This window comes from Buttiauxella cochleicola (genome assembly GCF_021282405.1).
Lineage (GTDB): Bacteria > Pseudomonadota > Gammaproteobacteria > Enterobacterales > Enterobacteriaceae > Buttiauxella > Buttiauxella massiliensis.
In genome coordinates this window covers 57,672-173,014 of the sequence record NZ_JAJSOU010000006.1, presented here as the reverse complement: position 1 = coordinate 173,014, position 115,343 = coordinate 57,672, and the positions used below count along the sequence as shown (strand labels likewise).

The window sequence follows — 115,343 nt, the reverse complement described above, 5'->3', positions numbered from 1 at the left end:
GTTATCTTTACCCATTTCAAAACGGCTTACGGTGATAATTTGCGGTGCGGCTAATGCACTACCTGCGCAAGCCAGCAATAACAGCGTCAAAATACTTTTTTTCATGAATATCTCTTGAGCTAATAACGTCTTCAGTACGGTTCCCAGGTAGCGAAAATGCTAACAGCAAGGAGCACCACCACCGACAGAATAACTTCCAGCCACGTTAACTGGATAAACTGTTTTGTGGCTGTTGGCATACGATTAAATCTCGGCACCAAAAAATAGCGGTTATACAGGGCGATGATAACCATCACGGCAACAAAGGCAACCTTCACCAACAAGAAGCGCATGTAGTTACTTTCCAGTGGTAGAGACCAGCCTAAAATCATCAGGCTGTTGATTAGTCCACTGAGTATTAAGGCAGCAACCGCCAGATGCCCGTAACGCGAAAAACGCATCATCGCGGTAATGGCACTGCCGCGCCAGCGTGGTTTTTGAGCCATGCGCATGCACATCAAAAGCGGCAGTAATCCGCCAGCCCACCAGCCAGCACTAAGAAGATGCACTGCATGATTTAAGCGTTGTAAGCCACCTACAATCCCTTCACGCATCGCGGCATGCCCGACACCTGCCAACAAAATAAGTTGTGCCGCCGCAAGGATCATTAACATTGACTGCAAAGGGCGCGGTTTAAGCAGCAACACCACAAGTGTCACCACACTCAGTAATATCTGCCACAACCAGATGGACCCAAAGCTCGTTCCAAGAACCGCCAACCAAATCTGGGGATTAATGACATCTAGCCAACCACTGCCCATCATACCAGCCTGAGCACATAACAATAATATTGCGCTTAGCAACGTCATCCAGACGGCGGAATGCCATTGCCATTTTAGTCGGCGAATGAGAACCGGCTTAAACGCTTGAGGAGCAAGCAATGAGCATGAGATGGTACTGCCAAGCAGCACCATTAATGCAGCAAAATGAATAAATCGCAGCGCGATATAGAAACCTGGTAGCATCCGGCTTACTTCACCGAGAAGTGATACTTCCCTTTCGTCTTATGTCCGTCAACGGATACTACATGCCAATCAACCTGGTAATCTCCCGGTTTCATAGCCTCTTCGACTGGAACAATAAGCTGCTTATCATCTTTTTCGTTGCGCTTAGCCGTGCCAGTCTTCACGACTGTTTGCTGTGGCCCGGTGAGCGTAAGTCCGCTAAAATTCGCTTCAACTCCTTCAGAGAAATTAAGGGTAATCGCCTGTGGTGCAGCCGTTACCGCAGCATCTGCCGCTGGATATTGATGCTTTAAATGCGCGTGCGCGAAAGCTGAGCTGGAAACAGTAAGTGCGGTAAAGAGAGTGGCGATGGTAATGAGACGAGTTCGGGTGAAAGCCATATCAACTATTCCTTTTTCTTATTCGAGACGGCAAAAGGATAACCTTGAGCCCAGGTTAAGTCGAGATGAGAACAGCTATCAATGAATGTAAAGACTTGTCATCACGGATATCAACAAGTACCTTTGCGGCAAAAAACACGAGGCCAATATGAATCACAATCTTGCTGAATTACCCCAGGACGAAATGGATAAGATCAACGTCGATCTCGCGGCTGCTGGCGTGGCATTTAAGGAACGCTACAATATGCCGGTGATCGCCGAAGTGGTAGAACGCGAGCAACCTGTGCATTTGCGTGACTGGTTCAGAGAAAGACTGACTGCTCATCGACTGGCTTCAGTCAATTTGTCCAAACTGCCGTACGAACCTAAAGTGAAATAAATATTATCCCCACTAAACTTCCTGACAAAAATGGTGTTAAGATTTTTCCCGGTTTATATATCTAAACACAGGAATTACCTGTTACGGCCATAGGATGATGGCCGTTGGGTAGATTGATTAAGGAAGAACGTATGCCTGTCTGGAATGTTGCTGCAGCGCAATATGGCGCCACACCCGATGACCTCGATGCGAATATCACACATCATTTAGATTTTGTTCGCTGCGCAGTTGCTGAACGAATAGATCTGCTGATTTTCCCCGAACTTTCCCTCACCGGTTTTAACATTGACAACCATCACGTCTGCGCCCTTCCCTTCACCGATGAACGCCTGAATCCTTTGCAAGATGCCGCGGTAAAACACCAAATGACTATTGTTGTGGGTCTACCCTTACGCAGTGAACAAGGAATATCAGCAGGATCGGTGGGTTTTTTGCCTGATGGTTCCCGAGTTGCCTGTTGTAAACCGCAAACCTGCGATATTGATCTCCCCGATCAACACACGCCATTGGTAGGTTTGCACAATCGTAGCGTGGCAATGGGTTTTAGCACCGACAGCGATGAAGAAACCTGGCCACGTAGTGCAGCTGAAATGGGTGCAAGTCTTTATGCCACGGGGAAATTCATTAATGAAATCAGCTACCAGAAAGATGAAATGTATCTGCAACGCTGGGCCCATAAATATAATTTACCCGTTTTATTAGCTAACCATGCGTTTTCTACCGGCAAATATCGGTCAGCGGGACGCAGCGCTTGTTGGGACGATCGAGGTGAATTAGTGGTTCGTGCCGATCATGGCGAGCTACTCGCAGTTGGAAGACGTGATGCAAAAGGTTGGCACGGTGAAATCATTCCATTACGCTAGCGCATTAAGAAAATACGCTAAGACTTGATGGAGTAGATATGCTGCGCATTATTGATACTGAAACCTGTGGTCTACAGGGTGGCGTGGTAGAAGTTGCCTCTGTCGATATCGTCAATGGCAAGATTGTTAATCCGATGAGTGACCTGGTACGCCCGGATCGTCCTATTAGCTACCAGGCGATGGCCATTCACAAAATTACCGAAGAGATGGTCGCAGATAAACCGTGGATTGAGGATGTTATTCCACGCTATCACGGCAGCCCGTACTACGTGGCTCATAACGCCAGTTTTGACCAGCGCATGCTGCCTGAACTGCCCGATAGCGAGTGGATTTGCACGGTAAAACTGGCGCGTCGTTTATGGCCTGGCATCAAATATAGCAATATGGGTTTATATAAATCCCTCAAGCTGGAAGTTGAAACACCTGCCGGACTGCATCATCACCGCGCGCTGTTTGATTGCTATATCACCGCTGCTTTATTGATTCGCATTATGGATGAGTCAGGCTGGACTCCAGACCAAATGGTGACCATTACAGGTCGCCCTGCACTTGTGAAAACCATGGCATTTGGTAAATATCGCGGCGAGCCGATTGCGGAAATTGCAGATAAAGATCCGGGCTACTTGCGATGGATGTTGAATAACATCAAAGAATTAGCGCCAGATCTTAGAATGACTTTAAAGCATTATCTCGAGGATTAGTAACAGCCTATCCCGCCCGCCCTGGTAAAGTTCCTTGTGCCAGGGCTATCAAGAAAGCGAACTCCAGAGCCACACCTTCGTAAGATTTAAATCTGCCCGATTTCCCACCATGCCCTGAGTCCATATCAGTACATAGCAATAGCAAATTATCATCTATACGTAATTCACGCAGTTTTGCGACCCACTTGGCAGGCTCCCAATATTGCACCTGGGAGTCATGCAGTCCTGTGGTCACCAGCATGTGCGGGTAGGCTTGTTCGGTGATTTGATCGTACGGGCTGTATTGTTTGATGTAGTGGTAATACTCAGGGTCTTGTGGATTCCCCCACTCTTCAAACTCGCCAGTCGTGAGTGGAATGGACTCATCGAGCATCGTCGTTAACACATCAACAAATGGCACCTGTGCAACAACACCGTGGAACAGCTCCGGACGCATATTAATTGCAGCCCCTACCAGTAAGCCGCCTGCACTCCCGCCCATCGAATAGAGCAAGTTTTCGTTGCCGTATCCCTGTTTAAGCAAACTATCACAGACGTCCAGATAATCATTGAAGGTGTTCATCTTCTTCAGGTACTTACCATCTTCATACCACTGCTGGCCGAGTTCGCCGCCTCCGCGTACATGCGCAATGGCATAGACGAAGCCTCGGTCGAGCAGGCTTAAACGACTGCTACTGAAATCCGCATCCATGCTGCTTCCGTAAGAGCCATAGCCATATACCAGCAAAGGGTTTTTCCCGCGCTGGAAATGTTCGTGATGGTAAACCAAAGAAACCGGCACCTGCACGCCATCACGTACTGTGACCCATAAATGTTCACTGCGATAATGACTGGCGTCGAAACCTGCAACTTCGGTTTGTTTAATCACGCGCCGCTCGCCGGTATCCATATCCAGCTCAAACAATGTATCTGGCGTGGTCATTGATGAGTAACCGTAACGCAGACGAGAAGATTCCGGTTCCGGGTTATGTCCAAGCCAGGTGACATAAGCGGGGTCATCAAAAGCAATTCCCGTCACTTCGCGAGTTTTGCGATTAATTTGACGTAAGCTGGTCAGCCCTTGCTGCCTTTCCTCAACGACCAGCCAATCTGTAAAGAGCGTAAACCCTTCCAGCATGACGTTTTCGCGCGGAGGAATCAGCTCTTCCCATTGGCTTTCATCACGCACTTTTGTGCGGTACAAACCAAAGTTTTTACCTGCCCGATTCGAGCGCAGATAGAAATTATGTTGGAAGTGATCGAGGGTATATTCGTGATCTTTGCGGCGTGGCAAAAAGCTTTGCGGTTGCGCATCTACTAGCTCTGCATCCAGCAACAGTACTTCGCTGGTGGTAGCACTGCTGAGATAAATTAGAACGAAGTGTTTCGAGGTGGTTTTATGCACACTGACATAAAACATTTCGTCTTTTTCTTCGTAGACTAATTCATCTTCGGAGGATGGATGCCCCACCGTGTGGCGCCAGACCTGATACGGCAATAACGTTTTGGGATGCTTGCGGACGTAATAAAGCGTGGCGGAATCATTCGCCCAGACAAAACTACTTTCGACATTATCCAGCACTTCCGGGTACCAGTTCCCACTTTCCAGATTACGCAAGCGCAGGCCGTACTGGCGGCGTGACAGGAAATCCTCTGCCAGCGCCATGACGGTGTTATCAGGGGTAATGCTCATGCCGCCCATGGTATAAAACTCGCTGTGGGCAGCACGACGATTGCCATCTACCAGCGTGCTCCACTCTTCCCACTCCTCCGACACCACAGACTGGCGCTGATAAATAGCGTATTCATTACCAGTTTCGAAAATCTGGCGATAGCGATAACCATTTTGCGTATACGGTGCAGAAATATCACGCTGGGGGATTCGATCGATCATTTCTTTGAGCAGGCGCTCTTGCAATGCCTGCTGCGTACTCATGATCTGATGACCGTAATCATTCTCCTGATGAAGATAATCAAGCACTTGTGCATCAGAGCGCTCATCATCGCGCAGCCAGTAATAGTTATCGATTCGGGTATCACCATGCATGGTCATGGTGTGGGGGATTTTTTTTGCTTTTGGTGGCATGTCATTTTTCTTTTTGAGTTAACACCCTGTAAGGGTGGCAAATTCAGACAGCCTTGCAAGCGTAACGTGGGATTTTAGGGAAAATGCCGGGATTAACCCGGCAGATTTAGTTTCTGTTGCTGAATATCTTGTTCAATGCCTTCGCGTACATCCTGCGGGATTTTTAGCGCATCCCCAAGCGCATTGAGATAACTGCGCTCCATAAAATGATCGATGTCGATTGCAGCGCAGCTTAAGAAGTAAAGCTCCAGCGCTTCTTCTTCGTTATTAACACCTTGCACAAGGCGTTGCGGATCAAGAGGCTGATCGATAGCTTGCTGAATGAGATTACGCCCCGGCCCTTCGATACCGGCATCACGTAGTTGCTGCTCGATAATCTGGCGTTCTTTATCATCAATATGACCATCGCTTTTAGCAGCGAACACCAAAGCGGTAATCAGGCGCTCAGTACGAACATCGACAGGCGACTGCTGCTGCCCAAACTGCGGCTCACCCTGATGGGCCTCACGCACTCGGTCTTTATATTTGTTCCACAGTACGCTTCCCGCAACCGCACCACCGCCGACCAATAACGCGCTGGTGCCGTACTTGGTCAGTAGTTTCCGTGACGATTTGCTCACCAGCAGCAAACCCGCTAACCCACCGAGTGCGCCAGGCACCAGTAACTTACTCAGCCCCTGAGAATTATTTCCCTGAGGAGTTTGTGAGGATTGATTCTGACCAGTGTGATTCTGGATGGATTGTGTCGCTTGCCCCAGCATAGACTGAAGCTGCTGTAACCAATTGCTCATTAGAGACACCCTTTGTGAGAACTTAACATCTGAGGTTAAGCCAAAGGCTGTCAAGAAGTGTCTGATAAGGCTAAAGATGAGAAAAGAACCGCGCCGGTAACCCGACGCGTTAAAACTTATGCCGCTTTGGTGCGCTTACGCGGGTGTTCAGCCACTTTATCGTCTGCAACAGACTCTTCAGCGTTATCGGCTTCATCTGCGACTTCACCGGCAGTTTCAGTACTTTCCACGTCCGGCAATTTGCCGCTTTTAAGCACGGAGGAAAGCACGTCTTTGTTTTCTGCCATCCACATAGCCAGCACATCGTTTTGCCCCTCTTCGAGAGCAACAGGACTGTGTACGAGCCACTCGCTCAATACTTCTGCCAGATCGAGCATTTTGTCATAGGCATCCGCATCTTTTTTACTGGCAAAAGACATTTTTTCTTGCCCCTCTCGTACAACAACGTATTTGATTTCAACCGCCATTTTGCAGCTCCGGTTTAACTGTTTATTTAAACAGTGTAATGATATTACCCCTGTATCGCAAGTGGGAAATTCGCTGCGCACGCAAACGTTTTCGTTTATAATCCGCCGGTCTATTTTCTCCGTTCGGGTATACAGATTATGTCAATTTTGGGAACAGCACTTCGTCCGTCAGCTACACGTGTCATGTTGTTAGGATCAGGCGAATTAGGAAAAGAAGTGGCGATTGAATGCCAGCGTCTTGGTCTGGAAGTTATCGCCGTAGATCGCTATGCAGATGCCCCAGCGATGCATGTCGCTCACCGCAGCCACGTCATTAATATGCTCGACGGCGTCGAGCTTAAGAAGCTGGTCTCTGTAGAAATGCCAGATTTCATCGTTCCCGAAATTGAAGCCATCGCCACTGACATGTTGGTTGAGCTTGAGAAGCAAGGTCAGTGCGTTGTACCTTGCGCGCGCGCGACAAAGCTGACCATGAACCGCGAAGGTATTCGCCGCCTCGCAGCAGAAGAACTCGCTCTGCCAACCTCCAGCTTCCGTTTTGCTCAAAGCGAAGAGGCATTTTTACAGGCAGTTGAAGAGATCGGTCTGCCTTGTATCGTTAAACCAGTGATGAGTTCTTCCGGTAAAGGGCAAAGTTTCATCCGCACAGCAGATCAATTAGCCAAAGCATGGGAGTATGCGCAAGAAGGCGGTCGCGCAGGTAAAGGCAAAGTGATTGTCGAAGGCGTGGTTAATTTCGATTTCGAAATCACCCTGCTGACTATTAGTGCTGTCGATGGCGTGCATTTCTGCGCCCCAATCGGGCACCGTCAGGAAGATGGCGACTACCGCGAATCCTGGCAACCTCAGAAAATGAGCGATATCGCTCTGGGCCGCGCGCAAGAAATCGCTGAAAAAGTGGTGAAGGCGTTGGGTGGTTACGGTTTGTTTGGCGTCGAACTGTTCGTGTGTGGCGATGAGGTTATTTTTAGTGAAGTCTCCCCTCGTCCACATGACACTGGCATGGTGACGATGATTTCTCAGGATGTCTCAGAGTTCGCGTTGCACGTCCGTGCTTTCCTCGGCTTGCCGATTGGTGACATTCGCCAGTACGGCCCGGCAGCTTCTGCGGTGATCCTTCCAGAATTGAGCAGCGACAACGTGCAATTCGGCAATGTGGGTGCAGCAGTAGGCGCAGGTTTGCAAGTACGGCTGTTCGGTAAGCCTGAGATTAACGGTAAACGCCGAATGGGTGTGGCACTGGCAACGGGTTCCAGCGTGGAAAATGCGATTGCACGTGCTATCGCTGCAACCAAAGCGGTAATCGTCAAAGGATAAAAAAATCCCCGCTCATCTGAGCAGGGATTCAATAACACGAATCATTCGAGTCGTAGGAAGGCGGCAAGAGAACGAATCCCCGGGAGCATAGATAACTATGTGACCGGGGTGAGTGAACGTAGCCAACGCATCTACGGCTCGAAGGATGACGTGTTATTTAGCGCCTTCGACTGCTTCACGAGCCAGAGTAGTAATACGATCGTAATCGCCAGCTTCCAGCGCGTCAGCCGGAACCAACCATGAACCACCGATGCACAGAACGCTTTTCAGCGCCAGGTAGTCACGGTAGTTAGCCGGAGTGATACCGCCAGTTGGGCAGAAACGAACCTGAGAGAATGGACCAGCGATAGCTTGCAGTGCTTTGGTGCCGCCATTTGCTTCAGCAGGGAAGAATTTGAATTCTTTCAAGCCGTAGTCCAGACCCAGCATCAGTTCAGAAACAGTGCTGATACCTGGGATCAATGGAATGGAGCCTTCGGTTGCTGCTTTCAACAGTGGCTCAGTCAGGCCTGGGCTGATTGCGAACTGCGCGCCAGCTTCAGTAACTTCTGCCAGTTGCTCTGGGTTCAGAACGGTACCCGCACCAATAATCGCTTCTGGTACTTCTTTAGCGATAGCACGGATTGCATCCATTGCACATGGAGTACGCAGAGTCACTTCCAGAACGCGCACGCCGCCAGCAACTAATGCTTTAGCCATTGGTACTGCGTGTTCCAGTTTGTTAATTACGATAACCGGGACAACCGGTCCTGTTTTCAGGATCTGTTCCGCAGTAGTTTTCCAGTTTTTCATCTCAAGCCTCTTCAACCAACTTTATAATTCGTTTCCAGAGCAGCAACCGCTACATCCGGTCCTTAAAATTTAATGCAGGTCGCGCCTTGTTCTGCGCCAGATAACTGTTCGCGTAACGCGCTAAATAGTTCACGACCGGTGCCAACGCGTTCCGCGCTGAGATCCGGGTGGTATGCAGTGCGTTTTTCAAGCTCGGCGTCATCGACCAGCAATGTCAGTTCACCCGTTTGACCGTTGACGCGAATCATATCGCCGTCCCGGACTTTTGCCAGCAGCCCACCATCATAAGCTTCTGGAGTAACATGGATTGCAGAGGGCACCTTACCGGATGCGCCCGACAGCCGTCCATCAGTGACTAACGCTATTTTGAAACAGCGGTCCAATAATACCCCAAGTGGCGGCATAAGTTTATGTAATTCTGGCATGCCGTTCGCTTTTGGCCCCTGATGGCGAACAACAACCACGCAATCACGGTCCAGAAGGCCTGCTTCAAACGCAGGTAAAACGTCATGCTGGCTTTCGAAAATGACGGCAGGCGCTTCAATAACCTGGTTTTCTACAGGTACAGCAGAAGTTTTCATCACCGCACGGCCAAGGTTTCCGCTCAGGACTTTGGTGCCGCCATGTTTGGAGAAAGGTTTATCGAAGGTGGCGATAACATCAGTATCGAGCGCGGTTGTTGCGCCTTCACGCCATGCCAGTTGGCCGTTATCCAGCCATGGCTCCATGGTGTAGTGATGCAAACCAAAGCCCGCGACAGTGTTCACATCTTCATGCAGCAAACCACCTTTGAGCAATTCACGCATCAGTACTGGCACACCGCCAGCAGCCTGGAAGTGGTTAATATCCGCCGGGCCGTTCGGATACAGACGTGCCAACAATGGCACCACATCGGAAAGATCGGAGAAATCGTCCCAGTTAATGATAATGCCAGCCGCGCGGGCCATAGCCACCAGGTGCATGGTGTGGTTAGTTGAACCACCAGTGGCCAACAAGGCAACGATGCCGTTTACGACAACTTTTTCATCAATCATTTTACCGAGCGGTATCCACTCATTGCCATTTCCGGTCAGACGCGTGACCTGCCGTGCTGCCGCAGCGGTTAGTTCGTGACGCAGAGGCGCATCCGGGTGAACAAATGAAGAACCCGGCAACTGCATGCCCATGAACTCAACCACCATCTGGTTGGTGTTGGCGGTACCGTAGAATGTACAAGTACCCGGTGCGTGGTAAGAAGCAGCCTCTGATTCCAGTAGCGCGATGCGATCCACTTTACCTTCAGCATACAGTTGGCGAATGCGCACTTTTTCTTTATTCGGCAAACCGCTCGCCATTGGGCCTGATGGCACAAACACAGCCGGTAAATGGCCGAATGACAACGCCGCCATGGTCAGACCCGGAACGATTTTATCGCACACACCAAGATACAGTGCGCCATCGAACATGTTATGAGACAGGCCGATTGCCGTAGACATTGCGATAATCTCGCGGCTCAGCAATGACAGTTCCATGCCATCCTGCCCTTGTGTCACGCCATCACACATAGCAGGGACGCCACCGGCAACTTGCCCAACCGCACCCACTGAATGCAATGCTTTGCGAATCTGGTCAGGGTAATACTCATACGGCTGGTGAGCGGAAAGCATGTCGTTATAGGACGTGATAATCGCAATGTTGTTACGCAGCATGCTTTTCAGCGCGGCTTTATCTTCTGGCTGACAAGCGGCAAAACCGTGTGCCAGATTGCCGCACGCTAATTCAGAGCGATGTACAGTATTCGACTTCGCTTTTTCAATCCGTGCCAGGTAGGCTTCACGGGTTTGGCGGGAGCGTTCAACGATGCGCTGTGTTACGCGTAACAAATTAGGATTCATAACAAGTCCTCATAAAGTGGCTGCCGTCGCTTTGGGCAGGTGGTCGACGTTACCGGCTCTTTTCTCTTCTCGTGAGGCGGCAATCCGTACCATCAGGGCAAAATCGCTTCAGCTAGTGTAAATAAAAAAGCCCTGCTGGTGAATCCAGTCAGGGCTTTTAAATTAAAAAACTTTCACAGTACGGGTGTTAGATCATGTTACCGGTAAAATATAAATCATTTGTTACGCAGTTTTTGCAAAATAACACCTATTCAATCCGCTAAATCATTCGAGTTGCAGGTAGGCGGCAAACGCAGCGACAAATTCGTCGGGAACGAATTTGACCAGCCAAAGGCTGGCCTCCGGTGAGAGACAGGAGTCTCTCATTAATCCCGATGAGCTTACATAAGTAAGTGATTACTCGGCCCACTTATGGGCCTCACCCCTTGGGGCCACTGCAAGCAGCGTTCAAATCAGCTTTCAGCCGATTTGTCGGGTGAGAGAGCGCAGCCAACACCCCTGCAACTCGAAGGATGACTCGGATTTATTCGAATTCGTTCCACGAACGCCCATCTCGAGTGATCATTGCTACGGACGCAACTGGCCCCCAGGTACCCGCCTGATACGGTTTAGGTGCGTCGTTATCCGCAGCCCACGCTTCGGTGATGGAATCGACCCACTTCCACGCTTCTTCTACTTCATCACGACGCACGAACAGTGCCTGGATACCACGCATGGTTTCCAGTAACAGGCGCTCGTAAGCATCTGCCAGATGGGTTTCATTGAAGGTTTCGGAGTAGCTCAGATCCAGTTTAGTGGTTTGCAGGTTGTGCTTATGTTCAAGCCCTGGCACTTTGTTGAGCACTTGAATATCCACACCTTCGTCCGGCTGCAGACGGATGGTGAGTTTGTTTTGTGGCAGATCCTGCCAGGAATCTTTGAACAGGTTCAGTGGCGGGCTTTTGAAATAGACCACAACTTCGGAACATTTGGTTGGCAGACGTTTACCGGTACGCAGGTAGAACGGCACACCCGCCCAACGCCAGTTATCAATATCCACACGGATTGCAACAAAGGTTTCGGTGCTGCTGGACTTGTTCGCGCCCTCTTCTTCCAGGTAGCCAGGTACTTTTTGGCCCTGAGCAAAGCCGGAAGTGTACTGCCCACGCACGGTTTTTTCGCGCACATTGCTGCGGTCAATACGACGCAGTGATTGCAGCACTTTAACTTTTTCATCGCGAATATGGTCTGCGGTGAGATCGGACGGCGGAGACATCGCAATCATGCACAGAATTTGCAGCAAGTGGTTTTGAATCATGTCGCGCATCTGCCCGGCCTGGTCAAAGTAACCCCAGCGCCCTTCGATACCCACTTCTTCTGCTACCGTGATTTCCACGTGATCGATAGTTTTGTTATCCCAGTTATTGGCAAACAAGGAGTTCGCAAAACGTAACGCCAGCAGGTTCAGTACCGTTTCTTTACCTAAATAATGGTCGATACGATAGACCTGGCACTCTTCAAAATACTCGCCAACCTGGTCGTTGATTTCCTGGGATGTCGCAAGCGAGGTGCCAAGCGGTTTTTCCATGACAACACGAGCAGGTTTAGCGTTGAGTTTCGCCTTGCCCAGACCTTTGCAGATTGCGCCAAAAGTATTCGGTGGCATAGCAAAGTAGTTGATGGTGACGCGATTTTGCTGATCGAGCATCTTACCGAGTTTGGTAAAGGCTGCAGTATCGTTAACATCCAGGTTGCAAAAATCGAGACGGCTGCTCAATTTATCCCACAGGCTTTCGTCGATCTTTTCCTTCATAAAGGTTTCGATCGCTTCGCGCACTACTTTGGTATAAGCCTCTTTATCCCAATCAGCGCGGCCCACGCCCAGGATGCGCGTCTCCGGGTGGATCTGCCCTGCCTTTTCCAGTTGATACAGGGATGGCAGAAGTTTCCGACGCGCAAGGTCGCCCTTCGCGCCGAAAATCACCAGGTCACATGCCTGAGCTGTCTGTGTTACCGCCATGTCTTTTCTCCTCGTTTCGGATGTCCGGGCTCTCCCATCATACTTCAAGCTGCAGGGGTGTTGGCTGCACTCACACCTCGCAGTCACTGACTTAAGTAAGCTCCTGGAATGCGCTCTTTTGCCCCATACCTGCAACTCGAATTATTTCGGGAGGTTAACTCCGGCCCGTGTGTAATTTAATTACAGAACAATGTACTGCTTTTGCTGAATTCAGGTAAGTCTTCAGCCATTATTTGATCGCATTCATGAACAAGATTTGGCCACCAGTGCCATTTCACGGCGATTAATCGAATTTTTCGAAGTTTCGTTGTTGATGTATATCATGTCGAAAGTTAGACACTGATCATGTTATGAAAAAAAACAACATCAGCACATCGATTAACTTGTCCAATCACTAATGGGCAAGCGTATATTCTTGCTAAATCGCGTCACGATTTCTCCATTTGTTGAAATCGACAAAATCCATGAATGCCGGACACCTATGAATATGCTGGACAAAATCCAGTCTCAACTGGAACACCTTAGCAAATCAGAACGTAAAGTCGCAGAAGTGATTCTTACCGCACCACAAGATGCCATTCACTCAAGCATTGCAACCCTTGCCCGCAGTGCCGATGTCAGCGAACCGACAGTCAACCGTTTTTGCCGCCGCCTTGAAACCAAAGGCTTTCCAGATTTTAAGTTACATTTAGCGCAAAGTCTGGCGAATGGCACTCCTTATGTAAACCGGAATGTTGACGAAGACGATAGCGTTGAAGCTTATACCGGCAAAATCTTCGAATCCGCTATGGCAAGCCTTGACCAGGTACGGCAATCATTGGATATGGCAGCAGTCAATCGCGCTGTGGATTTACTCACCCAGGCCAAGAAAATCGCTTTCTTCGGTCTAGGTTCTTCAGCCGCTGTAGCGCATGACGCAATGAACAAATTCTTTCGTTTTAATGTGCCTGTTATTTATTCTGACGATGTCGTTTTGCAACGCATGAGCTGCATGAATTGTAGTGAAGAAGATGTCGTTGTACTCATCTCGCATACCGGGCGAACTAAAAATCTGGTGGAGCTCGCACAACTGGCGCGTGAAAACGATGCCATTGTGTTGGCGATAACCTCAGAAGGTTCACCGCTCGCCCGCGAAGCGACACTCTCTTTATTACTCGACGTGCCTGAAGATACCGATATCTATATGCCAATGGTGTCGAGGCTTGCGCAATTAACGGTAATAGATGTACTGGCAACCGGTTTTACTTTACGCCGGGGTGCAAAATTCAGAGATAACTTGAAGCGAGTCAAAGAAGCGCTCAAGGAATCGCGTTTTGATAAGGGACTGTTTGTTTCTGGCGAAAACACTTAAGTTTCCATAACAAAGCTGTAACTTTTTAGGTCATTCGGTTAAGTTGTTGCTTTGCGTTTTTAACGCATTCTGATTTTCCGAATCTTTTGTTAACGCAACACCAAAGTTGTTTCAGTCAACGGAGTAATACATGTCCAGACGGCTACGTAGAACCAAAATCGTTACCACTTTAGGCCCAGCCACCGATCGCGACAATAATCTGGAAAAGATTATCGCTGCTGGCGCTAACGTGGTGCGTATGAACTTTTCCCACGGCACCGCAGAAGATCATCAGATCCGTGCTGATAAAGTTCGTGAAATTGCCGCGAAACTGGGTCGTCATGTCGCTATTCTGGGCGATTTGCAGGGGCCAAAAATTCGTGTATCCACGTTTAAAGAAGGCAAAGTCTTCCTTAACATTGGTGACAAATTCCTGCTTGATGCCAACCTGGGCAAAGGCGAAGGCGACAAAGAAAAAGTCGGTATCGACTATAAAGGTCTGCCAGCTGACGTTGTCACCGGTGACATCCTGCTGCTTGATGACGGTCGCGTACAGTTAAAAGTGCTCGAAGTTCAGGGCATGAAAGTGTTCACCGAAGTTACAGTGGGTGGCCCGCTGTCGAACAACAAAGGCATCAACAAACTGGGTGGCGGCCTGTCCGCTGAAGCGCTGACCGATAAAGACAAAGCCGATATCCTGACGGCTGCGAAAATCGGCGTTGATTACCTGGCAGTTTCCTTCCCACGTTGTGGCGAAGACCTGAACTACGCTCGTCGCCTGGCGCGCGAAGCGGGTTGTGATGCGAAAATTGTCGCTAAAGTGGAACGTGCCGAAGCCGTTTGCAGTGAAGAGGCAATGGACGATGTGATTCTGGCATCAGACGTGGTGATGGTTGCCCGTGGTGACCTGGGTGTTGAAATCGGCGACCCAGAGTTGGTCGGTATTCAGAAAACCCTGATTCGTCGTGCGCGTAAGCTTAACCGTGCGGTGATCACCGCGACTCAAATGATGGAGTCGATGATTACCAACCCAATGCCAACGCGTGCTGAAGTGATGGACGTGGCGAACGCCGTGCTGGACGGTACCGATGCGGTAATGCTTTCTGCTGAAACTGCGGCAGGCCAATACCCTGCTGAAACCGTCGCGGCAATGGCGCGTGTTTGCCTGGGTGCTGAGAAAATCCCAAGCATTAACGTTTCCAAACACCGTTTGGACGTACAGTTCGACAACACAGAAGAAGCGATTGCAATGTCTGCGATGTACGCGGCAAACCACCTGAAAGGTGTTACTGCAATCATCACTATGACTGAATCAGGCCGCACCGCACTGATGACTTCTCGTATCAGCTCCGGTTTGCCAATCTTCGCTATGTCTCGCCACGAGCGCACGCTGAATCTCACCTCTTTGTACCGCGGTGTAACGCCTGTGTTCTTTGATAGCCCAAGCGACGGTGTTGCCGCAGCAAACGATGCGGTGAACCTGCTGCGTGACAAAGGTTACCTGGTTTCTGGCGATCTGGTTATCGTCACCCAGGGCGATGTGATGAGTACCATTGGTACCACCAACACCACGCGTATTCTGTGTGTTGAGTGATCCATCTGTATAAAAACTAAGGGGCCATTCGGCCCCTTTATTATTTCTTATTCTTTATTTCTTAGGATAAAGCTCTTTGCGGCGGTAAGGTTCTGTCTCCCCTTCCTTGCGCGTTTTAAGCAATTTCAGTATCCAGGTATATTGCTCGAGATTCGGCCCTACCAAAATTTCCACTTCTTCGTTCATACGCCGGGCAATGGTGTTGTCGTCTGCCTCAAGCAGGTCATCCATCGGCGGGCGAATATGAATATCCAGGCGATGCGTCTTGCTGTTATAAACAGGGAACAGCGGAACAACACGCGCACGCGATATTTTCATTAAGCGGCCAATCGCTGGTAATGTCGCTTTGTATGTCCCGAAGAAATCAACAAATTCACTGTGCTCGGCACCGTGGTCCTGGTCTGGCAGATAATATCCCCAATATCCCTGACGCACAGAGCTGATAAACGGCTTAATCCCGTCATTACGCGCATGCAGTCGACCACCAAAACGGCGACGTACGGTATTCCACATGTAATCAAATAGCGGGTTGCCCTGATTGTGGAACATCGCCGCCATTTTCTGCCCTTGAGACGCCAGTAGCATCGCAGGGATATCCACAGCCCAGCCGTGCGGTACGAGGAAGATGACATTTTCTTCGCGTTGCTTTAGCTCGTCGATAATCTCTTTACCGTGCCAGTCAACGCGCTGCATGACTTTTTGCGGATCTTTAATCGCAAGCTCCGCCATCATCACCATCGCTTGAGGGGCGGTGGCAAACATTTCATCAATAATAGCTTCGCGGTCAGCTTCCGGCATATCGGGGAAGCAATACAGCAGATTTATTTGTGCACGACGGCGCGCACTTTTACCCAGGCGCCCGGCAATACGCCCTACTTTGCCCAAAAGCGGATCCCGTAATGATGGCGGTAACATTGCAAGCCCTGCGAAAGCGCCAACGCCTAACCAGGCGCCCCAAAATTTCGGGTGCAAGAAGGCCTTTTGAAATTCAGGAATGAACTCACTGTGACTTTTTTTTGCTTTTTCCATGCATATTCTCAGTACAGCATCAAATCATTGATGACATGAATTTGTAAGTATCTTAGCGGGCTAATGCCCATCAGACAAAGAAAAAGCCGGCAACAAAGTACCGGCCTTTTTCATAACGATGGATTAATTGAAGCTAAGTTGCGGTGTGACTTCACGAACTTGTGCCAGATAATCATTACGATCCGAGCCTATCAGCCCTTCGGTACGAGGCAATTTCGCAGTTAATGGGTTTACCGCCTGCTGATTAACCCACACTTCATAATGCAAATGCGGCCCCGTAGAACGCCCGGTATTACCGGAGAGTGCGATACGGTCCCCACGTTTCACTTTCTGCCCAGGCTGAACCAACAGCTTTTTCAGGTGCATATAACGAGTGGTATATGTACGACCATGACGGATAGCGACAAAGTAACCTGCCGCACCACTGCGTTTGGCCATAACAACTTCACCATCACCGACCGCCAGCACCGGAGTACCTTGTGGCATCGCAAAATCTACACCTTTGTGCGGGGCCACACGACCGGTTACCGGGTTGAGACGGCGTGGATTAAAGTTTGACGAGATACGGAACTGTTTTGCAGTTGGGAAGCGCATAAAACCTTTCGCAAGCCCGGAACCACTACGATCGTAGAATTTACCGTCTTCCGCACGAATGGCGTAGTAGTCTTTACCACTGCTGCGCAGGCGCACGCCCACCAATTGGCTTTGTTCACGTTTGCCATCGAGCATTTCGCGTGACATCAGCACAGAAAACTCATCGCCTTTCTTCAGCTTGCGGAAATCCATCTGCCACTGCATGGCTTTGATAACCGAGCTGATCTCAGCACTTGTTAATCCGGCATCTTTCGCACTACTCACAAAACTATTGCCAACCGTGCCTTTCAGCACATTGTTAACCCATTCGCCTTGCTGCATTTCGCTGCTGAGTTTGAAAGTACTGCCTGAACGGTCGTATGTGCGCGTTTCGCGGCGTGACATTTCCCATGTCAGACGTTGCAGTTCGCCATCGTCGTTTAACGTCCAGGAGATCTGTTGGCCGATTTTAAGATTACGCAGGTCTTTATCTACCGTCGCAAGTTGGCTGATATCGCCCATGTCGATGCCATACTGATTCAGGATGCTACCGAGCGTATCCCCTGTCGACACGACATATTCGTGAACACCCGTTTCACCGGCAGTTTTGTCGTCCAGTTCATCCTGCGGAATTGTGTCGTCTTCTGCGTCCGGAGACTGATCTAACGGTTCACTGGCTTCAGGGAGTAACGAGCGAATTTCGTTTTTCTCAAGCTCAATGGTTTTAATGACGGGGCTGGCTTCAGGATGATAGACGTACGGTCGCCAGACAGCGACCGCAAGTGTAAGAACTGTAAGAGACCCCAGCATAACGCGGTGGGGCCGGGACAAATTGTCGAATGCCAGGGCGACAGAGCGGGCTATCTGTTGCACGTATTCACTTCCTCATTAATCTCCTTTCAGGCAGCTCGCATATTGGTTCGCAAGCCCGCTCAAAAACTGCATATAGCTGTCTTTGCCGAGCTTAACCTCAATCCCCAGCGGGTCCAGCGTTCCAGAACGAACGTTAGTGCCACGGGCTACGGCATTGATTACGGCTGGCCTGAACTGCGGTTCAGCAAAAACGCACACGGCTTTTTGCTCAACCAACTGTGTTCTGATGTCATGTAAACGCTGCGCACCGGGTTGGATTTCTGGGTTAACGGTAAAATGGCCAAGTGGCGTTAGACCGTAATGTTTTTCAAAGTAGCCGTAGGCGTCGTGAAAAACGAAATACCCTTTTCCTTTGAGCGGTGCGAGCACGCTACCAACTTGCTTATCGATGTTGGCTAATCCTAACTCGAAAGTTTGCAAGTTGGCGTCAAGTTTGGCTCTATTTTGGGGCATAAGTTCCACTAATTTATCGTGGATTGCAACCGCTGACAGGCGCGCTACCTCTGGCGAAAGCCAGATATGCATGTTGTATTCACCATGATGGTGATCTTTGTCACTATTTTCGGCTGAATGGTCATGTCCTTCGTGACCATGTTCGTCATCGTCATCACCCTTCATCAGCAACGGTTTCACGCCAGGTAAAGCTGCAAGTTGCACTTGTTTTTGTTCAGCTAATTGCTTAACCGACTTCTGCATGAATGCCTCCATTTCAGGGCCAACCCACACAACTAAGTCCGCGCTTTGTAAGCGTTTTACATCAGATGGACGGAGTGCATAATCATGCTCTGAAGCACCATCTGGCAGCAAAACCTCGGTAGGCGTGACGCCGTCAGCGATCGCTGCGGCAATAAAACCTAATGGCTTGATAGAAGCAACCACAGCCGCGTGAGCCGGGACCGTTGCCGCCCCTAAAAAAGCAGTTGTTAAAGCTGCGCAAAGAAATGAGTTTTTATGTAACATAATGCGACTTTTCATCGTTATGAATGTGAGAAGTGTGATATTATAACATCCGCTAACTTCTGCAACCCCTGAAATTGTCATGACAAATCTGGTATCACTGGAAAATATTTCTGTTTCTTTCGGACAACGCCGTGTGCTGTCTGATATTTCACTCGATCTCAAGCCAGGGCGCATTTTGACGCTGCTTGGGCCAAATGGTGCAGGAAAATCAACGCTAGTTCGTGTGGTTCTTGGACTGGTAGCCCCTGATGAGGGAGTTATCAAGCGTGACCGCGACTTGCGAATTGGTTACGTACCGCAAAAATTACATCTGGATGCCACTCTGCCGCTAACCGTTAGCCGGTTTATGCGCTTGCGCCCAAGTGTGAAAAAATCCGATATCCTGCCCGCATTAAAACGCGTTCAGGCGGCGCACCTGATTGAAGCTCCGATGCAAAAACTCTCTGGCGGCGAGAATCAACGCGTTCTGCTGGCTCGTGCATTGTTAAATCAGCCGCAGTTATTGGTGCTTGATGAGCCGACCCAGGGTGTTGATGTTAACGGCCAACTGGCACTGTACAACCTGATTGATCAACTGCGTCAGGAACTGAATTGTGCAGTGATGATGGTTTCCCACGACCTGCATTTGGTGATGGCGAAAACCGATGATGTGCTATGCCTGAATCACCATATTTGCTGTTCAGGTACGCCCGAAGTGGTGTCGATGCATCCGGAATTTATTTCGATGTTTGGCGCGCGTGGCGCCGAGCAGTTAGGGATTTATCGCCACCATCATAACCACCGTCACGATCTTACCGGACGTATTGTTCTGCGCAGAGGGAATGGCCAGTCATGATTGAATTGTTGTTGCCCGGCTGGCTTGCCGGGATTTTGCTGGCGTGTGCTGCTGGCCCGCTCGGCTCTTTTGTTGTCTGGCGCCGGATGTCCTATTTTGGCGACACCCTCGCTCACGCATCTTTATTAGGCGTTGCTTTCGGCTTACTGCTCAATGTAAATCCATTTTATGCAGTGATTGCAGTGACTTTATTGCTGGCAATCGGGCTAGTGTGGCTCGAAAAGCGCCCTCACCTGGCACTGGATACTTTGCTTGGCATTATGGCGCACAGCGCGCTGTCGCTCGGTTTAGTAGTGGTGAGTTTAATGTCGAACGTGCGCGTCGATTTAATGGCGTATCTGTTTGGCGACCTGCTCTCAGTGACGATGCCCGATATTATTTCGATTGCGCTGGGTGTGGCGGTGGTGGTTGGCGTGTTGCTCTGGCAATGGCGCAATCTATTGTCGATGACTATCAGCCCGGATCTGGCTCATGTTGACGGGGTCAACCTGCAACGCGTGAAAATGCTGTTGATGCTGGTGACTGCACTGACGATTGGTGTGGCGATGAAATTTGTCGGTGCGTTGATTATCACTTCCCTGCTGATTATTCCCGCGGCAACAGCGCGTCGCTTTGCACGAACGCCGGAGCAAATGGCTGGTTTTGCGGTGATTATCGGCATGCTTTCAGTTACTGGCGGACTGACTTTCTCAGCGTTTTATGACACGCCTGCCGGGCCGTCAGTGGTGTTGAGTTCGGCAGTGTTGTTTGTGTTGAGTATGGCGAAAAAGCAGGCGGCATAAAATCGTAGGGCGGATATTTCATCCGCCGCTTTTCTTAAACTACCGGCGGTACAATTCCAAAGTGAGTCCAGGCTCTTGGTGTTGCCATTCGACCGCGCGGAGTACGTTGCAAGAAGCCCTGTTGAATCAAGAACGGCTCCAGCACATCTTCGATGGTTTCTCGCTCTTCCCCAATCGCAGCCGCCAGGTTATCCAACCCGACCGGGCCGCCAAGAAACTTGTCTATCACCGCCAGCAATAACTTGCGGTCCATATAGTCAAAACCTTCGGTATCGACATTAAGCATATCCAGCGCTTGCGACGCGATTTCGGCACTGATGGTGCCATCGTGGCGCACTTCGGCAAAATCGCGTACCCGGCGCAATAAACGGTTAGCGATACGCGGTGTACCACGCGCGCGTTTAGCCACTTCAAATGCACCCTCTTCGCTCATCTCCAGCCCCAACACAGTCGCGCTGCGGCCAACGATATGCTGCAAATCGGAAACTCCGTAAAACTCCAGGCGCTGCACAATGCCGAAACGGTCACGCAGGGGCGAAGTCAGAGAACCGGCTCGGGTGGTTGCGCCAATCAGGGTAAATGGCGGCAAATCGATTTTAATTGAACGCGCTGCCGGGCCTTCGCCAATCATGATATCGAGTTGGTAATCTTCCATTGCCGGGTAAAGCACTTCTTCGACAACCGGCGATAAACGGTGGATTTCATCGATAAATAAAACGTCATGGGGTTCGAGGTTGGTCAGCATTGCCGCCAAATCACCTGCCTTTTCCAGCACAGGGCCGGAGGTGGTTCGCAGGTTCACGCCCATTTCGTTGGCAACGATATTCGCCAGTGTGGTTTTACCCAACCCTGGCGGGCCAAAAATTAACAGATGATCGAGCGCATCCCCACGCAGTTTTGCCGCCTGGATGAAAATCTCCATTTGCGATGTAACCTGCGGCTGGCCGACGTAATCCGCCAAAAAACGCGGGCGAATCGCGCGGTCAATTAATTCATCAGGGGTGATAGTATCTGGCGAAACCAGACGGTCTGCTTCAATCATCCTTCATCTACCTCAGGGGCTTTAAAGTGCTGCGCGGAGTGCTTCACGAATCAGGGTTTCGCAATCGGCACCGGCCTTGCCAACTTTGCTGATCATGCGACTGGCTTCTTGTGGTTTATAGCCCAGCGATACCAACGCCGCAACGGCTTCCTGTTCGGCGTCGTCAGTGGCTCCGCTTTCCGGCGCAGTCAGCACCAGGTCTGATGCTGGAGTAAACAGGTCGCCATGCATGCCTTTGAAGCGGTCTTTCATTTCTACAATCAAACGCTCCGCGGTCTTTTTACCTACTCCCGGCAGTTTGACCAGAGAACCAATTTCTTCACGCTCAACAGCATTCACGAACTGTTGTGCAGACATACCTGAAAGGATTGCCAGCGCCAGTTTAGGGCCAACGCCATTCACTTTGATAAGCTCGCGGAACAGGGTACGTTCTTGTTTGTTATTAAAACCGTAGAGCAGTTGCGCGTCTTCACGTACTACAAACTGGGTAAACACCACAGCTTCTTTGCCGATTTCCGGTAATTCATAGAAGCAAGTCATTGGCATGTGTACTTCATATCCAACGCCGCCCACTTCCATCAATACCAGCGGTGGTTGCTTTTCCAGGATGATGCCTCTGAGTCGTCCAATCACACTGCTTCCCCTACGGTTGCGTAAAAAATTTTGCCTATCATATAAAAAAGGCTGGATAGATATCCAGCCCTATTTATTTTAAACGTCCTCGGGAGAGATTGAGTCGAGACTCACTCATCTGCATCGAGTTCTGCGTCACGTGGCAATGCGTGATGGCAATCGCCAGTGCATCTGCCGCATCCGCTTGCGGATTCGCAGATAGTTTCAGCAAGGTCCGCACCATATGCTGCACCTGGCTTTTTTCAGCACTACCAATGCCAACGACCGTCTGTTTAACCTGACGAGCCGCATACTCAAACACCGGCAAATCATGGTTTACAGCAGCGACAATCGCCGCGCCACGCGCCTGGCCGAGTTTCAGTGCGGAATCCGCGTTCTTCGCCATAAATACCGATTCGATGGCGAAATATTCAGGCTGGAACTGGGTGATAATTTCGCTCACCCCCGCGTAGATAAGCTTCAAACGCGAGGGTAAGTCGGTAACCTGAGTACGAATACAGCCGCTACCTAAATAGGTAAGTTGCCTACCAGTCTGGCGAATTACGCCATAACCGGTAACGCGTGACCCCGGATCGATGCCGAGAATAATCGCCATCACGCGTCTCCCTGGAAGGAAAATACCCTATAGATTTCAAGTCGCAGGAAGGCGGCTGCGCAGCAAATCCCCAAGAGCGTAGTCATGCTACGTGATTGGGGTGAGCGAGCAAAGCCAACGCATCTGCGAATTGAAAGATGACGGGTATCATTACAGCGTTGCCGCAACCTCGTCAGAGATCTCACCGTTGTGATAAACCTCTTGCACGTCATCACAGTCTTCCAACATGTCGATAAGACGCATCAATTTCGGTGCGGTTTCTGCATCCATATCGGCTTTGGTCGATGGGATCATAGAGATTTCGGCTTCGTCTGCTTTAAGACCTGCAGCTTCAAGCGCGTCACGTACTGCACCCATTTCTTCCCAGGCAGTGAACACGTCGATTGCGCCGTCGTCGTAAGAAACAACGTCTTCAGCACCCGCTTCCAGAGCAGCTTCCATCACGGTGTCTTCATCTTTGCCAGGAGCATAAGAGATAACGCCTTTTTTGGTGAACAGGTAGGCTACAGAGCCATCAGTTCCCAGGTTACCACCGCATTTGTTGAACGCGTGACGTACTTCAGCCACGGTACGGTTACGGTTATCACTCAGGCATTCAACCATGACAGCTGAACCACCAGGACCGTAACCTTCATAAATGATGGTTTCCATATTGGTGTCTTCGTCGCCACCCACACCACGTGCGATTGCACGGTTTAACGTGTCACGCGTCATGTTGTTGGATAACGCTTTATCAATCGCCGCACGCAGACGTGGGTTAGAACCCGGATCGCCGCCGCCAAGACGGGCTGCAGTTACCAGCTCACGGATAATTTTGGTGAAAATTTTACCGCGTTTGGAATCCTGCGCAGCTTTGCGGTGCTTTGTGTTGGCCCACTTACTATGACCTGCCATAAAAATATCTCCAAAATAGCTACCTGACGGCAGCATTAATTACAAACTCTTCAATCGCTTCCCGGTTGCTCCACGACTTGGTCATAGCAGCCGCAGCTTGTGCGTCGGTCCACTCCCAGGCCAGATGTTCCGAGATGGAAATCAGCCGTTCGTTTGGCAGCGCAAGACAGAACCAATATTCCGTGTTGCGCGTAATTCCCGGGGCATAGCGATGACGCAAATGTGTAAAAATCTCGAACTCAACACAGCGCTGGCAGTCAATCAAGGTCAGTTGCTCTGAGACAACATCGATATCGACCTCTTCCTTTACTTCACGCTGCGCGGCATACAGCGCGGTTTCACCCTCTTCAATGCTGCCGGTAACCGACTGCCAGAATTCAGGATCATCGCGCCGCTGTAACATGAGCACCCGTCCGGTGTCTTGAGCATAAATGACCACTAACACCGAAACGGGAGGCTTAAAGGCCATTTATTCTTTCTCAGCCTTTTTAATGACTGCTACACCCAGTTCAGCCAGCGCTGTTGGGTTGGCAAAGCTTGGTGCTTCAGTCATCAGGCACGCTGCTGCTGTTGTTTTCGGGAACGCGATAACATCACGGATGTTGTCGGTGCCGGTCAGCAGCATAGTCAGACGGTCCAGACCAAACGCCAGGCCTGCATGCGGTGGAGTACCGTATTTCAGCGCATCAAGCAGGAAGCCAAACTTCTCGCGTTGATCTTCCTCGGTGATACCCAGAATGCCGAACACAGTCTGCTGCATCTGGCCGTTGTGGATACGCACGGAACCGCCACCCACTTCGTAACCGTTGATCACCATATCGTAAGCGTTGGCAACCGCCGCTTCCGGATCTGCCGCCAGTTGTTCTGGGGACATATCTTTCGGCGCGGTGAACGGGTGATGCATCGCGGTCAGGCCGCCTTCGCCGTTGTCTTCAAACATTGGGAAGTCGATAACCCACAGCGGCGCCCATGCTTTTTCATCGGTGATGCTCAGATCTTTACCGATTTTCAGACGCAGTGCGCCAAGCGCATCGGCAACCACTTTCTTGTTGTCTGCGCCGAAGAAGATCATGTCGCCATCTTGTGCACCGGAGCGGGCCAGAATAGCTTCAACGATTTCTGCGTTCAGGAATTTAGCTACCGGGCTGGTGATGCCTTCGATGCCTTTCGCACGCTCGGTCACTTTGATGTAAGCCAGACCTTTCGCGCCGTAAATTTCAATGAACTTGCCGTAGTCGTCAATCTGTTTACGGCTTAACTGTGCGCCACCTGGCACTCGCAGTGCGGCAACGCGGCCTTTAGCATCATTTGCCGGGCCCGCGAACACTTTAAACTCAACGTCTTTGAGCAGGTCAGCAACATCCACCAGCTCCATTGGGTTACGCAGGTCGGGTTTATCAGAACCATAACGACGCTCTGCTTCGGCGAAAGTCATGATTGGGAAGCTGCCGAGGTCAACGTTTTTCACGTCTAACCACATATCGCGAACCAGTTTTTCCATCACTTCACGCACTTGTGGTGCAGTCATGAAGGAAGTTTCTACGTCGATCTGGGTAAATTCAGGCTGACGGTCAGCACGTAAATCTTCGTCACGGAAGCATTTAACAATCTGATAGTAGCGGTCAAAACCAGACATCATCAGCAACTGTTTGAACAGCTGTGGAGATTGCGGCAGTGCGTAGAATTTACCTTTGTGAACACGGCTCGGCACCAGGTAGTCACGCGCACCTTCTGGCGTGGCTTTGGTCAGCATTGGGGTTTCGATATCAAGGAAACCGTGGTCATCCATAAAGCGGCGCACGAAGCTGGTGATTTTCGCACGGGTCTTCAGGCGGTTTGCCATTTCAGGGCGACGCAGGTCCAGATAACGGAATTTCAGACGCGCTTCTTCGGTGTTGACGTGGTTGGAGTCCAGCGGCAGCGCTTCAGAACGGTTGATGATGTTCAGGTCGGTGGCGAAAACTTCTACCGCACCGGTTGCCATATCTTTGTTGATGTTTTTCTCATCACGCGGACGCACGGTGCCGGTGATCTGGATGCAGAACTCATTACGCAGTTCGGAAGCAAGCTGGAACGCATCCTGACGATCCGGGTCGAAAAACACCTGCACGATGCCTTCGCGATCGCGCATATCAATAAAGATAAGGCTACCGAGGTCACGACGACGATTGACCCAACCACACAGTGTTACTTGTTGTCCCACATGGGATTGATTGAGCTGCCCGCAATATACTGTACGCATGAGATATCCCTTAAATTAGCCGCTCACTGTCCAATACCTGCAACGGTGGCCACTATTTTTGTCTGTCAGATATAGTTGAAAAAAGGGGGCTATTATACTGGAAATATTGCCCCACGATAAGAACTGACGCGTCTCAAAACGCCTTGTTTAGCCTATTCTCACAAAAATTAACAAAATTTGTAAACGATCGCGTTCAGGTTCCATCGTAAGGTATTACGCGATAACCCCATTTTGACCCGGAGTCACCGAATGTTAGAACTGAATACTTCCAAAACCGCACTTGTCGTTATTGATTTGCAGGAAGGTATCCTGCCGTTTGCGGGTGGCCCGCACAGTGCACAGGATGTGGTGGCTCGTTCAGCCAGGCTGGCTGAAAAATTCCGCGCTAATGGCGCACCGGTGATTATGGTTCGAGTGGGCTGGTCAAAGGACTTTGCCGAAGCGCTCAAGCAACCGGTTGATGCACAAGCTGGTGCGCATGCGCTGCCTGATAACTGGTGGATTTACCCGCAGGCGCTGGGTAAAAAAGACACTGATATTGAGGTAACTAAACGCCAGTGGGGCGCATTCTACGGCACCGATCTCGAGCTTCAACTGCGCCGCCGTGGTATCGACACTATTGTGCTGTGCGGGATTTCCACCAACATCGGCGTCGAATCCACCGCGCGTAACGCCTGGGAATTAGGCTTTAACCTGGTCATTGCCGAAGACGCGTGCAGTGCCGCCAGCAGCGAACAACACCAGGGCAGCATGACAAATATCTTCCCGCGTATTGGCCGCGTTCGCAGCACTGACGAGGTAGTTGCAGCACTGTGATATATGTCGGCCTTCCACAATGGTCGCATCCAAAATGGGTGCGACTGGGCATTACTTCACTTGAAGATTACGCTCGCCATTTCAATTGCGTGGAAGGCAACACCACGCTGTACGCGCTTCCCAAAGCAGAAACGGTATTACGCTGGCGCGAAATGACCGACGATAATTTTCGTTTCTGCTTTAAATTCCCGGCGACGATTTCCCACAATGCGGCATTACGCCAGTGTGGCGATTTAACCGCCGAGTTTCTTGAGCGAATGTCACCGCTGGCAAATCGCATCGGGCAATACTGGCTCCAGCTTCCGGCTGCATTTGGGCCGTCAGATTTACCTGCTTTGTGGAATTTCCTCGATTCGTTACCGCAAGATTTCACCTACGGCGTGGAAGTTCGCCACCCTTCTTTCTTCGATAAAAGTGCCGATGAGCAAGCGTTTAATCGGGGTTTACATCAGCGTGGTGTTAACCGGGTTATTCTCGATAGCCGCCCGGTTCACAGCGCCAAACCCCACAACGAAGCGATTCGTGACGCGCAGCGTAAAAAACCTAAAGTGCCGGTTCATGCGCTTGTCACGGCAAATAACCCTTTGGTGCGTTTTATCGGCAGCGACGATATGCACCAAAACCAGCTTTTTTTTGATGTCTGGTTAAAAACGCTATCAAAATGGACGGAAAGCACCACCCCCTACCTGTTTTTGCACACCCCAGATATCGGCCTGGTTCAAGACCTGGTTCATACGCTATGGCCGGGTTTGCAACAGGCTTTTCCGGCATTGGGCAATGAACCGGCGATTCCAAAGCAAAACTCACTATTTTAGTAATAGCGACAGTTAACAGGTTGCACTGCTATCATAGGCGGTGCTGGAACTATCTCTAAAGGATGTGGGTATGGTAAGCGCGCTCTACGCCGTGTTGGGTGCTTTGTTGCTAATTAAGTTCTCGTTTGATGTTGTTCGTATGCGTTTGCAGTACCGCGTCTCATATGGTGACGGTGGTTTTAGCGAACTCCAGAGCGCAATTAGAATTCATGGTAATGCGGTGGAATATATTCCAGTCGCGTTGCTGCTTTTATTACTGATGGAAATGAACGGCGCAGAAACCTGGATGGTGCATGTCTGCGGGCTGCTGCTCATTGCTGGTCGCCTGATGCATGCGTATGGTTTTCACCATCGCTTAATCCGCTGGCGTCGCTCCGGTATGAGTGCAACATGGAGCTCTTTAATCCTGATGGTGCTGGCTAATCTATGGTATATGCCATGGGAGTTGGTTTTCTCGCTGCATTAACGCAAAATATGCCCCTTTCGAATTTCCGGATTTAACGTTATGTCTGACCGCGATACGCTGTTTTCCGCCCCGATCGCCAAATTAGGTGACTGGACCTTTGATGAACGCGTGGCTGAAGTGTTCCCCGATATGATTCAACGATCGGTGCCTGGCTACTCCAACATCATTTCTATGATTGGTATGCTGGCGGAGCGCTTTGTGGCACCGGGTAGCCAGGTTTATGACCTTGGCTGTTCGCTTGGTGCGGCAACGTTATCCGTGCGTCGTAACATCCAGCATGACAACTGCAAAATTATCGCGGTAGATAACTCCCCTGCAATGGTCGAGCGCTGCCGACGCCATCTTGATGCGTTTAAAGCGCAAACCCCTGTCGATGTTATAGAAGGTGATATCCGCGATATCGTTATCGAAAATGCGTCGTTGGTGGTGCTGAACTTCACCCTGCAATTTCTTGAACCCGATGACCGCAAATTGCTGCTGGAAAAAATCTACAAGGGTCTGAACCCGGGTGGCGCGTTAGTGCTGTCGGAAAAATTCAGTTTTGAAGATGGTGAAGTGGGTGAATTGCTGTTCAACATGCACCACGATTTTAAACGCGCGAACGGCTATAGCGAGCTGGAAATCAGCCAAAAACGCAGCATGCTGGAAAACGTCATGCTCACCGACTCTGTCGAAACACATAAAAAACGCCTCAAACAAGCCGGATTTGACCACGCAGAATTATGGTTCCAGTGCTTTAACTTTGGCTCTTTAGTTGCACTGAAATCAGGAACATCTGCATGATCGACTTTGGTAATTTTTATCAGCTTATTGCGAAAAGCCCGCTGGCTCCGTGGTTAGAAACCCTGCCTGCACAAATTGCTACCTGGCAGCGTGAGAACCTGCACGGCCAGTTCAAGCACTGGTACAACACTGTTGAATACCTGCCGGAACTGGTGCCATATCGCCTGGATTTATTGCACAGCGTCACCGCTGAGTCTGAAACACCACTCAGCGATGGGCAGCGCCTGGGGATTGAAAAGTTACTGCGTAACCTGATGCCATGGCGCAAAGGGCCATATTCTCTGTATGGCGTAGACATCGATACCGAATGGCGTTCCGACCTGAAATGGGATCGCGTTTTACCGCATATCTCCCCGCTTACCGGGCGCACAATTCTGGATGTCGGCTGCGGTAGCGGTTACCACCTGTGGCGGATGATTGGTGCGGGTGCACACCTCGCGGTGGGTATCGACCCGATGCAGTTGTTTATTTGCCAGTTTGAAGCGGTACGTAAACTGCTGGGTAACGACCAACGTGCCCAGGTGCTGCCGCTTGGTATCGAACAGCTTCCTGAACTCAATATCTTTGATACCGTGTTCTCGATGGGCGTGCTTTATCACCGCCGCTCCCCACTCGACCATCTTTATCAGCTAAAAAATCAGCTCGCTAAAGATGGTGAGCTGGTGCTGGAAACGCTGGTTGTGGAAGGCGATGAGAATACAGTGTTGGTGCCGGGCGAGCGTTACGCGCAAATGCGCAACGTTTACTACATCCCATCTGCTCTGGCGTTGAAAAACTGGCTGGAGAAGTGTGGTTTTGTCGACGTGAAAATTGTCGATCATTGCTATACCACAAGCGAAGAACAGCGTCGTACTAGCTGGTTGACCACCGAATCACTGGCCGACTTCCTTGATCCGAACGATGCGAGCAAAACCATAGAAGGTTATCCAGCCCCACTGCGCGCCGTTCTGGTGGCCCGTAAGCCATAATTATTTAAGGCCACGGAATGTGGCCTTACTTATTTCGCCTCAAATCCAAGCGCCCGAATGACTTCTTGCATCGCACTACCCGTCAATTCAGAACGCTGAATCTTACTATTAGCTGACATGGCTCTGACAACACCCGCAATGACAACATGTTTGGGTTCCTGGCCAAGATCGCGCATCTCAAGCACCACCTTCCCAACAACACGACACATTTCATCGTAAAGTTCTTTATCTGTGATACTCATACCGCCCTCCATTGTTTAGAGGGAGCCTAACACGTTTAAATCATTAAAATAAAAAAAGCCCCAGCAAAACGCCGGGGCCTGGTACGAGCAACATCACATGGGCGACATGATGCGCGGTTAAAATCTTTAAGTGTCAGGCTGCAGTCTTCCCTGCAACCAACACCGCTTTCATTGCTGCCACTACATCACCATCAACGCAGTAACGATTAAACTCATCGGCTTCCGCATCGGCACTCATCGACACACCCGCTTTACGGTAACGCATCGGCGATGGCACGGTCTGCCCGGCTGAACTGTGCATTTCCTCAATGCCTTGATCGACAAACTTTTTCAAGTTGCTCAATCGCACGCCAGCACCGGCCATAATGATTGGAGCACGGGAATGCTGTTTTAGTTCCCTAAGTAATGAAAGTCCTAATTCCGCATTCTGCTGTTGGCCTGAAGTCAGGATACGCGCCACGCCTAAATCGGTGAGTTGTTCCAACGCCTGGTGGGGGTTATGGCACATATCAAACGCCCGGTGGAAAGTCACCGCCATACCTTTAGCCTGCTCCATAACTCGCTTCATGCGAGGTACATCAACATGCCCTTCCCCGTCTAACATACCGATTACCAGTCCCGGATAACCGAGCTTGCGGACGAAAGCGATATCTTCAAGCATGGTTTCGAACTCGGCATCGGTGTAACAAAAATCACCGCCGCGCGGGCGAATAATTGGATGCACAGGTATCGAAACTCGTTCTTTCACTTTACGCAGCACTCCGGCGGAAGGGGTCAAACCACCCTCTTTGGGGGCTGAACATAATTCAAGCCTGTCCGCTCCGGCAAGTTGCGCTGTGACCGCACAGTCAATTCCGTAACAACATATCTCAAGCAAAGGCATTGATTACTCCTTAAAAATCTTTAGCCTGGCGGTTGTGTCATGGGTTCAGAATGATAATCTGAAAATCACGATCCCAAAAAGGTAATAGCTAATCATGATGGCATTCAATTTTGATGAAGGCATCGACCGCCGTCACAGCGACAGTTCGAAGTGGAATAAATATGGTGATGAAGTGTTACCTATGTGGGTGGCAGATATGGATTTTCGCTCACCACCTTGTATTCTCGAAGCCCTTCATAAACGCGTAGATCACGGCATTTTTGGTTACGGTAACCGACCGCAAGATTTAGTTGATGTTGTCGTTGAAAGAATGTCCAGCCGCTACCAGTGGCAGATTAAACCAGAGTGGATCGTCTTTTTACCTGGCATTGTCGCGGGCCTTAATTTGAGTGTTCGTGCCTTTACGGCCCCCGATGAAATTACCATTGCGCCGACACCGATTTACCCTCCATTCCGAAAGTCATCTGCATTTGCCAATCGTTCACAACTCAACGCGCCACTGCGCCTTGAAAATGGCCGCTGGGTTATGGATTTGCAGGCACTGGAATCTCAGCTAACCGGAAAAGAAAAATTGCTGATGTTGTGCAACCCGCAAAATCCAGGCGGCACCATCTATACTCGTGAGGAGTTACAGCAGCACCTGGCATTCGCCCAACGCCACAACATGATTGTCTGTTCTGATGAGATTCATTGTGATTTGCTGCTTGATCCCGGTGCGAAACACATTCCTTTTGCCACACTGAGCCACGACGCAGAACAGCGTTCTATCACGCTGCTTTCACCGTCCAAAACTTTCAACATTGCAGGGCTTGGCGCATCACTGGCGATAATCCCTGATCCGCAATTGCGTAAGCAATTTAATACGGTTCGCGATGGGATTGTACCGAGTGTGGATGTGCTGGCGCTGACTGCCGCCACCGCAGCGTGGCGCGATGGTGAACCGTGGTTGCAAGAGTTACTGCCCTATCTGCGTCGAAATCGCGACACTTTGGTGAGTGCCGTGAATAATATGCCTGGCCTTACGATGGCATCGCCACCCGCCACTTATCTCGGATGGGTGGATGCAAGCACTCTGCCGGTAGCAAATCCGACGCTATTCTTCCAGAAAGCGGGGCTGGGTTTCTCGCCAGGGGCTGATTTTGGCGAAGCGAAATTCGTGCGAATTAACTTTGGCTGCACCTCAGCAACGCTTAATGAAGCCATTAAACGTATGGAAGCAGCCGTGAAATCAGTCTGCTAGTTCGCTGGCAACGATCTCTTCAATACTCCATGGATGGAATTTGATGGTGATTTTGCCGTCGGTCACTGCAAGCGTTGGGTTTGGCAAGCGCTCGCGTTCGCCTTTTGGCGAACTGGTTTTCACTGAAATTCCGGTCTGGCGTAAACCCGCGTCAGACATTAAATCCAGCGCTCGGGCATTTAGCGTTTCAGGCTCCCCGGGCAGCACAATTTCTACATGCTCCCAACCTTCGTGCGGATAGCGTTTTTCACCCGGCCACGGCAGTTCCACCACGCTAAATTCCCAGTGCGCCACGCAAACTGGCTCGTCTAATTTGAACAAGCAAATTGGCCGATCATTAATGATATTTTCTGACAGCAATGTGCCGCACTTTTCCAGGCCTGCACGCCAGCGTTCCGCCGTCGTATTCTGATGGCAACGCAGAGAAATGTGATCGGCGTCAAGCGGCGCAATCTCCAAATCAAGCCGAGCGGCAAGTTCTGTTAACGCTTGTGTAAATCGCGGGAGATCCGCTGAAATATCATTCAGTTCTGCAATTGTCTGCCAGTTGGCCATCACCCTATCCTCTGAAGTCACGAATGCGGGCTAATCTACCAATTTAGGCAGATATCACCAACACCCGAAACGTGGCTATATTTCTGAATGGTTATTCACTATACCGTTGATATTAGTCCAGGGCGCACCGGGCAAGGCTTTTGCTGACTAAGGGGGATAAATACAGTTATACTTACGCCCTAATTTTATCCCCAATGATACGGCTGCTGTAAAAGTCACGGCAGCCCTTAGCAAAAAGTAAGGTATCCCGGTGAATATTCAGGCTCTTCTCTCAGATAAAGTCAGTCAGGCACTGATTGCCGCAGGTGCACCTGCGGATTGCGAACCGCAGGTTCGTCAGTCAGCAAAAGTTCAGTTCGGCGACTATCAGGCCAATGGCGTGATGTCAGTTGCAAAATCACTGGGCAAGCCACCACGACAAGTCGCAGAGTTGGTCATTGCCAATCTGGATTTGACCGGAATTGCCAGCAAAGTTGAAATCGCCGGCCCAGGCTTTATCAACATTTTCCTCGACCCAGCATTCCTTGCGAAGAGTGTCGACGAAGCAGTTGCTTCTGACCGCGTAGGCGTGAATACCGTTGCACCACAAACCATCGTGGTCGACTATTCCGCACCAAACGTAGCGAAAGAGATGCACGTCGGCCATATCCGCTCCACTATCATTGGTGATGCTGCGGTGCGTACGCTGGAATTCCTCGGCCATAAAGTTATCCGGGCCAACCATGTGGGTGACTGGGGCACACAGTTCGGGATGCTGATCGCGTATCTTGAAAAGCAGCAGCAAGAAAACGCAGGTGAGATGGCGCTGGCCGACCTGGAAGAGTTCTATCGTGCAGCCAAGAAACACTACGATGAAGACGCAGAATTTGCTGAACGTGCTCGTGCATACGTCGTGAAACTGCAAGGCGGCGACGAATACTGCCGTGAAATGTGGCGTAAGCTTGTCGATATCACCATGACACAGAATCAGCAAACCTACGATCGCCTTAACGTGACGCTGACCCGTGATGATGTAATGGGTGAAAGTCTTTATAACCCAATGCTGCCAGGCATCGTGGCTGATCTTAAGGCGAAAGGTCTTGCGGTCGAGAGCGAAGGCGCAACCGTGGTTTACCTGGATGAGTTCAAGAACAAAGACGGCGACCCAATGGGCGTTATCATCCAGAAAAAAGATGGCGGCTATCTCTACACCACCACCGATATTGCCTGTGCGAAATATCGCTATGAAACCCTGCATGCAGACCGCGTGCTTTACTTTATCGACTCCCGCCAGCATCAGCACCTGATGCAAGCATGGACCATCGTGCGTAAAGCCGGTTACGTTCCAGAATCTGTCACCCTGGAACACCAGATGTTTGGCATGATGCTGGGCAAAGACGGCAAGCCGTTCAAAACCCGTTCTGGCGGCACGGTAAAACTGACCGATCTGCTCGACGAAGCCATGGAACGTGCGCGTAATCTGGTGGCAGAGAAAAACCCGAACATGCCTGCGGATGAACTGGAAGCGTTAGCGAAATCCGTCGGTATTGGCGCAGTGAAATACGCCGACCTGTCGAAAAGCCGCACCACCGATTACATCTTTGACTGGGACAACATGTTGGCCTTCGAAGGCAACACCGCGCCGTATATGCAATATGCATACACTCGCGTGCTGTCTGTGTTCCGCAAAGCTGAGATTGATGAAGCTGAGCTGCTCAAAGCGCCGGTAGTGATTCGTGAAGACCGCGAAGCACAGTTAGCTGCACGCCTGCTGCAATTTGAAGAAACGCTGAATGTGGTTGCGCGTGATGGCACACCGCACGTGATGTGTACTTACTTGTACGACGTGGCAGGCTTGTTCTCTGGCTTCTACGAGCACTGCCCAATTCTGGCCGCCGACTCGGAAGAAGCGCGTAACAGCCGCCTGAAACTGGCTCTGTTAACCGCGAAAACGCTGAAGCTTGGTCTGGATACCCTGGGTATCGAAACTGTAGAACGTATGTAAGTTCCTAATTTCAGTACCCTAAATAATTCGAGTTGCAGGAAGGCGGCAATTGAGAGAATCCCGATGAGCTTACACTAGTAAGTGATTCGGGTGAACGAAAGCAGCCAACACACCTGCAACTTGAAGTATGACGGGTACTTGTTAGCGAACAATCCCCCGCGCTGACCGCGCAAAAAAACGATCATAAAGGCCAATCACCGGGAAATCACTCTCCAGTATTTTCAACGACCTCTTCACTTCTTCTATCGACAACGCCTGGTTGTAAAAACGCTCATACAATGTATGAATCAAATCCTGCTGTTCTGGCTCTAACGCCTGAAACGCTTTCGAACTTGCGTTGATACCCAGCGGCACAGCGCGGTTACCACCAGCCGTCACAAACGGCGGCACATCCTGAACCACTGCTGATTGGTCGAGGATCTTAACCCCACTTGCCAATATGCAAAATTGATGGATAGCACACATAAAGCCTATCTGCGCATCATCATCAAGCTCAACGTGCCCGGCAAGCCCACTGTTATCAGCAATCAATGTGCCATTACCGACCACACAATCATGACCAATATGGACACAATTCAAAAAGCGATTGTCATTACCGATGATAGTGGTGCTAAGCCCCTGAACTGTTCCACGATGAATAGTGGCATTTTTGCCAATCTGATTCCGGTCACCAATAACGACCGTCGTGGGTTCACCGGCATATTTAAGGTCCTGATTCGCATCACCTATGGATGAAAACTGGCCGAAAGTATTGTTACAGCCGATTGTTGTCAGGCCATTAATCACCGAATAAGCACCGACAACAGTTCCTTCGCCTATCACTACACCTGCGGAAATAACACAAAACGGGCCAATACTTACATGCGCACCGAGCACCACACCCGGCTCCACAATACTATTACTGGCAACCCGGGCTAACGGGGAAATAGACATCAATTTATCCTGATGACGGCACGAAACGGAGAACGCCTGTCATCGTTTAGTTATTAATCCAGACCGGGGATCAACAAGAAAGGAGGGACGAAAGAGAAGCTCCGCTTCGCCATTCGCATTATCGTTAAGGAGGGTGAAAACCAGTGAAGGGCTTATCGACAGCGGCAGCATAATGAATTGCGTCACACATTACGCCATTTATTTATTATTAAATTGGAGGAACTTTATGGGGTTTGCCCGCAGGTTTGATTTAGCAGTAATTTGCAGGCCTGGTTCCCCAGGCCTGTTGTATGCGCTTACAAATAAAGTCTCAAATACTCACCCATACAGAGGATCGCCATCGCCTGTCCGTACGGCATTGAGGTCAGCGGGATTTGGCGATAAAACTCCAGGTTACTGCCCATTCCCGTGCCAAACGAAACCTGCAACAACTCACCTTCCGGGGAGATATTTTTGACGATACCTTTCATCGCCTTTTCTGCCACTTCTGCATACTCTTTGCCGATATAGCGCTTACGAATGCCTTTCAGAATGCCGTAGGCAAAACCGGCAGTCGCGGATGCCTCCAGATACGAATGTGGGTCGTCAAGCAAGGTGTGCCACAAACCACTGTCGTCCTGGCATTTTGCCAACGCAGCAACCTGATTTTCCAGCACCTGTACCAGATAGCGACGCACCGCGTTGTTCTCAGGTAAGTCCACCAGTTCAAGGAAATCAGGGATCACGATAGTCAACCAGCTGTTGCCACGCGCCCAACGCGCATTGGCAAAGTTATGATGGCCTTCGTAACTCCAGCCGTGAAACCACAGACCGGTTTCGCGATCCATCAAATTCTGCACATGCAGCAGGAACTGATACGTCGCCTCTTCCACATACTCTGGGCGATTCAGCAATTTGCCAATTTTTGCCAGTGGCAATACGGTCATCATCAGCGTGTCGTCCCACATCTGCTGATGATTCTCTTCCGCAAGCGTAATGTGCTGCATTCCGCCGTGTTCGGTACGCGGCATTTCATACATTGCCCACTCAGCCCAGCTTTCAAGCCAGGGTAAGTAAGATGGATCGCGCGTTTCTTCGTAGCGGTAGGCCAGCGTCAGGAACGGTGCCATGGTATTGACGTTTTTGGTGGTAGCACCTTCTGCGAAACGGTCTGCAAACCAGCTATCAATAATTTCGCACATCTTCTTTTCACCGGTCTGGCGATAATACTGATACATGCCGTACAAACCGACGCCGTGCGTCCACTCCCAACCTGCCCAACCTTTGGTATCAATGACTCGTCCGTCATCCAGTCGCAGCAAGAATTGGCCCGTTTCATCCTTAATATTAATCAGATTATCCGTCACCTTGTGGATCAGGGTTTTCAGCTCATCCCGGGCAATAAAATGCTCCGGCTGGCACAGTAAAGGGCTGTGTTTGACGGGATAAATAATCATTAACTTAACCTCTGTGATGATGTATTCGAACGCATTGCAGCAGCCTCTTTCAATGACGGAGCCGCAGGTTTATTACGGTTGAGATAGCCAATATTGTTGTTGCCCCAAAGCGTGTCGTAAGGCATACCAGCCAACATTTCGACAGTGGCGCGAGCTTGTGGCGTGGTTGCTTCCGGAACCGGACGGCCCGCAACACGCATCTTCGCCGTCTCTTCACGTAATACGCTATGAGTTTGTAAATTGAGTTTAAAGCGCAGAGAAACTAAGAAACCGCACGCCAAAACAGCGACTGTGCCAAAGCTCAGGATCATCAGAATGGTGTGGCTTACCGCTGGCGGCTGTACGGCCTGGCCGGAAACAAAGCCAGAAAGCTGCATCACGATACCCACCAGCATCACGGCCCCTGCCTGAGAAGCTTTACGCGTCAGCGTCATAATGCCTGCGAAGATCCCTTCACGACGCTGGCCGGTAATCACTTCATCAACATCAGCAATATAGGTGTAGGTATTCCACGGCACATAGTTGATGCCACCACGGCCCAAACCGGCGATAGCAGAAACCAACATCAGCAGTGAGAAGACATCGCTTAATCCCGCGTAATACAACAATGCGTAAGAGATGGAACTCAGGCCAAAGAGCACTACAACCATACGGTAGGACGGCGCCGGGCCATATTTGATACACAGAGGAATCATGCCGATAACCGCGATAAATTGCAGAATCGCCATAGTGCCGAGCAAGCTGGAAGCCATGCTTGCACTTTGCATCAGCACAAACACCACATAGTAGGTAAACACGGCGTTGAACACATCCTGAGCAATATAACCGCCCAAATACATGCCCAAGTGTTGGCGGAAGATCTTAACGCGCAGCGTAGAAGTCAGTTCAACGTTCAGGCGCTTCATACTCTGCGCAAACGTCAGGGTTTTCTTCTCTTCTTCTGCACGCAGTGCCGCTTCTGTCCAGTCTGAACGAGGGCGCTCCCAGGTGAAGAACCAGACAAATGTCAGCACGATGGCACATATTGTGGCGAAGACCAGACTTGAGTAGAAGAAGGAGACTGCGTTGTCTTTCCCAAAGTGATTTAACAAAATACCCGGCAGGAAGGCGGCAAGAATTGCGGAGAGTTGCGCCATTGAGATACGTGCGCCGGAGAATTTGGTTTTCTGTTTGAAGTCATCGGTCATTTCCGGAACCAGTGTTTCATACGGCACCAGAATCATGGTGTAGACCACATCAAAAATCAGATAGGTCACCAGGTAATACCAATAACTCATCTCCCCAACCCACATAAAACTGTAGCTGAAGACCAGCGGGATACCGAGCAATATAAAGAATTTACGACGACCAAAACGTTTACCAAGCCAGGTAGAACCAAAGTTATCGGTCAGGAAGCCCATCAGCGGACTGACGACCGCATCCAGCACCCTCGCCATAGCGAAAATAAACGTTGCTTCAATCGGTGAAAGGCCACAGAAGGTAGTATAGAAGTAGAGCAACCAGGCGGCGGTGAGTGCCGTCGTCCCCGCCCCGAGAAAATCCCCGGAGCCGTAGGCAAGATAATTTGCCAATCCAATCTTACGTGTTTTCATTGCCGTCAAACCCCGTTAATTTTTTTATGGAGATTGCACGTCCCGGTACCTGTCGGGCTTGCGAGAACCTTACCTTGCTAAGGTAGAAGGACGGGGCAATTGAAACCTTTCCATTTTTGCCATGGTTTGATGAATGGTGGCAAAAATACAAAGTGTCTCAGTACTCGCATCACCGATTTATAAAACAGGGGTTTGTTTTTATCAAAAGCAGGGATTGAAAATGAGATCCGGAAGGTGAAAAGCCGCATCAGCGATGCGGCTTTAAAGACTATTTGTAATTCACGATAACCTGATTGCTACGAACTTTCAGTGCCGGGAAAAGAGCGCCGCCACCAGGAACTTCCCAGACAAACCGCAGCGGCTCATTTGCCGCCACATTGGTCAATCCACGCGTCGTACCGCTCTGCCCTTCAATTTCGGCACAGCGAGTCAGCGAGCACAGCCGGACATTTAACCCCGCAGGCGTCGGCCCAATCAGCTCATAACGCCAGGCGACCATCGTCATTACCCCATTCACGGGTTGCGAAGGTGCCAGAGCACGGGATGATGCTGAAGTGCCCCGATGGCTAAGCGTGGCACCCACGCCACTGGCCTGCCATGCTCCTTCACCTGCGGCATGGGTCATTAAAGGGAAGAGAATCAGCAATAACAGGCGGCTCATTATTTCGCTCCAATGGTCGCAGTCATACGGATGTTACGGTTTTCAGAAAGCTCAAGGCTTGAAAGCACCATGAGTTGCGGCAGACTGCGACGTAAGAAACGCGCCAGCAATGGTCGCAGCGCATGGTTAACCAACAACACCGGCGGTGCACCGAGCATTTCCTGGCGTTTCAGCGCCTCCTGAGCTTGCTCCAGCAAGCGATCGGCAAGGCCAGGTTCTAACCCACCGCCCCCCTGCAATGCCTGCAATAACAAACGCTCAAGTGCCGCATCCAGGCCAATGACTTGCACTTCACCATTACCTGGGAACCATTGCTGAGTAATCGCCCTTCCCAGCGCTACACGCACTACCGCTGTTAATTCATGCGGGTCATTTTGTATCGGTGCATGTTCTGCCAGGGTTTCAAGAATTGTGCGCATATCACGAATCGGCACTTTCTCAGCCAGCAGGTTTTGCAGAACTTTATGCAGTGTGGTTAACGTCACCACACCCGGCACCAGGTCCTCCGTCAATTTCGGCATCTCCTGGGTGACACGGTCGAGTAATTGTTGTGCTTCCTGGCGGCCAAACAGTTCTGGTGCAAACTGGCCAATCAGATGGTTAAGATGCGTGGCGACCACGGTACTGGCTTCGACCACGGTAAAGCCCTGAATTTGTGCCTGCTCTTTAAGCGCGCTTTCAATCCAGGTGGCGGCAAGGCCAAATGCCGGGTCAGTCGTGGTTTCGCCGGGAAGAGTGCCTGCGGCTGTACCTGGGTTGATAGCAAGCCAGCGCCCCGGATAAGCGTCGCCACTGCCAATCTCGACGCCCTTCATCAGGATACGATAACGCGCCGGCGGTAAGTCCATATTGTCGCGAATATGGACTACCGGCGGTAGGAACCCCATATCCTGCGCAAATTTCTTACGGATACTGCGGATTCGCCCTAACAGCTCGCCGTCTTGCTGGAAGTCCACCATCGGAATCAGGCGGTAACCCACTTCCATGCCCAGCGAATCTTCCAGTTGCACATCATTCCAGGTTGCTTCAACCGCCTGTGGGTTTTCCTGCGGTTTGACCGGGGCTGATGGTGTCGTGGGCTGCTCCATCTGACGGCCGCGCATCCACCATGCCAGCCCAAGCAATGCAGCAGTAAACAGCAGGAAGACAAAGTTTGGCATTCCCGGCACCATGCCAAGCAAACCAAGAACACCGGCACTCAGCAGCATAACGCGCGGATTGTTGAATAGTTGGGTGACCATCTGCTCGCCAACATCCTGATCGGTTGCAACACGGGTAACGATAACGCCCGCTGCGGTCGAGATGACCAACGCAGGGATCTGCGCAACCAGGCCATCACCGATGGTCAACAGCGTATAAGTTTCTGCTGCTGCACCAAAAGGCATGTCGTGCTGAAGCATGCCGACTAACAGGCCACCCACCACGTTAATCACCATGATCATCAGCCCGGCGACCGCATCTCCACGCACGAATTTACTGGCCCCGTCCATCGAGCCGTAAAAATCAGCTTCTTGGGTGACTTCTGAACGGCGTTTTTTCGCTTCGTCTTCACCAATCAAGCCGGCGTTAAGATCGGCATCAATCGCCATCTGTTTACCCGGCATACCGTCCAGCACAAAGCGCGCGCCGACTTCAGCAATACGCCCGGCACCTTTAGTGATAACCATAAAGTTGATGATAACGAGGATGATAAACACCACGATACCGATGGCAAAGTTGCCGCCAACGAGGAAGTGGCCGAAGGCTTCAACCACTTTACCCGCTGCCGCACCACCGGTGTGCCCGTCCATCAAAATGATACGTGTTGATGCCACGTTCAACGCCAGGCGCAGTAAGGTGGTAAACAGTAGAATGGTTGGGAAAGCGGCGAACTCGAGGGTTTTCTGGGTGAACATTGCCACCAGCAGAACCATAATCGACAACGCGATGTTAAAGGTGAAGAGCAAATCCAGTATAAACGCCGGAAGCGGCAGTACCATCATCGACAAGATCATCAAGATCAGTATCGGTCCGGCAAGAATTTGCCATTGCCCGGATTTCATACTGGCAGGCAGACGCAGTGTTGCGAGCAAATTAGCCATCGGAGTCCTTCTCGTTTGCAAAGTCCAGCGCTTCAGGCACTGGAAGGTTTTCAGGTTTTTTCGGGATTAATCCGCCAGCGACACGCCAGCGCCGCAGTTGCCATACCCATGCCAGCACTTCTGCTACGGCGGAATACAACTGCCCAGGAATTTGTTGCCCTATTTCAGCATGACGGTATAACGCACGCGCAAGCGGTGGAGCTTCGAGCATTGGAATACGGTGCTCATTACCAATTTCACGAATACGCAGCGCAACCAGGCCGGCCCCTTTCGCCAGCACTTTTGGCGCACTCATTTTGTTTTCGTCGTACTGTAAGGCCACCGAATAGTGCGTTGGGTTGGTCACAATCACATCGGCCTTCGGCACATCTGACATCATGCGGCGACGAGCGGCGGCACGCTGTTGTTGGCGAATACGGCCTTTAACATGTGGGTCGCCTTCTTGTTGCTTGAATTCGTCGCGAATATCCTGGCGGCTCATGCGAAGCTTTTTAATGTTGCTGAAAATCTGGAAGAACACGTCGAAGCCGACCATTGGTGTCAGCCCCAGTACAATCAGCAAACCGCACACCGCTACCATATTTAATGCGTGTCCCAAAGCGGCCAATGGCGGTTCACTCATCAGGCGCATCATCTCTGGCCATTTGTGCAGCAGATACCAGGCCGTTACGCAGCCGACCAAAATGGCTTTGAGGAAGGCTTTTAGCAGTTCAGCGCCTGCCTGGGCTGAGAACATCCGCCCGAGTCCGGAAATTGGATTCATTTTGCTGAATTTAAACTGTATCGACTTCCCGCTGAACAGGATGCCACCCAACAGCATGGGGGCTGCAATCGCCACAATCACCAGCCCGAAAATCAGCGGTAACAGTGCCCAAACGGCCTGTTTAATCAGTTGGCTGATTTGTTTAACGATAAGATTGGGATCGTTAATAATGCTGTGATCAAAATGGAGACCAGTAGACAACATTGCCGCCAGCTGTCGCGCCAACGGCTCCCCACCCATCCAGATAATGCTGATTCCCACCAATAGCATAAGCAGTGAGGTCAACTCGCGGGATCGGGGGATCTGCCCATCTTCGCGCGCTTTTTCAAGTCGGTGGGGTGTGGGGGCTTCTGTTTTGTCGTCGTCGCTTTCTTCTGACACTGCAACAATCTCGTGGCCACAATTACCAGCACAGCATGTCAGAAAGGGGGAACGCTAATGGGAGGAAAACGGGGGAATTTGTAGGTTTGTTTGTGGGTTAAGTAGTTTGTGTGCGCAACGATAGGATTTCATTTTCTTGCATCTGGATTTGCGAGCATGGCCTAAAGATTAAAAAATCAACGCCCTGCCATCTTCTCATCCAAAGATCCGTTTGCTACTTTTCCACCGTTTTATCAATCATGATTAAATAAGGAGCAAACGATGCAATGGACTGAATTACTTAACGCTAATCGGCGTAAACCTAAAAAAACCAATTCTGTAGGAACCGCCAAAGGTCGGCTTCAGATAGAACGAGATTTCGACCGAATTTTATTTGCGGCCCCCACTCGCCGCCTGGCAGATAAGACCCAGGTTTTTCCCCTGGATAAAAATGATAGTGTGAGAACGCGTCTGACCCACTCACATGAAGTAGCCAATCTGGCACGAGGAATTGGGGTTAGGTTGGCGTTCGAAATGAAAGAGGATATTTTCGGCACAAACCTACCTGACGTTTGTGTTGAACGTGATGTCCCGGCACTGCTCGCTGCTATAGGTTTAGTACATGATCTTGGCAACCCCCCTTTTGGCCATCAAGGGGAACGGGCGATGGGTGAATGGTTCAGGAAAGAAATTCCCGTTTGTACCAGTTGCCCCATGGATAAAATTTACAATGATTTCCGCCAGTTTGATGGGAATTCACAAACCTTCAGGCTGGTAACCAAACTTCAAATTCTCAATGATGAGTTTGGCCTTAATCTTACCTACGCCACACTGGCCTCAATGCTCAAGTACCCGCGAACCTCATTTTCAAGTTCAAAGCAGTGGAAAAAGCATGGTTTCTTCTACTCCGAAGAGCCCGTCGTCAAAGACATCTGGGAGAAAACCGGTCTCAGAGAAGGCATCCGTCATCCTTTCACTTATCTTATGGAAGCGTGTGATGATATTGCTTATTCAGTACTTGATGCAGAAGATACGGTTAAAAAGGGTTTAGCTTCATTCCATGATTTAATGGACTTCCTCTCTTGTCAGAATAATGCCTCATCCGATGAAATAATGCGTAATGTCATTACTAAAAGCAAAGAAGACAATAAAGAGTATGCCAAAGGAGAGTTATCCCCAGCAGAGCTGAATGACATGAGCATGCAAATGTTCAGGGTTTATGCCATAGCTGAATTAGTTGATGCTGTTGTCATTGCATTCAAAGAAAACAAAGACAACTTTCTTGACATTAATTGTCAGGAAAAAGATCTCATTTCAATAAGTAAAGGACATGCTTTATGTGAAGCCCTGAAAATGTTCGACCGAACCAGAGGATACCAACATCGCAGTGTATTAAAACTCGAATTAGAAGGTTCGAATTATATAAAGGGATTAATGGATATGCTCTGGGTTGGTATTCATGGACATAAAACTAAACAGCAAAAGAAAGATGAAAAGCTTTCATCAGCCACAACATTGCCGGAATACCATTCTGATACACCATTTGGCAGATATGTCTATGGCAGAATCTCCGAAAATTATCGCCGCATTTTTGAAAGCCCTCAAAACGATCTGCCCGTGCTTTACAAAGAAGCGCAACTTCTCGCCGATGCTATTTCTGGCATGACAGATAGTTATTTGATTGCCCTACACGATGAGCTAAAATCCTTGTATGAGTATGAACATCGTTCAAAGTAAGCGAAATCTGAAGCGAAGAGTTGAAGGATTTTTCGCTTCAGAGAAAGACGAGCGTCAGGCGGCCAGCAACTTCATCGAAGCGCTGTCTATGCATGCTCATGTCTACATTTTCGGTGGCATGATTCGCGACATAGGACTGTTTGGCCATAACGGCTTCAGTTCAGACATCGATCTGGTCTTCCACGGAAGTCGTCATGAGTTGTATGAGGCGTTAGAATCATTAAACATCCCAAACTTTACCGAGAATAAATTTGGTGGTTTCCGGCTGACTTACTCACGCATGGATTATGATATCTGGAGCCTGGAAGATACCTGGGCGTTCAGAGAGGATGTTATTTCACTACATAATATCGATAGCTTACTACATACCACGTTAATGACCTGGGATGCTGTAATTTATGATATTAAAGCAAAGAAAATAATCACTCAGCCAAATTATTTACAGGACTTAATTAACAGACGTTTAGATCTGGTGTTAGAAAAAAACCCTAACGAAAAAGGTTCTGTAGTAAAAATCATCCGGACTATTTACGGGAAAAATGCTGCTACATTAGGAGGAAAACTTTGTGCCTTCCTTCAAAGTCATTTGTCCTGCTATAGCAGCACCGAGTTAATACAATACGAACGCGCCAACTTTGACAAAAATTTAATCACCGCAGATCGAATTGACAAGTTACTTATTTTACTTGAACAATGGCAGAAAGGTGAGGACATTATTATCAATGTTCAACAAAAACCAAAAACCATTCACTATAAATGCATTGCCGAAAAAGGTAATGTATTTCCCTGATGTGTTTTCATTCTCAAATTATACCCGTAATCTTTTGGGTATATACCCATTAGCATTCGAGTTACAGATAGGCGGCCAGGGAGCTTATCCCAATGAGCTTACTAAGGTAAGTAGTTTGGGTAAGTGAGCGCAGCCAACACCCCTGCAGCATGAAGGATGATGGATATATAACGTCATTAAGAAAAAATGACGCTGTGCCACTTAGACACAGCACCCAATATTAAAACCCTAAACTATCCAACAAATCATCAACCTGATCCTGGCTTGCAACCACACCCGCTGCGGTCGTGTTCATTTGCGGGCCGTTGAGCAGGCTGTCGGCTGGGCGTTTCGCACGCGCATCCAGTTCTGGCATGTTCTCCATTAACACCATTAACAACTGGCGTTCAATTTCCTGGATAACATCCATCATGCGCTTGATGACCTGACCGGTTAAATCCTGGAAGTCTTGCGCCATCATGATTTCCAGAAGCTGAGCATTGGTAAAGCTGGTGTGACTCGGGACGCCAGACAAGTAACTGCGCGTATCGGTAACCAGTTCACGGGCATCACCCAGCTCGATTGGATTTTCAAACCAGGCATCCCAGCGGCCATTGAGTGCTTTGGCGTCGGATTCAAGTTTGTTCTGATGAGGCTGAGCCAGCTCCACACAGTTCAGCGCGCGCTCTGCGGCCTGCGCGGTCATCTGCACCACGTAGTCCAGGCGGTCACGAGCATCGGGAATCGCTTCTGCCGCTTCGGCAATCGCCTGGTCAAGGCCCAGCTCGCGTAGGCTGTCGCGCAGCATTCGGGTCAGGCTGCCTATCCGAACGATAATATCGCCGGTTGAATGTAACTCTGACGCGGGATTGGTAGATGAGTGCATGAGCCTCTCCTTACATGCCGAGCTTTTCGAAGATTTTGTTTAACTTCTCTTCAAGTGTCGCGGCGGTAAACGGTTTTACCACATAGCCACTCGCCCCCGCCTGTGCTGCGGCAATGATGTTCTCTTTCTTCGCCTCAGCGGTCACCATCAATACCGGCAGAGCCGACATTGCACCGTTGCCACGAATGGTTTTCAGCAACTCCAGACCGTCCATGTTCGGCATGTTCCAGTCAGAGATAACAAAACCAAAGCCGCCACCGTTGAGTTTATTGAGCGCATCGACACCATCTTCTGCTTCTTCGACGTTGTTGAAACCCAGCTCTTTTAGCAGGTTACGGACAATGCGACGCATGGTAGAGAAATCATCCACCACCAAAAATTTGAGTTCTTTATCTGCCATTTATAGAGTTCCTTCGGTTAAATACGTATTGCCTGTCCGGCACTAATCTTTGCCAACATCTGTTGACTGATTACACTTAAATCGACCACTTCGCTGACACCACCACTGTTGATGGCCTCACGCGGCATGCCGAACACCACACAACTTGCTTCGTTTTGGGCGATAGTCCATGCCCCGGCTTTATGCATTGCCAACATCCCTGCGGCGCCGTCATTCCCCATTCCCGTCAAAATGACGCCCACGGCGTTTCGCCCAGCGAATTTCGCGACAGAATGGAACAGCACATCCACGGCCGGACGATGCCGGTTCACGGGTGGGCCATCATGAATTTTGATTTGGTAGTTCGCCCCGCTACGGGCAAGCTCCATATGTTTATCGCCCGGTGCGATGTAGGCGTGCCCCGGTAGCACACGCTCGCCATCCTCTGCCTCTTTCACCGCTATCTGGCATAACTTGTTAAGCCGGTCAGCAAACGAGCGAGTAAAACCTGGCGGCATATGCTGCGTAATTAGTACCGCTGGGCTTGATAGCGGCAGCGGTTGCAGGACATGGCGAATCGCCTCGGTACCACCGGTTGATGCACCAATAGCTATCAATTTTTCTGAACTGAGTAATGGCCCCGCTTTCAACGCAGCAGGCGCTGCAACGGGCGCTCGCGCCGCCAGTTTTGCCTTCGCGGCAGTACGCACTTTCTCCGCAATAGTTTCGCTGTAAGCCAGCATCCCTTCACGAATGCCTAACTGCGGCTTGGTGACAAAATCAATCGCGCCCAACTCCAGCGCCCGTAATGTCACTTCCGAACCTTTCCCGGTGAGCGATGAAACCATCACCACCGGCATCGGGCGCAGGCGCATTAATTTCTCAAGGAAATCCAGACCATCCATGCGCGGCATTTCTACATCCAGCGTCAGCACGTCAGGGTTGAATTTCTTAATCAAATCACGAGCTACAAGCGGGTCTGGTGCGGTTGCCACCATTTCCATGTCATCGTGGCTATTGACAATTTCTGTCATGATCTGGCGCATCAGGGCGGAGTCATCGACGCACAGCACGGTTATTTTTGTCATGATCTTTCCTTACTCAGTCCGTATACGGTCTGCCCACGCAGTAAAAACTCGCGGCTGAGGTTACTGAAGTTTTCCGAATGCCCGGCAAACAGCAATCCGCCCGGTTTTAGCAGCGGTACAAAACGCTGCAAAATTTGCTGCTGTGTCGCTTTATCAAAATAAATCATCACATTGCGACAAAAAATGGCGTCAAACGGTCCAGGAATTGGCGCTTGCTTGTCCAAAAGATTGATTGGCGCAAACTCCATGTGGCTGGCCAGATCGCTACGCACCCGTACCAGCCCATCGTGTGGCCCGGTGCCACGCATGAAGTAGCGCTGCATCTGGAGCGGAGCCAGTGTTTTCAGTTCATCCTGGCGATAAATGGCACTCTGGGCTTTCTCCAGCACCTGGGTGTCGATATCACTGGCGAAGACTTTCCAGCGCCCAGGCGCCATACCCAGCACATCCGCGAGCGTTATAGCGATGGAATACGGCTCTTCACCGGTTGAGGCCGCCGCACTCCAGACTTTGTACTCCCCACTACGTTTACGCGCATGTTCTGCGAGAATCGGAAAGTGGTGACCTTCGCGGAAAAAAGCCGTCAGGTTAGTGGTCAAGGAGTTAATGAACGCCTGCCATTCGGCATTACTGCCGTTAGCCTCCAGCATGCTCAGGTAGTGCCCAAAATCCTCCAGCCCCAGGGTACGTAAACGTCGCACCAGGCGGTTGTAAACCATGTCTCGCTTGTGATCGGCCAGCACAATTCCTGCACGCTGGTAAATCAACTGGCATATCCGGCGAAAGTGCGTGTCCGACAGCGGTAGACGCTGTGTCATCTGTAACATTAATGACGATTGTCCAGTGGACAGTGGTGATGTCATAGCGTCTTCTCAATTACTTTCAGGAGGTGGCGAGCACCCCGTTGGTGACTAAATCTCTGGTGACGTCTTCATTGCCGACAGTTTCCAGATTAAACACCGATACCACACCGCTAAGGTGTTCGGCCTGGTTTGCCAGAGCATCGGTTGCTGCTGCCGCTTCTTCTACCAGCGCGGCGTTTTGCTGTGTCACTTGATCCATCTGGCTTACCGCGAGTGCTACCTGCTCGATACCACGGCGCTGTTCGTCGGATGCCGAAGCAATTTCGCCCATGATGTCGTTAACCTGCGTAACCGAACGCACGATTTCCGCCATCGTCGTGGCTGCCGTATCAACCAGTTGTGAACCGTGCTGCACGCGGTCGACCGATTCTTCAATAAGCACTTTGATCTCTTTGGCAGCCTGCGCACTGCGTTGTGCCAGGTTGCGTACTTCACCGGCCACCACGGCAAACCCACGCCCTTGCTCACCGGCACGCGCAGCTTCAACGGCGGCGTTCAGAGCAAGGATGTTGGTCTGGAAGGCGATACCATCAATCACGCTGGTGATGTCGCCAATTTTCTTCGAGCTGCCCGCAATGTCGTGCATGGTGCGGGCAACGTTTGCAGCCTGTTTTCCGCCCTGTTGAGCGGTGTCTGCCGCAGTCCGGGAAAGCTGTGCAGCCTGACGTGCGTTATCGGCGTTCTGGCCCACTGTTGCGGTCAGTTGCTCCATGCTGGCGGCAGTTTCAGCAAGTGATGCGGCCTGTTGTTCAGTTCGGGAAGAGAGATCGTTGTTGCCCGCGGCAATTTCAGCGATCCCGGTGTGCATCGCTCCACTGCCCTGACGCACTTGCTGCACGGTCTCTTTCAGCGCTTGCTGCATGTTTTTCAGGCTACGGAAAATCTCGGAGATTTCGTTACGCCCATACACGCTTATCGGGCGTGCTAAATCACCCGCGGCAATGTGTTCAAAGTGGCTACGCACAATATCCAGCGGTTGCACCAGCATTCTGCTCGACCAGATAATTGAACCAATCAGCATCAGGATGGCGATCACCGTCACGCTGGCGAAAATAATCGCCGAGATCTGGTAGTTCATTTTGCTGTCAGCACTCGATGCCGCCACGGTGTCATTGATGCTCTGCTGCCAGGCGTTAAAGTAAGCGTCAAAAATATCCTGTGATTTCTGAATCGGCGCACCCAGGAAGTCAGAAAGCTGATTGCTTTCAAGCCAGGTCGCCTGATGCTGTAAATCATCGCGATAAGCGGCGTAACTCTGCTTTGTCGATACCACCATATCCTCACCTTCTTTATTTAAAGGTGGGATTTCCAGAAACTGGTTAAACAGCATGTCAGCCTGTTTCAGGCTGCCACGGGCATTTGCCATCAAGCGCTTAATGTCTTCCGGCGGGTAACTGAGCGCCGTCAGCGTACCGGCACGGCTCAAGGCAGTGCTGGCCTGTAACAAAGCCGCGCGGCTTTGCGTTAAGGTGTCACGTTGCTGGTTTCCGACTTCAACCATTTTAAGATTCTGAAAATCATCCCTGAATGCCCAAAAAGACAATCCATTACTACCAATCTGCAACACGCCGCAGACGATCAAGATTAACAACAGAGTGGTCGAAATTCGGATACGGTTGAACATCACAGCCCCTCAGCCGGCACGTCTGCCGGCCATTAATGTTTCTTAGAAAGTTTCCCAGTTATCGTCGTGCCCGCTTGTTGTCGGCTTACTCGTTTTGATAACCGGAGCTGACGATACCGTGGCGCTAACGGACGGTGTAACAGTCGGTTCAGTCGTTAAACGGAAGGCCGCAACCAGTTGACTTAGCATGCTGGCTTGCTCTTCAAGTGCGGCAGCCGCAGAGGCTGATTCCTCAACCAAAGAGGCGTTCTGCTGAGTGACGCGGTCCATTTCTGAAACCGCCAGCGCAACCTGGTCGATACCACGGCTTTGCTCATCAGAGGCGGAGGCAATTTCGCCCATGATATCGGTCACACGCGTAACGGCATTCACGATGTCACTCATGGTTTCTCCGGCGCTTTCAACCAGCACAGAGCCGGTATCCACGCGGGAAACAGAATCTTCGATCAGCCCTTTAATCTCTTTCGCCGCCTGGGCGCTACGCTGTGCAAGGTTGCGCACTTCGCCCGCAACGACGGCAAAACCACGCCCCTGTTCACCGGCGCGCGCCGCTTCTACTGCGGCGTTCAGCGCCAGAATGTTGGTCTGGAAAGCGATGCCGTCAATCACGCCGGTAATATCAGCAATTTTCTTCGATGAACCGGCGATGTCGTGCATGGTCTTCACTACACCATCCACAACTTTGCCGCCGCGCTGAGCGGTTTCGGAGGCGCTTAATGCTAATTGAGATGCCTGACGGGCGTTTTCCGCGTTCTGTTTCACGGTCGCGGTGAGCTGTTCCATGCTAGCGGCGGTTTCTTCAAGCGATGCCGCCTGCTGTTCAGTGCGGGAAGAGAGGTCGTTATTTCCGGCGGCAATTTCCGTCGCACCGCTGTAGATGGCATCAGAACCATCACGCACGCTGCCGACGGTTATGATCAGTTCTTGCTGCATATGGCGCACGCTGGAGGTCAGCTCGCTCATTTCGTTGCGCCCGGTAGAAACAATATTTTCCGTCAGATTGCCGTTGGCGATTTCACGAATATGCCCAATCACCACTGCCAGCGGTTGCAGCAGGATGCGTCGCATACCGAACCACACCAGCACAATCACCGCGAACAGCGCGAGTGCAAGCCCCGCAATCTGCCACTTGGCAAAGTTATAGTCGTGAGTGCTGGCAATATACGATTGCTCGTACATGCGGTCGTTGAGCGCAATGTAGTCGGCGTATTCTTTCTCGAGGGCGTTTTGCAGGCTTTGGGTGGACTGCGCAAAATAGGCGTCCATGTTGCCGGTTTCCAGATACCCAACCAACTCGCTCAGCGCCTGGTTGTAGTTGCGGTAATCGTCATCAATGCCCTGCACCAGCGCTTCAAGTTCTGGCGTAATCGCGGGGATTTGTTTGAAGGCGGCGTAATGTTTTTGCGCTTCAACGAGAGATTTTTTGGCGTTATTCAGCAGGTCCGTTTTTGCTGCACTTTGCCCATTGCTGGCATCCATCATCATCCGCGCCGCAGAACGGCTCAGGTTGATGCGTGTTTGCAGCATCAATTCCCAGGTGTTGGCCAGTTCTGACTGCTGAACGCGTAACTCCCTGGAAACTTTAAAGCTGTCGTTATTATGTTTGAGTGAGTTAAAAAACATTCCGCCAGAGATGAGCTGGAGCAGCGCGAACACCACCAGCACCATCATTAGCATGGTGACAACGCGAATACGGTTCAACATATAACACCCTTTTAATGATTTCTTATGGGTGTTATCGGCATGGGGTATTGAAACTTTACGTGAAACTTTGGGGTGGGTTTGTCGGGAGCGTTGCGCTTGCACGACCTACAAGAGCTTTGGTTGAGATGTCACAGAAGATGGGCGGAATAATTAATATTACTTTCGCGATTGCTATCAGATCGTTACATAAAAGACGCCATATTAACAATTGCGACAAAAAGTAAAAAATAGTTGAATCCTGCCGCGCTTTGGTTCAATTTATGGGCCGAATATATATTGGCCAATCATAAAAATTACATATGGCTCAATAAGTTAATTAATTGTTACTAATCGACGGGGTTATTACGTAATTGTCTAGTTCAAACAAACTTACGCTATTCATTCTTCTATTCATGTTTGCCGGGATCCTTTCCGGTGCTGCAATCCATGAATATGCCGCTGCTGACAACATCAAAAGCTATGCCGAAAACATCACGCTGTTTACCGACATCTTTTTACGCCTGATCAAAATGGTTATTGCTCCATTGGTCTTCAGCACCCTGACCGTGGGCATTATGAAGATGGGCGAGACGTCCACCATTGGCCGCGTGGGTGGTAAAGCAATGGTGTGGTTTGTTTCATCTTCTGTGCTTTCTATTCTGGTCGGTTTATTCATTGTTACCCTCCAGCAGCCGGGCGCTGGCATGAACCTTCAAGTGCCTGCGGGAGATGTGCAAACCGGCCTTGCTGTAAGCGGCATGAACCTGAAAGCGTTTATCTCGCACACCATTCCAACCAGCATTGCAGGTGCAATGTCGAACAACGAAATCCTGCAAATCGTCGTGTTCTCTCTGTTCTTCGGTATTGCTGGTGCGTCGCTGGGCGAGAAATTTAACACCCCGCTAGTCGCGGCTCTGGATGTGGTTTCTCACATCATGCTCAAAGTCACAGGCTATGTGATGTATGTGGCACCACTGGCTATCTTCGCGGCAATTTCTTCTGTAATTGCGACGGAAGGCCTGGGGATTTTGCTTAACTACGCATCCTTCATTGGTGGTTACTACCTCGCAATTATCCTGACGTGCATGGTGCTTGTGGGCGTTGGCTATATGGTTCTCAAGCGTGATGTTTTCCGCCTGATTGCCATGCTGAAAGACCCGGTTCTGGTCGCGTTTACTACCAGCAGCTCCGAAGCGGCTTATCCGAAAACCCTGGACCAGCTAACACGCTTTGGTTGTTCTCGTAACATTGCATCATTTGTTCTACCGATTGGTTATTCGTTCAACCTGGTCGGTTCAATGGTGTATTGCTCTTTCGCTTCTATGTTTATTGCGCAGGCTTACAACATTCACCTCACTTTCTCTGAGATTGTGGTGCTGATGCTGACATTAATGCTGGCGTCAAAAGGGATTGCAGGTGTACCGCGTTCTGCGCTGGTTGTACTGGCAGCCACCATCCCAAGCTTCAATATTCCGGTAGCAGGTATTTTACTGCTGATGGGTGTCGACCACTTCCTGGATATGGGCCGTTCTGCCATCAACGTATTGGGTAATGGCGTTGCAACAGCAATGCTGTCGAAAAATGAAGGTGAGCTGGAAGAACAAACGGAAGCAGGTGAGCGCGTAGAAGCGTAATTTTCCTGTATTTGCTGTATCTGTAAATCGAGTAGTGGCGGATGGCGTTTGCGCCAATCCGCCCTATAAAGAAGTAGCTATTAAGCCACGCGCGCCGCGCTATCGACCAACGCCATCTCTTCGCTGTTAAGCAGCTTCTCAATATTCACCAGAATCAGCATGCGGTCGCCTAGTGCACCGAGGCCCGTCAGATACTCAGTTGAAAGCGTCACAGCAAACTCTGGTGCCGGGCGAATTTGCTCAGCGGTCAGAGATAACACGTCAGATACACCATCTACCACAATACCCACCACGCGCTGACCAAAGTTCAGCACAATGACCACGGTGTTTTCGTTATATTCCACGCCATCCTGGTCAAACTTAATACGCAAGTCGAGGATCGGCACAATCACACCACGCAGGTTAGTGACTCCCTTGATAAATGCCGGAGTATTGGCAATACGCGTTACTTGATCGTAACCGCGAATTTCCTGCACTTTTAAAATATCGATACCGTACTCTTCATCACCAAGAGTAAAGACCAGGAACTCTTGCCCTACCGTTTCCCCGGTCAGTTTTGTCACATTGGTTAATCCACTCATTTTTTTATCCTTACTCAAAACCCGGAGAATCAGGCGGCGGTGCCGGCCATACGTTGTTCACGGTTCAAACCTTGCAGCGCAGAGACATCAACAATTAGCGCCACACTGCCATCACCGAGGATGGTTGCTGCGGAAATACCCGGCACTTTGCGATAGTTGCTTTCGAGGTTTTTCACGACCACCTGATGTTGACCTATCAGCTGATCCACCAGTAGCGCGTAACGCCGACCAGCGCTTTGCAAAATCACCACAATGCCTTGCGTCGCTTCAGTTTTCGCACCGGCAACATCAAATACTTTCCACAATTCAACCAGCGGCAGGTATTCGCCACGTACTTCAAGTACGCGCTCACCACCGGCAAGAGGATGCAGATCATCTTCTTTCGGCTGTAGCGACTCCATCACTGCGTTGAGCGGCAGGATAAACACTTCGTCGCATACTTTTACCGACATCCCATCAAGAATGGCGAGGGTCAGCGGCAGCATAATGCGGATGGTGGTGCCAACATTGGCCTGCGATTTAATTTCAACATGGCCACCCATTTCCTGGATGTTACGCTTCACCACGTCCATACCTACACCGCGCCCGGAAACGTCCGTAACCTGCTCGGCGGTAGAGAATCCAGGAGCAAAAATCAGCATGCCGACTTCGTCGTCCGACATGTTTTCATGCACTGGCATCCCCTGCGATAACGCTTTAGCAAGAATGCGCTCACGGTTCAGGCCCGCACCATCATCAGAAACTTCAATGCAGATGTTCCCACCCTGGTGCTCGGCAGAAAGAATTAAGTTACCAACTGCTGATTTCCCCGCGACCAGGCGTTTTTCTGGAGTTTCGATGCCGTGATCGAGGCTATTACGCACCAGGTGAGTCAGTGGGTCGATAATGCGTTCAATCAGACTTTTATCCAGTTCGGTGGAGCTACCTTGCAGAGTCAGTTCAACCTGTTTATCCAGCTTACTCGCCAGATCGCGTACCAGACGCGGGAAGCGACTGAATACATACTCCATTGGCATCATACGGATGGACATCACCGACTCTTGCAAGTCACGAGCGTTACGTTGTAACTGACCCATACTGGTGATCAGTTCGCCGTGTTCAACCGGGTCTAATTCATTGGATCGCTGTGCCAGCATCGACTGGGTAATCACCAGTTCGCCAACCAGGTTGATTAACTGATCAACCTTCTCAACCGCTACGCGAATACTGCTTGATTCGCTGACACGCGCAGGTTTGCTCTCTCTTTCCGTACGTGGCGCGACAGAAGCTACAGGTGCGGCAACCACCGGCTGAGGTGCGTTAACCGCAAGTGCCACCGGCACTTCTTCTGGCTCAACAGTAGCGGCTGGCGCACTTGCCGTTAACGGAAGAAATTCGATTTGTTCAGGCTCGATGACAAAGCAGAGCACCGCACTAATATCATCAGCGCTGACTGTCGTCTCAATAGTTGCAGTGACAGAGTTTTCACCCTTTTCCACTTCACTTAAGGTACCGAGGTTACCCAGCTCTTCGAGCAGTAAATCCAGTTCAGTGGATTTAAGCCCGGTAATCGCAATGCGCAAATTGCCATCGTTTGTTGGCAGCGCATCGACTGACTCTTTTTCTACGACGGTCAATTTTGCAGGCGGCGCAGGCATTTCGCCTTTGGCTTCCAGAGCCAGTTGGCGCAGCGCTTTGCAGATATAATCGAAACTCTCAGCATCTGGGACCTGTGAGTTTTTATAAGCGTCCAACTGTTCCTGCATAATATCTTTGGTTTCCAAAAACAGGTTGATGATATCGGTGTTGAGGTGCATCTCACCGCGCCGGGCATCGTCGAGCAGGTTTTCCATTAAATGCGTGGTTTCCTGCAAAACGGTGAAACCGAAAGTCCCGGCGCCACCTTTTATCGAGTGTGCTGCGCGAAATATGGCATTCAGCAGTTCTGAATCTGGCGCTTCAGGAAGCAGATTCAGCAGGTGCTGTTCCATATCGGCCAGTAGCTCGTCGGCCTCGTCAAAAAATGTCTGGTAAAAATCGCTGATATCCATACTCACGCTATCACCTCGTACCGGGTTGTGGCGGTAATGTGTTCTGTGCCGGTTCCGCGGCAGCAGGTTGTTGGAGAATGCTTATTGGCTGGTTATCGCTTTCTGCGTTTTCATGCACGATGGCATCCTCAGCTTGTTTGTTGAGCACCAGCAAACTAATGCGCCGGTTAATAGCGTCACCTGGACCACGATTAGTCAGGCGCATGGTTGATGACATCCCCACTACACGCAGGACTTTGCCGTCGATTAAACCGCCTGCCATTAATTCACGCCGCGAAGCGTTGGCCCGGTCAGCGGAAAGTTCCCAGTTGCTATAACCGTGCTCGCCCATGGCATAAGGCAAGTCATCAGTGTGGCCGGATAAACTAATTTTATTTGGAAAATCATTCAGTAACGGCGCAATGCTGCGCAGAATATCGCGCATGTAAGGCTCAACTTCTGCACTGCCGTTTTTAAACATCGGGCGGTTCTGACTGTCGATTATTTGTATCCGCAGTCCCTCCTGAACCAGATCAATTTGCAGATGTGGGCGCAGCGCACGCAGCTTAGGGTCAGCTTCAATCAGTTGATCCAGTTTGTCTCCCAGCCGCTTGAGGCGGTTGGCTTCCATCCGTTTTCTGAGATCTTCGATATTCGGCTGTCTTTTCACTTCGCCTTGTTGCTGTGTCACATCATCGCCACCACCAGGAATCGGACTTTGGCTGTCGGCGATGCGTTGCCCACCGGTAATGGCAGCAGATAGTGGCGTACGGAAATAGTCGGCAATTTGCGCCAGTTCTTTAGGGCTGGAGATGGAAATCAGCCACATCACCAGAAAAAAAGCCATCATCGCGGTCATGAAGTCAGCGTAGGCAATTTTCCACGAACCGTGCGCGCCGCCGCCGTGGCCTTTATGCTTACGGCGTTTTACGACAATAATCGGGCGCGCGTTGTGCTTCATACTTCTTCTTCCGTGGCACGCGATTGCGCGTTCGGAGAGCGAACTGCACGAACATGTTCTTCCAGCTCAACAAAGGATGGGCGCTCGCTGGAGTAAAGGGTTTTACGGCCAAATTCGACAGCAATCGGCGGCGCATAACCATTCAGGCTTGAGAGCAATGTGACTTTTACGCACTGCATCATTTTGGTCGTTTCAGCGCTTTTTTGGCGTAAAACGGTCGCCAGCGGTGAAATAAATCCGTAGGCCAACAAAATACCGAGGAAGGTGCCGACCATTGCGTGGGCAATTAAAGAACCGAGTTCTGCTGCGGGTCTGTCGGCTGATGCCAGCGCATGAACCACGCCCATAACTGCGGCAACAATACCGAAAGCCGGGAGTGAATCCCCCATGATGGCAAGGCTATTTGCCGGTATTTCAGCCTCACTTTCATGGGTTTCAATTTCCTCATCCATCAGCGCTTCAATTTCAAATGAGTTCATATTCCCGCTAATAATCAGGCGCAGGTAATCAATAATGAATTCCAGCATCAGAGTGTCGGCAAGAATACGCGGGTAACTGGCGAAGATTTCACTTTCTTTTGGATTTTCGATATCACGTTCGAGCGAAAACATCCCCTGTTGGCGCGACTTCGCCATCAGGCGATAAAGCAGCGCCATGAGATCCATATACATGCTTTTGGTGTATTTCGAGCGGCGAAACAGTAATGGCAACGCTTTTACCGTCGCCTTTATTGCCTTACCGTTATTACCGACGATAAAGGCCCCGATCCCCGCTCCGCCAATGATGACAAATTCAGCTGGCTGATAGAGTGCGCCAAGATGACCGCCGGTCATCATATAGCCGCCGAATACTGTCGCAATTACGACCAGATAACCTATTACAATCAGCACGAGTACATCCTTCTGCTGTTAAATGTGACGAGGAATCACAAATCAGAGGGGCAAACAGTCGGATGCGGGGCAAAAAAAAGCAGCGATAATGGCTTATCGCTGCTGGAGTGTTTACCACACCGAACTGTTAAACGGCCTGTTTGACCTGTTCATCCAGCAGTTGTGGAATAATATCGGCAGTATTCGTAGAAAGTTTACGTCTTTTTACCGCTCTCGACGGCGGCTGGCATAAACTGCAAGCAAAGCTACCTGCGGGCTGATGTGCGTGAGTAATAAAGTTACCGCCGCAGCAGTTGCAACAGTTCAATTCAAGCATGTTACTTTCAACAAAACGCACCAGTGTCCAGGCGCGAGTCAGCGCCAACAGCGGCCCGCTTTCTTGTGCCGGGCATTGCTCCAGATACAAGCGGTATGCCTTAATGACTGCATCGACACCAGTACATAATCCGGTGCGCAGCAAGAACTGCCAGGCGTTGCAAAACATAGAAGCATGAATATTCTGCTCCCACGTCATAAACCAGTCGGTAGAAAAAGGCAGCATTCCTTTCGGTGGTGGGCTACCACGGAGCTCTTTATATAGTTTGATCAGTCGGCCACGGCTTAATTGCGTTTCGCTCTCCAGCATCTGCAATCTTGCGCCGAGCGTGATTAACTCCATCGCCAGTTGTATATCACGGGCTTCCTGAACAATACTTTTTTCGCTCATTTTGTTACGCCCTTTTTTTGCGAGGTGCCTCGTCTATTGCGGAGACCTCATTTAATAAGCGGGTAGATAACAAAATGCCAGTATGAATTTGCTGTAAATCATCCACACGAGAGTCTTGTGTCAGGCGGGTAATGGTTTGGTTATCGTTAAAGCGGAATTGGCAAATCAGCTGGTTAGTTTCCGCCAATTTCACCATTTGCGGCAATGTTAATTCACTCAGGGAATTGGCCATATCCTCGGTCACTCCCAAACGAAACATTGCTGAGGCTTTGTCGCTACTAATAAGGCGCTGCGCAAGCAACAAATACGATAAATTAATATCGTAGATATGTTTCAACAACTCGGATGTATGCATTTTGTTCATCCTGAAAAACTTACTTTTATACATGCGGTATTACCGCACCCCGTGAGTCGCCGAGAAATCCCGGTTAAAATTAAAACAACCAAAAAAGACAAATTCATTTGACTGATAACACGCACTGAATCCACCGACACGAAAATGCAGTGGAGACTTCCTTGTGGGTACGTTCTTATCCGAGCTTAAATTTCTGACATTAAATTAAGATTTTTCCTAATTCCGGGCAAACTCTACTCGTAGCCCTTTAGACATACAATGCGGATGCCTGCGAATTTTGAATTATATGTGACACAGATCACATATATTTACTTTATGACTCACCTTAAAACATCAGCAAGACTTTTCATTTGCTCATTAAACAATCAAACTCGAAATAACCGTTACGTTAATCTGGTAAAACCGTTTCGTTTGCCTAACAATCTGATGACTTACCATCAATAACGTGTCTTAAGACCTGGTTAGCTATGTGATTTATATCGCATTTTTTACCAAGCAATTTAATACGCTGTGATAACGCTTGTTTTTAGCACATTACGCCTTGAAGTTTTCTATTTCGTGTAAGAATGGCGATAAATTCTTACACCAGGATGACAACCGCAGTATCAATATAAATTAATACTAAAGTTTGATGGAAAAATGAGCTATCCAGGCACCCAGGCTGCTTCACAAGTTGTTTACATTAGAGTTATTAATCATTTTCCATGAGCAGACTCACATTTTCCATGGGTACTATTCTTGCGTAAGAATGTGAGTTGTAGTAAGGAAAATGTAAGTGATTTGTTATCAACGAGCGGGAGATTGTTATGAGTTACCAACATATATTGGTTGCTGTCGCCATCAGTCCAGAAAGCCAAATCCTGGTTGAAAAGGCGGTTTCAATCGCCCGGCCGGTGAATGGGAAAATTTCGCTGATTACACTCGCATCCGACCCCGAACTTTATAATCAATTTGCCGCACCAATGATGGAAAACCTGCGTGAATTAATGCTTGAAGAGACTCAGCTTTTTATTGATGAGCTGGTTAAAAAGGCAAATTACCCTATTACAGAAACGGTTATTGCTACCGGCGAATTAAGTGAGCACATTCTGGCAATATGTAATAAGGGATCTGTGGATTTAGTGATTTGTGGTAACCACAATCAATCCTTTTTTAGCAAGATAATTTGTTCCGCGAAAGCAGTGGTAGCATCCAGCCAGGTTGATGTTTTGCTCGTTCCGCTGAGATAAGCAGTATTTAAGTTAAATTTGGCTTATATCATCAGAAGTAAGAGGGGTATTGATCTTAAAATTGATGTCACTCAAAGCTAACCTCAAAACAAAACTTCAAAAGCTTATTCGATTTTGACCTGGCTCCGGATTTAAATAGCCAAGCCTTACGGTGAAATGGCAATTTAATGATCTGGCGAGGGTTGCCAGGGGGAAGATTTCCCCCTGACACATTCACCGTTAGCGGGTTTGCAATGCAGGTAAATCATCTATGCGAACGGAATAATCACCGTCCGGCCATAGGCGGTGGAATAGCGTCATGCCAACTTAGGAAATGTCGCCACCTTCTTTCCCATCTCAAACTCCTCATTCCGTGGAGCAACCTGCTTCAAGTCCTCTATAAACCGCTTCTGCCAGTGGTGAATATCATTCTTCTCAATCACCGTCATCATTTCGCTATGGCGTGATATCCGTTCGGCTAAAGGCATAGTTAACGCGCGATCCAGGGCTGCGGCAACGTCGTCACGGTCGTAAGGATTAACAATGAGTGCGGAGGATAATTCGTTTGCGGCACCGGCGAATTTCGACAACACCAGCACACCCGGATTAGCAGGGTCCTGAGCCGCGACATACTCTTTTGCCACCAGATTCATCCCATCACGCAGTGGAGTCACTAAGCCAACATCCGCATGGCGGAATACTTTCATTACCAGCTTGCGGTCAAAATGTTGATTCAAATAGTATAGCGGTGTCCAGCCCAACTGACCGTACTTACCATTGATGCGCCCCGCTTCAGTTTCCAACTGATGACGAATATCCTGATACGCCTGCACATCGCCACGCGAAGTGGGTGCAATTTGCGTATAACGGATTTTCCCGTGGTGCTGGGGATAATTTTCCAGTAGCGCTTCAAAAGCGAGAAACCGTTCAGGCAATCCTTTGGAATAATCCAGTCGCTCAACCGAAAAGATGTTTTTGATACTCCCCAATTCCGCTTTAAGCTGCGCCAACTTCGGCGGCAGCGGACCCTGAGCGCTCTTTTTGATTTCTTCTGGTTCGATACCTATCGGATATACTTCCGTGCGAAACGTATTGCCATACGCCTGATGCTGGTTTTTATCCAGGCTATCAAGCCGCGTCTGACTTGCCACACAATCCAGGAATGCCTGGCGATCGTTTTCCGTCTGAAAACCCAGTAAATCGTACTCACACAACGCTTCAAGTAACTCCTCATGCGGCGGGAGCGCGTTAAATACTTCTGGCGTTGGGAATGGAATATGTAAGAAAAAACCGATGCGGTGATTTAGCCCTTGTTTGCGACAATCTGCAGCGAAGGGCAGCAGATGGTAGTCATGTACCCATAAGACATCGTCTTTTTCCAACAATGGCTTAAGCTTGCTCGCAAGCATGGTATTAACCCGTTGATAGCCTTCCCAGGCTTCACGCTGATAATCGACCAGGTCCAGACGATAGTGAAACGCCGGCCAAAGGACAGCGTTGGAAAATTGCAGATAATAGCTTTCGTAGTCTTCTTTGCTGAGATTGAAAGAAGCCCAGGTGATGTTGCCCCGTTTAGTCTTTTGTAATGCAGCATCGGGGTCACCGACCTCTCCACTCCAGCCAAACCACAGCCCTCCGGCCGTCTTTAAAGCCCCCAAAATCCCCACAGCCAAGCCACCTGCACCGCCTTTCTTATCGTCCGGTGGCGCAATGCGATTAGAGACTACCACTAAGCGACTCATAATCTTCTCCCCGTAAAATATCTGACTTTTGTTGTTCTATGTGTTGCGTTAATTTGCCAAGCCAGTGATAAACCATGCGCACGTTTGCCAGTCGGAAGTTAGCAATCGTGTCGCCATTTCCCACTTTAATGGTCACCCCTCCAAGGGCGTTAACCTGTTTGAACCCTGCTTCATCTGTTAAATCATCACCAATAAAAATCGGTGTGCGGCCCGCAAAGGGTGCTTCCTGCATAAATGCGCGAATAGCAGCACCTTTATCGATGCCCAAAGGTTTCAACTCCACGACACATTTCCCCGGTTGCAACGCCAGTTCAGGAAAGTGCAGTGTCATTTGCTGTGCCAATTCAAAAATAGCCTCTTCTGCTTCGGGCGCCTGGCGGTAATGCAGCGCAAAAGCCATCCCTTTAGCTTCAAGTTCAGTACCTGGAAGCTGTAAAAGCGCATTGCTTAAATGCTGATGTAATGCGGCTACTACCGGTTCAGGGAGCGTCACTACATGGGTTTTATCATTGATATCACGGCGTTCTGCCCCATGCACACCCGCGAGTGGGAAGTGAAAGGGAGTGGCGAGCTTATCTAGCTCAGTCATTGAGCGCCCTGAAATCAATGCCAACGCCCCACCACTCATGAGCGACATTTTTTGCAGCAATGTGCGCACCGCAGCGGGAATATAAACCTGGTCCGGGTGCGGTTTGATTTCTGCAAGCGTGCCATCGAGGTCGAAGAAAAAGGCAAGGTTTCCTGAAAGTAGAGGCGGTACAGATGCAACTTCAGCCACCAGCGGCTCCTCCTTACATAGTTAGTATTACTACCGTAACGGTAGATTATGATTAGCCATGTAAGTATAGACAGGGTGACGGGTGTCGCAATTTTCCAGGATAAATCGCCAGGCCGCATATGGCCTGGCGTTTCGGTATGGCAGGTGTCAGAAGAAGCTTGCGATAAGTCCTGAAATAGCCACAAGACCCATAACCGTAACGAAGATATTGCTCACTTTGCCACGGAATTTCGCCAGCGCAGGAATTTTGTGGATAGCATACATCGGCATGATAAACAGGATCATCGCGATGATTGGGCCGCCCAGAGATTCGATCATGCCAAGGATGCTTGGATTAAGTGTTGCCACCAACCACAGGCTCAGCAGGAAGAACAGAGCGATAGCTTTATTCAGCTTGCGGTCATCAAAACGCTTGCCGTTGTGGCGGGCAATTTTTTTCACCAGTCCGTGCAGACCTTCACGTGCTCCCAGGTAGTGACCGAAGAAGGAGCTGGAAATTGCCAGAATTGCTACCAGTGGGCCAAAGATGGAGATCAGCGGATTATCGAATTTGTTAGCAAGGAAGCTCAGCATTGAAATATTTTGCTGTTTTGCTGCCATCAAATCTGCCGGCGTTACACTTAGCACGCAGCTGAAGACAAACAACATAACAAACGCCAGCAGAATGGTGGATGTTTTGCGCAGCGTCTGGCTGGCTTTTTCATCTGCCTGGTTGCCATATTCACGACGCTGAGACAACGCAAATGAGGAGATAGCCGGTGAGTGGTTAAAAGCAAAGACCAACACCGGAATAGTCAGCCACATAGTTGTAGTGAAATCTAGCGCAGTAGGTACTTGGGAAAGAGCGGCCGTGTTCCAGTGTGGAATCAAATATAAAGAGAGGAACAGCAGGATGCCGACTAACGGGTAAACCATCAGCTCGGTAATTTTCAGCATCACACGTTCACTCGTCAGCATCACCGCCATCAGCGCGACAATCAGCACAATCGACAAAATCACACGCGGTGGTGAAGCCATTCCCAGTTGGTTGACCATTAGCGAATCAATGGTGTTGGTGATACCAACGCCGTAAATCAACAGAATTGGGTAGATTGCGAAGAAGTACAGCAGAGTAATTAAGATGCCCGCTTTAGCTCCGAAGTGTTCTTCCACAACTTCGGTGATATCGCTGCCAGGGTTTCGTGATGATAAGACAAAACGAGCAAGCCCGCGGTGAGCAAGCCAGGTCATTGGCCCAACGATAACCGCCAGTGCCACTAACGGCCAGAATCCGCCCATCCCTGCGTTGATCGGGAGAAATAACACCCCTGCCCCAACCGCCGTACCAAAAAGGCTAAGAACCCAGGTCGTGTCAAACTTACGATTCCCGGGAACATGCACTTTACTACTGGTGTAATTAACATCACTGCTCATTGGCTCATCTCCTTGAGGCCGAATTCAGGCTGCCAACTCTACTTTAGCCGCGTGATTGTTACAGTGATTCATATCCTGGTTTGAATTAGTTTATGGCGGGAAATACTAACAATCTAATCAATATCACATTTAAACACTGGATATATTATCTGCGTAAAAATTAAACAATGTTGATGACAAAAAAAATGGTGGATGTCGCTTTCGCTAATCCACCCCCAAAAAAGAACTCACACCCTTTACCGCTACAATGTATTCCCACTACCCGAAATCAGCGCAGCAGAACCAAGCCGTTAAACCGTACGTTTTGCTTTCTGTTTGTAGCGGTCGAAGATGACAGCAGCAAGCAGAATCAAGCCACGCACCACATATTGCGAGAAAGGCGAAATGTTCAGCAGGTTCATGGCATTTTCCACGGTGCCAAGAATCAAAATCCCGGCAATCACGTAGGAAATTTTGCCAATCCCACCTTTGAGTGATACCCCACCCAACACGCAGGCTGAAATTACAATCAACTCGTAACCAATAGACGTCATTGGCTGACCACTGGTCATACGCGAAGCAAGGATAATCCCTGCTGCTGCCGACACTAATCCCGAGAGAATAAAGATGATGATTTTAGTGCGCACCACTGGCACACCCGCCAGACGTGCCGCTTCTTCGTTGCCACCAATCGCCAATGTGTTACGGCCAAAGGTCGTTTTGTTGAGCAGGAAACCAAAGATTATCAGACACGCAACGGTCAGCCAGATGGGTGCAGGCAGCCCTAACCAGTTGGCGTAACCCAGTGCAAAGAAGCGTTCATCCTCGATGCCCACCGCTTTACCATCAGAAATAATGTATGCGAGGCCGCGTACAATTTGCATGGTGGCAAGCGTGGTGATAAGTGCGTTGATTTTTAGTTTTGCAATAACAAAACCGTTCACCAGGCCGCATAACACACCGAGCAACAGCCCTGCCGCCACACCAATCCACAGGCTTTCTGTCATGTTGATGACTACCGCCGTGGTGACCCCGGCACATGCAATCACCGACGCAACGGACAAATCGAAATCACCAGATGCCAGGCAGAACAACATGCCACAAGCCACCATTCCCGACATTGAGATGGCAAGCCCTAATCCCTTCATATTCACGAAAGAAGAGAAATTCGGTACAAAAATAGCACAGGCAATAAACAGAACGGCGAACACCACCAGCATGCCGTAGTTATCCCAGATACGCCCAAGACTCAGGGACGACTTCTTATTGCTGTCACCTGATGTAGTTAATGCAGACATTTTTATCTCCTTACTCATGCGGCAGACGCACTGGTTTTTGGCATTGCCAGACTTAATGCTTGTTGCTCATTGGTTTCGCCATGCAGCAATTCACCGGCTATTTCCCCTTCGCGCATCACGATAATGCGGTCCGCAAGGCCAAGCACTTCGGGCAGATCGCTTGATGCAAACAGCACAGCTACACCTTGTGCAGCAAGGGCATAAATCACGTTATAGATTTCGTATTTTGCCCCAACATCAATGCCGCGCGTTGGCTCATCAAGTAAAATCACTTTCATCTCCTCCGACAGCCAGCGCCCTAAAATCGCTTTTTGCTGGTTGCCACCGGAGAGGTTCATGATCAGCTGCTCAGCTGAAGGAGTTTTAATGTTCAGCGAACGGATATGCGAGGCGGCATTGTCTGTTTCCCAGCGGTTGTTTATCAGACAACCGGCGCTAATATGCTTACGCCGCGCACTAATATTGATATTGTCACGCACCGAATGCACCGGAATAATGCCGTCAGCTTTGCGGTCTTCCGGGCACAGCATCATGCCGGCACGAATCGCATCAGCGGGCTTATTAATATTGATAACCTCGCCATCAATTAATACTTTGCCATCGGTGATGCGCGTACCGCCAAACATGCCTTTCATCAGTTCACTCCGACCGGCACCGACCAGACCAAACAGACCGACAATTTCACCACTACGCACTGAAAGCGAAATAGGTGTTCGTACACCAGGGGCTTTTACACCATCAAGGCGTAAACGCTCAGCCCCATGTTCACGAGGTTTCCAGCCATAGACATCACCAAGATCGCGCCCGACCATCGCCTGCACCAGCGAGTCATGACTGACTTGCTTCATATCATCAAAGGTGCGCACGTAGCGCCCGTCTTTAAACACGGTGATGGCATCACTGAGCGCAAAGATTTCCTCCATACGATGCGAGACGTAGAGGATCACGCGGCCTTCGGCGCGTAACTCACGGATGACGCGAAACAGGTTGTCGATTTCACGACGGGAGAGAGAACTGGTCGGTTCATCAAAGGCGATCACTTTCGCATTACGCGCCAGCGCCTTAGCTATTTCGACCATCTGCCATTGGCCGATGGATAAATATTTGAGCGGAGTGCTTGGGTCAATATCCAGCCCGAGATGCTCAAGCTGTAACTTTGCTTCGTAATTCAGTAAAGAGCGGTTCACAAACCCCGCTTTATGAGGTAGCTGTCCGAGGTAAATATTCTCTGCCACCGACATTTCCGGCACCAGATGAAGCTCCTGATAAATAATCGCGACTCCGGCATTAAGCGCCGCTGGAGTGTCGGCAAAAGCCACTTCCTCACCGCGCAGGGCAATACAGCCTTGAGTTGGAGCATAATTGCCACTCAAAATTTTCAGCAGCGTTGATTTCCCTGCGCCATTCTCCCCCATTAGTGCGTGAACTTGCCCGGCATAGCAGTCGAAACTGATGTCCTGTAAGGCTTTCACGCCGGGGAAAGTTTTGCCTATACCACGAAAAGAGAGATACGGTGTCTCATGTTGCATGACATACCCCAATGTTGAAGGGCGGATGGGCATAAACCTCATCCGCCAAAGAGATTACTTACCGCCGAGGCCTTTTTTAGCCAGCTCTTCTTTAAAGTTGTCGCGAGTGATCAGTACCACGTCGGTAACTTCAGTGAACTTCGGTGGCTCTGCACCTTTGGTGACCCAGTTGTAGAGCATTTCGCTACTTTTATAGCCGTGTACATCCGGGCTTGGGAGCAAAGATCCGTAGAAACCAGTGGCATTAGCTTTCGACAGTTCACTTACGGCATCCACACCATTAATACCTACACCAATAACATCCGGCGCTTTAAAGCCCTGCCCTTCAGTGGCACGCACGCCACCCAGCACGGTGTTGTCGTTCATGCCAACAATTAGCCAGTGTTTCACTTCAGGGTGTTGAACCAACATGGAGTTAGCGGCATCGAAAGCCCCAGGGATGTCGTTAGATTTGGTCGGGACTTTGTAGATTTGTTTTTCTGGGAAACCAGCTGCTTTCAGAGCTTCCATTGAACCAGAAGTACGGCGGCGGGCAGTATCGAGCTCGTCAGACGTAATCGCCATAACTGCGGATTCTTTCACGTCCCAACCGCGTTTTTGCATCTCTTTGTAGAGCTCTTGCCCCTGGCGTTCACCGATTTTGGTCGCCGCCATCATCACTAATGGCACGGTGTCCATTGGCTTGCCTTTCGCGTTGACGAACTGGTCATCAACGGCAATGACTTTCATGTCGTAGCTTTTGGCTTTCGCCACAATTGCCGAACCCAGTTTTGGATCCGGAGTACAAATCACAAAGCCTTTCGCGCCGCTGGCGGCCAGGCTATCAATAGCATTAAGGGTTTTTTCGCCGTCGGGAACGGCAATTTTAATCACTTCAAAGCCAAGATCTTTCCCGGCTTTATCAGCAAATTTCCATTCGGTCTGGAACCATGGTTCTTCCGGTTGCTTCACCAGGAAACCCAGCTTCATTGTTTCTGCGATAGCGGATTGTGACATAATTGCAGCAATGCCAATTGCCGCTAGCGCTTTAGTAAATTTGTGCATGGTATTCTCCAGCTCGATTTTATTTTCTGTAGGGTAAGGTTTAGTTAAAACAAGCCATTAGCCGTATGAGCTTTTTGCTTCTGGGCTGGAGATAGTTGTAGCGGGAAATTAATAGTCCATAAGAGAGCGCAATCACATGGCAGAAATACAGTTAGACCGTGCATGTATTCAGCAATAAAAGACATAAAAATAGGGGTTTATGTCGGACAAATGAAATATGCGTTAGCAGGTTTATCCATAAATTCAGCGCTAAGGTGGATAAGCTGATTTATCTGAATAAAGATTGAGGAAGACGGGTAAGTATTGCGCTCACCCGCCGGTCTTTCTGATCATTACCATTGATAATAGATATGTTCCGCGTGATCACGCGCAGGGGCTTCGTCGCCTTCAAGGCGCGCGGCAATGGTCAGGGCAAAATCGAATACTTTTCCCAGCCCTCTGCCGCTTATCAAATTGCCATCTTCGACTACGTCAGCATCAACATATTCACCATCCGTCACCTGCTGCCACAAATCCCCAGAACAGACGTAGCGGCGACCTTTAAGCAAACCGTTACCACCCAGGACGCGTGCCGCAGCAGAGCAAATCGGGCAGATTAATTTGCCAAGATCGTCATGACGACGCACGAAAGCAATCACGTTAGCGTTTTGGGCCAGAAAGACACTGCCGTCTGGGCCGCCAGGCAGCACAACGGCATCGAATGTTTCATCAAAACATTCACTCAGCGTAGCGTCTGCCACCATCGGAATATCGTGGTAACTCACCACCGCACGGGTATCGACGCAAGAAAGTGTGCGCACTTCTATTTTAAGGCGACGCAGAATATCAATAGTAACAATGGCTTCGGCTTCTTCAAAACCTGGTGCCAGCAAAACTGCAACGGTTTTCATCATCACTCTCCATGTTGCCCCCGCAATATGACGGGGGCGATAAACTTACCAGTAGAGACTCCACACTTGGCGCACACGTGCCAGCGCTTCCAGGTAGAAATAGTCTCCCCAACTGCAACATTCATCCACCCCTTTGCCGCTCGCCATGTGGTAGACCGAGTGTTTCAGCAGACCTTCACATGGCTCATCGTCACGCGCCAGATAGTTATCGGTCAGCGACTGGATAATACGCAGCGCCATCTCTTCGTAGTGGGCGCGATGTTCGTCCAGCACCGGCAGTACTTTCACTAACTCCAGCAGGCCACAGGCAGTAATCGCGGCAGCTGAACTGTCGCGCACCGCATCGGTGCCCAGCAATGCCAGATCCCAGTGGCACACGTCATCTTCCGGGAGGCGGTTGATAAAGTAATGCGCCAGGCTGCGGGTGAGATCCACCATGCTCTTGTCGCCGGTATACAAATACGTGAGCAAGAAACCGTAGATGCCCCACGCCTGCCCGCGCGACCAGCATGAGCTGTCGCTGTAACCCTGATGCGTATTGCCAAACCGCGGCTCGCCGGTTTTTACATCCATATAGTAAGTATGGAATGTAGAAGCGTCCGGGCGAACAATGTACTTCGCCGCCTGATCCGCGTGTGCCGTAGCGGCCTGCGCGTAGCGTTCGTCGCCCGTTTGCTGGCTTGCCCAATAAAGCAGCGGAAGGTTCATATTACAGTCAATAATCATCCTTCCCTGTTGTTCTGGATCATTCAAATCGCCCCACGCCTGAATGATTTTTGCCACCGGGTTAAAACGCTCCATCAGAATATCCGCCGCTTGCAGCGCGGTCTGGCGGGCGGTTTCATTGCCGGTTAAACGCCAGGCGTTAACGCACGACAACGTGTAAAGGAAGCCCAAATCGTGGGTAGCGGTTTCGATGCGCTTGTCTAAACGCTGTTTAAAAGAAGGCAGATAACGCTCTGCCGCCTGGCGATATTTTTCATCGCCGGTCATCTCCCATGCCAGCCACAGTTGCCCTGGCCAGAAACTGGTGGTCCACTCATTATTCTCCGAAGGTTTCCATTTGCCGCCTTCGCAGGCTTCGTTAGGGAATTTGTCTCCTACGGCAACAATGGTCTTATCCAGCTTTGTAGTGACACTTTGCAAAGCCGCATCCAGCTTGCGTTTCAGGGCCAGGCGGTCTACTTGATGCAATTCAATAGGGCGCAGTGGCTCGGTCACAACTTTTTCAGTGACTACAGAACGGGTCATAACGTCTCCTTAATTAATGTTTTACCGGTTCGACCGGTGAAGTGTCTAAAGCGGGTGAGAATGTCTGAGATTCAGCGCGTTTTGACTGGCAACGCGAGAGTGTGAAAGCGGAAATCAGGGTGAAGACCAGCGCGCAGCAGCCCATCATTAAGTAGGTGTGTGCGAAGCCGATTTTGTCGTACAGATAGCCTGCAGGCGGTGCCACTACTACCGAGCCGACATAAATCATCGCCTGATAACCCAGCAGATACATGGTGGCGTTGACCTTCTGGTGGAAATGCTCGGCGATGTACTTGAACACGGAGATCAGCAGCAGGGCAATTTCGACGCCGTAGAACGGTTTGATAATGGAAATCACCAGCGGATCGGTGGTCAGGCCGGACGCTATCAGGCGCAAACCGACGACGCAGCCGCAGAGCAACAACCCTTTTTTGGCACCGTAATGGTTTACCAGCACCGGGATGAACATCATCATCACGAATTCCATGCCGGACTGCAGCGTGCTGAGGTAGCCGTACCAGGCGTTGCCCTGCTCTTTGGTATCGAAGAAAGAGACGAAGTAGCGTGGGAATTGCTGTTCAGCAACAAACATCATCCATGCCACGCCTGCGACATACAGGCTGAACATCCAGAACTTACGATTTTTCAGCAGCATCAGAACATCGGAAAAGACGATTTTATTCGCTGAAATCACATTGTTATTGCGCAGTTGTTCATCGCCAATTTTCAGGCTGATCAGCACCAGCAACATCAATACGGAGGTCGTGCTGCTGACAAGGAAGTTTGCCAGCGGCGTGTAGTTGAACAGCAGGCCGGAAACCGACGCCGCCATTGCCCAACCGAGCGATCCCCACATGCGAATGCGCCCAAATTCCAGACCATACAATCGGCTAAATCGGTCGGCATAAGATTCAGAAGCCGCAACACCTGCGTACCAGCCGAGGCTCAGGTAAAAAGCACCGATCACAATACCAATCGTGGTATGCGTCAGCAGCAACGGTTGATACACCGTGACAAAGAACGGGGCCATGAAGGCCGAGATAGCGCAGACAAAATAGAGCAGCCACTTGCTCATACCAATTTTGTCCATGATGTAGCCGTAGACCGGCTTCATCACCACGGCGAACACGCCGTTAATCGCAAAAACGCTGCCGATGGTAATGCTGTCTAACCCTACTTTTTGGCTCAACCACAGGGCATATAACCCGAAGCTTGAGGACCAGGTGAAAAAGTAGAGAAAGATAAACGTGCTCATTTTTATTTGAGCGGTACGCGTTGGTGTTGAACTATTCATTCATGGTTCTCCAGAAACAAGACGTGTTTTTGGTGGTGGCCCATCACCAGGCGTACAGCGCCCTCGCTGATAATGGCTTGCGGGCAAGCGTGTTCATCAAAGCCGTCGCAATCCCCTGCCCAAACGGCGCTGATTAAGAGATGCGTTCCTGCGTTTAATTCACCGCGCAGCAGCGGAATGGCAGCGCGTTCGGCGAACAATAAGTTGCTGTTTGGTGGAGTTAAAACCTGCTCCCCGTTCCGCGGTTGCGGGCTTAAACAGGTGATAGCGCTGGTATCGGTAGCCGTTTTGAGAACGCTGTTTGCCAACGAGAGATCGGCGTGCGGCAGCGGGCGATTGGGCAAACTAAAACCGCCTTCGGCACAGTCCAAATCACGCGAGGTTTTGATGTGATGCACCCGTACCTGCCAGTCGCCAAGCGGCACCAGCCAGGTGTCGATAATGACGTCATTCCACGGCAGCCAGCGGCTATAAATCATGCCGTCGGCGGTGGTGACGTGCTGGCATTCGCGACGTCCACGCCAATAGTTATCTTTCTCGGATAGCAGCAACATCGAGTCAGGTGCCGCATGGTTCAGCCCGTAGCGCCCGCGTTCAATGGTGAAACCGTAACGTGTGGAATAGGCAAATTTGCAGTATTTAGCTTCGGTATTAACGAAGTTATTTAGCTCAAGCTGCCCGGATGTCAGCATCCATAAGTGGTTATCCTGATGAACCAGAATTTGCGCAGCGTGGGGAATGCTGTGTTCTGCTTCACGGACGGGTAGCGGTAATTCTTGCGCCTGCCAGAAGGCATCGTTTTCACCTAACGCCAGCACCAGCATGGTTTTCAGCCCCCAATACGGCGAACCCGGCGCGTTGTAATCTTCCGCCATAATCAGGTTGGGATAGCTGTAGCCCACGCTCAGCACGCCATCGCGGTCAAACAGCGGCTGTTGCAACCACCAGCGTAAATGGCGCAGAACGATGCCTTTCACCACGCCCGGTTCGTAAACCTCAAGCCCGGCAAAAGCAGCGGCACTCCAGAATGCGGCTTGCGCAAAGCGATAAGTGAGGCTGCGACCGAACGGAATGGCCGCACCGTCATCCGCGAAGAAATGGATAAAATCGACGGCAAATTCCGTAGCGCGCTGGAGCAATTTTTGGCAGCGCTGCGGGTCAACATCGGCCATTAATTTGGAATAGATAAGCCCGTAGAAATGGAAGCCCATCGAAATATAGTAATCACGTGGGCGACCTGGGCCATCGGAATACCAGCCGTCGCCGAGGTAATAATGCTCCATGGCGGCGAAATGCTTTTCCAACGTATCGGCATTGTTCGGCATCCCGCAGTGGTGGAAACCGACCTGCACCAGAATCGGGAAGAAATGCCAGTTGTTATCCGGGATATCGTGGTCTTCACTCTGCTTTAGCCATTGCCAGAGATGGTATTTCTCCTGCTCGTTAAAGTGCGCCAGCAGCGGTTTATGCGCTACAGCCAGCATTAATCCGTAGGCCGCCATTTCCACAATGCGCTGATCGTAAGGAGCCACTTCGCCCCAATATTCTGCGTGGTCAGGATTAGTACCGTTTTTTATTGCCTGGATATAAAAAGAGAGTTGCTCCGGCTCGTACCCTCCCGCCAAAAGTGGCGTCACGCCCCATAACAAGCGCGAGAAAGTTTCCATATTGGCAATTTTTTGCCCGTAATGGGCAGTGAAATTTGCCAGGTCGACACCACTGGCCTCTTTTTTAAAGAATGGCGAAACGGCATTCAATAATTCATTCACCAGTTTATGCAGATCATCCCTGCATTTTAGAGGGTTGTTCAGGGTAATATGTTCAGGTTGCACAATGTCCTCCCGCCAGACACGAGAATAATCTAAGTTATTGTTATTCATAATTTGTGCACGCTGGTTCAGCGCGTTGATGCAAAGAGTAGTCGCTTTTATTCCTGGCTCAGAGTGAGCCGCATCACAAAACTAAACCGTTATTTCACTTTCACTGGATTTTTCTAAATCGAAGGGCAATAAATTACAAATCATGGCGTAAAAACTTAAAATTATTGTCCTGGAGGGGAAATGAGCGAACAGCAATTTATGGAGCGGATTACGCTTGATAGCCAGGTTATCTCATTTCATCGTCTGCGAGCCTCCAGCGCGCAATATTATCACTGGCATCAGTGTGTCGAGTTTTTATATATTTCAAAAGGATATGGCATTGTGGTGGTCGATAATCAGCATTACACCGCACGGCCTGGGCGCTTATTTATCTTCCCGCCCTTCCGTTTGCATAAGGTTCATGTCGATGCCAATGACAAAAACCAGTATCACCGCACAACCATGCACATTGAACACTCTTCTGTTATCAGTACATTGCATGGTTTTCCACGCCAGCAGGCTCAATTTTCAGCCCTCGCCGCCAGCAACGTCCCGGCACAAATTTACGATTTAAGTGAGCAGGCCAGCTACATGGAAGTGATTCTCGAGCAGTTCGACAAACTCGACCCCACGGAGCACTCCACCGCCAGCGATGTTGCGTTTATGGTGATGCAAATTATGGCCTTCCTGCCCGCTCAACCGCAGCTATTGATCCCGCAACAACAGACTGTTGCATCCCGTATCATGCAGTGGGTTGAGAGTAACTATAGTGAGAAGTTTTCTCTGGATGAGTTGGCGCAATCCATTGGTTTATCACGCAGCTATACCTCCAGGATTTTTCGTCAACAAACAGGCGGCAGTATTCATGAGTATTTGCTGACGCGGCGCATAAAGAAAAGTTGTGATCTATTGCGCACTTCACCATTAAGCATTGAAGCTATCGCCCTGGAGGTAGGGTTTATAGAAGTTACCTACTTCATCACCTGTTTTAAAAAAATGATGTCCCAGACACCATTGCAGTATCGTAAACGGTCACGGGCTCATTCAACTGAAGGGCTCAAAATATGATCTGACACAATAAACCACCTCATAGTGGATTAATTATTAGTGTTGAATCACAGTTTTTGTCATTTCATTTAAATTATTTAAAATAGACAAATAAGGAGGTAATTATTTAATTAGTCTTTTTTAATATTTCCTGTTGAATAACTTTGTAAATAAGAATGAAACGCCAGAATCAACTGTTTTATTGATAACCCTAAAGGGGTATTATTTTTTACAACGCAGTCAGGACGCGGATTCACAGGACATGACATGGATACAATTTTATTGTTTTATCTCTATACCCGTCATATTTCATGCAATACAAAATTCTAATCCTAACCCGATGTTCCGGCTAAATAAGGAAATTATCATGGCAACTTCCGGCATGGTTCAAAGTCTTAACTTACAGATAAATCGTGATTTTTATTCCTCAAATCTGTATTTACAGTTGAGCCACTGGTGCTCAGAAAAGAGTTTAACGGGCACGGCTAATTTTTTAAGAAACCAGGCTCAATGTAATGTTACGCAGATGATGCGTATATTTAATTTTATGAAACAAGCGGGCGGCACTCCCATTGTAAGGGCGATTGAAGCGCCACAAAGCGAATGTGACTCTTTAGAAACACTATTTGAAAAAACAGTTGAAGATTATCAGCAGCGCTGCGCCACACTGACTAAATTGACCGTTGAAGCAACAGCATTGAAAGATTTTTCAACCCTCACGTTCCTGAAAACTATGGATCAGGAACAACAAGACGAAGGCCTGTTGCTCAACACTATTCTTGAAGAAGTACGTAGTGCTCATAAAGCCGGATTGTGTATGAGCCAAACAGATGAGCACCTGACAAATTTAGTGAATCATCAACAACACTGAGTCTCATTGTGTCGGGTAATACAGCGTTTATTACCCGAGCGACAATAAATGTTGCTGGCGCTAATCCGCCTTAGTCATGCACACCACATCAACTGTTCACGTAAACTGAGCGTGTCTTCCGGGAAACTAGCCAGCACGACTTTATAACGTGCCGTCTCTTTTGGATATCCCCGCATGGATTGCAGTAACAGCCGCAACGCGCTGTCCCAGACGATGCCCTGCAAATCACTATATGGCCACAAATCGGGGTCTGCGATAAATGGCATCAGATAATCGATACCAAGCTTCACGCTCCTGCCATCTTGTACGGCATTCCAGCGGTCAAATTCGACATGTTCCGCATAACGATTAAGCAGCAGATGGGCTTCAAGGTTAAATAAGGAGTAATGGAATGGCACCGGACGTTCCAGCTCCATCGTCTGTTTACCTTCCTGATCGATTTGCGCCGCCATTCGTTGGGTAATGCCCTGCTGAATAATGCGTGCCACCAGCCCTTTGTCGCCATAAAACAGCGCATTAGCGACACGTTGCGCATCATACCAGGTGCCGTGGTTGTTATGCCACACGTATTCAGAATGACCCACATCGCTGTAAAACATCCAATGGTTGAAGTCCCGGAACCATTGGTGCAAACCAATAATGTCATCGGTATCCAGTACCCCCGCAGGGCTAATCAAACCAATAGTATCAATCACCATCCATAACAGGCGTGTATCGATTAGCCCGGTACCGCGCCCGGAAACAATACCGGGGATCGCCTGGCCATAGTTCAGATGCGGGTTCATACGCGTTTGTTCGTCAAGGAACCAGCACTTGATTTGCTCTGCTGCAGCCTGGGCATATTTACGATGCCCGGTAAAATACCAGGCCAGCCCAAGCGTCAAACAGCGTTCGCACATGCGGATGATGCGCGTGGTGTCCGTGTCATTATTCTGGCATTGCGGATTAGTATGTCCGTCACGGCGAATATATGGCAGGCCATTTGGCCTGCGCGGATTAGGCCACCAGTACGTCCCCAGACTGTAATAATCATGAGGATCACCGCTCACCGGGCGTAATTTCTTATGCACTACACTTTCCGGTGGCTGCCCGCGAAGTTTATCCGCTTCGCTAACCAGACGGCCCAGCGCCAACTGCAAAGGAGAAAAAGGCTGCTCCAGGCCACGGCGGGCATTCTCAAGACACGTCTCATCCAGGGTGTACAACTTCATCTATCACTCCTTAATGGCAAGCTACTCGTTGCCCGCTTTCGGCATCAAATATATGAATACCGGTCAGTTTGGGTTGTAGCCATACCGTTTCACCTTCCTGAACATTTAAGCGTTGCTTAAACACCGAGGTAAATGAACCGCCTCCAGTGTTGCAGAACAATTGCATATCAGAACCGGTGTTTTCGATGGCGGTAATGGTCGCTTTTAGTGCCCCATTACCCTCGCCTTCTTCCACAACATTGACCTGTTCCGGGCGAATAGCATAAACCACTGTCTGTTGCGGTTTTACCTGCATACCCGGCGGCAAGCTTAGCAGGGAGCCATCGGCGAGGCGCAGCATCATTTCACCATTTTGTAGCGTGACCTCACCTTTTAACTGATTGATTTCAGGAGAACCGATGAATCCTGCCACGAATAGATTTGCCGGACGGTCATACAACTCCAGCGGGCTACCAACCTGCTCAATACGCCCTTCACGCAACACCACAATCATCTGTCCCATCGTCATGGCTTCAATTTGATCGTGAGTCACATACACCGATGTCGTTTTCAGGCGGCGGTGCAATTCGCGGATTTCCCCACGCACCTGGGTGCGGAGTTTTGCGTCGAGGTTTGAGAGTGGTTCGTCGAACAAAAACACCTGTGGATTGCGTACAATCGCACGCCCCATTGCTACACGCTGGCGCTGGCCACCCGAAAGATCTTTTGGCAAACGGTCGAGTAAGACACCTAAACCCAGAAGATCGGCTGCGGCCTCAACTTTACGGCTGATTTCTGCTTTTGGCAGCTTCGCCATTTTTAACGCGAAGCCCATGTTTTCGCGCACGGTCATCTGCGGATAAAGTGCGTAGCTCTGGAATACCATCGCAATATCACGCAGCTTCGGCTCAACGTCGGTCACATCTTTTTCGTTGATGGCCACCTCACCGCCCGTTATCTCTTCAAGTCCGGCAATCATGCGTAATAACGTTGATTTACCGCAGCCGCTTGGGCCCACCAGCACGCAAAACTCGCCGTCAGGGATAGTGAGAGAAACATCTTTAATGACATGTGCATCGCCATAAGATTTACAGACATTCTTCAGTACAACGGAACCCATGAGATTCTCCTTATCCTTTGACCGCGCCGGACATAATCCCGCGGTTGAAATGTTTTTGCAGACCGAGATAAACGATGATGCTTGGCAACATCGCCAGAAGCGTAATGGCTATAAAGATGTTCGGGGTGATACTTTCATCGGTGCGCAAGCTGCCGAGAATCACTGGAATAGTATTCAGGCTGTCGTGATTGACGACTATTAGCGGCAGCAGGTACTGGTCCCAAATCATGATGAAGCCAAACGTTACCACCGTGCCAAGAGCAGGTTTCACCAACGGCAAAATGACGTGGAAGAAGATTTGCCATTCGTTCGCCCCATCGATGCGCGCGGCCTCTTCCAGCTCTTTAGGGATGGCGGCCATAAATTCACTCAGCACGAAGATGGAAAATGCCCAACCCACTACCGGCATGATCATCCCGAGATAGGTGTTATAGAGCGACGCATCAATCAGCGGCAGCTTCCAGTTGATTATCATGTACAGCGGAATAGCGATAACTTCTTCCGGCAACATCATGGTGGAGAGGATCACAAGGCTCACCAGCGACACACCGATGAACTTTTTACGCGCCAGGGCATAAGCTGCAAGCGCACTCACCGACACCTGCAAAATGGTGCCGACAAAAACGACAATCATCGAGTTAAGCAGATATTGCCACACGCCAATGTCGTTCCAGGCGAAGATAAAATTCTCGAATGAAAACTCATTAGGCCATGCCAACAACTCGCCCGGTTTGACCGGTGCCCCGCTAAATGCCGTAGCAACAATGCCCCAGAATGGCCCAACGAATACAATCAGCAACAAGCCATAAATCATCCAGCGGCCTGCGGTATCCCAACGTTTACCTAACATCGGTGGCTCCTTAATAGCGGGCAATGCGCTTTTTCAACGTAAGGTGACAAATCGTCAACAGCACAGTGAAGGCGAATAACAGGAACGACACCGCCGAAGCATAGCCGTAGTCAAATTGCTCAAACCCGAGTTTGTAGATATGGGTCATGATCATTTCTGTGGAGTTTGATGGCCCACCGCCGGTTGTGGCATACACTTCTGCAAACACGCGGAACCCACGAATAAAGGAGAGCATCAACACCACTGAAATCGCCGGGATCATCCCAGGCAGCGTGACGTAACGCAGACGGTTCCACCAGTTCGCGCCATCAACGTTTGAGGCGTCATATAAATCGCGACTAATGCCTGCCAGTCCTGCAATAAAGATAACCATGTTGTACGGCACCGCTTTCCAGATATGCAGCAACATGATGACCCACAGAGCCTGGTCTGAACTTGCGAGGAATCCCTGGTCGGCAATACCAAACCAGCTCAGGATATGGTTCATCACACCGTTAGGAGTTGGGTTAAACAAGATTCGCCACATTTCGGCGACGATAGCCGCACTGGTTACCGCGGGCAGGAAAATGGCGGTGCGGATAAAACGCAGATGACGAGCGGGCCCTTCAAGTAACATGGCGAGGAAAAATGCCAGTACCGCTCCAACCACCATGGTCACCACGACATAAAGGAAGGTATTGAACACCGCCGAATGCAGTTCGATATCGGCAAACGCACGGGCAAAGTTGGCAAACCCAACCCATTCATCTGGTTGATTGAAGTTCACCTTGTAGAAACTCATCACCAGGCCTTGCAGCATGGGAATAAATTTAAACCAGGTGAAGATGACCAGTGCCGGGGCAAGAAATATCCACGGCACCAGATTCCGTTTCTGGCGGGAAGTTAACATCGTAATTTTCGCTCTTTTGCAGTTAAGTGGCGGATGACACTGCATTTATCCGCCCTACGCCTGGTTTTGTAGGGTGGATAAGCGCAGCGTCATCCACCGTTTGTCACCAAACTTATTTCGCCAGCACCTGCTGTTTATCAAGCTCGGCATTGACCTTCTCATTGGTCACTTTCAGTTCGGCTGCAATATCACCATTACAGTCAGCCAGAATACGGTTGAAGCCATCGGCGGTTATCTGACGAATTGGCGTCCAGTTAGGCACTTGGGGCACGTAACGGCCGTGTTCAGCGTAAAGTTTGGCGAAGGTTGCCCAACGCGCATCGTCGTATACAGCCTGGATATCAACCTGTTTATTCACAGGTAAGCGCACTACCGGTATGTGTTTCGTGCCTTTGCCCATACCGATTTCCTGGCCTTCCTGGGAGATCATAAATTCGATGAACTTCCGCGCGGCTTCTTTATTCTTGCTACTTTTCATCATGAAGACGGTGGTGCCTTCGGCAAGAGTCGCACTACTTTTCGGCCCTTCAAGGGTCACGACTTCAAACTTGTCTTTGCCGGGATCTTTATCAAACAGCGCAATGTGATACGGGCCGGTGAAAAACATACCAGTCTGGCTTGAACGGAAGGACGGGATAATGTCTGCGGTTGTCGCATTGATAGCACCTGGCTGAACAACTTTGTCGCACAGCATTCCTCGCATAAATGCCAGGGTTTCAGCGGCAGCAGGCTCATCAAGCGAAGCTTTGAATTTACCCTTGCCTGATTCGCGAATGAAATCACCCCCTGCCTGCCATAAAAATGCGCTCATAAACCAGCTGGCATAACCACGCGTGGTGGAACCCGGCAACAAAAAGCCGTAGGTATCGTTTTTACCATTGCCGTCCGGGTCTTGTGTGGTAAAGGCTTTTGCCAACTTTGCCACATCGCTCCAGGTTTTGGGCTCAGGCATACCCAGTTTTTCACGCCAGTCTTTGCGGACAAACAGCGCAAAGGTTTGGGCAGAAGTAGGCACCCCATAGAATTTCCCGTCGGTGTAGCGAGTACTTTCCCAGGCTGTAGGATAAATATTTTCGCCCCCTGCAATGGATTTCGGGTCTATTTCATCAGCTATTCCGAGTTGGATGAACTGGCCAATGGCTACCGCATCGTTGAAGATCAGATCGGGCAATGCGTTGCCCGCAGCGGCACGTGCAAGGCGCTGTTCAAAGTCTGTCGTAGCATTAAAATACTCAATTTTAATGCCGGTCTTCTTCTCAAAAGTTTCAGCCTCTTGCTTATAAATATTTTTAGAGTCATTGCTGGCACGGATCCAGACATTTAGTGTTTCAGCTGCAAATGTTTGCGAAGCACTAAAACCAAGGGCAGAGATCAGTAATACGGATTTTAATTTTGTGGAAAACATTTATATTCACGTCCTTATTTTAAGAGATTTGATTATTGAGAAAATGGAGTGAAGCAGATTATTTCGAGAATGAAAAAAGGCTGCGGAGTAATTAAATAGAATGCATGAGGTAAAAACAACGGGGCAAAACAGAAATAGCGTTTCATAATGCAGAAGTGTGCTTCAAGTCACGCAGCAAAGTGTGTCAAAAACTCAACTTAAATATATAACCATTAAATTCAATTATTTACGTAAATAAAAAATACGAATAACATTTGAAAAATATTTTAAAACCATTGATTTACGTGACTCCCACCTCACTTTCAGAGGCTATTTACCCTTGAAAGCGTTAATTTGATATGAGTCACATAAAAATTCATTCCGTCTCTTACACTGCGCACTCAGCATTATAAATATTATTTCCACTCTTATATTTTACGAAATTAGCAGTACCTCTATAGGTATAAATAACCTGATATTATTCCATTGGTGGACGGAGAAAATATGCGCCCGATGAAACCTATTTTGTTGTCTTGCATGTCATTACTTTCGTTAGCGGTTGCTAGCGTATTAACAGCATCGCCACTGTACGCCGCCGATGCACATCCATTGCAAATTAAGCTTGATGATTTACGTTACAGCCAACAACAGCTTGCGGCGAGAAACCCTGAGTTTCTTGGCGCATATGAAAAGCTCATTGCCGGGGCTGACAAAGCGCTGGGCAAACCACTCTACTCGGTTATGGATAAGACTCTGACAGCCGCAAGTGGTGACAAACATGATTACTACAGCTTCGCTCCATACTGGTGGCCCGATCCGAACAAAAAAGATGGTCTGCCTTATATTCGTAAGGACGGTCAAACCAACCCGGATGCCAACAGTGACGCCACGGACAAAAAGCGCCTGGTGAATATGAGTAATGATGTTTGGACACTGTCGCTTGCATGGCAATTTACCCAAAAGCCAGCCTATGCCGAAAAAGCGCGTGACCAGCTACTGAACTGGTTCGTTAATCCTGACACTCGTATGAATCCTAACCTACAACACGCTCAGGCAATCCCTGGGATTAATGACGGACGTGGAATTGGCCTCATCGACAGCCGCGCATTGGTGGAAGTCATCGATGCCGTGGAGTTAATCCGCCCGGCTAACGTGATTAGTGATGATGAGTATCAAAAAATTAAACAGTGGTATGGCGATTTCTACCACTGGATGACGACCAGCCAAAATGGTTTTGAAGAAGATAATTGGCACAACAACCACGGCACTTACTTTGATTTGCAGGCAGCGTCTTTTGCACTGTTTAGTGGCGATCTCGCTGCGGCTAAAAAGCGTCTGCAAATCACCCAACTGCGTCGAATTCCCGCTCATTTCGATAGAGATGGCCGCCAGATGGCAGAAATTGAGCGTACTCGTCCCTGGCATTACAGCAATTTCCATCTGGAAGCCTATAACAAACTTGGCCGCCTTGGAGAAATCGCGCAGGTGGATGTCTGGAACTTCACCCTTGATGACCGAAGCCTGCGTAAAGGTTACGCCTATGTCGCCAATTATGTTCACAGCGATGAGTCATGGCCGTGGAAAGATATCGACAAAATGGATGATAAGAAAGCGCTAGTGAACATAGTCAGTGCGGCTCGTGCATGGCCAGATGACAGCGCCTTTGCCGAAAAAGCACAATGGCTAATGGCAAAATATCCTGATGATATCTCTCATCTTATTACCCCATTAAAACAACACTGAAAGAGAGTAAGGATCGAGCGATGAAGCAGTTCACCACGCAACAACTTATTCTCCTTCGCCAACGCATGACCCAGCAGCCTGAAATAGTGGAGCTGTTGATTGCCGAAAATACCGTGGTGCTTAACAACCCGGTCAAAGTACCGGAAACTGCACGGGCAACCTGGAATCTTTACTATTTCTGCCCGGATCACGGAGTCAGACTAAAGTGGGATCGTCACACCCCAACCTCCCATTGCTGCCCGGTTGATGGGCAGTCGTTTAGCGGAGAACCCTACGACGGAGCCTGGTGGCGCGAGCTAAACGGGCTGAATGCCAAAGCCTGCCACCAGCTTGGCTTGTTGTGGCAACTCACAGGTCAACAAAGTTATCTGGATAAGGTCCGCGAACTGTTAATGCGCTATGCCGAGTATTATCCGGGCTACGACATTCACGGCGGTATCCCTTACAACGGGCCTGGAAAAATGAACGCACAGACGCTGTGCGAAGCCAATTGTATGCTGGATTTCACCCTCGGCTATGATTGCATTGCTGAAGCTTTATCCACCCAGCAGCGTGAATATATTACTAGCCGTTTATTACGCGAAGGTGCGCAATTTCTAATGGCCCATCGCACTGCCCAATTGCATAACCATGAGGTAAAAATCGGCTGTGCCATAGGGGTTCTCGGCTTTGTTCTCGAAGATGAGGCCTTGCTGGAATTTGCGGTAAATGAACCGTACGGGCTGCGCTATCAACTTGAACATGGTCTGTTTGAAGAGGGATTGTGGTTTGAAGGGTCCATTCATTACCACTTCTATGCACTGCAAGGATTCCTGGCATTCGAAAAGTTGGCAATTGGTTCGCACTGGAGCTTGCTTGATGAGTCTTACTATAAAAAAATGCTCAGCTTCCCTCTTGCGCTGCTGATGCCTGATGGCACCTTTCCACGTATCAATGATTGTATCTATGGCCAGGAAAAGCTCGATCATAGCCATCTGTATGAGTTTGCCTGGTATTACTACCAGGATGAGCTTTACGCCGCGGCGCTTAAGGCTATTCGCCAGCAGTATCCAGTACCCCATTTTGATACCTTTGTTTACGACTCACCACTGCCAGAAAAACTGCCAGAACTGATCCCTGTCGGTCACCTACACGCCCCAAATTGTGGCCTGACTATCTGGCGTAACTCGCAAAAAAAACGCGCATTGCTGATAAAACACACGCCATTCGGCGGTGAACATGACCACTATGACCGCCTGAATATTCTGCTTTTTAATGGTGGTAAAGAGATCCTCCCCGATCTGGGCACCACTGGTTATGGCGCGCCCATGCATTACGCGTATTACAAAAATAGCGCCACCCACAATACGATCACGGTAAATCAAACCAACCAACCGCCTGCAGTCCCTGTGGTGCATCATTATTACGAAAGTGATGCATTTTGCTGGCTGGATACCGGAGTAGACTGGCGGCAAATTCCCCCGGATCTCGATAGCCACACGCGTGTGCAGTGGGATAGTGAAGCCTGGCGCGATGTGCGTTTTCGCCGTCGTTTACTGTGGCTGGATAACGCGATTATTGATATCAGCAATGTGCAAAACCCGCATAGCCAACAAATCGACTGGACGTTGCATCTTCAGGGAAAAGCGCTGGATAGCGAGGGAGAATGTGCGCAATTTAGCTCTCAAGGCCCGCTGGTGATTATGAAGGATGCCCGTTGCGTACAGTTAACCAATAGCCAGCCACGTCACTTTACCACCACTGATAATGGGCAAGCGTTATGGCTGTACGGTCATGGTGAGTTATGGCAAGGAAATGCTCCGGATAACCCGGCGGTTCAAGATCTGAGCTATCTGGTTCTGCGTAGCAAAGAACAAACCTCTCAGTTCGTTTGCGTCTGGGATTTTGACCATCAACAACCGATAACCGATATGCACGTCACACCGGATTCTAACGGTATGACTATTCAACTCAGACGTGGAGAAAGAACGTTACTAGTTGATCTTTGCGAAGAATATGCAGTGCTCCCGCAACTTAAAACCTCGCACATTCCCTTTTAAATCTTTGGGCGGATGATTCTCCGCCCAACTCAATTAATCGCTTAATTTGCTCAGTCGGCATAAACATCGTCCGTTAAATTGTTAATTTTTTGTTATAATCAATTGTTTTCATTGAGTTTTAACAAATCCGATCTGCGTCTCAATGGTAATACTTACAATCTGTAATGCTTTATGCGATAGAATTTTAAAAGGGATTGTCATGATTACTATTGAATTTATTGTCATTATTTTATGCCTGCTGGTCGGGACTCGCTTTGGCGGGATGGGGCTTGGTTTAATCAGTGGAATTGGGTTGTTTATCCTGACTTTCATTTTTGGTCTTGAACCAGGAAAGCCACCCGTTGATGTAATGCTCACCATTCTTGCCGTAATCGGTTGTGCAGCTACATTGCAAACCGCGGGCGGCCTGAATGTCATGATGCAGTTTGCCGAACGCCTGCTGCGTAAACACCCGCAACACATCACACTACTTGCTCCTTTCACTACCTGGATGCTGACGTTCCTGTGTGGAACCGGGCATGTGGTCTACACCATGTTCCCGATTATCGCCGATATTGCGCTTAAAAAAGGGATTCGCCCGGAGCGCCCAATGGCGGTGGCATCGATTGCTTCGCAGATGGCGATTACGGCCTCTCCGGTTTCGGTGGCGGTGGTTTCGCTGATTTCCATTATTGGGGCTAATCATGGCGTGGGTCAGGCGTGGGGCATTCTCGATATTCTCTGCGTTTCTGTGCCGGCATCTTTATTTGGCGTGTTAATTGCTGCGCTATGGAGTTTGCGTCGCGGTAAAGATTTGCAAGACGATAAAGAGTTTCAGGAGAAGCTCAAAGACCCTAAACAGCGTGAATTTATTTACGGCAGTAGCGAAACGCTGATGGACCAGGTGTTCCCAAAACAAGCCTACTGGTCTACGTGGATTTTCTTTGCTGGGATCCTGGTGGTGGTCTTATTGGGAGCTATTCCGACACTGCGTCCAGCTTTTGAAATTAAAGGTGCGCTAAAGCCGCTATCAATGAATCTGGTTATCCAGATGATGATGTTGATTGCGGGTGCCGTAATGTTGATAGTCTGCAAAGTAAATGCATCCGCTATCTCTAATGGCGCGGTATTTAAAGCCGGGATGGTGGCGATTTTCTCGGTATTCGGCGTGGCATGGATGAGCGACACGTTTTTCCAGGCGCATCTTGAAGAGCTGAAAATGGCGCTGGAAGGGGTGGTGAAAAGCCATCCGTGGACTTATGCCATCGTGCTGTTCTTGGTTTCTAAACTGGTCAATAGCCAGGCTGCTGCATTAACCGCTGTGGCCCCAATGGGATTGATGCTGGGTGTTGAGCCGAAAATGCTGATTGCCTTTTTCCCGGCGTCTTACGGCTACTTTGTCCTGCCTACCTATCCAAGTGATCTGGCATGCATCGGCTTTGACCGTTCTGGCACCACGAAGATTGGCAAATTCATCATCAACCATAGCTTCATTTTACCTGGGTTGATTGGCGTAAGCTGCGCGTGCGCGGCGAGTTACTTGCTGGTGATGACGTTCTTTTAAGCGTAAATCACCCATTATAAATGGGCGATTTAACGGATGGAATTAGTGCGCTTCGTTCTGGGGCGTAAACTTCAACTCAATCAAGCTAATCGCTTTCTGAATTGCGCGGCGGGTCACCGGATCTGCCGCTGCCGGATGAGTGGCGAAATCAATGGTCTTCAATTGATTAGCCATTTTTTCGCGCACTTCTACCGGTGCAATCACATCAATTACATCCAGAATTTGCTTAATCACCAGCTGGCATGCCACCACATCGGAAACCAGTTCCTGGTCGGCAGATAATTGTTCAGACATCATTTCTCTCCTGTTTCGCAATGGGCGACATAGTACATTTCTGCACGCTGAAACGGTATCGGTAATCGACATTCATTACTTTATTCGCGAAGAGAATTTTGTGGTTTTTACAACAGTATTTTTATGGTCACACGATTAGAATGCTGCCAATAGACATAAGGGCAGAACAATGACAGAACATGAAAAATTGCTGGCGGGTTTGCAATACAACACCCGGGATCCTGAATTGCTCGGGATGTATCACAACGCACGGGCGATAACCAAGCAATTGGCACAGCTGGATTCTCATGATTTTGAAACCAAACTTACGCTGCTGCGGGAAATGCTGGGTGGTTTTGGTGATGAAAGTTGGATTGAATTACCGTTCTGGTGTGACTACGGAAAGCACGTCACCATTGGCCGTAATTGTTTTATTAATACCAATGTGGTGTTTCTTGACTGCAATACCGTGACAATTGGCGATAACACGTTGGTGGGGCCAAATGTTCAGTTCTACACCCCTGTACATCCACTGTCGGCGAAAGAGCGCCTGACCGGAAATCCCGATTATCCATTCCTGACCAGCGCCAAACCGATTGTTGTTGGCAGCAATGTCTGGATTGGCGGCAATGTGGTTATTTTACCCGGTGTGACAATTGGTGATAACACCACCATTGGCGCGGGAAGCATTGTCAGCAAAGATATCCCTACGGGTGTGCTGGCAATGGGGCAACCATGCAAAGTAGTGCGGGAGCTTGAATAAGCCCCCGCGATTAATCACTTCTCTTCAAATAACCAGCAAGCCACGCGATGGCCGGGTGAAATCTCTTGCATCACCGGGATTTGGCTTTGGCATTTATCCATCGCCCTTGGGCAGCGATTGCAGAATTTGCAGCCTGGCCAGTCGCTCATAGCACCTGGTAATTCGCCTTTAATGCCACCTTGGTCAAGCATTTGCACATGCGGATCGGCCACCGGGATTGAGGCAAGCAGTGCCCTGGTATAGGGATGCGCCGGCTCTGTATATAGAGTTTCAGCCGGTGCTTCCTCAACCAGAGTGCCAAGATACATCACACCAATTCGGTCTGAAATATGGCGCACCATGGACAGGTCGTGTGCAATAAACAGATATGTCAGCCCCAATGCCTGCTGCAAGTCCTGCAAGATATTGACCACCTGCGCCTGCACGGATACATCCAGTGCCGACAGTGGTTCGTCGCAAAGTACAAACTCAGGATTTACTGACAGAGCTCGGGCAATACTTATACGCTGCCGCTGGCCACCGCTAAACTCATGCGGGAAGCGGTTTAAGTGTTCCGCTTTTAACCCTACTTTTTCGAGCAGTTCGAGTGTGCGGGTTGCGCGCTGTTGTTTACCATAACCGTGGATTTTCATCGGCTCGGCAATTAACTGCGCGACAGTCATGCCCGGGTTTAGCGATGAGTATGGGTCCTGAAAAATTGCCTGCATGCGGCGGCGCAACGGTTTAAGTTGCTTGTCGCTCATCTTTGCAATGTCCTGGCCTGCAAACTCAATTTCGCCATCGGTAATATCAAACAGGCGAAGTACGCTGCGCCCAAGTGTTGATTTCCCACACCCAGACTCACCAACCAGCCCGTAGGTTTCACCTGGATAGATATCGAAGCTCACGCCATCGACAGCTTTCACCGGTGGCGTTTTATTAAACCATCCCTGTTGGCTATGGAAATATTTGCGTAAGCCCTTTACACGGACTAATGGCTTAACGTCCTGCATTATTCACCTCCGAATCCCATAACCAGCACATTGCCTGATGACCCTCTCCGGTTTGGTACATCGGAGGCAGGCTGCTACAACGCTCCATGCGCTGCGGGCAACGTTCTGCAAATGGGCAACCAGGTGGTGGGTTGAGTAACCCTGGTGGCGAGCCTTCGATAGGTGACAAACGAGCGCTTGCCTCGCCTGGCCGCGGCAACGATGCCAAAAGCCCGCGGGTATAAGGGTGCGCTGGACGGTAGAAAATATCCTCCACGCTCCCCTGCTCCATCACAAGCCCACCGTACATCACCACCACACGTGAACAAACCTGGGCTACAACCCCAAGATCGTGTGTGATGAGCATAATTGCGGTGTCGGTTTGCTGTTGTAGTTGTTTTAGCAGGCGTAAAATCTGCGCCTGAATGGTGACATCCAGTGCGGTTGTTGGCTCATCAGCAATCAGTAACGCCGGGTGGCATGAGAGTGCGATAGCAATCATCACGCGCTGGCGCATACCGCCACTGAACTCGTGCGGATACTGGTTGTAACGCTGCTCCGCATTACCAATCCCCACCTGTTGCAGCATGGCAATCGACTTTTCTTTGGCCGCTTTTTTGCTGAGGTTCTGATTGCGAATCAGGATTTCGCTCATCTGCTTACCAATGGTCAACACCGGGTTAAGTGCCGTCATGGGATCCTGGAAGATCATCGCAATATCGTTGCCACGAATATGGCGCATTTGCTCGGGTGTTTTACGAGCTAAATCTTCGCCCTTAAAATGGACATAGCCGCCGACGACTTTACCGTTGCTACCCAACAGTTTGAGCACTGATTTACAGGTAACACTCTTGCCGCAACCTGATTCACCCACAATCCCTACCACTTCACCGCGTTTGACTGCAAAGCTTACACCGCGCACCGCCTTAACTTCCCCTTCACGGGTGAAGAAGGACGTTTGCAGGTTATCGAGTTCCAGTAAGTTATTCATCGCGGTTAGCTCCGGGCTCAAAGGCAGTACGTAATACATCGCCCAATACGTTAAAACTCAGCACCGTCAGCAAAATAAGGACCCCTGGGAACATCGCAAGCCATGTTGCTTCACCAATAAAGGATTGCGCATTGTTAAGCATGCTTCCCCATGAAGCATTTGGCTGCTGCACACCAAGTCCGAGGAAGCTCAGCGTCGACTCCATCAGGATTGCTGAGGCGATATTCAGCGTCGCCGCAACCATAATGGTCGGCAAAATATTCGGGATGATATGGCGCACAATAATGATTAACGGATGCTCACCACACGCACGAGCGTACACCACATACTCACGCTCTTTCACAGACAAGGTTTCAGCACGCACCAGGCGCGACATACTCATCCAGGTCAAGGCGCTGATAATCAGGATGATATTGGCGATACCGGGCTTCAGATATGCGTTCAATACCAACAACAGGAAGAATGCCGGGATCGACATTAAAATATCGACTACCCGCATCATCAGGTTATCGATTCGTCCGCCAAAATAGCCGCTGACAGCGCCTACCAGCGTGCCAATCAACGTTGAAAATATCATTGCCAGAAAACCAACCATTAACGAAATCTGGCCGCCGTATAAAGCGCGAGTGAAATAGTCACGTCCGTAGTCATCAGTTCCGAACCAGTGTTGCGCACCCGGCGGTGTGAGCCTTGCGGTCAGTGACATCTGGTTTGGGTCCCAGGGACTGAATGTTGCCAGTAATGCGGCAATGCTGAAAATGACCAGAACCAGAAGTGATAATTGAGCTGGACGATTACGTTTCAGGCCATGTTTAACTTGTTGCCAACGTCTACTCATCGTCTTACCTCAACGCCTTAATGCGCGGGTCTGCCACGCGATATAACATGTCAGCCAATAAATTGCCGACGATAAGCATCGCTGAAGAGAGCATGATCATCGCCATGATTAACGGGTAATCCAGGGAGGTTATCGACTGGATCCCCAACAGCCCCATGCCTGGCCATGAGAAGACGCTTTCAGTCACATACGCCCCCACCACCAGCTCGCCAAAAGAGATACCAAAGAGTGTAATAACTGGCAGCAGTACGTTTTTAAGGACATGACGGAAAAGGATTGAACGACGTGTCGCACCGTACGCCAGCTGTGTTTGCACATAATCAGCCGACAACTGCGTAATGGTGTTGGAGCGGATATAACGCACGTAATTGGAAAGGTTATAAAAACTCAGTGCAATGCACGGCAAAATACCGTGACGAACCACATCAAGCCACGAGTCTTCCATACCAATTGTTCGCATGCCCATACTCGGCAACCAGTTTAGCTGCACCGAAAACACGGTTATCAGCAGAATACCAAACCAGAAGATAGGCACTGAAATACCGATATAAGCAAACATATTCAGGAAGTGATCAAGCCAGCGGTGTTTGAAAGCACCTGCTACTAAACCCAGGGGGATAGCCAACACCATAGCCAGAATCAGTGATGCACCCATCAGGCCAAGAGTTGCGGGAATGCGCTCGGCAATCATAGTTAACACCGGGCGATGGTAAATTAGTGAGTAACCCAAATCCCCTTGCAGCACGTTTTTTAGCCACAACAGGTATTGCATAAACATGGGCTTATCGAGCCCCATGCTATGGCGGATACGCTCGATATCCTCCGGGCTCATACGCGGAGTAATATAAGCCTGCACCGGGTCGCCGGGTGCCAGTTTGACCAGCAGAAACGACACCAGCGAGATGAAGAACAGCATCGGCACCAGTTGGGCCAGGCGTCGTACTAACACATTGTTCATACTGCTTTCCAAAAAATAAGCCCCCGAAAGGGGGAAACTGTAGGGCGGGTAGCTTACGTTACCCGCCCTACGACTACCTCAGGGCAGTGTGCTAATTATTGTTGATAGATCTTCGACCAATCCTGGAACATATAAACAGGCTTTGGTTCAGCCTCTTTGGTTCCGGCAAAACGTTTATCTACCGCAACCACCGCATTGGTATAAGCAATTGGGTACCATGCCATGTCGTTTGCAACGGTCTGCTGGATTTGCTTATAGATTTCAGCACGTTTGGTTTTGTCAGTTTCAGTTGCGCCCTGGTTCCATAAAGCATCGAACGCTGGGTTTTTGTAGTGAGCATAGTTATAAGCTTCGTTGCTCAGGTACAAAGACTTATAGCCATCAGGTTCCATACCCATGATGTAGCCACCCAGACTCAGCTCATAAGAGGTATTTTTCATATCCAGGCTGCGTTGGGACATGGCGTTAGCATCCAGTGGCATCAGCTCAACCGCAATACCCACGTTTTTCAGCTGCTGTTGAATATACAGCCCCATGCTTTCCTGAGTTTTATTGCTATTGATGTAGGCGAGGCGCAGTTTCAGATCCGCAGGGGCGCCCGCTTCTTTCAGCAATGCTTTCGCTTTTTCAACATCGTATTTGTAGGGTTCAACATCGTTGGTCTGATACAGCGTGTCTGGCGTCAGAATAGATGCGGCAGGTTGCGCATATTCCAGCGAAGAGAATGCAGCCTGAACCAGTTCATCTTTATTGATGGCATAAGCAATGGCCTGACGCAGCGCCTTGTTCTTCATGCTGTCGATATTCTGGTTAAACGTCATATATGCCAGACGCCCTTCCGGGTAGATAACGAAGTCAAATTTACCGCTACTTTTCAAACGATTGACATCCTGAGGGTCAATCATCTTCATATTGATTTCGCCGTTTTGCAGCGCAAGATTGGCAGAGTTGCTGTCTTTAGCGAAACGGTAAGTTACTGTGTCAAGCTTTGGCTTGCCGTTCCAGTAATCATCAAAGCGTGTCAGCGAGTAATACTGCCCGGCACGATATTCTTTGAATTTGAACGGGCCTGAACCGACTGGAGTATCGTTTTTGGTGCTCTTTTCCAGATCGCCACTGTCATTAGCAAACACATGTTCTGGGATTGGGTAAATCTGTACCAGCGTACCTACAAACGCAGCACTCACCTGTGGCAGAGTAAATTTCACTGTCAGGTCATCAACTTTGCTGACCTGAATTGGCTTGTCGCCGTACACAAACATGCTGCGGAAGAAGCTGTGCTGTTTCTCATCAAGCAACTTGTTGAAAGTGAACACCACGTCGCCTGCGGTAATAGGCTTGCCATCTTGCCATTTCAGATTTGGTTTGAGTTTTAAGATGTATGAGAGGTTATCTTCTGAAGGCGTAAGACTCTCTGCCAGAGCCCATTCAATTTTATCGCCATTGAAGCTATAAAGCGGTGCGTATAGCGTCTGCATGATAGTCAGCGTAGTACGGTCGCTGGCATACAGCGGGTTCATCGCTAACGGATCGCCAGTGGTCACGCCAACAATTAAATTGCCGCCATCCTGGGCTGCTTGTTTAGCCGGCGCAGGAGCAGTTTCAGTTTTTGCATTATCACAGCCAGAAAGGGCCAGGGCCAAAGAGGCAAACAGCGCAGATAACAACAGGGGTTTACGCATTTATTCACGGACTCCATCTCAATTAGAGACCGCATAGTGCACCAGCCATACCCACAATGTAAATAAGTGTAAAACGCATAACGTTATGCGAAAAAGTGCTAAAGAAGAAATTGTGGATATAAAGATTAATATCGTAGTTAAAAAGGCAAATTTCAGACATAAAAAAACCTGCCGCAGCAGGTTTTTTTTCAAGCGGGCAGATTAAAACATGCCAGCCGGCGGTACATCTTTAAAAGTCTTGCAGTATTGCTCGAACATGCTTTTCAGAATTTTGCGCATTTTCATTGTGTGCTCCGGTTTTTTGTTTTGCAGGTGTTGCTCGTTATGCGGCTAATAATATGACATCCGTCACACAAATCAATAGTTTTGTGATGCGTATCACATATTTTTCTTGTGGATTTTACATCTTCTTCACACAAAATGGCTTGCATATCCACGACTTAACTGGTTAATTGGCTCAACAATTTTTTAAAACATTATTTTAATTTTGAATTTCACTCATGACTAACTCCCCTTCTCCAGCAGCAAAACGTGGCATTTCAGGAATGGCACTCTTGGTCGCTGGCGCTTTTTTTATGGAATTTCTCGACGGGACGGTCATTGCCACCGCGCTGCCGGAAATGGCCCGAACTTTTGGTGTTGATGCCGTTGATCTGAATATCGGTATGAGTGCCTACTTGTTGACTCTGGCGGTATTAATACCCGCCAGCGGCTGGATTGCAGACCGATTTGGCGCACGTAAAGTTTTCACCCTGGCGCTCGGGATCTTCACTTTCGCCTCGGTACTGTGCGGCATTGCCAATACGATTGAGCAATTTGTCGCGATGCGCATTTTACAGGGAGTCGGTGGAGCGCTAATGGTGCCTGTCGGGCGGTTGGCTGTGCTGCGTACAACCCCTAAACATTTACTGATCACCGCGATTGCCACTCTCACCTGGCCCGCCCTGGTTGCCCCCATTATTGGCCCACCATTGGGCGGATTTATCACCAGCTACGCCTCGTGGCGTTGGATTTTCTATATCAACTTGCCACTTGGGTTAATTGCCATGGCGCTGGCGTGGCGATTGATTCCCGATATTCATGACGACGACCGTCGTCCATTTGACGGCATTGGTTTTACCGGCACTGCGGTGGTAATGATTAGCCTGGTGTACGGCCTGGAAATGCTTGGGCAATCGCAAATTAATGTGCTGCCAACTGTGAGCTTGCTGGTATTAGGTGCAGCGGCGCTGTGGTTCTCACTGTGGCACTTTAAACACGCTAAGCATCCGATGATTCGCCTTGATGCTTTAAAGGTGCAGACCTTTGGTGTGACGATGTATGGAGGCTCTTTATTTCGTACATCCATCAGCGCAGTGCCTTTTTTATTGCCGTTACTATTCCAGGTCGGTTTCGGAATGGATGCTTTTCATTCGGGTTTACTGGTGCTGGCAGTCTTCGCCGGAAATCTCGCGATGAAACCTGCAACGACATCATTAATTCGCGCATTAGGGTTCAAGAAATTACTCATTATTAACGGCCTTCTGAACGTCGCTTCTCTGCTGGCTTGTGCGTTTCTTACCCCGCACACCGCAATATGGGTGACCATAGCGATACTCTTCTTTGGCGGGATGTTCCGTTCGATGCAGTTTACAGGCATAAGCACCCTCGCCTTTTCAGATGTGCCATCCACGCAAATGAGCTACGCCAACACGCTATTTAGTACCGCAACGCAGCTTTCTGTAGGGCTTGGGATTACGCTTGGTGCGATAGGGATTCGTCTGGGGGAGAAAGTCAGCCAGTGGCTCGATTTAACCGCAATCCCTGGCATTTCTATTAAGATTTCGTTTGTGATGATTACGCTCATTTGCCTGGCAGGTTTGTTTGACCTGCTGCGTTTACCACACAATGCGGGCAGCAGTGTGTCGAAAAAACACTAACCCGGTCGCTGGCCTCAATTACACTTAACGATAGGTCAGGTGTGTGAGGCCACTATGAAACGCTTATCGATATACTTACTTATGATGTTGTCACTGATAGGGTCTCAAGCTTTTGCTGTTGAGATCCAACCTCTTAACAACCCTTCTTTGCATAACCCTTACCCAAAAACCAGTGCTGTGCAGCGAGACTGGCCGGAGATGATGCCGGAGCAAGGAATAAACAGTAAACATTGGGATGAGCAGCATATGGCTGCCGAACATCAAAGATGGCCACAAGAGCCAGTTCCACATTTTAGCGGGCGAATCGAAGGATGGCGCTAAAAGCGCCACGAGTTAAAGCGGTGTTGGCACAAAAAATACGGCCAGCAAAGGCTGGCCGTAAGCATGACTAAAAGAGATTAAGCAAGGATTTCGCGTACGAACGCTTCAATCTCTTTGTTCTGGCAGTTTTCGAAGAAACATTTCTGGAAGCGTTCGCCGGTCACCGCGGTTTTCACCAGTTCACGGTCGATAGAACGCAGGGTATCCAGGTAGTTTTCTTTAACAACTGCAGCTTTAACCTGGTTCAGGATACCGGCGTTACGAACCTGTGGTTCTTTACGCTCAATCGGGTAGCCTTCGCCTTTACGGCCAGTAAATGCTTTTTCAAACATGTAACGAACGTTGAGCTCAGCACCCCAGCCGAAACCTTTAGCGAATGCCAATGACAACGCGTTACCGTTGTTGATTTGTGAGAACAGGAAAGCATCAGCAGGATCCAGGCAGTAGCCACAAACCACACCTGGGTGGATGTTCAGAGACATCATTGCGCCCTGACCTGTGCCGCAACCGGTCACAACGAAATCTACAGCTTTAGAGTTCAACAGGATACTGGCCATAATACCGAGGTGGATGTAGGTCAGGTGGTGATCCTGCTCATCGCTCATACCTACGTTGTAAACCGGGTACTCTTTCTCAGCAGCAACCGCTTGCAACTCATTAAGAATGATTGCATTTTTGCCAGCCTGACTGTTTTCCATCATCAGTGCTATTTTCATTTCCGTCTCCTGATTGGGTCACGGGATTTCCCGCGGTGAATAGCTTTGGTATGTACTAACGATACTAGCTCACAAACACACTTTCAAATTTAATGAAATTTTGTTTTAAAAAATTAAGGTGCGCTCACACTTCTGCATTCGACTGAGAGCATTCCCACATTTTCAGGCGGGTTTAGCGATGCGGAACATCGCCACAATATCGTTAAGCTGGTGCGCTTGTTTTTCCAGCTCCACTGACGACAGTGCAGATTGATGAACCAGATTGACGTTTTGCTGAGTGACCGCATCCATCTGTCTTACCGCAACCCCCACCTGCCCAATACCCTGGCTCTGCTCACCCGAAGCATTGGCAATATCTCCCATAATATTGTTCACTTGAGTGACCGCATTCAGAATCTCACCCATCGCTTCCCCCGCCTTCTTCACCTGTTCAGAACCAGTATGAATGTTATCTACGGACTCTTTGAGCAAGGTTTCTATCTCTTTCGCCGCCACTGCACTACGTTGCGCGAGATTACGCACTTCACTCGCTACAACGGCAAAACCTCGCCCTTGCTCACCGGCCCGTGCTGCTTCAACGGCCGCATTTAACGCCAGGATATTGGTCTGGAAGGAGATGCTGTTAATCACGGTCGTAATATCGACAATTTTGTGAGAGCTACTGGTTATCGTCTCCATCGTGGTCATCACTTTTTTCACCGACTCCCCGCCGTTAACTGCCGTCTTAGTCGCATTTTTTGCCAGTACGCTCGCATGGCTGGCATTTTCCGCATTCAGCGTAACCGTGCTGCTCAATTGCTCCATGCTGGCAGTCGTTTCTTCTAACGCTGCGGCGAGTTGCTCAGAACGAGAAGACAATTCGTTGTTCACCCCAGCCACTTCCGTGGCATTTCCGCGAATGGTGTGGGCACTGGAACGAATATTAGAAACGGCTTTTTCCCAATTCGACTGCATTTTTTGGATCGGTGAAACCATCAAACCAATGCAGTTACTGCCTAAATCAGGTAATTGAGTTTCGAGTTCACCACGCGCAAGAATATGCATATGTGCGCGAATATTCTCGACCGGTTTCACCAGGCAGAAATAAAGATAGCGTTCAGTTAACAAGGTAATGGCAATGCTTGCTAACACCGAAGCCCCGAGCAAGAAACGAACGATACCGATCCACTTTTCTTGTTGCGCATTCAGTACCAGGTTTTGCTGCAAATCATGTAAAAACCACAGCGCTAGTCCGGAAACACCCAGCCACGCCACTGACGAGAAGATCAGTATCAGCACCACCATGACGCGGATTTTGATATTACGAATAAACCTCATGTTTTGTATTTTCCTGGTGAAATAATAAAAAGTATTTCCTGCACCAGCTGTAGTCACCTCAGCTCCGTTTATTCGGTTTTTGTATACCAATACTGAGAGTAGACCGTGCATTACCAGTATTGTCGGCACGATTCAGCCAAACTTGATGGCAGTTATGATCAAAATTTAATCACCTTACAAATGTTGGTGATGCCCATTTTCAAGATTATGAAGTACTAAAATTTATGTTAGGAAAATCCATTTACATCGCCCTAATTGAAATTAAACAGCTTTATGCTGTTGGTCATTTTTCATTTTTGTGCGTGCTAAAATCATTAAAAAGTCATTCGAGCATCAGCATAATGAAAACTGTTTATTTAATTTTAGCCACGGCGTTATTAGCTGGATGTACGGTGAATAAAACGCCTGTGCCCGTAAAAAGCAGTGAAGTGGTGGGCGTGGTTCGTCTGGGATTTGACCTCGCGCCATTACAAACGGCAAAAGTGGATACTTATGTTGCGCAATCTGCAGCCAGCCACCAATGCCAGCAGTGGGGTTATATCGCCGCATATCCTTACGGAGAGCCAATCAAAACCTGTAGCGTGACCAGTGGCGCTGTGTGCCTGAGCCAAAAAGTGACGCTTGAGTACCAGTGTCGCGGTGTGGGAATGGAGCGGTATCTGAAAGATGAGAGTGTCGTTCAATAATAGAACAATTATCTTTACGTCATTAACATTAGGGTTGGCTAAGATTTATCTTCTGACCCATAAATAAACAGTAATAATTCTTATTTTCAGAACGAATTAATTATAAAAAAGAAATAATATTAACAACCATTCTCATTACAATAATATAATTAACAATTCCTTTGCATTCTAGAAATAATAAAATTAAAGTAGCGACATTGTTAAATATACATTCTTGTGGAGCACACCATGCTAAAAGCTGAAATGATCGAAAAACTTAACGAACAAATGAATCTTGAGCTTTATTCCTCCCTGCTTTATCAACAAATGAGTGCCTGGTGCAGCTACCATAGCTTTGAAGGGGCTGCCGCTTTCCTGCGTCGCCATGCTCAGGAAGAGATGGAGCATATGCAGCGTCTGTTTGCTTACCTGACTGACACTGGAAGCTTGCCACGCATTAATGCGGTCCCGGCACCAGACCATGATTACTCATCTTTAGATAACCTGTTTAACGCCACTTACGAACATGAGCAGTTAATTACGCGCAAGATTAATGAATTGGCTCATGCTGCGATGACATCTCAGGATTATCCAACTTTTAACTTCCTGCAATGGTATGTTTCTGAGCAGCATGAAGAAGAGAAGCTGTTCAAGTCCGTACTGGATAAATTAAGTCTGGTTGGAAAAAGCGGTGAAGGTCTGTATTTCGTAGATAAAGAGCTTTCTACCCTCGATACTCAAGCTTAATAAAATATTTCCGGCAAGTATATTTTGCACTTGCCGGTTCTCCTTAGCTAAAACTCTCTCTCCCCTCTGTCATTCCTGACAATCACTTTTCTGCTACAAACCTTACACTGTGGCGGATATCAGTTAAGCGTCTATACTCCAAATCAGCACCTTCTTATGGCAGTTTTTCTATGGCTACTTGCTGGGTGCAATGAACTGCTCCACACATAAATTGTTAAGCATTATTTATAATAATAAGCGTCATGTTTTTCCTGTTATTTGCAATAACTAATATGGACAATATGATAAAATGTTAAGCAAAAACAACAAATTAATTAGAAAGCTATTTTTCCATGAATCATGGGATATTATGATCATCAAAAATAACTCTCATTCTTTCCCTGACAACACCCTGGATATTCTAAATAATTCACAAGCAAAATTACTTAAGAAAAAATATACCTTCCAGGCAGATCCTTTTATTATAGAGAAAGATAATAAACTCTACCTTTTCTATGAAGCACTTAGCTTTCTAAATTCTAGAGGCATTCTCAGATGTCGGGTTCTTGACGATAATCTTAATGAGATTCAGGATATCAAACTAGAAGGGTTTGATGAGTTAAAGTGCCATTTATCCTTCCCATATATTTTTTATCTTAACGATAATCTGTTTATGATTCCGGAGTCTTCGGAGCGAAAAGAAGTGATACTCTTCCAATCCACTGAGTTTCCCACTCACTGGAAAAAGGTAAAGGTGCTAATTTCTGACGCTGAATTTACCGATAATATATTCTTCACTCTAGATAATACCTGTTACCTCATTTCTACCACGCTGAAAAATGAGATGATTATTCATACAGCAGATCAAATCCTCGGTGAGTGGAAAAAAATAAACCCGTTTTTAAAACTGTGCAACCACCATCACCGTGGGGCCGGCGCTTCTTATTTTATCAATGATAAGAAATATATCCTCACTCAAGAATGCACGGCTGACTCTTACGGAAAATCCATTTTTATCAAAGAATTAACCAACCTCAACCCACTGATTTTTGAAGAAAAATTGGTGGCGCACGTTACACCTGAAATCAACCAAAGCGCAGGTATTCACACGTTAAACTTTTCGAATAACCATCTTGTTTATGACACCAAAAATTGGGTATTCAGCCTTTTATCTCCTTTAAAAAAGGTTCTATTTAAGGCTTGGGTTAAATACCGTAAAAATCGTTTGCCTGAATAAACATAAGAACAACCCGTCGACCGGTGCTACGCTTTCAATAGTTGACAGTAAATTAAGCACCTAATACCACACTAGTTTTGTAATATTTATCTGGAGATATTATGGCAATTCTTGTAACCGGTGGTGCTGGATATATAGGCTCACATACTGTATTGGCTTTACTTGAAAGGGGTGATGACGTCATCGTTATCGATAATCTCTCTAACTCATCTCAAGAATCTTTAGACCGGGTTGCAGAGTTAACAGGAAAAAAAACAACTCTCTATGTTGCTAATATTTTAGATAAGAATGTTTTGAGAACTATTTTTTTAAAACATGCGATTACTGATGTGATTCATTTTGCTGGTTTAAAATCTGTTGGCGAGTCAATTAAAAAACCACTGGAATATTATGAGAATAATGTTTCTGGGACAATAGTGTTACTTAGTGAGATGCTAAATGCCGGTGTTAATAGCCTCATTTTCAGTTCATCTGCCACCGTCTATGGGAATCCCGAAAAAGTGCCGTTGAGTGAAGATTGCCGGACCGGTGGAACCACAAACCCTTACGGCACATCCAAACTGATGGTTGAGCAGATTCTGCGTGATTTCTCCCTCGCACAACCGGAGTTTCGCATTACCTGTTTGCGCTATTTCAATCCGGTTGGTGCTCATCAATCGGGGCGAATTGGCGAAGATCCTAACGGTATTCCAAATAATCTGGTTCCCTATATTTCGCAAGTGGCAATCGGCAAACTCGAATATCTGTCGGTATATGGCAATGATTACCCTACACCTGACGGCACAGGCGTTCGCGATTATATCCATGTGCTGGACTTAGCAAGTGGTCATCTGGCGGCATTGGATCATCAAAACAAGGATTCATCTTTTAAAGCGATTAATCTGGGTACTGGTGTGGGTTATTCCGTCATTGACCTTATTGAGGCATTTGAAAAAGCATCTCAGACAAAGATTAACTATAAGTTTGTGGAACGCAGGGCCGGTGATATTGCGGAATGCTGGTCAGATTCATCTTTAGCAAAACAATCATTGGGATGGCAGGCCACGCGAACGATTGATGAGATGATGCGTGACACCTGGAACTGGCAGAAAAATAATCCGAATGGTTACAGTTCTTAGTATGGCGGGACCCATGAATGGGCCAAGTATTACCAACGCATATGCAGCTCGAAGTATGACGGGTATTTACACTCTGAGTCTGTCTTTCCAGACTCAGAGCCAATTAATTACTGACATTTAACTTAGAAATCCGATACCAGCTATCACCTCGCTTCCCTTCGTTAGCCAGATTAATTCTCGATTTCCCCGTCCCATCCAGCATTGCCACTTCGATATAATACTGCCCGTTAGCCACCGTCGAAGGTATTGGCAGTTGATAAATGGTTGGTCGCTTTCCAGGTAACCAGGTGCGAATATCATCACTGGTTTTCCCCTGAGCAATGACTTTGTTCGACTCGTTGACCACACGCCATGTCACGTCATATTTCAAGTAAATGGGTGCGATCCCGTCATTAGTCCACTGGCTATTTAGCGTCAGGATACCGCCTTTTGCGACAGCAGAATTATGGCTCAATGATACTAAACGAAAGCGATAACCCAGTTTGGTCAGCGCCCGGTCGACAATGCTGCGATACTCTTCTGGCACCGCCCGTGACTTCAAATTAATCGTACTGGCGTGTTGTGCGATGGCCCAGTCAAATGTCCGTTGTACTTCGGCAAGAGTGTAATGTTGCTCGGTTTTCCATTCCGGCATGTACCCGCAGATTTCAAAACTCACAGGCGCTCGTTTCCAGGCATCATTAAAACCGGAATACGCAGCTTGAGCCGCCTCTAAGCGCTGCGGATAATCATCTTCCATCAGATTCCAGGTCGACGAAAAGTTACGCCAGTCGCCCAGACAGTCAGCCCGCCAGCCTGCGCCCTGCTTCACGGCGCTGACCAGATTGTCGCCACCGGCAATCAACATAATTTTCGGTGTTTTTGGAAACGCGGCAAAATGCATTCTGACGTACTGTTCTAATTGCGCTGGTGTGTAGCGTTTATCGAGCGGTTTCAGTGAGGGGAAATTGCTGTTGTGCCACTCTCCCCACGACCCCACCATGCCAATATCAAGGTATGCCAGGTTTTCATTTCCGTCGTAGCGCTTGCCGAAAGCATTGAGCAAACGCTGGCTATATTGGAGAAATACGGGGTCATCCAGATTGGGAGCGAAGGTTTTTCCGTCTGAAGTCCAGACGCCCTTAACTTTTTTAATTAACCAGTCAGGGATTTTTGAATCGCTTTCCGGGCCATCGAGCGCCATAAAGCGCAGCCCAACGTTCATCGCAGGCGTGTGCATCGCCGCGAATTTAAAAGCGTCGTCAACCAGCGCGTAGTTAAATTGCCCTTCAACCGGTTCAAGCTCGCTCCAGTAGAAGCGCTCGTATTCAATGCCAGGATTCGGGTAGTCGGCCTCGGTGTGTTGCTCGCCGTAACCCTGGTGAAAACTGGCAATGCCCATGCCGGGGTTGGTGAGCGGACCAGATAGCGCCATCGGTGTAACGACTGTCATCGACTCAGCCAGTACGGTTCCCGGTACGACCATGCACATCAACGCTATAAAAGTTTTAATATTCATGAGACTCCGTTATCCGTAGTGGGTTATTGACCCAAAAGCTACTTGTTCCTCAGACTGAGCCACCAGTCCCAAATCCCAACATGGAAATCATGAATGAGATCAATGCCTACTGCAGACTTGATCATATATAGCGTAAGTAACACGCAGAGCGTTGCGAACAGCAAGCCAGAAAGGATCAGAATCGTCACGACGATGCGCACCAGTGTCGATTCTTTACGTAGTCGCTTGCGGAAATCTCGCCCTAGCAAAAAGACCAGATAATAGCGCGTGCCAAAAAATGGGAAGCTCTTGCGGATATCGATGCGGTGACGTGACGACAACGTGACTGAAACTATCGCATCTTCTATGTCCTGCTTTTGTTCAGCAGTCAGTTGTGCCTGGGTTTGCTCATCAAGCACTTCATAAAAATGATCAAGTATGAGTGGGCGTCTGGTTGAATTGCTCAATTTTAACCTATTGATTTGTTTATTGAGTGGTACACATTGACTGTTTTTCTGGCAATTTCAAGCCAGTTATAATTTCGCAGGAAGTCACTGTAATCGGTACTGTTGAGTACAACTCTTGTCTTAATTTTTTCGGCTAACTCAGCTACATTGCCAACTTTAAAATAGGCTTCAGCTGGCAACCCTACTTCCAAATTCGCCGGAATATCACTGACCACAGCAGGCAGTGAATACGACATTGCTTCAAGCAAAGCTATCGGCAATCCTTCGTGATACGAAGGCATTATAAACAGCTTAGCCTGGGAAAATACCGCCTTCAGTGCATCACCTTTTAAGAAACCGGTCAAAATAACATTCGGTGTTTTTATCGCTAATTGCTTCAGCTGCATACTGTAGTCAGAAGGATGGTCCGCATCACCAACCAATACTAATGTCTCTGAGACACCAGATTTTTGGTAGGCAACAATTAAATCATGTAACCCTTTTTCTTCCACAAAACGCCCTACCGCTACAAGATAGTTCTTAGGTTTTAATGCGTAGCGATCCAGTGTTTTACTGATGGTTTCTACTGCCAGCGGTTCCGGAATATTAACGCCGTTGTAGATTAAATGTGCATCCATACGCCTGTGTTTTTTTTGGATCAGCTGATTAATAACTTCGGAAATAACAATGACTTCATTGGCATAATTAACGGCAAGCTTTTCGCCAATCAGTAAAGTCTGTTTTGCAATGTATCCCCACTTCTGGCGCTCATAATCAGGGCCATGATGAGTAAATACCACTTTCTTGCCCAGCAAACGCAGTAACGGCACGACAAGCCCTGGGCCAATGGCATGAACATGAACAATTGATGATTTATCAAACACGGTGCTAAATGCTGCTAAAACTGAATGGGCAATGGCTTCTAAAGAGCGTTTTTTCGGTGCCCAGAGTGCGCGAGTTTCGATATTTTTGTACCGAGAATGACGGTAATCGACATAAGGAGCACGAGCGATAACACAGATATCGACATCAAATTGTTGTTTGATCGCGGGATAGAGATTTTGGCAATGCGTCTCTACCCCACCTAGTACATCAGGAATTCCACGAGTGCCCAGAACCGTAATTTTCCTGGTCATGTTATGGCTTACTTAACAGTTCTTGATACAGATTTAGTAATGCCTGAATATGATCGCGCATTGCATATTTACCGCAAAGGCGATCATGGGCATTTAGCCCCATGCGTTGGGCTTTTTCTGGATTAATGGCCAAGTCATCAAGTATATCGGCAAGCTGTTGCGAATTTCCTGGTTCGAATAAGGCCCCATCAACACCATCCCGGATTTGTTCAGGTATTCCGCCAATGCGTGACCCAACAATTGGCCGCGCAAAAGACATGGCTTCAAGTACTGACATTGAGCAATTTTCATTACATTCCGAAGGCACAATAATCGCACGCGCGTGCTTTATCAGATTGTCTAATTCTTCACCCTGATGTACAAAACCAAGAAACTCAGCATCGGGATACTTCTCAATCAATTCATTGTAGATAGGACCATGGCCGACAATTTTTAGTGGTATTTTATTACGCATCATCTGATGCGCTTGCGCTAAGGTTTCAATCCCTTTTTCAGGGCTGATACGACCAACAAAAAGCAAATAGCCTCTATCTTCAATATTATCAAATGGTTGGCTGTCATCAATGCCATTAACAATAACGTCAATGCGCGAATTGGGTAATGTGTGCTTTATCACCCCCCGCAAAAATTCACTAGGAGAGATAATAACGTCAATGGCCTGATAGTTTTTTGCAATATATTGCCAGGTTGCTTCTAAAGAAAGTAATAAACTCTTAAATGCCGAGCCTTCATAGCAACGATATTTGAATGCGTTATAGACGGCACCGTTGATACAAGCATCACACACTTTGCCATCGCGCAACATCGCATATGAAGGACAAGCAATTTTGTAGTCGTGAGCAGTTAACACCGTTTTACAACCAAAATCACGGGCAACTTTTATAATTGCAGGTGTTAGCTGATGATAGATATTATGAAAATGAACAATATCCGGGCGTTCTTTCTCCAGTAACGCTTTCATTTTCTTGCATGCTTCAGCGTTATGAATAAAATTTACAGCTGTTTTAACCCCGCCCAACAAGTTACCGCTTTTATGATAGTCAACATTACTGACAAAATATTCTGCATAATCTGACGGGAAGTTTTTCTCATGGTGCATTGAAAAATCAATAACTTCGATACCGGCCCGCTTCAGCATATCGCGCTCTTGAAAATAAACTGTTTCCGCGCCACCTTTGATGTAGAAAAATTTATTTACTAGTAATATTTTCATCATGGCCGCCTATTCATGAATAACTTTGCTGTCGGGTGGAACCATAGGATCTCGTACTGAGTGAGTCAGCCCTTTGACTAACCCAGCAGAGAGTACGGCTAAATTTATTACACTATACAACCCGTTAGTTAATGAGCGATTTTTGATCGCTTTCAGGATAATAAATGCAAGTAATGGCAGTAGAGCTACACCTACAATTTCAACATTGAATGTCAATATCGAAACCAACAGCAAAAACATATAAATGGAAAAAATAATCTCGTTTTTGACCATTCTGAAAACATGACTCAGATAGGGTCTTCCCCATGCACTGCGTAATAACTCACCTGTTGCCTGGTTATAGCCACTGCGCCAACGGTACATTAATAATTTAAATGTCGACATGTTATGAGAGGTGTGGCTGAAATAAGGAACATTAAGGCGATGTAGTTTATAACCGGCATGTAATAAACGCATCCCGAGCTCTGCCTCTTCAAAGGCATGCAGATTACGGTTGGTAAGATAACCAATTTTTTCAATTGCCACGCGACGATATAATCCTCCGCCCCCTAAATGATCGCAATCACCTATCGGATATATTTCATGTAGTCGTTGCTTGCGTGACTTAAACTCATAATTTGCCGCATCATCCATTTCAACGGTACCCGCAACGCCCGCATAATCTGGATGTGCCTCAAGAAATGTAACTGCACTATCAATAAACCCTTTTTCCAGTTCCATATCGCCATCCATTAACAGCAGATATTCACCCTCGCTATACAGATAACCTAGTTGATGCCCAACCCCACAGCAACGATCCGCAGGCTGCGTTAAAGACACCACGGTCACACCTTTAGCGCTTGCTAATTGTTGAGTGTTATCGGTCGATAAGCTATCAGCTACGATGATTTTATGCGGATATTCAGCAATCTGCTGTTGGATACTATCGATGGTTTTCTCGATGCATTCAGCTTCGTTAAAGGTTTTAATACTCACTGTAATAAACGGTTTATTAGCCATACTATTGCTCCGCATAGCGATAAACGGATCGACGAATTACCAGACTCGAACCCAGCGATAAATAAAAAACAAATTGCAGCATTGGGGTGATTGTGAGTATTTGGCTATAGGGTAGGCTCAATAAACAGCTAATCGCAAAAACACTAAAAGCAGGTGAAAAACTCAGTAACTGGAGGTCTTGCTGGTCTAAATTCTCGCGTTCCAATAAGGGCTTAGGCTGCACGATTTTTAGCGTATAAATAATTAGGCCAATAAAAAGCATTGTTCCTACTGCACCCACTTCCCAAAGCAACATGCTCAAAGAAGTCGAATCCAGAATCAAATTATAGGTAAGGTTTAAAAATCCCTGCGAGACTATACTGCCGCTGTTTGTCGCATTCAGACCATAGCCAAATAACGTGCCAGAAAGCCCCCAAAGATCGTTATTTTTAAGCCAGAAAGTCAGTGTGGTAAAGCGACCAACCTCCCCTGATGGCAGAATATAATTGGGATCAAAAATGTAGTCTAACGAAGACAGGAAGACACTTAATGAACTCTCGGTTGGGTCACTACCAAATGCAGATGAATAACCAGAAGCCAGGATAATTATCGCAAATACAATCAATAGAGCCATGCCTGCAAAAATAAGCAGCAATGCTTTAAGATTTACTTTACTCATCCCTTTAACGTAGCTTGGCATTAGCCAAACCCAGCACATGAGTATTGGCGATAACAAGATAACAAACTTTACCTCGCCAACAATACATAAGCCAAAACCCAATATGATATGCAGTGCCATTGATTTAAATGTCGTTAGCCCATGCTTAAATTCAGAGATTTTCAACAGCATAATCAGCAGGCAAAACAGCCCCATTGCCGCAGTATTACCGCCGCCCATCGGGTCACCGCCGAAGGTTCCAACCACTGAATCCCATTTATCTTCCTCACCATACGCGGCCACACGCTGGGGAACCACAAACAACAATTGGTAAAGGACCAACGGGAATTGTGCGTAAAATACCCAGTATAAAGTTTTGGTTACACGGTAGACCTGCGATTCACGGCAGAATCCCAGTAACAGACAGAGCATAATTAGAGATAGTGCAATTTCATTTTTAAATCCGACAATCGCATCCGTTATCCCTTCCTGTAAAATTGTTGAGACGCCCGCCATGACCAGGAAGATGAGATAAAGCGTGAGCACGATTATTTCTTGCTTATCCAGCAGTAGTGCTTCGTAGCGAGTTTGCATGACCAATAGGATAAACATCAGCAATGTCAGAAAAAAGGGGATCCACAGCACCGATAATACGCCGGTGAAATATTGAACCACCCCACAAAACACCAGGGTAATTAAAGAGTAGGTCTGTAAATAGTGCCCTGTATTAATATTCATAATACAACCGGTCTATCTTTTAAAAGGTTGGCGCGTTTATTGACCTTCAGATAAATAAACGCATAGCGGATGAATGTTAGTACTGAGAACAGAATGATTGATGTGGCATAGTCATTATAAAAATAGGGTACAACAACAAACGAAATCAACACGATAGCCAATTGTTCAAACTGAATGCGCAAAAAGTAACGGTGAGAGCCAAAAATAAGCTCAATCACTGTCAGTGGGCAGACAGCCAAAGCCGGGAACAAATAAGGCAACATATATCGCGAGGTCGGAATTGAGTTAATCCAATCTTCACTAAAACCAAGGTGCATAACTATTGGATAGAAGATAAATACACCCAAGGTACAAATCACCCCCAGTACCAGCAACAGCAAGCGTACTTTTTTGTACTCGTCATAATTGAAGGTGTTATGTCTAAAATCGATAGACCATTTTGAAAAAATAGCGTTGCGAACGGCATTTCCAACGATCACCACCGGAGCAAGACAGAAGCGGCTGACAATAGAAAAATAGCCTGCCGTCAGTGCTGAGAACCAAAAGTTAATTAGCATAATAGGTAAATTGCCGTTTGCCATTGCCAGCACTTCAGCACTGCCTACTTTGGTGATGTGATGAACGTGTTTATTAAAGAACGCCAGATTATTTCTCGGACTTAAATGCTGCAATGTCACCGAGCGCATATCAAACGCGCAAAGAATGCAGCCAATCGTCAGCAGCATCATCAAACCTGCCCATGCCCAATAGAACGCCTGGACATGTGTGGTGAGCATGACAGAAAGCACCACCACTACGGAAACAGATATCCTCTGAAAGACTAAAAAGCCAAAATTAGCCGTACGTAACGATAAGTTCTCCGATATCAACACCCACGTATTAGAAAGCGTGAGCAGATAAAGGAAGAAGATATTCTGGTCAAATAACCACGCAGTTAGCAAAGCATACGGCAGAGCAGTAATCAGACTTTGCAGTAAACAAAATACGACGTTTTGGGCCAGTTCATCATCATGTTGCTTCGGAATCAAAAGTTGCGAAGCAAATGTGCATACCTGGGCACCAATTAGCGCAATACTGTAATTAAGCGCGTAAAGCCCTACCTCTGCCAGATCATATTTGTGAGAAATCAACCAAATAGAGAGCGCACCAATCAATTGCGAAATGACTGATGAACCAGCAATCGTAGACGCGCTCTTCAGTAAACTCATACCCGGCCTGTGCCATTCATCAGTTCGTTAGTTTGCAGGTTGAGTGAACGTAATCCCTCTTTGGTTTCCAGATTTTTATCAAAAACTTGATTGATGACTACGCCGATAACAACAGACTGATTGGTCTCGAGTTTATCCAGGGCCTGGATAATGTGCTCGGCCGGGGCCGAACCTGCTTTTAGTACGAATATCAGGCCATCTGTAACCCGACTAATTAACTGGCTATCCTGGCTCTGATTCACCGCTGAGGCATCGATAATAATGCGCTGATATTTGCTGCGGAGCTCACGCATTAAGTGCTCAAGATTTTCTGATGACAGCATTAGCAATGATGAAACCGTCGCATTACCACGCGCCAGGAAATCAAGATTTTCATTCACTTTAACAATCAAATTTTCGGAGGTGACTTCACCACGAAGCAACTCGGCAACACCTTGCGCGGAAGGCTTAGCAAGCTCGCTCGACAAACCCTCTTTATTGTAAAAATCCAGGTCGATAAGCAGAGTTTTTTGATCGAAGCTAAATGAGTTAGCCAACAGATTTGCCAGCAGTGTACGCCCATCACCATGGTCCGCTGATGTCACAGCAATCGTCTGAAGCTGCCGATTATCCAGCATAATATGGGTGCGGATACTGTGAATGATGTCGGCGTTGAGCGGATTATTGGAGATAATATCGCGGATTTGCGCACGATTCCCGAGCCCCTTATAGCGGCGAATCTCACCGAGTGGTTCGAGGTTCAAACGCTTCTTCACCTGGCTCAAGTTGTTAATCGTGCTGTCCATGGCGGCTTTCACAATGAAGTACATGATGCAAAATGCCAGCGCTAACAAGACCACCATAATAAACAGCAGCGATTTATTAGGCTTCGATGGGCGTTCAGCCGGTACTGCCGGGTCATACAATACAGCGTCCGCCTCAGTATAATTACTCGAAAGTGACTGCTCTTGAGTGCGTTGGTACAGCGTTTTATATGACTCTTCTGTTTTATCCAGCGCCAGTTTCAAACTGTTATAACCATCGCGCTTGGTGGCCAGTTTCTGGAATATCTCTTTTTGCTGATCTAACTGTTTCTGGTAGCTATTTTCATCTGCCAGCGCTGCTTGATATTGCTGACGCAATCCCGTTTCAAGCTCACCCAGCACACTATAGGTTTGATCCTGGATCGCCTGAACCTGAGCCTGAGCTTCCTGGATTTTGGCATGCTTAGGCCCATAGGACTTACGTAATTCATAAAGCGAACGTTTCGCCTGGATCAAGGCAATACGTAAGTCCTGAATTTGTGCGTGATCCGAAATTACCGGAAGAGAAATGACATCTTCGAGGGATTTTCCAGCCCCCCTCCGAACTTCGTTATAAAGCGATTCTGCGGCCACGCGGCGCTGGGTCGCATCAGCCAAACGGTTAGTCACAATACCTAACTGCTCTGTTTCAAAACCATCTACACCACGGAAGGTCAACAGCCCTTCTTTATTAAGGTACTCATCAATTGCCTGCTTTTGTTCGGCAATTTGTTTCTGCAACTCGTCCATTTTCTGCAGATTGCTTTCTCGAGCTTTCTGCGTATTGATACGTTTTTGCTCAGCCGTGTAGTTAATAAACGCCTGCGCAACACCGTTAGCCACCTCTGCTGCCATTTCTGGGGAAGGTGACTCATAGGAAATAGATGCCAGATGCGTCGTGCGAATACTGGTAATAGAAAGATTCTTCAGCATGGTTTTAAGAGCATTATCAATACGTTGCTGCTGATTTTCCGGGGTGTTAGCATCTTTGCTGTCTGATTTAACACCATTGAAATCTGGATTTTCATCCAGTTTCAGATTTCGAACGGCCTGTGTAAGCACAATACGTGACTGCATCAACGCGTACTGTGTTTCGTAGTAGCCGTTACGTGTCGAGTCATAGCCATCGACTTGCGGGAACGGTGAGACATTATCAGGCTGTGCCTTGACCAGCACTGTTGCCGTTGAGACATATTTCGATGTCATCATGTTGATAAGTGGCCAGGCAATCGCCCCTGCAATCACACCGCCGAGGAGGATTTTCCAACTGTTTCTTTTAATTTCCTTAGCAAACCGGGAGAAATCGATAGAGCTTTCTCGTTTCTTGCCATTTTCAACTATTGATAGTTTCATAGTTAGAAGAAGCCCATGCCAATAATCACGATATCACCAGGGTGAACGGAATGTCTTACGTCCACGTTCTCAAGCAATTGGTTTGTGCCTGCTAAGCGAATATTGATATCTTTGCGATCGGCTCTATCTGTAAAGCCACCGGCCTGCGCAATCGATTTTTCAACTGTGAGTCCAGGTTCATAGGAAAATCCATTCGGATTTTTTACCTCCCCTGAAACATAGTATTTACGGAACTCAGCAATATTCACCGTCACCATTGGATTTTGCAGGTAATCTCCTCGCAGACGATTAGTTAACTCTGCACTTACCTGTTCTGGAGTTTTGCCTTTTAGGGTGAGTTGCCCAATATAAGGGAAAGTAATAGTTCCGCTTTTATCGAGTATAAATTTCATTGTTAGATCAGGTTCGCCGTACACATTAATACTAACGGCATCACCTGCATCAAGCAGATAGCCTTTTGATTCAGAATCAGGATTATCCATTAGTGGCGGCTTAGATGCAGAACATCCTGCCAGAAGCACACTGAAAAATAAAAATACCCACAGTTTCATTATTTTCATTTTAAATCTGCACCTTAGCTGTAAACATAATCAGCGAATTGTCATAACCTAACGTTCTCAAGACTTCTCTGTCGTCGTCAGGTCCGATATAAAACGAATCGGTCTCTTTATTGGAGTGCAATGTATCTATCTGATATTTCAACTCAAAATTAATAGAGGGCCTAAAGTCATAGCTCATGGTGAAGGTGAACACACCATCTTTGTCATTTCTGTCCTTATCTTGCTTCTTATAGTCTTCCGTGGTGTATGAGTAATCTAACAAAGTGGAGAAACGGTCATCGAACCAAAAGTGTTGATACGAAATGCCGTACTGTGAAACCAAAATATATCCCCCCACTTCTGAAGGGTCTTTAATGCGTTGTGAGGTATGTGCTGTAAAAATAGATTGTTTAAGCGGTTTCCACTCACCCTTAATATCCCAGTTTAGCCCATTAAAATCCTGCGAGTTGGGATTGTTCTCAAATGTTTTATACAACCATGCCAGGTTCATATCGATGTTAGTTTTACCGGTAACCTGTGATTTTATTCCATAAAGCAAATAATATTCGTCACTGTCTTTTTCAGAAGCATGATCATAATGGATCTGGTTGGTAATAAAGCTATAACGGAAACGCGTTTGCGGTGTGTACTGGTCGAAAATTTCAGCAACGAGGCTGTTTTGATGCCATTCCTGCTGCTGAATATAGTTGTAAAAATCATTATCAGTATTCTGCACATCCTGCGTATTACCGAAACGAAGTTTTTTATAAATCAACGCAACTTCTGCTTTGCCACGCCCTTCAGGAGCACCGTAACTATAACGTAGTTCACTGTTTAATAAGTTAGTGCTTAATGGAGAATTAACGCCAAATTCTTGAAATTGCTTGGGTATAAAACCTTCCGTTATGCCACGACCACGGTCTTCATGTCCAAGAGCATCTTCAATATTTAACATGAGGCCATGCATTAACCCATAGCGCCACGCGCCATTGAAACGAAAGAAATGGTCGTTGTAATTATCAGTTGAATCATTGTTATAATTGCGATAATCACCTGAGTACATTAATAAATATTTATCCTGATACCGTTGGCCAGTTAAACTTAACTCAGGTGTAGCACTGATAAAGTTTGAACCAATAGCATCACTTTTATGTGGCTGATAAGTCACATTATCTTCATAACCATAATTCACACCAACGTTGCTCTGAAAATCTATACCCGCAATGCCGATATGTGATTTCGGTGTTAGGTCTGCCATGGCCGGCGGCGATAAAACCATTGCGGCAATAATAAAATATTTAATATGCATTTTTACCGACAAATCCTTTGAAAATAGTTTTTATAATAATTTTAATATCTAGCCATAGCGACCAGTTCTGGATGTATTCGATATCGTACTCAACACGCTTTTCCATTTTATAAAGTGCATCAATTTCGCCGCGATAACCGTTAATTTGTGCTAATCCTGTGATCCCAGGCTTAACTTTATGGCGAATCATGTAGTTTTCGACTTGCTTGCGATATTGCTCATTATGTGTGACTGCATGCGGTCTGGGGCCAACAATTGACATACTGCCCTGCAATACATTAAAAAACTGCGGCAGTTCATCGAGCGAGGTGCGACGTAAAAATGCACCAAACCGAGTGACTCGTGGATCATCTTTTGTTGCTTGTACCACCGTATCAGAATTTTCCATCACGCGCATAGTACGGAACTTCCAGACTTTAATTTTTTGTCCGCTCAAACCGTACCTGTCTTGCTTGAAAAATATCGGCCCTCGTGAAGTTAGTTTTATCCCGATGCTAATCACTAATAACAACGAGGAAATCAATACCATAATAATGCTGCCAATCACTAAATCTTCGGCACGCTTAATAAAAGAGCCAAACCCTTCAAACGGAGAACTCAGGATGCTGATGGTTTGCAAATCATCGATAGAGCGCAACTGCGACATATGGGTACTGTAGGAGTTAAAATCGGGAACGATATAAGTATTAACCGTGGTATCTGACATCATCGACAAAAAGTGACGTATTCTTTCCAACGCCACTAGTGGTAATGCGATATAGATCTCATCGACCCTTCCCGCTTTGGCCTCATCAACAAGACCACTTACTGACCCCTTAAAGGGGCTATTGATTTGGCCGATAAGTGCGCTGAACCTTGATACATCACGTTCATCATAAAAAGCCAAATCCAATTTCATATCCGAGTATTCTTTAAGAAGTGCCTCTTCGACCGCCAGACCATTCTCTGTAACGCCCACAATCGCCACATGTATACTTTTCTTAACGGAGTATTTCAGAACAATTAAATGGATCAAATAGAGTAAAAAAAGAGGAATGGCATACCAAAAAAGTGTTACCGGGAAAAAACTATTTTCAAAAATTCTTAAATAGCCTAAAGAATGCAAGCCACCAGTTATAAACCTGACAAACTCAACAAAAACAATAGTTAAAAATGAGCACAGGATCAATCTTAGTTGACCACGTACACCCCATTTCTTTGGTTTATGTAGATAAAGTTCAGTGTACTCGCCAAATAGTAAGAAAGAGGTAGAAAAAAGAAAGCTAAGCATCAAAACAGTACTCGCTGACTCGAGTGCTAATAGCAATGCGCTCAATATTAAAATCAAGTTTATAAAGAGAAAATCAGCAAATTTAATAAATACTGGATACCCTCCATGGGTAAATTTCAAAGAATTTCTCGGCATAATTAGACTCGTTATTCATTGAATTATCGTTTCTGAATTTTCTTTTTCCGATCTAATTATATCATAGATGTAAAAAACGCGGGCGAGTTGTTAGAAAATGTAAAGTTAAATGTTAGCTTCCCGAAGAGACTTAAGCACTATCGGAGTATGAGATAGATATTTGTTTTAATAGAGTTTATTAGGGAGTACATAAGTTTATATAGCGATTTAAGCCATTTTTACAGATGGGAAGTAGTTGCGGTTATAAGCATTTTACAGCAGCCAGACAGCACACCGAATGCTGCCTGGTTATTAAAAGAAAGATTTTGTGGCGTGTAATTAATGTAAAACTTCCGACCCAGCCTCACGCTTTTCTTGCCAGTAACGATGCAGTTGTAACGCAGCAGGACCAATTGCTGCCTGGCTGGCTTCATATTCTTGCTCAGTCATTTGCTCAAGCTTTGCAATATGCGCTTCATCACCATGTAGAGCTATCGTTTCCAGCGCGGTTTCCAGTTGTTCTGGCAATGCCTCCCAGTTACTCAGTTCAACACCACGCATATAGCCAAAACACCACTCTTCTACAATGGTGTATTCCTTGCCATCAATTTCGCGTAAACCAAATAGCGGCTCGAACTGATCCGGAGCATGACACAGTCGCTCTGCAATATCGTTCATATGCTGGCATGCGAGATCGTTAAAGCGTTGCTGCTCCTTTTCACTCTCCCAATGAGGCAATTGTGATTCACCGCCCCAAAGTGCAGTTTGCCACTGCGTGAGTTGAATCGTTCCAGGGGCAGAAAGAATAGCAGTGAGCATCCCGTCCAACTCGGACACATCCAGTACGGAATCATCGTTACCATACTGAGTGAGGGTATCATCCAGCCATTCCAATTCTTCTTCGTTTAGTGGCCCTTGATTCATACTGAGTTCTCCAGAGTTTGTGCGATTTTTAAGCCAATGTTGATGCAAAGACTCATACGATTGATTTCAGCCTATAGTATGCCGTGATATTCCTCTAAGAATGAAAGATTTGTCAGATTGCATTCATAAAACTCCGATAACCATAAGAACAAAAATCACCCAAAAGTGATCTAACGGAAAGGCTTATCATTGATTTTATTACCAGGGTGCTCAAGGTGGGAGTTGTCGCCCAGCTACACATAAGTGTGCGGGCGATAGATGGCCATAGCGAGGAAAAGAGCAGCCTTCTCTATAGCACAAATATCAGCAAGTAAAATCGAGTACAATTATATAGCCCAAACTAAACAAGCTTTGAGTATAAAATATTCAAATACTCAAGATTAATTTATTAGCAATATTCACTGGTAATACTGACCTTAATATATGAAAGCATTTGAACCAGGAAAAATGATAAAGTTTTAGCACATCCCTATCACTTATTGAGTCTTCGTTGCACACGTGCTGGTGTAACTCATCAATCCAACATATCGAAACCATCAAATAACATTAACTTAACAAGTGACATTTTGATAGTTCTTAACTGCTATTTTTAGAGTTGATGACCTTAAAAACCTATCACAAAATCTATTTATATTGATTCACTGAACATTTTGAACGATCATTTACATGATACAGAAATATCTCTTTCATCTGGTTGGGTGGATGGTTACGACGGTTTTACCGATCCGATTCAGAACCATTTTTTCACGGCGTATCACCCCTTCAAGTAGCAGTAAAGAAAATTTCTGATATTTCGAGCACATTTAATGTGTAATTTTACACATTAATTATAGCCATCTATAAAAAATTATTTAACAGAGAAGAAAGCATGTTATTGGCAGAAGCCAAAGATGATATTTTAATCAAAAGAATGATAGGCCCTTTGTGTATCGGAGTGGCATTTTTCTTCTTTCAGTTTCTGGCCGAGTCCCTTACCGCTCAGGAA

Annotated in this window: 106 protein-coding genes (2 of these 106 cut by a window edge); 31 read left to right on the top strand and 75 right to left on the bottom strand. The window is 48.4% G+C overall.

From position 1 onward, the window contains the following. The 3 genes in view from LVQ79_RS10195 to yobA are tightly spaced (at most 26 nt apart) and all read right to left on the bottom strand, a layout consistent with a single transcriptional unit that may run on beyond the window. A protein-coding gene (locus LVQ79_RS10195) for a YebY family protein (protein WP_151994609.1) crosses the window boundary here: on the bottom strand, positions 1 to 105 show its beginning. The gene continues 237 nt to the left of window position 1, outside the view; 105 of the gene's 342 nt are visible here — the first part of the coding sequence; its start codon is at positions 103 to 105; its stop codon lies beyond the left edge, outside the window. Between the two features lie 26 nt (positions 106 to 131). Continuing rightward, positions 132 to 1,004, bottom strand: a complete 873-nt coding sequence (gene copD / locus LVQ79_RS10190) for a copper homeostasis membrane protein CopD (protein WP_232864828.1) — start codon at positions 1,002 to 1,004, stop codon at positions 132 to 134. A gap of 5 nt (positions 1,005 to 1,009) precedes the next feature. Beyond that, complete coding sequence (gene yobA, locus LVQ79_RS10185; protein WP_232864827.1) at positions 1,010 to 1,384, bottom strand: CopC domain-containing protein YobA; 375 nt, start codon at positions 1,382 to 1,384, stop codon at positions 1,010 to 1,012. Positions 1,385 to 1,532: 148 nt separating this feature from the next. Between yobA and LVQ79_RS10180 the strand changes: the two genes are divergently transcribed. The 3 genes from LVQ79_RS10180 (at position 1,533) to exoX (ending at position 3,327) form a co-directional block, all read left to right on the top strand. Continuing rightward, entirely contained in the window at positions 1,533 to 1,763 is a 231-nt protein-coding gene (locus LVQ79_RS10180; protein ID WP_151994612.1) for a DNA polymerase III subunit theta, read from the top strand. Positions 1,764 to 1,894: 131 nt separating this feature from the next. Next, the gene (locus LVQ79_RS10175) at positions 1,895 to 2,626 is read left to right on the top strand and encodes a carbon-nitrogen hydrolase family protein (RefSeq protein WP_232864826.1); all 732 of its coding nucleotides are present in this window, start codon (positions 1,895 to 1,897) and stop codon (positions 2,624 to 2,626) included. Between the two features lie 38 nt (positions 2,627 to 2,664). Then, the gene (gene exoX / locus LVQ79_RS10170) at positions 2,665 to 3,327 is read left to right on the top strand and encodes an exodeoxyribonuclease X (RefSeq protein ID WP_064511929.1); all 663 of its coding nucleotides are present in this window, start codon (positions 2,665 to 2,667) and stop codon (positions 3,325 to 3,327) included. A 7-nt stretch (positions 3,328 to 3,334) separates the two neighbouring features. Here the strand turns inward: exoX and ptrB are convergent, their stop codons facing one another. The 3 genes from ptrB to LVQ79_RS10155 form a co-directional block, all read right to left on the bottom strand. Continuing rightward, positions 3,335 to 5,392, bottom strand: a complete 2,058-nt coding sequence (gene ptrB / locus LVQ79_RS10165) for an oligopeptidase B (RefSeq protein WP_232864825.1) — start codon at positions 5,390 to 5,392, stop codon at positions 3,335 to 3,337. Between the two features lie 92 nt (positions 5,393 to 5,484). Then, entirely contained in the window at positions 5,485 to 6,183 is a 699-nt protein-coding gene (locus tag LVQ79_RS10160) for a tellurite resistance TerB family protein (protein ID WP_232864824.1), read from the bottom strand. A gap of 116 nt (positions 6,184 to 6,299) precedes the next feature. Next, positions 6,300 to 6,650 carry a YebG family protein gene (locus tag LVQ79_RS10155; RefSeq protein WP_232864823.1) on the bottom strand — a complete coding sequence of 117 codons (351 nt, stop codon included), beginning with the start codon at positions 6,648 to 6,650 and terminating at the stop codon, positions 6,300 to 6,302. Between the two features lie 138 nt (positions 6,651 to 6,788). On the opposite strand from LVQ79_RS10155, the gene purT reads away from it, so the two are divergent. Beyond that, positions 6,789 to 7,967, top strand: coding sequence for a formate-dependent phosphoribosylglycinamide formyltransferase (gene purT, locus LVQ79_RS10150; RefSeq protein WP_232864822.1), 1,179 nt, complete (start codon positions 6,789 to 6,791; stop codon positions 7,965 to 7,967). Positions 7,968 to 8,120: 153 nt separating this feature from the next. On the opposite strand, the gene LVQ79_RS10145 is transcribed toward purT, so the two are convergent. From LVQ79_RS10145 to zwf, 3 genes are all read right to left on the bottom strand, one after another. Then, complete coding sequence (locus LVQ79_RS10145) at positions 8,121 to 8,759, bottom strand: bifunctional 4-hydroxy-2-oxoglutarate aldolase/2-dehydro-3-deoxy-phosphogluconate aldolase (RefSeq protein WP_034455128.1); 639 nt, start codon at positions 8,757 to 8,759, stop codon at positions 8,121 to 8,123. A gap of 62 nt (positions 8,760 to 8,821) precedes the next feature. Continuing rightward, positions 8,822 to 10,633 (bottom strand): phosphogluconate dehydratase, encoded by a 1,812-nt coding sequence (edd, locus tag LVQ79_RS10140; RefSeq protein ID WP_232864821.1) that lies wholly within the window; start codon positions 10,631 to 10,633, stop codon positions 8,822 to 8,824. Positions 10,634 to 11,156: 523 nt separating this feature from the next. Continuing rightward, a complete protein-coding gene (gene zwf / locus LVQ79_RS10135; RefSeq protein WP_151994620.1) occupies positions 11,157 to 12,632 on the bottom strand; it encodes a glucose-6-phosphate dehydrogenase in 1,476 nt (491 codons plus the stop codon). 481 nt (positions 12,633 to 13,113) lie between these two features. On the opposite strand from zwf, the gene LVQ79_RS10130 reads away from it, so the two are divergent. Then, positions 13,114 to 13,983 (top strand): MurR/RpiR family transcriptional regulator, encoded by an 870-nt coding sequence (locus tag LVQ79_RS10130; RefSeq protein WP_034455124.1) that lies wholly within the window; start codon positions 13,114 to 13,116, stop codon positions 13,981 to 13,983. A 130-nt stretch (positions 13,984 to 14,113) separates the two neighbouring features. Further along, the gene (gene pyk / locus LVQ79_RS10125; protein WP_064511938.1) at positions 14,114 to 15,556 is read left to right on the top strand and encodes a pyruvate kinase; all 1,443 of its coding nucleotides are present in this window, start codon (positions 14,114 to 14,116) and stop codon (positions 15,554 to 15,556) included. A gap of 54 nt (positions 15,557 to 15,610) precedes the next feature. On the opposite strand, the gene lpxM is transcribed toward pyk, so the two are convergent. From lpxM to znuA, 3 genes are all read right to left on the bottom strand, one after another. Continuing rightward, positions 15,611 to 16,585, bottom strand: coding sequence for a lauroyl-Kdo(2)-lipid IV(A) myristoyltransferase (lpxM, locus tag LVQ79_RS10120; RefSeq protein WP_232864820.1), 975 nt, complete (start codon positions 16,583 to 16,585; stop codon positions 15,611 to 15,613). 123 nt (positions 16,586 to 16,708) lie between these two features. Further along, complete coding sequence (gene mepM / locus LVQ79_RS10115; protein ID WP_232864819.1) at positions 16,709 to 18,031, bottom strand: murein DD-endopeptidase MepM; 1,323 nt, start codon at positions 18,029 to 18,031, stop codon at positions 16,709 to 16,711. Between the two features lie 15 nt (positions 18,032 to 18,046). After that, positions 18,047 to 18,991, bottom strand: coding sequence for a zinc ABC transporter substrate-binding protein ZnuA (znuA, locus tag LVQ79_RS10110; protein ID WP_232864818.1), 945 nt, complete (start codon positions 18,989 to 18,991; stop codon positions 18,047 to 18,049). Between the two features lie 79 nt (positions 18,992 to 19,070). Here znuA and znuC point away from each other — a divergent pair, with 79 nt between their 5' ends. Together znuC and znuB are read left to right on the top strand one after the other, a co-directional pair. Continuing rightward, positions 19,071 to 19,826, top strand: a complete 756-nt coding sequence (gene znuC, locus LVQ79_RS10105) for a zinc ABC transporter ATP-binding protein ZnuC (RefSeq protein WP_232864817.1) — start codon at positions 19,071 to 19,073, stop codon at positions 19,824 to 19,826. Further along, positions 19,823 to 20,608 carry a zinc ABC transporter permease subunit ZnuB gene (znuB, locus tag LVQ79_RS10100; RefSeq protein ID WP_120065403.1) on the top strand — a complete coding sequence of 262 codons (786 nt, stop codon included), beginning with the start codon at positions 19,823 to 19,825 and terminating at the stop codon, positions 20,606 to 20,608. The genes znuC and znuB overlap by 4 nt, the downstream gene beginning before the upstream one ends. Before the next feature lie 34 nt (positions 20,609 to 20,642). On the opposite strand, the gene ruvB is transcribed toward znuB, so the two are convergent. The 6 genes from ruvB to aspS form a co-directional block, all read right to left on the bottom strand. Next, a complete protein-coding gene (ruvB, locus tag LVQ79_RS10095) occupies positions 20,643 to 21,650 on the bottom strand; it encodes a Holliday junction branch migration DNA helicase RuvB (protein WP_232864816.1) in 1,008 nt (335 codons plus the stop codon). Positions 21,651 to 21,671: 21 nt separating this feature from the next. Further along, on the bottom strand, positions 21,672 to 22,283 hold the full coding sequence (ruvA, locus tag LVQ79_RS10090) for a Holliday junction branch migration protein RuvA (RefSeq protein ID WP_232864815.1): 612 nt from the start codon (positions 22,281 to 22,283) through the stop codon (positions 21,672 to 21,674). A 73-nt stretch (positions 22,284 to 22,356) separates the two neighbouring features. Next, a complete protein-coding gene (gene ruvC, locus LVQ79_RS10085) occupies positions 22,357 to 22,878 on the bottom strand; it encodes a crossover junction endodeoxyribonuclease RuvC (RefSeq protein WP_232864814.1) in 522 nt (173 codons plus the stop codon). 150 nt (positions 22,879 to 23,028) lie between these two features. After that, a complete protein-coding gene (locus tag LVQ79_RS10080) occupies positions 23,029 to 23,772 on the bottom strand; it encodes a YebC/PmpR family DNA-binding transcriptional regulator (RefSeq protein WP_034496310.1) in 744 nt (247 codons plus the stop codon). A gap of 19 nt (positions 23,773 to 23,791) precedes the next feature. Further along, positions 23,792 to 24,241, bottom strand: a complete 450-nt coding sequence (gene nudB / locus LVQ79_RS10075) for a dihydroneopterin triphosphate diphosphatase (RefSeq protein ID WP_232864813.1) — start codon at positions 24,239 to 24,241, stop codon at positions 23,792 to 23,794. Then, a complete protein-coding gene (gene aspS / locus LVQ79_RS10070; RefSeq protein ID WP_232864812.1) occupies positions 24,242 to 26,014 on the bottom strand; it encodes an aspartate--tRNA ligase in 1,773 nt (590 codons plus the stop codon). It abuts the gene before it with no gap. Positions 26,015 to 26,263: 249 nt separating this feature from the next. Here aspS and LVQ79_RS10065 point away from each other — a divergent pair, with 249 nt between their 5' ends. From LVQ79_RS10065 to cmoB, 5 genes are all read left to right on the top strand, one after another. Next, positions 26,264 to 26,830 (top strand): hydrolase, encoded by a 567-nt coding sequence (locus LVQ79_RS10065; RefSeq protein WP_232864811.1) that lies wholly within the window; start codon positions 26,264 to 26,266, stop codon positions 26,828 to 26,830. After that, on the top strand, positions 26,827 to 27,645 hold the full coding sequence (locus LVQ79_RS10060) for a DUF72 domain-containing protein (RefSeq protein WP_232864810.1): 819 nt from the start codon (positions 26,827 to 26,829) through the stop codon (positions 27,643 to 27,645). Before LVQ79_RS10065 ends, LVQ79_RS10060 begins: the two co-directional genes overlap by 4 nt. Before the next feature lie 70 nt (positions 27,646 to 27,715). Next, on the top strand, positions 27,716 to 28,111 hold the full coding sequence (locus tag LVQ79_RS10055) for an MAPEG family protein (protein ID WP_064511949.1): 396 nt from the start codon (positions 27,716 to 27,718) through the stop codon (positions 28,109 to 28,111). Positions 28,112 to 28,150: 39 nt separating this feature from the next. Next, on the top strand, positions 28,151 to 28,894 hold the full coding sequence (gene cmoA / locus LVQ79_RS10050; protein WP_232864809.1) for a carboxy-S-adenosyl-L-methionine synthase CmoA: 744 nt from the start codon (positions 28,151 to 28,153) through the stop codon (positions 28,892 to 28,894). Continuing rightward, positions 28,891 to 29,862, top strand: a complete 972-nt coding sequence (gene cmoB, locus LVQ79_RS10045) for a tRNA 5-methoxyuridine(34)/uridine 5-oxyacetic acid(34) synthase CmoB (protein ID WP_232864808.1) — start codon at positions 28,891 to 28,893, stop codon at positions 29,860 to 29,862. Before cmoA ends, cmoB begins: the two co-directional genes overlap by 4 nt. 29 nt (positions 29,863 to 29,891) lie before the next feature. On the opposite strand, the gene fumD is transcribed toward cmoB, so the two are convergent. Then, positions 29,892 to 30,104, bottom strand: coding sequence for a fumarate hydratase FumD (gene fumD / locus LVQ79_RS10040; RefSeq protein WP_151994632.1), 213 nt, complete (start codon positions 30,102 to 30,104; stop codon positions 29,892 to 29,894). A gap of 133 nt (positions 30,105 to 30,237) precedes the next feature. Beyond that, on the bottom strand, positions 30,238 to 30,987 hold the full coding sequence (cutC, locus tag LVQ79_RS10035; protein WP_232864807.1) for a copper homeostasis protein CutC: 750 nt from the start codon (positions 30,985 to 30,987) through the stop codon (positions 30,238 to 30,240). A gap of 97 nt (positions 30,988 to 31,084) precedes the next feature. Between cutC and LVQ79_RS10030 the strand changes: the two genes are divergently transcribed. After that, positions 31,085 to 32,227 carry a MalY/PatB family protein gene (locus LVQ79_RS10030; protein WP_232864971.1) on the top strand — a complete coding sequence of 381 codons (1,143 nt, stop codon included), beginning with the start codon at positions 31,085 to 31,087 and terminating at the stop codon, positions 32,225 to 32,227. Here LVQ79_RS10030 and LVQ79_RS10025 read toward each other — a convergent pair. Then, positions 32,216 to 32,782, bottom strand: a complete 567-nt coding sequence (locus LVQ79_RS10025) for a VOC family protein (protein WP_232864806.1) — start codon at positions 32,780 to 32,782, stop codon at positions 32,216 to 32,218. The two genes, LVQ79_RS10030 and LVQ79_RS10025, sit on opposite strands and share 12 nt — an antisense overlap. A gap of 250 nt (positions 32,783 to 33,032) precedes the next feature. Between LVQ79_RS10025 and argS the strand changes: the two genes are divergently transcribed. Further along, positions 33,033 to 34,766 carry an arginine--tRNA ligase gene (gene argS, locus LVQ79_RS10020; RefSeq protein WP_232864805.1) on the top strand — a complete coding sequence of 578 codons (1,734 nt, stop codon included), beginning with the start codon at positions 33,033 to 33,035 and terminating at the stop codon, positions 34,764 to 34,766. 141 nt (positions 34,767 to 34,907) lie between these two features. Here the strand turns inward: argS and lpxA are convergent, their stop codons facing one another. From lpxA to flhB, 6 genes are all read right to left on the bottom strand, one after another. Further along, a complete protein-coding gene (lpxA, locus tag LVQ79_RS10015) occupies positions 34,908 to 35,699 on the bottom strand; it encodes an acyl-ACP--UDP-N-acetylglucosamine O-acyltransferase (RefSeq protein ID WP_232864804.1) in 792 nt (263 codons plus the stop codon). Positions 35,700 to 35,995: 296 nt separating this feature from the next. Continuing rightward, complete coding sequence (bglB, locus tag LVQ79_RS10010; protein WP_232864803.1) at positions 35,996 to 37,135, bottom strand: beta-galactosidase BglB; 1,140 nt, start codon at positions 37,133 to 37,135, stop codon at positions 35,996 to 35,998. Further along, complete coding sequence (locus LVQ79_RS10005) at positions 37,135 to 38,727, bottom strand: MFS transporter (RefSeq protein WP_232864802.1); 1,593 nt, start codon at positions 38,725 to 38,727, stop codon at positions 37,135 to 37,137. Before LVQ79_RS10005 ends, bglB begins: the two co-directional genes overlap by 1 nt. Before the next feature lie 268 nt (positions 38,728 to 38,995). Beyond that, on the bottom strand, positions 38,996 to 39,388 hold the full coding sequence (gene flhE / locus LVQ79_RS10000; RefSeq protein WP_232864801.1) for a flagellar protein FlhE: 393 nt from the start codon (positions 39,386 to 39,388) through the stop codon (positions 38,996 to 38,998). Beyond that, positions 39,388 to 41,469 carry a flagellar biosynthesis protein FlhA gene (gene flhA / locus LVQ79_RS09995; protein WP_232864800.1) on the bottom strand — a complete coding sequence of 694 codons (2,082 nt, stop codon included), beginning with the start codon at positions 41,467 to 41,469 and terminating at the stop codon, positions 39,388 to 39,390. The genes flhE and flhA overlap by 1 nt, the downstream gene beginning before the upstream one ends. Then, positions 41,462 to 42,613 (bottom strand): flagellar biosynthesis protein FlhB, encoded by a 1,152-nt coding sequence (flhB, locus tag LVQ79_RS09990; protein WP_151994685.1) that lies wholly within the window; start codon positions 42,611 to 42,613, stop codon positions 41,462 to 41,464. The genes flhA and flhB overlap by 8 nt, the downstream gene beginning before the upstream one ends. A gap of 261 nt (positions 42,614 to 42,874) precedes the next feature. Between flhB and LVQ79_RS09985 the strand changes: the two genes are divergently transcribed. Both LVQ79_RS09985 and LVQ79_RS09980 read left to right on the top strand, forming a co-directional pair. After that, a complete protein-coding gene (locus LVQ79_RS09985) occupies positions 42,875 to 44,329 on the top strand; it encodes a deoxyguanosinetriphosphate triphosphohydrolase family protein (RefSeq protein WP_232864799.1) in 1,455 nt (484 codons plus the stop codon). Further along, positions 44,310 to 45,119: a hypothetical protein gene (locus LVQ79_RS09980; RefSeq protein ID WP_232864798.1), complete on the top strand. Its 810-nt coding sequence runs from the start codon at positions 44,310 to 44,312 to the stop codon at positions 45,117 to 45,119. The genes LVQ79_RS09985 and LVQ79_RS09980 overlap by 20 nt, the downstream gene beginning before the upstream one ends. A 220-nt stretch (positions 45,120 to 45,339) precedes the next feature. Here the strand turns inward: LVQ79_RS09980 and cheZ are convergent, their stop codons facing one another. Genes cheZ through tar form a run of 6 tightly spaced genes read right to left on the bottom strand, consistent with a single transcriptional unit; the run spans position 45,340 to position 51,642 of the window. Continuing rightward, positions 45,340 to 45,984, bottom strand: coding sequence for a protein phosphatase CheZ (gene cheZ / locus LVQ79_RS09975; RefSeq protein WP_232864797.1), 645 nt, complete (start codon positions 45,982 to 45,984; stop codon positions 45,340 to 45,342). A gap of 10 nt (positions 45,985 to 45,994) precedes the next feature. After that, positions 45,995 to 46,384, bottom strand: a complete 390-nt coding sequence (gene cheY, locus LVQ79_RS09970) for a chemotaxis response regulator CheY (protein WP_034455094.1) — start codon at positions 46,382 to 46,384, stop codon at positions 45,995 to 45,997. Between the two features lie 17 nt (positions 46,385 to 46,401). Beyond that, positions 46,402 to 47,451 (bottom strand): protein-glutamate methylesterase/protein-glutamine glutaminase, encoded by a 1,050-nt coding sequence (locus LVQ79_RS09965; protein ID WP_151994688.1) that lies wholly within the window; start codon positions 47,449 to 47,451, stop codon positions 46,402 to 46,404. Next, positions 47,448 to 48,314 (bottom strand): protein-glutamate O-methyltransferase CheR, encoded by an 867-nt coding sequence (gene cheR, locus LVQ79_RS09960; RefSeq protein ID WP_134186766.1) that lies wholly within the window; start codon positions 48,312 to 48,314, stop codon positions 47,448 to 47,450. The genes LVQ79_RS09965 and cheR overlap by 4 nt, the downstream gene beginning before the upstream one ends. A 19-nt stretch (positions 48,315 to 48,333) precedes the next feature. Next, complete coding sequence (locus tag LVQ79_RS09955) at positions 48,334 to 49,938, bottom strand: methyl-accepting chemotaxis protein (RefSeq protein ID WP_232864796.1); 1,605 nt, start codon at positions 49,936 to 49,938, stop codon at positions 48,334 to 48,336. Between the two features lie 42 nt (positions 49,939 to 49,980). Further along, entirely contained in the window at positions 49,981 to 51,642 is a 1,662-nt protein-coding gene (gene tar / locus LVQ79_RS09950) for a methyl-accepting chemotaxis protein II (RefSeq protein ID WP_232864795.1), read from the bottom strand. 350 nt (positions 51,643 to 51,992) lie between these two features. On the opposite strand from tar, the gene LVQ79_RS09945 reads away from it, so the two are divergent. Next, a complete protein-coding gene (locus tag LVQ79_RS09945; protein ID WP_232864794.1) occupies positions 51,993 to 53,255 on the top strand; it encodes a dicarboxylate/amino acid:cation symporter in 1,263 nt (420 codons plus the stop codon). Positions 53,256 to 53,335: 80 nt separating this feature from the next. Here the strand turns inward: LVQ79_RS09945 and cheW are convergent, their stop codons facing one another. From cheW to flhD, 6 genes are all read right to left on the bottom strand, one after another. Beyond that, positions 53,336 to 53,836, bottom strand: coding sequence for a chemotaxis protein CheW (cheW, locus tag LVQ79_RS09940; protein WP_232864793.1), 501 nt, complete (start codon positions 53,834 to 53,836; stop codon positions 53,336 to 53,338). Between the two features lie 29 nt (positions 53,837 to 53,865). Next, positions 53,866 to 55,866 (bottom strand): chemotaxis protein CheA, encoded by a 2,001-nt coding sequence (cheA, locus tag LVQ79_RS09935; protein WP_232864970.1) that lies wholly within the window; start codon positions 55,864 to 55,866, stop codon positions 53,866 to 53,868. A 10-nt stretch (positions 55,867 to 55,876) separates the two neighbouring features. Then, a complete protein-coding gene (motB, locus tag LVQ79_RS09930) occupies positions 55,877 to 56,806 on the bottom strand; it encodes a flagellar motor protein MotB (protein WP_034455086.1) in 930 nt (309 codons plus the stop codon). After that, positions 56,803 to 57,696, bottom strand: a complete 894-nt coding sequence (gene motA, locus LVQ79_RS09925) for a flagellar motor stator protein MotA (protein WP_151994693.1) — start codon at positions 57,694 to 57,696, stop codon at positions 56,803 to 56,805. Before motA ends, motB begins: the two co-directional genes overlap by 4 nt. Positions 57,697 to 57,823: 127 nt before the next feature. Continuing rightward, complete coding sequence (flhC, locus tag LVQ79_RS09920; RefSeq protein ID WP_151994694.1) at positions 57,824 to 58,402, bottom strand: flagellar transcriptional regulator FlhC; 579 nt, start codon at positions 58,400 to 58,402, stop codon at positions 57,824 to 57,826. A 4-nt stretch (positions 58,403 to 58,406) separates the two neighbouring features. Beyond that, on the bottom strand, positions 58,407 to 58,757 hold the full coding sequence (gene flhD / locus LVQ79_RS09915; protein WP_034455083.1) for a flagellar transcriptional regulator FlhD: 351 nt from the start codon (positions 58,755 to 58,757) through the stop codon (positions 58,407 to 58,409). Between the two features lie 806 nt (positions 58,758 to 59,563). On the opposite strand from flhD, the gene uspC reads away from it, so the two are divergent. Then, on the top strand, positions 59,564 to 59,986 hold the full coding sequence (gene uspC, locus LVQ79_RS09910) for a universal stress protein UspC (protein ID WP_134186751.1): 423 nt from the start codon (positions 59,564 to 59,566) through the stop codon (positions 59,984 to 59,986). A gap of 296 nt (positions 59,987 to 60,282) precedes the next feature. Here the strand turns inward: uspC and otsA are convergent, their stop codons facing one another. The 10 genes from otsA to LVQ79_RS09860 all read right to left on the bottom strand — a co-directional run bounded on the left by otsA (position 60,283) and on the right by LVQ79_RS09860 (position 73,015). Next, entirely contained in the window at positions 60,283 to 61,707 is a 1,425-nt protein-coding gene (otsA, locus tag LVQ79_RS09905; RefSeq protein WP_232864792.1) for an alpha,alpha-trehalose-phosphate synthase, read from the bottom strand. Beyond that, entirely contained in the window at positions 61,682 to 62,485 is an 804-nt protein-coding gene (gene otsB, locus LVQ79_RS09900) for a trehalose-phosphatase (protein ID WP_232864791.1), read from the bottom strand. The genes otsA and otsB overlap by 26 nt, the downstream gene beginning before the upstream one ends. 147 nt (positions 62,486 to 62,632) lie before the next feature. After that, a complete protein-coding gene (locus tag LVQ79_RS09895) occupies positions 62,633 to 63,898 on the bottom strand; it encodes an HAAAP family serine/threonine permease (RefSeq protein WP_232864790.1) in 1,266 nt (421 codons plus the stop codon). 290 nt (positions 63,899 to 64,188) lie between these two features. Next, positions 64,189 to 65,175, bottom strand: coding sequence for an L-arabinose ABC transporter permease AraH (araH, locus tag LVQ79_RS09890; RefSeq protein WP_151994699.1), 987 nt, complete (start codon positions 65,173 to 65,175; stop codon positions 64,189 to 64,191). A gap of 14 nt (positions 65,176 to 65,189) precedes the next feature. Then, on the bottom strand, positions 65,190 to 66,704 hold the full coding sequence (gene araG, locus LVQ79_RS09885; protein WP_232864789.1) for an L-arabinose ABC transporter ATP-binding protein AraG: 1,515 nt from the start codon (positions 66,702 to 66,704) through the stop codon (positions 65,190 to 65,192). A 54-nt stretch (positions 66,705 to 66,758) separates the two neighbouring features. After that, on the bottom strand, positions 66,759 to 67,748 hold the full coding sequence (locus tag LVQ79_RS09880; protein WP_232864788.1) for an arabinose ABC transporter substrate-binding protein: 990 nt from the start codon (positions 67,746 to 67,748) through the stop codon (positions 66,759 to 66,761). 332 nt (positions 67,749 to 68,080) lie between these two features. Beyond that, on the bottom strand, positions 68,081 to 68,638 hold the full coding sequence (locus LVQ79_RS09875) for a DJ-1 family glyoxalase III (protein ID WP_232864969.1): 558 nt from the start codon (positions 68,636 to 68,638) through the stop codon (positions 68,081 to 68,083). A 45-nt stretch (positions 68,639 to 68,683) separates the two neighbouring features. After that, positions 68,684 to 69,889: a glycoside hydrolase family 88 protein gene (locus tag LVQ79_RS09870; protein ID WP_232864787.1), complete on the bottom strand. Its 1,206-nt coding sequence runs from the start codon at positions 69,887 to 69,889 to the stop codon at positions 68,684 to 68,686. 13 nt (positions 69,890 to 69,902) lie between these two features. Then, positions 69,903 to 71,183: an oligosaccharide MFS transporter gene (locus tag LVQ79_RS09865; RefSeq protein WP_232864786.1), complete on the bottom strand. Its 1,281-nt coding sequence runs from the start codon at positions 71,181 to 71,183 to the stop codon at positions 69,903 to 69,905. Then, positions 71,180 to 73,015, bottom strand: a complete 1,836-nt coding sequence (locus tag LVQ79_RS09860) for a DUF2264 domain-containing protein (RefSeq protein WP_232864785.1) — start codon at positions 73,013 to 73,015, stop codon at positions 71,180 to 71,182. Before LVQ79_RS09860 ends, LVQ79_RS09865 begins: the two co-directional genes overlap by 4 nt. Before the next feature lie 228 nt (positions 73,016 to 73,243). Here LVQ79_RS09860 and LVQ79_RS09855 point away from each other — a divergent pair, with 228 nt between their 5' ends. Next, on the top strand, positions 73,244 to 74,110 hold the full coding sequence (locus LVQ79_RS09855) for an AraC family transcriptional regulator (RefSeq protein WP_232864784.1): 867 nt from the start codon (positions 73,244 to 73,246) through the stop codon (positions 74,108 to 74,110). 346 nt (positions 74,111 to 74,456) lie between these two features. Next, the gene (locus tag LVQ79_RS09850) at positions 74,457 to 74,960 is read left to right on the top strand and encodes a non-heme ferritin-like protein (RefSeq protein ID WP_232864783.1); all 504 of its coding nucleotides are present in this window, start codon (positions 74,457 to 74,459) and stop codon (positions 74,958 to 74,960) included. A 74-nt stretch (positions 74,961 to 75,034) separates the two neighbouring features. Here LVQ79_RS09850 and LVQ79_RS09845 read toward each other — a convergent pair whose 3' ends face one another. The 5 genes from LVQ79_RS09845 to LVQ79_RS09825 all read right to left on the bottom strand — a co-directional run bounded on the left by LVQ79_RS09845 (position 75,035) and on the right by LVQ79_RS09825 (position 80,414). Continuing rightward, positions 75,035 to 76,171 (bottom strand): alginate lyase family protein, encoded by a 1,137-nt coding sequence (locus tag LVQ79_RS09845; protein ID WP_232864782.1) that lies wholly within the window; start codon positions 76,169 to 76,171, stop codon positions 75,035 to 75,037. 10 nt (positions 76,172 to 76,181) lie between these two features. Further along, a complete protein-coding gene (locus LVQ79_RS09840) occupies positions 76,182 to 77,270 on the bottom strand; it encodes an ABC transporter ATP-binding protein (RefSeq protein ID WP_034455068.1) in 1,089 nt (362 codons plus the stop codon). Positions 77,271 to 77,280: 10 nt separating this feature from the next. After that, the gene (locus LVQ79_RS09835) at positions 77,281 to 78,120 is read right to left on the bottom strand and encodes a carbohydrate ABC transporter permease (protein ID WP_232864781.1); all 840 of its coding nucleotides are present in this window, start codon (positions 78,118 to 78,120) and stop codon (positions 77,281 to 77,283) included. A 10-nt stretch (positions 78,121 to 78,130) separates the two neighbouring features. Then, on the bottom strand, positions 78,131 to 79,015 hold the full coding sequence (locus LVQ79_RS09830; RefSeq protein WP_232864968.1) for a carbohydrate ABC transporter permease: 885 nt from the start codon (positions 79,013 to 79,015) through the stop codon (positions 78,131 to 78,133). Positions 79,016 to 79,121: 106 nt separating this feature from the next. Further along, on the bottom strand, positions 79,122 to 80,414 hold the full coding sequence (locus LVQ79_RS09825) for an ABC transporter substrate-binding protein (protein ID WP_232864780.1): 1,293 nt from the start codon (positions 80,412 to 80,414) through the stop codon (positions 79,122 to 79,124). Between the two features lie 492 nt (positions 80,415 to 80,906). Between LVQ79_RS09825 and LVQ79_RS09820 the strand changes: the two genes are divergently transcribed. The 3 genes from LVQ79_RS09820 (at position 80,907) to LVQ79_RS09810 (ending at position 85,718) form a co-directional block, all read left to right on the top strand. After that, the gene (locus LVQ79_RS09820; protein ID WP_232864967.1) at positions 80,907 to 82,136 is read left to right on the top strand and encodes an alginate lyase family protein; all 1,230 of its coding nucleotides are present in this window, start codon (positions 80,907 to 80,909) and stop codon (positions 82,134 to 82,136) included. A gap of 20 nt (positions 82,137 to 82,156) precedes the next feature. Next, positions 82,157 to 84,175, top strand: coding sequence for a heparinase II/III domain-containing protein (locus LVQ79_RS09815; protein ID WP_232864779.1), 2,019 nt, complete (start codon positions 82,157 to 82,159; stop codon positions 84,173 to 84,175). Between the two features lie 199 nt (positions 84,176 to 84,374). Then, entirely contained in the window at positions 84,375 to 85,718 is a 1,344-nt protein-coding gene (locus LVQ79_RS09810; RefSeq protein ID WP_154148588.1) for an anaerobic C4-dicarboxylate transporter, read from the top strand. Between the two features lie 42 nt (positions 85,719 to 85,760). On the opposite strand, the gene LVQ79_RS09805 is transcribed toward LVQ79_RS09810, so the two are convergent. Next, positions 85,761 to 86,012 (bottom strand): DUF2766 family protein, encoded by a 252-nt coding sequence (locus LVQ79_RS09805; protein ID WP_034496127.1) that lies wholly within the window; start codon positions 86,010 to 86,012, stop codon positions 85,761 to 85,763. A 169-nt stretch (positions 86,013 to 86,181) separates the two neighbouring features. Here LVQ79_RS09805 and LVQ79_RS09800 point away from each other — a divergent pair, with 169 nt between their 5' ends. Continuing rightward, positions 86,182 to 86,754 (top strand): sugar O-acetyltransferase, encoded by a 573-nt coding sequence (locus LVQ79_RS09800; RefSeq protein WP_232864778.1) that lies wholly within the window; start codon positions 86,182 to 86,184, stop codon positions 86,752 to 86,754. 14 nt (positions 86,755 to 86,768) lie between these two features. Here the strand turns inward: LVQ79_RS09800 and LVQ79_RS09795 are convergent, their stop codons facing one another. The 6 genes from LVQ79_RS09795 to azuC form a co-directional block, all read right to left on the bottom strand. Beyond that, on the bottom strand, positions 86,769 to 87,746 hold the full coding sequence (locus tag LVQ79_RS09795) for an ABC transporter ATP-binding protein (protein WP_232864777.1): 978 nt from the start codon (positions 87,744 to 87,746) through the stop codon (positions 86,769 to 86,771). Further along, entirely contained in the window at positions 87,733 to 88,716 is a 984-nt protein-coding gene (locus tag LVQ79_RS09790) for an ABC transporter ATP-binding protein (RefSeq protein ID WP_232864776.1), read from the bottom strand. Before LVQ79_RS09790 ends, LVQ79_RS09795 begins: the two co-directional genes overlap by 14 nt. Beyond that, positions 88,709 to 89,554, bottom strand: a complete 846-nt coding sequence (locus tag LVQ79_RS09785) for an ABC transporter permease (RefSeq protein ID WP_232864775.1) — start codon at positions 89,552 to 89,554, stop codon at positions 88,709 to 88,711. The genes LVQ79_RS09790 and LVQ79_RS09785 overlap by 8 nt, the downstream gene beginning before the upstream one ends. A 4-nt stretch (positions 89,555 to 89,558) precedes the next feature. Next, positions 89,559 to 90,512: an ABC transporter permease gene (locus LVQ79_RS09780; protein WP_232864774.1), complete on the bottom strand. Its 954-nt coding sequence runs from the start codon at positions 90,510 to 90,512 to the stop codon at positions 89,559 to 89,561. A 95-nt stretch (positions 90,513 to 90,607) separates the two neighbouring features. Continuing rightward, positions 90,608 to 92,194 carry an ABC transporter substrate-binding protein gene (locus LVQ79_RS09775; RefSeq protein ID WP_232864773.1) on the bottom strand — a complete coding sequence of 529 codons (1,587 nt, stop codon included), beginning with the start codon at positions 92,192 to 92,194 and terminating at the stop codon, positions 90,608 to 90,610. Between the two features lie 201 nt (positions 92,195 to 92,395). Further along, positions 92,396 to 92,479: a stress response protein AzuC gene (azuC, locus tag LVQ79_RS09770; protein WP_115628089.1), complete on the bottom strand. Its 84-nt coding sequence runs from the start codon at positions 92,477 to 92,479 to the stop codon at positions 92,396 to 92,398. A 215-nt stretch (positions 92,480 to 92,694) separates the two neighbouring features. On the opposite strand from azuC, the gene LVQ79_RS09765 reads away from it, so the two are divergent. After that, entirely contained in the window at positions 92,695 to 94,113 is a 1,419-nt protein-coding gene (locus tag LVQ79_RS09765) for an MFS transporter (RefSeq protein WP_232864772.1), read from the top strand. Between the two features lie 398 nt (positions 94,114 to 94,511). Here LVQ79_RS09765 and LVQ79_RS09760 read toward each other — a convergent pair whose 3' ends face one another. Continuing rightward, positions 94,512 to 95,150, bottom strand: coding sequence for an RpiB/LacA/LacB family sugar-phosphate isomerase (locus LVQ79_RS09760; protein ID WP_034455054.1), 639 nt, complete (start codon positions 95,148 to 95,150; stop codon positions 94,512 to 94,514). 162 nt (positions 95,151 to 95,312) lie between these two features. Next, complete coding sequence (locus LVQ79_RS09755) at positions 95,313 to 96,467, bottom strand: methyl-accepting chemotaxis protein (RefSeq protein WP_232864771.1); 1,155 nt, start codon at positions 96,465 to 96,467, stop codon at positions 95,313 to 95,315. A gap of 392 nt (positions 96,468 to 96,859) precedes the next feature. Here LVQ79_RS09755 and yecR point away from each other — a divergent pair, with 392 nt between their 5' ends. The 4 genes from yecR (at position 96,860) to galE (ending at position 100,213) form a co-directional block, all read left to right on the top strand. Beyond that, positions 96,860 to 97,153 (top strand): YecR family lipoprotein, encoded by a 294-nt coding sequence (gene yecR, locus LVQ79_RS09750; RefSeq protein ID WP_370639842.1) that lies wholly within the window; start codon positions 96,860 to 96,862, stop codon positions 97,151 to 97,153. Between the two features lie 228 nt (positions 97,154 to 97,381). Further along, the gene (gene ftnA, locus LVQ79_RS09745; RefSeq protein WP_232864769.1) at positions 97,382 to 97,879 is read left to right on the top strand and encodes a non-heme ferritin; all 498 of its coding nucleotides are present in this window, start codon (positions 97,382 to 97,384) and stop codon (positions 97,877 to 97,879) included. Between the two features lie 289 nt (positions 97,880 to 98,168). Beyond that, on the top strand, positions 98,169 to 99,095 hold the full coding sequence (locus tag LVQ79_RS09740) for a glucosamine inositolphosphorylceramide transferase family protein (protein WP_232864768.1): 927 nt from the start codon (positions 98,169 to 98,171) through the stop codon (positions 99,093 to 99,095). A 101-nt stretch (positions 99,096 to 99,196) separates the two neighbouring features. Further along, positions 99,197 to 100,213: a UDP-glucose 4-epimerase GalE gene (gene galE, locus LVQ79_RS09735; RefSeq protein ID WP_232864767.1), complete on the top strand. Its 1,017-nt coding sequence runs from the start codon at positions 99,197 to 99,199 to the stop codon at positions 100,211 to 100,213. Between the two features lie 103 nt (positions 100,214 to 100,316). Here galE and LVQ79_RS09730 read toward each other — a convergent pair whose 3' ends face one another. The 12 genes from LVQ79_RS09730 to LVQ79_RS09675 form a co-directional block, all read right to left on the bottom strand. Next, a complete protein-coding gene (locus LVQ79_RS09730) occupies positions 100,317 to 101,711 on the bottom strand; it encodes a DUF4832 domain-containing protein (protein WP_232864766.1) in 1,395 nt (464 codons plus the stop codon). A 38-nt stretch (positions 101,712 to 101,749) separates the two neighbouring features. Next, positions 101,750 to 102,157, bottom strand: coding sequence for a hypothetical protein (locus LVQ79_RS09725; protein WP_232864765.1), 408 nt, complete (start codon positions 102,155 to 102,157; stop codon positions 101,750 to 101,752). Positions 102,158 to 102,159: 2 nt separating this feature from the next. Continuing rightward, entirely contained in the window at positions 102,160 to 103,272 is a 1,113-nt protein-coding gene (locus tag LVQ79_RS09720; protein WP_232864764.1) for a glycosyltransferase family 4 protein, read from the bottom strand. Between the two features lies 1 nt (position 103,273). Further along, positions 103,274 to 104,485, bottom strand: coding sequence for a glycosyltransferase family 4 protein (locus LVQ79_RS09715; RefSeq protein WP_232864966.1), 1,212 nt, complete (start codon positions 104,483 to 104,485; stop codon positions 103,274 to 103,276). A gap of 9 nt (positions 104,486 to 104,494) precedes the next feature. Beyond that, a complete protein-coding gene (locus LVQ79_RS09710) occupies positions 104,495 to 105,484 on the bottom strand; it encodes a glycosyltransferase family 2 protein (protein WP_232864763.1) in 990 nt (329 codons plus the stop codon). Between the two features lies 1 nt (position 105,485). Further along, positions 105,486 to 106,859, bottom strand: a complete 1,374-nt coding sequence (locus LVQ79_RS09705; RefSeq protein ID WP_232864762.1) for a capsular biosynthesis protein — start codon at positions 106,857 to 106,859, stop codon at positions 105,486 to 105,488. After that, positions 106,856 to 108,067 (bottom strand): lipopolysaccharide biosynthesis protein, encoded by a 1,212-nt coding sequence (locus tag LVQ79_RS09700; RefSeq protein WP_232864761.1) that lies wholly within the window; start codon positions 108,065 to 108,067, stop codon positions 106,856 to 106,858. Before LVQ79_RS09700 ends, LVQ79_RS09705 begins: the two co-directional genes overlap by 4 nt. Continuing rightward, positions 108,064 to 110,202, bottom strand: coding sequence for a GumC family protein (locus LVQ79_RS09695; protein WP_232864760.1), 2,139 nt, complete (start codon positions 110,200 to 110,202; stop codon positions 108,064 to 108,066). Before LVQ79_RS09695 ends, LVQ79_RS09700 begins: the two co-directional genes overlap by 4 nt. Before the next feature lie 2 nt (positions 110,203 to 110,204). Further along, positions 110,205 to 110,762, bottom strand: coding sequence for a polysaccharide biosynthesis/export family protein (locus LVQ79_RS09690; protein WP_064512018.1), 558 nt, complete (start codon positions 110,760 to 110,762; stop codon positions 110,205 to 110,207). Position 110,763: 1 nt separating this feature from the next. Further along, positions 110,764 to 112,050 carry an outer membrane beta-barrel protein gene (locus LVQ79_RS09685; protein ID WP_232864759.1) on the bottom strand — a complete coding sequence of 429 codons (1,287 nt, stop codon included), beginning with the start codon at positions 112,048 to 112,050 and terminating at the stop codon, positions 110,764 to 110,766. After that, positions 112,040 to 113,455: an undecaprenyl-phosphate glucose phosphotransferase gene (locus tag LVQ79_RS09680; RefSeq protein ID WP_232864758.1), complete on the bottom strand. Its 1,416-nt coding sequence runs from the start codon at positions 113,453 to 113,455 to the stop codon at positions 112,040 to 112,042. The genes LVQ79_RS09685 and LVQ79_RS09680 overlap by 11 nt, the downstream gene beginning before the upstream one ends. A gap of 318 nt (positions 113,456 to 113,773) precedes the next feature. After that, positions 113,774 to 114,358 carry a UPF0149 family protein gene (locus tag LVQ79_RS09675; RefSeq protein ID WP_304502994.1) on the bottom strand — a complete coding sequence of 195 codons (585 nt, stop codon included), beginning with the start codon at positions 114,356 to 114,358 and terminating at the stop codon, positions 113,774 to 113,776. Positions 114,359 to 115,226: 868 nt separating this feature from the next. Between LVQ79_RS09675 and LVQ79_RS09670 the strand changes: the two genes are divergently transcribed. After that, positions 115,227 to 115,343 carry the 5' end (the start) of a sensor domain-containing phosphodiesterase gene (locus LVQ79_RS09670; protein WP_232864757.1) on the top strand. Its footprint extends 2,109 nt past the window's final position, so the window shows 117 of its 2,226 coding nt (coding positions 1–117); its start codon is at positions 115,227 to 115,229; the stop codon falls past the right edge of the window.

Excerpts from the sequence above, each read along its gene's own strand:
- LVQ79_RS09815 (WP_232864779.1), top strand. The coding sequence starts at position 82,157 with ATGAAGCAGTTCACCACGCAACAACTTATTCTCCTTCGCCAACGCATG.
- pyk (WP_064511938.1), top strand. The coding sequence starts at position 14,114 with ATGTCCAGACGGCTACGTAGAACCAAAATCGTTACCACTTTAGGCCCA.
- LVQ79_RS09760 (WP_034455054.1), bottom strand. The coding sequence starts at position 95,150 with ATGAAAATAGCACTGATGATGGAAAACAGTCAGGCTGGCAAAAATGCA.
- LVQ79_RS09855 (WP_232864784.1), top strand. The coding sequence starts at position 73,244 with ATGAGCGAACAGCAATTTATGGAGCGGATTACGCTTGATAGCCAGGTT.
- LVQ79_RS09880 (WP_232864788.1), bottom strand. The coding sequence starts at position 67,748 with ATGCACAAATTTACTAAAGCGCTAGCGGCAATTGGCATTGCTGCAATT.
- LVQ79_RS09800 (WP_232864778.1), top strand. The coding sequence starts at position 86,182 with ATGACAGAACATGAAAAATTGCTGGCGGGTTTGCAATACAACACCCGG.
- LVQ79_RS09780 (WP_232864774.1), bottom strand. The coding sequence starts at position 90,512 with ATGAACAATGTGTTAGTACGACGCCTGGCCCAACTGGTGCCGATGCTG.
- LVQ79_RS09835 (WP_232864781.1), bottom strand. The coding sequence starts at position 78,120 with ATGTTAGGTAAACGTTGGGATACCGCAGGCCGCTGGATGATTTATGGC.
- lpxA (WP_232864804.1), bottom strand. The coding sequence starts at position 35,699 with ATGTCTATTTCCCCGTTAGCCCGGGTTGCCAGTAATAGTATTGTGGAG.
- LVQ79_RS09825 (WP_232864780.1), bottom strand. The coding sequence starts at position 80,414 with ATGTTTTCCACAAAATTAAAATCCGTATTACTGATCTCTGCCCTTGGT.
- galE (WP_232864767.1), top strand. The coding sequence starts at position 99,197 with ATGGCAATTCTTGTAACCGGTGGTGCTGGATATATAGGCTCACATACT.
- LVQ79_RS09730 (WP_232864766.1), bottom strand. The coding sequence starts at position 101,711 with ATGAATATTAAAACTTTTATAGCGTTGATGTGCATGGTCGTACCGGGA.
- LVQ79_RS10145 (WP_034455128.1), bottom strand. The coding sequence starts at position 8,759 with ATGAAAAACTGGAAAACTACTGCGGAACAGATCCTGAAAACAGGACCG.
- LVQ79_RS10005 (WP_232864802.1), bottom strand. The coding sequence starts at position 38,727 with ATGAAAACACGTAAGATTGGATTGGCAAATTATCTTGCCTACGGCTCC.
- LVQ79_RS09715 (WP_232864966.1), bottom strand. The coding sequence starts at position 104,485 with ATGAAAATATTACTAGTAAATAAATTTTTCTACATCAAAGGTGGCGCG.
- LVQ79_RS09895 (WP_232864790.1), bottom strand. The coding sequence starts at position 63,898 with ATGAGCAGTGATGTTAATTACACCAGTAGTAAAGTGCATGTTCCCGGG.
- nudB (WP_232864813.1), bottom strand. The coding sequence starts at position 24,241 with ATGGCCTTTAAGCCTCCCGTTTCGGTGTTAGTGGTCATTTATGCTCAA.
- cheA (WP_232864970.1), bottom strand. The coding sequence starts at position 55,866 with ATGGATATCAGCGATTTTTACCAGACATTTTTTGACGAGGCCGACGAG.
- LVQ79_RS10030 (WP_232864971.1), top strand. The coding sequence starts at position 31,085 with ATGGCATTCAATTTTGATGAAGGCATCGACCGCCGTCACAGCGACAGT.
- copD (WP_232864828.1), bottom strand. The coding sequence starts at position 1,004 with ATGCTACCAGGTTTCTATATCGCGCTGCGATTTATTCATTTTGCTGCA.
- LVQ79_RS09865 (WP_232864786.1), bottom strand. The coding sequence starts at position 71,183 with ATGAATAGTTCAACACCAACGCGTACCGCTCAAATAAAAATGAGCACG.
- LVQ79_RS09820 (WP_232864967.1), top strand. The coding sequence starts at position 80,907 with ATGAAACCTATTTTGTTGTCTTGCATGTCATTACTTTCGTTAGCGGTT.
- cheW (WP_232864793.1), bottom strand. The coding sequence starts at position 53,836 with ATGAGTGGATTAACCAATGTGACAAAACTGACCGGGGAAACGGTAGGG.
- purT (WP_232864822.1), top strand. The coding sequence starts at position 6,789 with ATGTCAATTTTGGGAACAGCACTTCGTCCGTCAGCTACACGTGTCATG.
- LVQ79_RS09685 (WP_232864759.1), bottom strand. The coding sequence starts at position 112,050 with ATGCATATTAAATATTTTATTATTGCCGCAATGGTTTTATCGCCGCCG.
- otsA (WP_232864792.1), bottom strand. The coding sequence starts at position 61,707 with ATGAGTCGCTTAGTGGTAGTCTCTAATCGCATTGCGCCACCGGACGAT.
- aspS (WP_232864812.1), bottom strand. The coding sequence starts at position 26,014 with ATGCGTACAGTATATTGCGGGCAGCTCAATCAATCCCATGTGGGACAA.
- LVQ79_RS09870 (WP_232864787.1), bottom strand. The coding sequence starts at position 69,889 with ATGACCCGTTCTGTAGTCACTGAAAAAGTTGTGACCGAGCCACTGCGC.
- LVQ79_RS10065 (WP_232864811.1), top strand. The coding sequence starts at position 26,264 with ATGTTAGAACTGAATACTTCCAAAACCGCACTTGTCGTTATTGATTTG.
- LVQ79_RS10180 (WP_151994612.1), top strand. The coding sequence starts at position 1,533 with ATGAATCACAATCTTGCTGAATTACCCCAGGACGAAATGGATAAGATC.
- araH (WP_151994699.1), bottom strand. The coding sequence starts at position 65,175 with ATGTCTGCATTAACTACATCAGGTGACAGCAATAAGAAGTCGTCCCTG.
- znuC (WP_232864817.1), top strand. The coding sequence starts at position 19,071 with ATGACAAATCTGGTATCACTGGAAAATATTTCTGTTTCTTTCGGACAA.
- uspC (WP_134186751.1), top strand. The coding sequence starts at position 59,564 with ATGAGTTACCAACATATATTGGTTGCTGTCGCCATCAGTCCAGAAAGC.
- flhE (WP_232864801.1), bottom strand. The coding sequence starts at position 39,388 with ATGAGCCGCCTGTTATTGCTGATTCTCTTCCCTTTAATGACCCATGCC.
- LVQ79_RS09980 (WP_232864798.1), top strand. The coding sequence starts at position 44,310 with ATGAACATCGTTCAAAGTAAGCGAAATCTGAAGCGAAGAGTTGAAGGA.
- LVQ79_RS10175 (WP_232864826.1), top strand. The coding sequence starts at position 1,895 with ATGCCTGTCTGGAATGTTGCTGCAGCGCAATATGGCGCCACACCCGAT.
- znuB (WP_120065403.1), top strand. The coding sequence starts at position 19,823 with ATGATTGAATTGTTGTTGCCCGGCTGGCTTGCCGGGATTTTGCTGGCG.
- ptrB (WP_232864825.1), bottom strand. The coding sequence starts at position 5,392 with ATGCCACCAAAAGCAAAAAAAATCCCCCACACCATGACCATGCATGGT.
- LVQ79_RS10055 (WP_064511949.1), top strand. The coding sequence starts at position 27,716 with ATGGTAAGCGCGCTCTACGCCGTGTTGGGTGCTTTGTTGCTAATTAAG.
- flhA (WP_232864800.1), bottom strand. The coding sequence starts at position 41,469 with ATGGCTAATTTGCTCGCAACACTGCGTCTGCCTGCCAGTATGAAATCC.
- LVQ79_RS10025 (WP_232864806.1), bottom strand. The coding sequence starts at position 32,782 with ATGGCCAACTGGCAGACAATTGCAGAACTGAATGATATTTCAGCGGAT.
- araG (WP_232864789.1), bottom strand. The coding sequence starts at position 66,704 with ATGCAACATGAGACACCGTATCTCTCTTTTCGTGGTATAGGCAAAACT.
- LVQ79_RS09755 (WP_232864771.1), bottom strand. The coding sequence starts at position 96,467 with ATGAGGTTTATTCGTAATATCAAAATCCGCGTCATGGTGGTGCTGATA.
- LVQ79_RS09850 (WP_232864783.1), top strand. The coding sequence starts at position 74,457 with ATGGCAACTTCCGGCATGGTTCAAAGTCTTAACTTACAGATAAATCGT.
- azuC (WP_115628089.1), bottom strand. The coding sequence starts at position 92,479 with ATGAAAATGCGCAAAATTCTGAAAAGCATGTTCGAGCAATACTGCAAG.
- LVQ79_RS10130 (WP_034455124.1), top strand. The coding sequence starts at position 13,114 with ATGAATATGCTGGACAAAATCCAGTCTCAACTGGAACACCTTAGCAAA.
- flhC (WP_151994694.1), bottom strand. The coding sequence starts at position 58,402 with ATGAGCGAAAAAAGTATTGTTCAGGAAGCCCGTGATATACAACTGGCG.
- cheR (WP_134186766.1), bottom strand. The coding sequence starts at position 48,314 with ATGACATCACCACTGTCCACTGGACAATCGTCATTAATGTTACAGATG.
- exoX (WP_064511929.1), top strand. The coding sequence starts at position 2,665 with ATGCTGCGCATTATTGATACTGAAACCTGTGGTCTACAGGGTGGCGTG.
- LVQ79_RS09775 (WP_232864773.1), bottom strand. The coding sequence starts at position 92,194 with ATGCGTAAACCCCTGTTGTTATCTGCGCTGTTTGCCTCTTTGGCCCTG.
- LVQ79_RS10080 (WP_034496310.1), bottom strand. The coding sequence starts at position 23,772 with ATGGCAGGTCATAGTAAGTGGGCCAACACAAAGCACCGCAAAGCTGCG.
- edd (WP_232864821.1), bottom strand. The coding sequence starts at position 10,633 with ATGAATCCTAATTTGTTACGCGTAACACAGCGCATCGTTGAACGCTCC.
- LVQ79_RS09845 (WP_232864782.1), bottom strand. The coding sequence starts at position 76,171 with ATGAAGTTGTACACCCTGGATGAGACGTGTCTTGAGAATGCCCGCCGT.
- fumD (WP_151994632.1), bottom strand. The coding sequence starts at position 30,104 with ATGAGTATCACAGATAAAGAACTTTACGATGAAATGTGTCGTGTTGTT.
- LVQ79_RS09675 (WP_304502994.1), bottom strand. The coding sequence starts at position 114,358 with ATGAATCAAGGGCCACTAAACGAAGAAGAATTGGAATGGCTGGATGAT.
- LVQ79_RS09680 (WP_232864758.1), bottom strand. The coding sequence starts at position 113,455 with ATGCCGAGAAATTCTTTGAAATTTACCCATGGAGGGTATCCAGTATTT.
- cheZ (WP_232864797.1), bottom strand. The coding sequence starts at position 45,984 with ATGCACTCATCTACCAATCCCGCGTCAGAGTTACATTCAACCGGCGAT.
- LVQ79_RS09840 (WP_034455068.1), bottom strand. The coding sequence starts at position 77,270 with ATGGGTTCCGTTGTACTGAAGAATGTCTGTAAATCTTATGGCGATGCA.
- tar (WP_232864795.1), bottom strand. The coding sequence starts at position 51,642 with ATGTTGAACCGTATTCGCGTTGTCACCATGCTAATGATGGTGCTGGTG.
- flhD (WP_034455083.1), bottom strand. The coding sequence starts at position 58,757 with ATGCATACATCCGAGTTGTTGAAACATATCTACGATATTAATTTATCG.
- LVQ79_RS09765 (WP_232864772.1), top strand. The coding sequence starts at position 92,695 with ATGACTAACTCCCCTTCTCCAGCAGCAAAACGTGGCATTTCAGGAATG.
- ruvC (WP_232864814.1), bottom strand. The coding sequence starts at position 22,878 with ATGGCGATTATTCTCGGCATCGATCCGGGGTCACGCGTTACCGGTTAT.
- LVQ79_RS09875 (WP_232864969.1), bottom strand. The coding sequence starts at position 68,638 with ATGAAAACCGTTGCAGTTTTGCTGGCACCAGGTTTTGAAGAAGCCGAA.
- znuA (WP_232864818.1), bottom strand. The coding sequence starts at position 18,991 with ATGTTACATAAAAACTCATTTCTTTGCGCAGCTTTAACAACTGCTTTT.
- LVQ79_RS09965 (WP_151994688.1), bottom strand. The coding sequence starts at position 47,451 with ATGACAAAAATAACCGTGCTGTGCGTCGATGACTCCGCCCTGATGCGC.
- LVQ79_RS09720 (WP_232864764.1), bottom strand. The coding sequence starts at position 103,272 with ATGACCAGGAAAATTACGGTTCTGGGCACTCGTGGAATTCCTGATGTA.
- ftnA (WP_232864769.1), top strand. The coding sequence starts at position 97,382 with ATGCTAAAAGCTGAAATGATCGAAAAACTTAACGAACAAATGAATCTT.
- LVQ79_RS09710 (WP_232864763.1), bottom strand. The coding sequence starts at position 105,484 with ATGGCTAATAAACCGTTTATTACAGTGAGTATTAAAACCTTTAACGAA.
- LVQ79_RS09985 (WP_232864799.1), top strand. The coding sequence starts at position 42,875 with ATGCAATGGACTGAATTACTTAACGCTAATCGGCGTAAACCTAAAAAA.
- LVQ79_RS10160 (WP_232864824.1), bottom strand. The coding sequence starts at position 6,183 with ATGAGCAATTGGTTACAGCAGCTTCAGTCTATGCTGGGGCAAGCGACA.
- LVQ79_RS09810 (WP_154148588.1), top strand. The coding sequence starts at position 84,375 with ATGATTACTATTGAATTTATTGTCATTATTTTATGCCTGCTGGTCGGG.
- zwf (WP_151994620.1), bottom strand. The coding sequence starts at position 12,632 with ATGGCGGTAACACAGACAGCTCAGGCATGTGACCTGGTGATTTTCGGC.
- LVQ79_RS09700 (WP_232864761.1), bottom strand. The coding sequence starts at position 108,067 with ATGAGTTTACTGAAGAGCGCGTCTACGATTGCTGGTTCATCAGTCATT.
- LVQ79_RS09785 (WP_232864775.1), bottom strand. The coding sequence starts at position 89,554 with ATGAGTAGACGTTGGCAACAAGTTAAACATGGCCTGAAACGTAATCGT.
- cmoB (WP_232864808.1), top strand. The coding sequence starts at position 28,891 with ATGATCGACTTTGGTAATTTTTATCAGCTTATTGCGAAAAGCCCGCTG.
- yobA (WP_232864827.1), bottom strand. The coding sequence starts at position 1,384 with ATGGCTTTCACCCGAACTCGTCTCATTACCATCGCCACTCTCTTTACC.
- LVQ79_RS09690 (WP_064512018.1), bottom strand. The coding sequence starts at position 110,762 with ATGAAAATAATGAAACTGTGGGTATTTTTATTTTTCAGTGTGCTTCTG.
- LVQ79_RS09955 (WP_232864796.1), bottom strand. The coding sequence starts at position 49,938 with ATGTTCAACCGTATCCGAATTTCGACCACTCTGTTGTTAATCTTGATC.
- LVQ79_RS09795 (WP_232864777.1), bottom strand. The coding sequence starts at position 87,746 with ATGCAGGACGTTAAGCCATTAGTCCGTGTAAAGGGCTTACGCAAATAT.
- cheY (WP_034455094.1), bottom strand. The coding sequence starts at position 46,384 with ATGGCAGATAAAGAACTCAAATTTTTGGTGGTGGATGATTTCTCTACC.
- ruvB (WP_232864816.1), bottom strand. The coding sequence starts at position 21,650 with ATGATTGAAGCAGACCGTCTGGTTTCGCCAGATACTATCACCCCTGAT.
- LVQ79_RS10155 (WP_232864823.1), bottom strand. The coding sequence starts at position 6,650 with ATGGCGGTTGAAATCAAATACGTTGTTGTACGAGAGGGGCAAGAAAAA.
- bglB (WP_232864803.1), bottom strand. The coding sequence starts at position 37,135 with ATGATTATTTATCCCGTCAAACACAGCCCTTTACTGTGCCAGCCGGAG.
- cutC (WP_232864807.1), bottom strand. The coding sequence starts at position 30,987 with ATGCCTTTGCTTGAGATATGTTGTTACGGAATTGACTGTGCGGTCACA.
- motB (WP_034455086.1), bottom strand. The coding sequence starts at position 56,806 with ATGAAGCACAACGCGCGCCCGATTATTGTCGTAAAACGCCGTAAGCAT.
- LVQ79_RS09695 (WP_232864760.1), bottom strand. The coding sequence starts at position 110,202 with ATGAAACTATCAATAGTTGAAAATGGCAAGAAACGAGAAAGCTCTATC.
- LVQ79_RS09705 (WP_232864762.1), bottom strand. The coding sequence starts at position 106,859 with ATGAATATTAATACAGGGCACTATTTACAGACCTACTCTTTAATTACC.
- lpxM (WP_232864820.1), bottom strand. The coding sequence starts at position 16,585 with ATGGAAAAAGCAAAAAAAAGTCACAGTGAGTTCATTCCTGAATTTCAA.
- LVQ79_RS09790 (WP_232864776.1), bottom strand. The coding sequence starts at position 88,716 with ATGAATAACTTACTGGAACTCGATAACCTGCAAACGTCCTTCTTCACC.
- LVQ79_RS09740 (WP_232864768.1), top strand. The coding sequence starts at position 98,169 with ATGTTAAGCAAAAACAACAAATTAATTAGAAAGCTATTTTTCCATGAA.
- cmoA (WP_232864809.1), top strand. The coding sequence starts at position 28,151 with ATGTCTGACCGCGATACGCTGTTTTCCGCCCCGATCGCCAAATTAGGT.
- LVQ79_RS09805 (WP_034496127.1), bottom strand. The coding sequence starts at position 86,012 with ATGTCTGAACAATTATCTGCCGACCAGGAACTGGTTTCCGATGTGGTG.